General features: G+C 38.6%; 93 protein-coding genes, 1 rRNA gene, 3 pseudogenes and 1 riboswitch (1 of these 98 running past the window's edge). Of the genes and pseudogenes, 84 read left to right on the forward strand and 13 right to left on the reverse strand.

Annotated features, from left to right (window positions below):
* A 5S ribosomal RNA gene (rrf, locus tag J2Y03_RS16855) occupies positions 1-92 on the forward strand; the annotation flags it as partial.
* A gap of 503 nt (positions 93-595) precedes the next feature.
* Entirely contained in the window at positions 596-1,492 is an 897-nt protein-coding gene (locus J2Y03_RS16860) for a fumarylacetoacetate hydrolase family protein (RefSeq protein ID WP_310195968.1), read from the forward strand.
* 50 nt (positions 1,493-1,542) lie between these two features.
* On the opposite strand, the gene J2Y03_RS16865 is transcribed toward J2Y03_RS16860, so the two are convergent.
* Positions 1,543-2,763, reverse strand: a complete 1,221-nt coding sequence (locus J2Y03_RS16865; RefSeq protein WP_310195970.1) for a hypothetical protein — start codon at positions 2,761-2,763, stop codon at positions 1,543-1,545.
* Between the two features lie 253 nt (positions 2,764-3,016).
* Between J2Y03_RS16865 and J2Y03_RS16870 the strand changes: the two genes are divergently transcribed.
* The 15 genes from J2Y03_RS16870 to purD all read left to right on the forward strand — a co-directional run bounded on the left by J2Y03_RS16870 (position 3,017) and on the right by purD (position 17,593).
* Positions 3,017-3,469, forward strand: a complete 453-nt coding sequence (locus J2Y03_RS16870) for a MarR family winged helix-turn-helix transcriptional regulator (RefSeq protein ID WP_310195972.1) — start codon at positions 3,017-3,019, stop codon at positions 3,467-3,469.
* Between the two features lie 132 nt (positions 3,470-3,601).
* Positions 3,602-4,144: a DUF2179 domain-containing protein gene (locus J2Y03_RS16875; protein WP_310195974.1), complete on the forward strand. Its 543-nt coding sequence runs from the start codon at positions 3,602-3,604 to the stop codon at positions 4,142-4,144.
* Positions 4,141-4,341, forward strand: coding sequence for an NETI motif-containing protein (locus J2Y03_RS16880; RefSeq protein ID WP_132091891.1), 201 nt, complete (start codon positions 4,141-4,143; stop codon positions 4,339-4,341). Before J2Y03_RS16875 ends, J2Y03_RS16880 begins: the two co-directional genes overlap by 4 nt.
* Positions 4,342-4,426: 85 nt before the next feature.
* Positions 4,427-4,528: riboswitch (purine riboswitch) on the forward strand.
* Between the two features lie 134 nt (positions 4,529-4,662).
* On the forward strand, positions 4,663-5,151 hold the full coding sequence (gene purE, locus J2Y03_RS16885) for a 5-(carboxyamino)imidazole ribonucleotide mutase (protein WP_310195976.1): 489 nt from the start codon (positions 4,663-4,665) through the stop codon (positions 5,149-5,151).
* On the forward strand, positions 5,138-6,271 hold the full coding sequence (gene purK, locus J2Y03_RS16890) for a 5-(carboxyamino)imidazole ribonucleotide synthase (protein ID WP_310195977.1): 1,134 nt from the start codon (positions 5,138-5,140) through the stop codon (positions 6,269-6,271). The genes purE and purK overlap by 14 nt, the downstream gene beginning before the upstream one ends.
* Before the next feature lie 17 nt (positions 6,272-6,288).
* Complete coding sequence (gene purB, locus J2Y03_RS16895) at positions 6,289-7,587, forward strand: adenylosuccinate lyase (RefSeq protein WP_310195979.1); 1,299 nt, start codon at positions 6,289-6,291, stop codon at positions 7,585-7,587.
* Positions 7,588-7,931: 344 nt separating this feature from the next.
* Positions 7,932-8,645, forward strand: a complete 714-nt coding sequence (gene purC, locus J2Y03_RS16900) for a phosphoribosylaminoimidazolesuccinocarboxamide synthase (RefSeq protein ID WP_310195981.1) — start codon at positions 7,932-7,934, stop codon at positions 8,643-8,645.
* Positions 8,638-8,892, forward strand: coding sequence for a phosphoribosylformylglycinamidine synthase subunit PurS (purS, locus tag J2Y03_RS16905; protein WP_132091906.1), 255 nt, complete (start codon positions 8,638-8,640; stop codon positions 8,890-8,892). Before purC ends, purS begins: the two co-directional genes overlap by 8 nt.
* Positions 8,889-9,572: a phosphoribosylformylglycinamidine synthase subunit PurQ gene (purQ, locus tag J2Y03_RS16910; protein ID WP_310195983.1), complete on the forward strand. Its 684-nt coding sequence runs from the start codon at positions 8,889-8,891 to the stop codon at positions 9,570-9,572. The genes purS and purQ overlap by 4 nt, the downstream gene beginning before the upstream one ends.
* The gene (purL, locus tag J2Y03_RS16915) at positions 9,556-11,781 is read left to right on the forward strand and encodes a phosphoribosylformylglycinamidine synthase subunit PurL (protein WP_310195985.1); all 2,226 of its coding nucleotides are present in this window, start codon (positions 9,556-9,558) and stop codon (positions 11,779-11,781) included. The genes purQ and purL overlap by 17 nt, the downstream gene beginning before the upstream one ends.
* Positions 11,757-13,163: an amidophosphoribosyltransferase gene (gene purF, locus J2Y03_RS16920; RefSeq protein ID WP_310195987.1), complete on the forward strand. Its 1,407-nt coding sequence runs from the start codon at positions 11,757-11,759 to the stop codon at positions 13,161-13,163. The genes purL and purF overlap by 25 nt, the downstream gene beginning before the upstream one ends.
* An 11-nt stretch (positions 13,164-13,174) precedes the next feature.
* Positions 13,175-14,200: a phosphoribosylformylglycinamidine cyclo-ligase gene (purM, locus tag J2Y03_RS16925; RefSeq protein WP_310195989.1), complete on the forward strand. Its 1,026-nt coding sequence runs from the start codon at positions 13,175-13,177 to the stop codon at positions 14,198-14,200.
* Complete coding sequence (gene purN, locus J2Y03_RS16930; RefSeq protein ID WP_310195991.1) at positions 14,197-14,799, forward strand: phosphoribosylglycinamide formyltransferase; 603 nt, start codon at positions 14,197-14,199, stop codon at positions 14,797-14,799. The genes purM and purN overlap by 4 nt, the downstream gene beginning before the upstream one ends.
* The gene (purH, locus tag J2Y03_RS16935; RefSeq protein ID WP_310195993.1) at positions 14,774-16,312 is read left to right on the forward strand and encodes a bifunctional phosphoribosylaminoimidazolecarboxamide formyltransferase/IMP cyclohydrolase; all 1,539 of its coding nucleotides are present in this window, start codon (positions 14,774-14,776) and stop codon (positions 16,310-16,312) included. The genes purN and purH overlap by 26 nt, the downstream gene beginning before the upstream one ends.
* A 15-nt stretch (positions 16,313-16,327) precedes the next feature.
* The gene (gene purD, locus J2Y03_RS16940) at positions 16,328-17,593 is read left to right on the forward strand and encodes a phosphoribosylamine--glycine ligase (RefSeq protein ID WP_310195995.1); all 1,266 of its coding nucleotides are present in this window, start codon (positions 16,328-16,330) and stop codon (positions 17,591-17,593) included.
* Positions 17,594-18,011: 418 nt separating this feature from the next.
* Here the strand turns inward: purD and J2Y03_RS16945 are convergent, their stop codons facing one another.
* The gene (locus J2Y03_RS16945; RefSeq protein ID WP_310195998.1) at positions 18,012-18,305 is read right to left on the reverse strand and encodes a YgaP family membrane protein; all 294 of its coding nucleotides are present in this window, start codon (positions 18,303-18,305) and stop codon (positions 18,012-18,014) included.
* 167 nt (positions 18,306-18,472) lie between these two features.
* On the opposite strand from J2Y03_RS16945, the gene J2Y03_RS16950 reads away from it, so the two are divergent.
* The 8 genes from J2Y03_RS16950 (at position 18,473) to pruA (ending at position 29,757) form a co-directional block, all read left to right on the forward strand.
* The gene (locus J2Y03_RS16950) at positions 18,473-20,215 is read left to right on the forward strand and encodes an adenine deaminase C-terminal domain-containing protein (protein WP_310196000.1); all 1,743 of its coding nucleotides are present in this window, start codon (positions 18,473-18,475) and stop codon (positions 20,213-20,215) included.
* A gap of 72 nt (positions 20,216-20,287) precedes the next feature.
* Positions 20,288-21,340, forward strand: a complete 1,053-nt coding sequence (locus J2Y03_RS16955) for a DUF3048 domain-containing protein (protein WP_310196002.1) — start codon at positions 20,288-20,290, stop codon at positions 21,338-21,340.
* 27 nt (positions 21,341-21,367) lie between these two features.
* Positions 21,368-21,679, forward strand: coding sequence for a YerC/YecD family TrpR-related protein (locus J2Y03_RS16960; RefSeq protein WP_132091942.1), 312 nt, complete (start codon positions 21,368-21,370; stop codon positions 21,677-21,679).
* A gap of 133 nt (positions 21,680-21,812) precedes the next feature.
* Positions 21,813-22,496, forward strand: a complete 684-nt coding sequence (gene pcrB, locus J2Y03_RS16965) for a heptaprenylglyceryl phosphate synthase (RefSeq protein ID WP_132091945.1) — start codon at positions 21,813-21,815, stop codon at positions 22,494-22,496.
* A 65-nt stretch (positions 22,497-22,561) separates the two neighbouring features.
* A complete protein-coding gene (gene pcrA / locus J2Y03_RS16970; RefSeq protein ID WP_310196004.1) occupies positions 22,562-24,820 on the forward strand; it encodes a DNA helicase PcrA in 2,259 nt (752 codons plus the stop codon).
* 68 nt (positions 24,821-24,888) lie between these two features.
* A complete protein-coding gene (gene ligA, locus J2Y03_RS16975) occupies positions 24,889-26,895 on the forward strand; it encodes an NAD-dependent DNA ligase LigA (RefSeq protein ID WP_310196006.1) in 2,007 nt (668 codons plus the stop codon).
* A 16-nt stretch (positions 26,896-26,911) separates the two neighbouring features.
* Positions 26,912-28,078 carry a CamS family sex pheromone protein gene (locus tag J2Y03_RS16980; RefSeq protein WP_310196007.1) on the forward strand — a complete coding sequence of 389 codons (1,167 nt, stop codon included), beginning with the start codon at positions 26,912-26,914 and terminating at the stop codon, positions 28,076-28,078.
* 131 nt (positions 28,079-28,209) lie between these two features.
* Positions 28,210-29,757: an L-glutamate gamma-semialdehyde dehydrogenase gene (gene pruA, locus J2Y03_RS16985; RefSeq protein ID WP_132091958.1), complete on the forward strand. Its 1,548-nt coding sequence runs from the start codon at positions 28,210-28,212 to the stop codon at positions 29,755-29,757.
* A 312-nt stretch (positions 29,758-30,069) separates the two neighbouring features.
* On the opposite strand, the gene J2Y03_RS16990 is transcribed toward pruA, so the two are convergent.
* On the reverse strand, positions 30,070-30,951 hold the full coding sequence (locus J2Y03_RS16990; protein ID WP_310196366.1) for an IS3 family transposase: 882 nt from the start codon (positions 30,949-30,951) through the stop codon (positions 30,070-30,072).
* A gap of 5 nt (positions 30,952-30,956) precedes the next feature.
* Complete coding sequence (locus tag J2Y03_RS16995; protein ID WP_310196008.1) at positions 30,957-31,250, reverse strand: transposase; 294 nt, start codon at positions 31,248-31,250, stop codon at positions 30,957-30,959.
* Between the two features lie 243 nt (positions 31,251-31,493).
* Here J2Y03_RS16995 and nirB point away from each other — a divergent pair, with 243 nt between their 5' ends.
* From nirB to J2Y03_RS17015, 4 genes are all read left to right on the forward strand, one after another.
* Entirely contained in the window at positions 31,494-33,908 is a 2,415-nt protein-coding gene (gene nirB, locus J2Y03_RS17000; protein WP_310196009.1) for a nitrite reductase large subunit NirB, read from the forward strand.
* Between the two features lie 6 nt (positions 33,909-33,914).
* Positions 33,915-34,235: a nitrite reductase small subunit NirD gene (gene nirD / locus J2Y03_RS17005; RefSeq protein ID WP_310196010.1), complete on the forward strand. Its 321-nt coding sequence runs from the start codon at positions 33,915-33,917 to the stop codon at positions 34,233-34,235.
* Positions 34,236-34,447: 212 nt separating this feature from the next.
* Positions 34,448-35,893: a uroporphyrinogen-III C-methyltransferase gene (gene cobA / locus J2Y03_RS17010; RefSeq protein ID WP_310196011.1), complete on the forward strand. Its 1,446-nt coding sequence runs from the start codon at positions 34,448-34,450 to the stop codon at positions 35,891-35,893.
* 9 nt (positions 35,894-35,902) lie between these two features.
* Positions 35,903-36,523 (forward strand): NAD(P)-binding protein, encoded by a 621-nt coding sequence (locus J2Y03_RS17015; RefSeq protein WP_310196012.1) that lies wholly within the window; start codon positions 35,903-35,905, stop codon positions 36,521-36,523.
* Positions 36,524-36,557: 34 nt separating this feature from the next.
* Here the strand turns inward: J2Y03_RS17015 and J2Y03_RS17020 are convergent, their stop codons facing one another.
* A complete protein-coding gene (locus tag J2Y03_RS17020; RefSeq protein WP_165903121.1) occupies positions 36,558-36,734 on the reverse strand; it encodes a hypothetical protein in 177 nt (58 codons plus the stop codon).
* Positions 36,735-36,911: 177 nt separating this feature from the next.
* Here J2Y03_RS17020 and J2Y03_RS17025 point away from each other — a divergent pair, with 177 nt between their 5' ends.
* The gene (locus J2Y03_RS17025) at positions 36,912-37,961 is read left to right on the forward strand and encodes a glycoside hydrolase family 15 protein (RefSeq protein ID WP_310196014.1); all 1,050 of its coding nucleotides are present in this window, start codon (positions 36,912-36,914) and stop codon (positions 37,959-37,961) included.
* A 53-nt stretch (positions 37,962-38,014) separates the two neighbouring features.
* On the opposite strand, the gene J2Y03_RS17030 is transcribed toward J2Y03_RS17025, so the two are convergent.
* On the reverse strand, positions 38,015-38,221 hold the full coding sequence (locus J2Y03_RS17030; protein WP_310196016.1) for a hypothetical protein: 207 nt from the start codon (positions 38,219-38,221) through the stop codon (positions 38,015-38,017).
* Positions 38,222-38,469: 248 nt separating this feature from the next.
* Here J2Y03_RS17030 and aceB point away from each other — a divergent pair, with 248 nt between their 5' ends.
* From aceB to gatB, 7 genes are all read left to right on the forward strand, one after another.
* Positions 38,470-40,062, forward strand: a complete 1,593-nt coding sequence (aceB, locus tag J2Y03_RS17035) for a malate synthase A (protein ID WP_310196017.1) — start codon at positions 38,470-38,472, stop codon at positions 40,060-40,062.
* 30 nt (positions 40,063-40,092) lie between these two features.
* The gene (aceA, locus tag J2Y03_RS17040) at positions 40,093-41,370 is read left to right on the forward strand and encodes an isocitrate lyase (protein WP_132091982.1); all 1,278 of its coding nucleotides are present in this window, start codon (positions 40,093-40,095) and stop codon (positions 41,368-41,370) included.
* A gap of 232 nt (positions 41,371-41,602) precedes the next feature.
* Positions 41,603-42,034 carry a YueI family protein gene (locus J2Y03_RS17045; RefSeq protein ID WP_132091988.1) on the forward strand — a complete coding sequence of 144 codons (432 nt, stop codon included), beginning with the start codon at positions 41,603-41,605 and terminating at the stop codon, positions 42,032-42,034.
* 267 nt (positions 42,035-42,301) lie between these two features.
* The gene (locus tag J2Y03_RS17050; protein WP_310196021.1) at positions 42,302-42,847 is read left to right on the forward strand and encodes a hypothetical protein; all 546 of its coding nucleotides are present in this window, start codon (positions 42,302-42,304) and stop codon (positions 42,845-42,847) included.
* A gap of 313 nt (positions 42,848-43,160) precedes the next feature.
* Positions 43,161-43,454 carry an Asp-tRNA(Asn)/Glu-tRNA(Gln) amidotransferase subunit GatC gene (gatC, locus tag J2Y03_RS17055; protein ID WP_310196023.1) on the forward strand — a complete coding sequence of 98 codons (294 nt, stop codon included), beginning with the start codon at positions 43,161-43,163 and terminating at the stop codon, positions 43,452-43,454.
* A gap of 13 nt (positions 43,455-43,467) precedes the next feature.
* Complete coding sequence (gatA, locus tag J2Y03_RS17060) at positions 43,468-44,925, forward strand: Asp-tRNA(Asn)/Glu-tRNA(Gln) amidotransferase subunit GatA (protein WP_310196025.1); 1,458 nt, start codon at positions 43,468-43,470, stop codon at positions 44,923-44,925.
* A 12-nt stretch (positions 44,926-44,937) separates the two neighbouring features.
* On the forward strand, positions 44,938-46,365 hold the full coding sequence (gatB, locus tag J2Y03_RS17065) for an Asp-tRNA(Asn)/Glu-tRNA(Gln) amidotransferase subunit GatB (RefSeq protein ID WP_310196027.1): 1,428 nt from the start codon (positions 44,938-44,940) through the stop codon (positions 46,363-46,365).
* A gap of 523 nt (positions 46,366-46,888) precedes the next feature.
* Here gatB and putP read toward each other — a convergent pair.
* Complete coding sequence (gene putP, locus J2Y03_RS17070) at positions 46,889-48,367, reverse strand: sodium/proline symporter PutP (RefSeq protein WP_310196029.1); 1,479 nt, start codon at positions 48,365-48,367, stop codon at positions 46,889-46,891.
* A 221-nt stretch (positions 48,368-48,588) separates the two neighbouring features.
* On the opposite strand from putP, the gene J2Y03_RS17075 reads away from it, so the two are divergent.
* Positions 48,589-49,140: a thioredoxin family protein gene (locus J2Y03_RS17075; protein WP_310196030.1), complete on the forward strand. Its 552-nt coding sequence runs from the start codon at positions 48,589-48,591 to the stop codon at positions 49,138-49,140.
* A 37-nt stretch (positions 49,141-49,177) separates the two neighbouring features.
* On the opposite strand, the gene plsY is transcribed toward J2Y03_RS17075, so the two are convergent.
* On the reverse strand, positions 49,178-49,804 hold the full coding sequence (gene plsY, locus J2Y03_RS17080) for a glycerol-3-phosphate 1-O-acyltransferase PlsY (protein WP_132092009.1): 627 nt from the start codon (positions 49,802-49,804) through the stop codon (positions 49,178-49,180).
* A gap of 109 nt (positions 49,805-49,913) precedes the next feature.
* On the opposite strand from plsY, the gene J2Y03_RS17085 reads away from it, so the two are divergent.
* From J2Y03_RS17085 to rlmD, 10 genes are all read left to right on the forward strand, one after another.
* Positions 49,914-50,687 (forward strand): class I SAM-dependent methyltransferase, encoded by a 774-nt coding sequence (locus J2Y03_RS17085; RefSeq protein WP_310196032.1) that lies wholly within the window; start codon positions 49,914-49,916, stop codon positions 50,685-50,687.
* A gap of 174 nt (positions 50,688-50,861) precedes the next feature.
* Positions 50,862-51,377: a sigma-70 family RNA polymerase sigma factor gene (locus J2Y03_RS17090; protein WP_310196369.1), complete on the forward strand. Its 516-nt coding sequence runs from the start codon at positions 50,862-50,864 to the stop codon at positions 51,375-51,377.
* Positions 51,374-51,856, forward strand: coding sequence for an anti-sigma factor family protein (locus tag J2Y03_RS17095; protein ID WP_310196034.1), 483 nt, complete (start codon positions 51,374-51,376; stop codon positions 51,854-51,856). Before J2Y03_RS17090 ends, J2Y03_RS17095 begins: the two co-directional genes overlap by 4 nt.
* On the forward strand, positions 51,853-52,926 hold the full coding sequence (locus tag J2Y03_RS17100; RefSeq protein ID WP_310196036.1) for a hypothetical protein: 1,074 nt from the start codon (positions 51,853-51,855) through the stop codon (positions 52,924-52,926). Before J2Y03_RS17095 ends, J2Y03_RS17100 begins: the two co-directional genes overlap by 4 nt.
* Positions 52,926-53,018: an LPXTG cell wall anchor domain-containing protein gene (locus J2Y03_RS17105; RefSeq protein WP_310196038.1), complete on the forward strand. Its 93-nt coding sequence runs from the start codon at positions 52,926-52,928 to the stop codon at positions 53,016-53,018. Before J2Y03_RS17100 ends, J2Y03_RS17105 begins: the two co-directional genes overlap by 1 nt.
* On the forward strand, positions 53,015-53,926 hold the full coding sequence (locus J2Y03_RS17110; RefSeq protein WP_310196040.1) for a LiaI-LiaF-like domain-containing protein: 912 nt from the start codon (positions 53,015-53,017) through the stop codon (positions 53,924-53,926). Before J2Y03_RS17105 ends, J2Y03_RS17110 begins: the two co-directional genes overlap by 4 nt.
* Positions 53,927-54,104: 178 nt before the next feature.
* Positions 54,105-55,046 (forward strand): diacylglycerol kinase, encoded by a 942-nt coding sequence (locus tag J2Y03_RS17115; protein WP_132092027.1) that lies wholly within the window; start codon positions 54,105-54,107, stop codon positions 55,044-55,046.
* A gap of 882 nt (positions 55,047-55,928) precedes the next feature.
* Positions 55,929-56,480 (forward strand): cysteine hydrolase family protein, encoded by a 552-nt coding sequence (locus J2Y03_RS17120; RefSeq protein WP_310196372.1) that lies wholly within the window; start codon positions 55,929-55,931, stop codon positions 56,478-56,480.
* A gap of 58 nt (positions 56,481-56,538) precedes the next feature.
* A complete protein-coding gene (locus J2Y03_RS17125) occupies positions 56,539-58,005 on the forward strand; it encodes a nicotinate phosphoribosyltransferase (protein WP_310196042.1) in 1,467 nt (488 codons plus the stop codon).
* Between the two features lie 813 nt (positions 58,006-58,818).
* Positions 58,819-60,189 carry a 23S rRNA (uracil(1939)-C(5))-methyltransferase RlmD gene (rlmD, locus tag J2Y03_RS17130; RefSeq protein WP_310196044.1) on the forward strand — a complete coding sequence of 457 codons (1,371 nt, stop codon included), beginning with the start codon at positions 58,819-58,821 and terminating at the stop codon, positions 60,187-60,189.
* 708 nt (positions 60,190-60,897) lie between these two features.
* On the opposite strand, the gene J2Y03_RS17135 is transcribed toward rlmD, so the two are convergent.
* The gene (locus J2Y03_RS17135; RefSeq protein ID WP_310196046.1) at positions 60,898-61,581 is read right to left on the reverse strand and encodes a hypothetical protein; all 684 of its coding nucleotides are present in this window, start codon (positions 61,579-61,581) and stop codon (positions 60,898-60,900) included.
* A 144-nt stretch (positions 61,582-61,725) separates the two neighbouring features.
* Between J2Y03_RS17135 and J2Y03_RS17140 the strand changes: the two genes are divergently transcribed.
* Both J2Y03_RS17140 and J2Y03_RS17145 read left to right on the forward strand, forming a co-directional pair.
* The gene (locus tag J2Y03_RS17140) at positions 61,726-62,055 is read left to right on the forward strand and encodes a hypothetical protein (RefSeq protein ID WP_310196047.1); all 330 of its coding nucleotides are present in this window, start codon (positions 61,726-61,728) and stop codon (positions 62,053-62,055) included.
* A 17-nt stretch (positions 62,056-62,072) separates the two neighbouring features.
* The gene (locus J2Y03_RS17145) at positions 62,073-62,354 is read left to right on the forward strand and encodes a hypothetical protein (protein ID WP_310196049.1); all 282 of its coding nucleotides are present in this window, start codon (positions 62,073-62,075) and stop codon (positions 62,352-62,354) included.
* Between the two features lie 300 nt (positions 62,355-62,654).
* Here J2Y03_RS17145 and J2Y03_RS17150 read toward each other — a convergent pair whose 3' ends face one another.
* On the reverse strand, positions 62,655-63,530 hold the full coding sequence (locus tag J2Y03_RS17150) for a phospholipase D-like domain-containing protein (RefSeq protein WP_310196051.1): 876 nt from the start codon (positions 63,528-63,530) through the stop codon (positions 62,655-62,657).
* 549 nt (positions 63,531-64,079) lie between these two features.
* On the opposite strand from J2Y03_RS17150, the gene J2Y03_RS17155 reads away from it, so the two are divergent.
* The 9 genes from J2Y03_RS17155 to J2Y03_RS17195 all read left to right on the forward strand — a co-directional run bounded on the left by J2Y03_RS17155 (position 64,080) and on the right by J2Y03_RS17195 (position 79,291).
* Positions 64,080-65,495, forward strand: coding sequence for a Wadjet anti-phage system protein JetA family protein (locus J2Y03_RS17155; RefSeq protein ID WP_310196052.1), 1,416 nt, complete (start codon positions 64,080-64,082; stop codon positions 65,493-65,495).
* A gap of 5 nt (positions 65,496-65,500) precedes the next feature.
* Positions 65,501-66,121, forward strand: a complete 621-nt coding sequence (locus J2Y03_RS17160) for a DUF4194 domain-containing protein (RefSeq protein WP_310196053.1) — start codon at positions 65,501-65,503, stop codon at positions 66,119-66,121.
* Entirely contained in the window at positions 66,096-69,299 is a 3,204-nt protein-coding gene (locus J2Y03_RS17165) for an ATP-binding protein (protein ID WP_310196055.1), read from the forward strand. Before J2Y03_RS17160 ends, J2Y03_RS17165 begins: the two co-directional genes overlap by 26 nt.
* On the forward strand, positions 69,296-70,471 hold the full coding sequence (locus J2Y03_RS17170) for a Wadjet anti-phage system protein JetD domain-containing protein (RefSeq protein WP_310196056.1): 1,176 nt from the start codon (positions 69,296-69,298) through the stop codon (positions 70,469-70,471). Before J2Y03_RS17165 ends, J2Y03_RS17170 begins: the two co-directional genes overlap by 4 nt.
* A 273-nt stretch (positions 70,472-70,744) precedes the next feature.
* Positions 70,745-72,409, forward strand: a complete 1,665-nt coding sequence (locus J2Y03_RS17175) for a dsDNA nuclease domain-containing protein (protein WP_310196057.1) — start codon at positions 70,745-70,747, stop codon at positions 72,407-72,409.
* The gene (locus J2Y03_RS17180; RefSeq protein WP_310196059.1) at positions 72,409-72,948 is read left to right on the forward strand and encodes an ABC-three component system middle component 1; all 540 of its coding nucleotides are present in this window, start codon (positions 72,409-72,411) and stop codon (positions 72,946-72,948) included. The genes J2Y03_RS17175 and J2Y03_RS17180 overlap by 1 nt, the downstream gene beginning before the upstream one ends.
* A complete protein-coding gene (locus J2Y03_RS17185; RefSeq protein WP_310196061.1) occupies positions 72,938-75,637 on the forward strand; it encodes an AAA family ATPase in 2,700 nt (899 codons plus the stop codon). Before J2Y03_RS17180 ends, J2Y03_RS17185 begins: the two co-directional genes overlap by 11 nt.
* 533 nt (positions 75,638-76,170) lie before the next feature.
* A complete protein-coding gene (locus J2Y03_RS17190; protein ID WP_310196063.1) occupies positions 76,171-77,868 on the forward strand; it encodes a TRAP transporter substrate-binding protein in 1,698 nt (565 codons plus the stop codon).
* A 568-nt stretch (positions 77,869-78,436) separates the two neighbouring features.
* Positions 78,437-79,291 carry a malate synthase gene (locus J2Y03_RS17195; protein ID WP_310196064.1) on the forward strand — a complete coding sequence of 285 codons (855 nt, stop codon included), beginning with the start codon at positions 78,437-78,439 and terminating at the stop codon, positions 79,289-79,291.
* 109 nt (positions 79,292-79,400) lie between these two features.
* Here the strand turns inward: J2Y03_RS17195 and J2Y03_RS17200 are convergent, their stop codons facing one another.
* Positions 79,401-80,954 carry an ABC-F family ATP-binding cassette domain-containing protein gene (locus J2Y03_RS17200; RefSeq protein WP_310196066.1) on the reverse strand — a complete coding sequence of 518 codons (1,554 nt, stop codon included), beginning with the start codon at positions 80,952-80,954 and terminating at the stop codon, positions 79,401-79,403.
* A gap of 352 nt (positions 80,955-81,306) precedes the next feature.
* On the opposite strand from J2Y03_RS17200, the gene J2Y03_RS17205 reads away from it, so the two are divergent.
* From J2Y03_RS17205 to J2Y03_RS17240, 8 genes and pseudogenes are all read left to right on the forward strand, one after another.
* The gene (locus tag J2Y03_RS17205) at positions 81,307-81,933 is read left to right on the forward strand and encodes an acetate uptake transporter (protein WP_310196068.1); all 627 of its coding nucleotides are present in this window, start codon (positions 81,307-81,309) and stop codon (positions 81,931-81,933) included.
* Between the two features lie 374 nt (positions 81,934-82,307).
* Positions 82,308-83,576, forward strand: a complete 1,269-nt coding sequence (locus J2Y03_RS17210) for a mechanosensitive ion channel family protein (RefSeq protein WP_310196070.1) — start codon at positions 82,308-82,310, stop codon at positions 83,574-83,576.
* Between the two features lie 363 nt (positions 83,577-83,939).
* Entirely contained in the window at positions 83,940-85,037 is a 1,098-nt protein-coding gene (locus J2Y03_RS17215) for an ABC transporter ATP-binding protein (RefSeq protein ID WP_310196071.1), read from the forward strand.
* On the forward strand, positions 85,027-85,830 hold the full coding sequence (locus J2Y03_RS17220; protein WP_310196073.1) for an ABC transporter permease: 804 nt from the start codon (positions 85,027-85,029) through the stop codon (positions 85,828-85,830). The genes J2Y03_RS17215 and J2Y03_RS17220 overlap by 11 nt, the downstream gene beginning before the upstream one ends.
* Positions 85,831-86,631 (forward strand): ABC transporter permease, encoded by an 801-nt coding sequence (locus J2Y03_RS17225; RefSeq protein ID WP_310196074.1) that lies wholly within the window; start codon positions 85,831-85,833, stop codon positions 86,629-86,631.
* On the forward strand, positions 86,628-87,704 hold the full coding sequence (locus J2Y03_RS17230; protein ID WP_310196075.1) for an ABC transporter substrate-binding protein: 1,077 nt from the start codon (positions 86,628-86,630) through the stop codon (positions 87,702-87,704). The genes J2Y03_RS17225 and J2Y03_RS17230 overlap by 4 nt, the downstream gene beginning before the upstream one ends.
* Before the next feature lie 228 nt (positions 87,705-87,932).
* Positions 87,933-88,919, forward strand: a complete 987-nt coding sequence (locus J2Y03_RS17235; protein ID WP_310196076.1) for a diaminopimelate dehydrogenase — start codon at positions 87,933-87,935, stop codon at positions 88,917-88,919.
* Positions 88,920-89,172: 253 nt separating this feature from the next.
* Positions 89,173-89,628, forward strand: a pseudogene (locus tag J2Y03_RS17240) (IS1595 family transposase); the annotation flags it as partial.
* Between the two features lie 37 nt (positions 89,629-89,665).
* Here the strand turns inward: J2Y03_RS17240 and J2Y03_RS17245 are convergent.
* A complete protein-coding gene (locus J2Y03_RS17245) occupies positions 89,666-89,947 on the reverse strand; it encodes a hypothetical protein (RefSeq protein ID WP_310196077.1) in 282 nt (93 codons plus the stop codon).
* Positions 89,948-90,312: 365 nt separating this feature from the next.
* On the opposite strand from J2Y03_RS17245, the gene J2Y03_RS17250 reads away from it, so the two are divergent.
* The 10 genes from J2Y03_RS17250 to J2Y03_RS17295 all read left to right on the forward strand — a co-directional run bounded on the left by J2Y03_RS17250 (position 90,313) and on the right by J2Y03_RS17295 (position 107,089).
* Positions 90,313-91,296: a tRNA dihydrouridine synthase gene (locus J2Y03_RS17250; RefSeq protein WP_310196079.1), complete on the forward strand. Its 984-nt coding sequence runs from the start codon at positions 90,313-90,315 to the stop codon at positions 91,294-91,296.
* Between the two features lie 349 nt (positions 91,297-91,645).
* The gene (locus J2Y03_RS17255; protein WP_310196081.1) at positions 91,646-94,075 is read left to right on the forward strand and encodes a beta-glucosidase; all 2,430 of its coding nucleotides are present in this window, start codon (positions 91,646-91,648) and stop codon (positions 94,073-94,075) included.
* Positions 94,076-94,421: 346 nt separating this feature from the next.
* Positions 94,422-95,759 (forward strand): right-handed parallel beta-helix repeat-containing protein, encoded by a 1,338-nt coding sequence (locus J2Y03_RS17260; protein WP_310196375.1) that lies wholly within the window; start codon positions 94,422-94,424, stop codon positions 95,757-95,759.
* Between the two features lie 715 nt (positions 95,760-96,474).
* Entirely contained in the window at positions 96,475-98,538 is a 2,064-nt protein-coding gene (locus J2Y03_RS17265) for a BglG family transcription antiterminator (protein WP_310196083.1), read from the forward strand.
* Between the two features lie 76 nt (positions 98,539-98,614).
* Positions 98,615-98,881: a phosphocarrier protein HPr gene (locus tag J2Y03_RS17270; protein WP_310196085.1), complete on the forward strand. Its 267-nt coding sequence runs from the start codon at positions 98,615-98,617 to the stop codon at positions 98,879-98,881.
* Positions 98,882-98,895: 14 nt separating this feature from the next.
* Positions 98,896-100,611, forward strand: coding sequence for a phosphoenolpyruvate--protein phosphotransferase (ptsP, locus tag J2Y03_RS17275; protein ID WP_310196378.1), 1,716 nt, complete (start codon positions 98,896-98,898; stop codon positions 100,609-100,611).
* A 294-nt stretch (positions 100,612-100,905) separates the two neighbouring features.
* Complete coding sequence (locus J2Y03_RS17280; protein ID WP_310196087.1) at positions 100,906-102,690, forward strand: sensor histidine kinase; 1,785 nt, start codon at positions 100,906-100,908, stop codon at positions 102,688-102,690.
* Positions 102,665-103,402, forward strand: a complete 738-nt coding sequence (locus J2Y03_RS17285; RefSeq protein WP_310196088.1) for a LytR/AlgR family response regulator transcription factor — start codon at positions 102,665-102,667, stop codon at positions 103,400-103,402. Before J2Y03_RS17280 ends, J2Y03_RS17285 begins: the two co-directional genes overlap by 26 nt.
* 156 nt (positions 103,403-103,558) lie before the next feature.
* The gene (locus tag J2Y03_RS17290) at positions 103,559-105,364 is read left to right on the forward strand and encodes a carbon starvation CstA family protein (protein ID WP_310196090.1); all 1,806 of its coding nucleotides are present in this window, start codon (positions 103,559-103,561) and stop codon (positions 105,362-105,364) included.
* 330 nt (positions 105,365-105,694) lie between these two features.
* On the forward strand, positions 105,695-107,089 hold the full coding sequence (locus tag J2Y03_RS17295) for an RNA-guided endonuclease InsQ/TnpB family protein (RefSeq protein ID WP_310196092.1): 1,395 nt from the start codon (positions 105,695-105,697) through the stop codon (positions 107,087-107,089).
* A gap of 440 nt (positions 107,090-107,529) precedes the next feature.
* Here the strand turns inward: J2Y03_RS17295 and J2Y03_RS17300 are convergent, their stop codons facing one another.
* Entirely contained in the window at positions 107,530-109,029 is a 1,500-nt protein-coding gene (locus J2Y03_RS17300) for a DHA2 family efflux MFS transporter permease subunit (protein ID WP_310196094.1), read from the reverse strand.
* 237 nt (positions 109,030-109,266) lie between these two features.
* On the opposite strand from J2Y03_RS17300, the pseudogene J2Y03_RS17305 reads away from it, so the two are divergent.
* From J2Y03_RS17305 to J2Y03_RS17335, 7 genes and pseudogenes are all read left to right on the forward strand, one after another.
* Positions 109,267-109,596: pseudogene (locus J2Y03_RS17305) on the forward strand (TSUP family transporter); the annotation flags it as partial.
* Positions 109,597-109,739: 143 nt separating this feature from the next.
* A complete protein-coding gene (locus J2Y03_RS17310) occupies positions 109,740-110,306 on the forward strand; it encodes a DUF4256 domain-containing protein (protein WP_310196095.1) in 567 nt (188 codons plus the stop codon).
* A 226-nt stretch (positions 110,307-110,532) separates the two neighbouring features.
* Positions 110,533-110,718: pseudogene (locus J2Y03_RS28955) on the forward strand (acyl-CoA dehydrogenase family protein); the annotation flags it as partial.
* Between the two features lie 62 nt (positions 110,719-110,780).
* Positions 110,781-111,704, forward strand: a complete 924-nt coding sequence (cysK, locus tag J2Y03_RS17320) for a cysteine synthase A (RefSeq protein WP_310196099.1) — start codon at positions 110,781-110,783, stop codon at positions 111,702-111,704.
* A gap of 35 nt (positions 111,705-111,739) precedes the next feature.
* Positions 111,740-112,186 carry a hypothetical protein gene (locus J2Y03_RS17325; RefSeq protein ID WP_310196101.1) on the forward strand — a complete coding sequence of 149 codons (447 nt, stop codon included), beginning with the start codon at positions 111,740-111,742 and terminating at the stop codon, positions 112,184-112,186.
* Positions 112,187-112,741: 555 nt separating this feature from the next.
* Positions 112,742-114,283, forward strand: coding sequence for a response regulator transcription factor (locus J2Y03_RS17330; RefSeq protein ID WP_310196102.1), 1,542 nt, complete (start codon positions 112,742-112,744; stop codon positions 114,281-114,283).
* Positions 114,280-115,343, forward strand: partial view of a sensor histidine kinase gene (locus J2Y03_RS17335; RefSeq protein ID WP_396954218.1) — the 5' portion only. Its footprint extends 727 nt past the window's final position; only the first 1,064 of its 1,791 coding nucleotides appear in the window; it begins with the start codon at positions 114,280-114,282; its stop codon lies off the right edge, out of view. Before J2Y03_RS17330 ends, J2Y03_RS17335 begins: the two co-directional genes overlap by 4 nt.

The following is a 115,343-nucleotide window of genomic DNA, read 5'->3' on the forward strand; positions in this document are numbered from 1 at the left end:
ACACCCGTTCCCATACCGAACACGGAAGTTAAGCTTCTCAGCGCCGATGGTAGTTGGGACTTTGTCCCTGTGAGAGTAGGACGTTGCCAGGCAAAACGAAGCACAACCTGATAAGGGTTGTGCTTTTTTTGTTTGTCCAGAATGACAAAATGGTGTAGAAAAAGATAATAGCTGGACAATTGTGCCCAAGTAGCGTCGTTTTAATAGGGAAGGATAACGATAGTCAGTGAATCGTTACCGTACAACGTAATTTTTATAAAATGAGGTAACGATTAAGGGCTAATCGTGCCCTTGTAAGGTATTTTTTATAAAGTAAGGTAACGATTAGAGATTAATCATGCCCGATTAATGACATTATCAGTGATATCGGTAACGATTAGTGGTTAAACGTACTTAATTTTTCAAGGGTAGAGGGAATCAACCCTCATTTTTTAAATTTTTGGCATCTGATTCTTTTTTCATAATTGTTTCTTGCTTAATAAATAAAAATTCAAGAAAAAATACTTTATTTAATTAAAGGAGAAAGAAGGATAAAAAGAATGGAATAGAGAAATCAGATGTTTAGCAAGTTTAAAACAAGGAGGGAAACTATTCAATGAAACTAGTAACAATTAATAAAGAAGGTAAGCACGTGTTAGGTGTGAAAATTGAAAAAGGCATTATTGACCTTGAAGAGGCATTAAAAGAGATTCCTAATAATCAAGTACATACAAACATCATGAAAGTAATCGCTGGCAGTCATGAAGCCATTTCGGCACTTGAGGACTATATTGCGAACCTGCCATCTGAAAATAAAGCAAACTATATTAAAAATGAAGAAGAAGTTGTTTGGGGACCTTGTGTTACACAACCGAACAAAATTATTTGTATCGGTTTAAATTATCGCAAACATGCCGATGAAACAAAGTCTCCCTATCCAGAAGTACCGATATTATTTAGTAAATTTAATAATTCATTAACAGGACATAAATGTGAGATTGCAGTGCCAAAAGTGACCCAAAGGCTGGATTACGAAGTAGAATTAGGGGTAGTGATTGGGAAGGAAGCAAAGAATGTCAGCAAGGATAATGCATTAGATTACGTATTTGGCTATTGTACAGCAAATGATTTATCCGCACGTGACCTGCAAAAAAGAACACATCAATGGTTACTGGGAAAAACATGTGATGACTTCAGTCCCATCGGTCCTTACCTTGTAACAGCAGATGAAGTAGGTGACCCAAACAATTTACAATTAAAAACATATGTGAATGGAGAAAAACGCCAAGATTCTAATACCTCCGATATGATTTTTTATGTAGATGAAATTGTCAGCTATATTTCGCAGCACATGACGCTTACACCTGGTGATGTGATTCTTACAGGAACTCCAGAGGGTGTTATCATTGGCTATCCAAGGGAAAAGAGAGTTTATTTGAAGCCTGGTGATGTCGTAACCGTTGAGGTTGAAAAATTAGGTACCCTGACCAATACGTTAATTGAAGAAAAATAATTTTTTTGGGGAAGAGCCAGGTACTAAAGCCTGCCTGGCCCTCCAATAAACTAACGCCTCGAATATAAACTAAATACCTCATCCCAGCTCCATTTTTCATAATAGGAGCTTCCCAAACTAATATTTTTAATCCAAATACTTTCACTCATATTATTGGTCGGTGAAACCAATACATTTGCATTTTTTCGATCTGTTCTTATCCAAAATAGATTATTTTTAACAACTTGAGGTCTAAAATCTCCAAACAATCTAGGTGGAGCAGTTACTTGGGTTTGTTTATTATCCGAAAGATTAATCTTATATAGGCTTGGCAATGGTCGTCTGTCTAAGAGCCCTTCACCACTTTCCATCGAACGTGAAACGTAGACGGTCCGATTGTTTTGCCAAGTTAAATCGCGATCTACAAAACCTGTAGGGGTATAAGCGACATTTTCCATAGTTGGGGCATTTAAAATCTTTAACTTCTTCGTAATAGTAGCTTCTCTTCCAGTACCACTAATATATCCCAATAAACTGTTAAACGGAGCCCATTGGAACCAAGCCTCCTCCCTTAGCATTTCATCCACCCGATGAAATGTTTTTCCGTTAGCAGACAGGACACTTAATGTATTTCCGTCGGCAGACAGAGATGCAGTAGGATATAATAAAAAGCTAATCCACTTCTTATCAGTAGACCACTTAAATGGACTTGTAGAGACAAGAATTTCATTTTCATTAACGTTAATTGTATAAAAATGGTTAATAGTTGGCTTTTCATTTTTTCTTAAGGTTACTTTTGATAAAATAATATCTGAATTAAGTTTTGCACTTTTCTTGGTGGAAATAAGCAAACCATTCCCAGTTGGAAGCCAAGAAAAGTTTTCAATGTTTTTCGCAGCAGGAATAAATTGACCTAGCTGGCTGGTATTTAAAGTAAATAAATTTTTAAGCACTTGAAATCCGATTGTATTTTCATAAGGGGACCATTGGAAATTATCACTGACATTTTCTTTTACTTTATAGTGTTTATTGTTTTTCAAATTGTACATCCAAAGGTCAAAAACATCCCCCTCTTTGGCTGACTTCAAATAGGCTATCCAACTGCCATCGAATGACCATTTTGGATATCTTACATAACCAGAGTCTGTAATTTTCCTTTCCTTTTCCTTTATTTTTATCCATAAAACATCATTTCTGACAAAAGCTGCTTTTACATTTTCCTGTGGTACTGCTGAAACAGCATTAGGAATGAGGGCTAATAACAAAAATACTATAACTAGTATTTTTTTCATGGAGTCACCACCTAAAATCTTTTTTTCTTATAATTCCCATTCAAAGGAGAAACATATAAGAAAAAAATGACTTGTGCGATAAAGAAGCATGCAAGCACGATCATCGTCATTCGTCATCATTATTTATGTAATTTGAAAAACACGTTAATTTAGACTCTAAGCTTGTTTTCGAGCTTAGTTTTTTAAATTTAATACTTAAGTTTACTTAAATGTTTAATTTGGTTTATAATAAGAAAATAAAGAGGTGGATGATGTGAACAAAGATTTAGCATTGATATGCAGCAAAATCTTAGATTACTCTAATGCATTGAGTTCATTATTTTTAGAGGACTATAAGCAATTAATGAAAGATGAGTTTGCGAATTTATCAACGAAACAGCAAGTGATTCTAGAACTATTAAGAGTAAAGAATCGTACAGTAAATGAAATTTCACACTTTTTATCGATTACGGCAAGTGCTGCGAGTCAACTCATTTCAAAACTTGAAAAACAGGATTATGTAAAAAGAGAGATAAATCCTGACAACCGACGCGAAATTATCGTACAACTAGGTGAAAAAGGTCATCACTATAATGAAATGGTCGAAAAGAATCAATTATTTATTATTGAAAAGTATTATGCGAAATTGCCAAAGGATGATTTAGAAAAGCTATTAGACATTCATGAAAAACTCTATCATATCGCGGTTAAGACGCAGGAAGAGTAAAAGTAAATGAATACTGCATGGGACCTGTTAAATATCAGGTCTTTTTTAAATGGAATGAAAAATTTATTAAAAACGGTTAAACTAACAAAATACAACTTTTAATATGCTTAGATAGGAAGAGGAGGGTAATAGTTGTTAGAAAACAGTTTTATGATGGTATTAATTATTTTACTTATCAACATCGTGTATGTTTCATTTTTTACGATAAGAATGATTTTAACGTTAAAGGGTCAGAGATATTTAGCGGCGTCTTTGAGTATGATTGAAGTAGTTATTTACGTATTAGGTCTTGGTCTTGTTTTGAATAATCTTAATGAAATTCAAAATCTGGTTGCCTATGCGGTTGGTTATGGCATTGGTGTTATTGTCGGGATGAAGATTGAAGAAAAGCTTGCCTTGGGCTATATAACGGTTAATGTCATCACCAAGGAATATGATAAGGATCTGCCAAAGGTTTTAAGGGAACAAGGATTTGGGGTGACAGAATGGGCGGCTCATGGGCTCGAGGGAGATCGAATGGCATTGCAAATCCTGACACCAAGGAAATTTGAACTTAAATTATACGATACAATAAAAGGTTTGGATCCAAAAGCATTTATTATCTCTTACGAACCAAAGGCTATCCATGGCGGTTTTTTGGTGAAATCAGTGAAAAGAGGGAAATTGTTTTCATGAGTAGAAAGAAGAAAATGCAATTTGAGGTACAGGAAAATGAAAGTATTGAAGCATGTCTAGAGCGAATGAAGAAACAGGGGTATGTACCGATTCGTCGTACAGAAAAACCGATCTTTCATGAGGTAATTAATGGGAAAGAAACAACCTATGAACCTATCGGAAGGCAGATTGTATTTGAAGGAGTCAGTAATGATTAAAAACGAACGTTACAATTTAAATGAATAAAATTGTTCGTTTTTATTGACCGTTTGCTTGATAAATTATAATATAAAGGTGTCGAAAAAATAAATTACGTAACACCCTCGTATAATAGTGGGAATATGGCCCATAAGTTTCTACCCAATTACCGTAAATGATTGGACTATGAGGGGAAGTGGAAATACCAGAAATGTGACTCATCATTTTATGGTATTGAACTGTGCTGAATTCAGCCCGGACAGACTACTTTCTCTCATTTTGCGAAATTGGGGAAGTATCTGTTTAGGGCTTTTTATATAGGAAAAGTTAGGGGCGAGAACATGAATCCAATTGTCGCAGTAATAATGGGCAGCAAATCAGATTGGGAAACAATGAAACATACCTGTGAGATCCTTGACCGGTTAGAGGTTCCGTATGAAAAAAAGGTGGTTTCAGCACACCGAACTCCTGACTTAATGTTTGATTTTGCCGAAACTGCTAGAGTAAGAGGTATAAAAGTGATTATCGCAGGAGCGGGCGGTGCCGCACATTTACCAGGAATGGTTGCAGCCAAAACGACCTTACCTGTCATCGGCGTTCCGGTTCAATCGAAAGCATTAAATGGACTGGACTCGCTATTATCGATTGTGCAAATGCCAACTGGTGTACCAGTAGCAACGGTAGCAATTGGGAAGGCAGGAGCAACCAATGCTGGTTTACTCGCGGCTCAGATTATAGCGATTAACGATTCGAAATTAAAAGATAGACTAGAGCAAGTCCGCGTTGAAGCAAAAATGGCGGCAATAGAAAGTAGTGATGAGCTTGTCTAATAAAACTATTTTGCCGGGACAAACGATTGGTATTATTGGTGGCGGCCAGCTTGGCAGGATGATGGCACTTTCCGCAAGGGCGATGGGTTACGGAATCGCCGTTTTAGACCCAACGGAAGATTCACCATGCGGCCAAGTTGCAGATTATAAGATCATCGGCAGCTATGATGATTTAGAAGCGATTAGCCAATTAGCTGCAGTAAGTGACGTCATCACCTATGAATTTGAAAATATAGATGCCGCTGCACTAGAATGGCTTTGCAGCCAAGCGAATGTACCACAAGGGAAAAGCCTGCTAGAGACGGCACAGGATCGGGTAAAAGAAAAAGCTGCCATTGTAAATGCCGGCGTCCAAGTTGCCCCCTACGCAGTCATCAATTCTTCGGATGATTTATATTCGGAGAGCGAGCAGATAGGCTTTCCAGCCGTATTAAAAACAGCACGCGGCGGCTATGATGGCAAAGGGCAAGTGGTGGTAAGAAATAAGCAGGATATCGAAAAAGCGCTGGTACTACTAGAGAGCGGGCAATGTATCCTTGAAAAATGGGTTTCTTTTACGAAGGAAATTTCGGTTATTGTCACTAGGAACACAAATGGTGAAACAGCAGTATTTCCGGTTGCGGAAAATATTCATCGTGATAATATTCTTCATCAAACGATTGCTCCTGCTAGGATTAGCAAACAGGCTGAGGAGAGAGCCATTCAATCAGCCATTCAACTTGCCAATGCGTTTGAGTTAGTGGGGACACTGGCTGTTGAAATGTTTTTAACGGAAAATGATACGATTTATATAAATGAACTAGCACCAAGACCGCACAATACAGGGCATTATACGATTGAAGCTTGTGAAACATCGCAATTTGAACAGCATGTAAGAGCAGTTTGTAACCTTCCGCTTGGAAGTACAAAGCTATTAAAATCCGCAGTTATGGTCAATATATTAGGAGAGCATGTTCAAAATGTGTTAGAAAATATAACAGAAGTAACAGATTGGAAAATTCATTTATACGGTAAGAAAGAACCTAAGGTGAAAAGAAAAATGGGGCATGTAACCATCCTTTCTGATTCTGTTGAGGATGCAATCGCAGAAATAAAGAAAAGCTTAATTTGGGAAGAATAAAGTTTGGAGGCCAAAAGATGATTGATCGTTATACACGACCTGAGATGGGTGCAATTTGGACAGACGAAAACCGCTTTAAAGCATGGCTGGAGGTTGAAATTCTTGCCTGTGAAGCATGGGCAGAGTTAGGTGAAATTCCGAAAGAGGACGTAAAGAAGCTACGTGAAAATGCATCCTTTGATATTGACCGGATTAAAGAAATCGAAGAAGAGACAAGACATGATGTTGTAGCCTTTACCCGCGCAGTATCCGAGACATTAGGAGAAGAGCGCAAATGGGTGCATTACGGTTTAACTTCAACGGATGTGGTTGATACTGCACTTTCTTACTTATTAAAGCAAGCCAATGCGATTATCCGGAAGGACCTTGAAAACTTTATTGAAATCCTAAAAAACAAAGCGATTGAACATAAATTTACCGTTATGATGGGGCGTACGCACGGAGTACATGCGGAACCGACAACATTCGGCTTAAAGCTTGCTCTATGGTACGAAGAAATGAAACGGAACCTAGAACGTTTTAATCAGGCAGCTACCGGTGTTGAGTTTGGGAAAATTTCTGGAGCAGTTGGAACTTACGCTAATATCAACCCGTTTGTTGAACAATATGTGTGTGAAAAACTAGGTACCCAGCCTGCACCAATCTCAACCCAAACTTTGCAGCGTGACCGCCATGCACACTATATGTCCACCATTGCTTTAATTGCGACATCCATTGAAAAGTTTGCCGTTGAAGTTCGCGGGCTGCAAAAGAGTGAAACGCGTGAAGTGGAAGAGTTTTTTGCAAAAGGACAAAAAGGGTCATCGGCAATGCCCCATAAACGCAATCCAATTGGGTCTGAAAATATGACTGGTTTGGCCCGTGTGATTCGCGGCTATATGATGACAGCCTATGAAAATGTTCCACTATGGCATGAGCGCGATATTTCACACTCTTCTGCTGAGCGGATTATTTTACCCGATGCAACGATTGCCTTGAACTACATGTTAAATCGTTTCGGCAACATTATTAAAAACCTAACTGTCTATCCGGAAAACATGAAACGTAACATGGATCGTACGCTTGGTTTGATTTACTCACAGAGAGTCCTGCTAGCGTTGATTGACAAAGGTTTATCGCGCGAAGAGGCCTATGATACAGTACAGCCAAAAACGGCGGAATCATGGGACAATCAAGTGCCATTCCGCGGCTTAATCGAAGAAGAACCGAAAATCACAAGCCTGCTTTCACCAGAAGAAATTGCTGACTGTTTCGATTACAACTATCATCTTCAGCATGTTAATACGATTTTTGAACGATTAGGGTTAAACGGCTAGAAGCTATAGTGACCGGAAACGGTGGAAAAACGAAATATCGGTCACTAAGGGAGGCTCTTGGTGACCGGAATGGTTGGAAAAGTGAGAAAGTGGTAACCAAAGAGGGCTTTTGGTGACCGGAATGGTTGAAAAAGTGAGAAAGTGGTAACCAAAGAGGGCTTTTGGTGACCGGAATGGTTGAAAAAGTGAAAAAGTGGTAACCAAAGAGGAGTATTGGTGCCCGGAACAGCTGAAAAGTTGAAAAAATGGTAACCAAACACTTTGAAAAATTAAAAATTGGCCACTAAAAGTGACCAATATTAACTGGAAAATTCCCAATATTGCCGATTTAGGAGGCGTTCTTTATGAGAGAGCTTTTATATGAAGGAAAAGCAAAGCGAATTTTTAAAACAGATGATGAACAGACGGTTTTAATTGAATATAAGGATTCGGCTACAGCTTTTAACGGCCAGAAGAAGGCAGATATTACTGGTAAGGGACGTTTAAATAACGAAATTACTAGTTTGCTATTTTTAAAGCTTAAAGAACAGGGAATTGAATCGCATTTTATTAAGCAATTGTCGGAAACGGAACAGCTGGTTAAAAAGGTAAATATTATCCCGCTTGAGGTTGTCATTCGCAATGTCGCTGCAGGCAGTTTTTCAAAGCGATTAGGAATCGAAGAGGGTAAAGAGTTAACAAAACCAATGGTTGAGTTTTACTTGAAAAATGATGACCTTGAAGACCCATTGTTAACGACTGACCATATCTACGAAATGAATGTAGCCACAGCAGAAGAAGTGGCGATTTTAATAGAAAAAGCACTACAAATCAATACCGTATTAACAGGGTTTTTCAATGAACTCGGCATTAACTTGATTGATTTCAAACTAGAGTTTGGCAAGGATACAGATGGAGAAATCTTATTAGCAGATGAGATTTCACCGGACACTTGCAGATTATGGGACAAAAAGACAAATGAAAAGCTCGATAAGGATGTATTCCGTCGAGACCTTGGCAGTTTAACAGAAGCATATGAAACTGTTTTTAACAGATTAGGGGGAAAACAGAATGTTTAAGGTAAAGGTGTATGTCACGTTAAGAGAAAGTGTACTAGATCCACAAGGTAAAGCAGTTACTCATTCACTACAATCATTAAATTATCCAGAAGTATCCGATGTTCGAATCGGTAAATATATGGAACTAACCATCGAAAAATCAGAGCGTGACCTTGATGAAGTAATCAATGAGGTATGCAGCAAGCTATTAGCCAATCCAGTCATTGAAGACTACCGTTATGAAGTAGAGGAGTGTGTTCCTCAGTGAAGTTTGCAGTCATCGTTTTTCCGGGGTCTAACTGTGATATCGATATGTACCATGCGATTAAGGATGAACTTGGTGAACAGGTTGAATATGTTTGGCATGACACTGAGAGCTTAGATGAGTTTGATGGAATCTTACTTCCTGGCGGCTTTTCATACGGAGATTATTTACGTACAGGAGCCATTGCACGTTTTAGTAAGGTAATGAAGGAAGTTGTAAAAGCAGCAGATGCTGGTAAACCGATTCTTGGTGTCTGCAACGGATTTCAGATTTTGCTTGAAGCCGGCTTACTGCCTGGGGCCATGAGACGTAATGAAAGTCTATCATTTATCTGTAAACCAGTTGAGTTAAAAGTAGTGAACAATCAGTCGATGTTTTCTACCGCCTACACGCAAGGAGAAACCATTTCTATCCCTGTCGCTCATGGTGAAGGAAACTACTATTGTGATGAAGAAACACTTGCTAATCTAAAAGCGAATAACCAAATCGTTTTTACTTACCAAGATAACCCGAACGGAAGCTTAGAAGATATAGCAGGAATTATTAATGAAAGAGGAAATGTCCTCGGAATGATGCCACACCCTGAAAGAGCCGTTGATGAGTTATTAGGCGGCGCAGATGGACTTAAATTATTTCAATCGATTGTAAGAAGCTGGAGGGAAGCAAATGTTGTTAAAGCATGAACCAAGACCAGATCAAGTGAAGTCAGAAAAACTTTATCAGCAAATGGGCTTATCCGATGAAGAATTTACGCTCGTTGAAAACATTCTTGGCCGGACACCGAACTATACCGAAACGGGATTATTCTCGGTTATGTGGTCGGAGCATTGCAGCTATAAAAACTCAAAGCCAGTATTAAAGAAATTCCCGATTACTGGGGAAAAGGTTCTTCAAGGTCCTGGAGAAGGCGCGGGGATTGTCGATATCGGTGACGAACAGGCGGTTGTTTTTAAAATTGAAAGTCATAACCATCCATCTGCGATAGAACCATACCAAGGTGCAGCAACAGGTGTTGGCGGAATCATCCGTGATATTTTTTCAATGGGAGCACGTCCAATTGCAATCTTAAACTCACTTCGTTTCGGAGAACTAGATTCAGCAAGAGTTCGTTACTTGTTTAAGGAAGTTGTCGCAGGGATTGCAGGCTACGGAAACTGTATCGGAATCCCGACAGTCGGTGGTGAAATTCAATTCGAATCAAGTTATGACGGCAATCCTTTAGTTAATGCGATGTGTGTTGGGTTAATTGACCATAAAGATATCAAAAAAGGCCTCGCGCAGGGTGTAGGCAATACCGTTATGTATGTGGGCGCAAAAACGGGACGGGACGGAATTCATGGTGCGACCTTTGCTTCTGAAGAATTAACCGAGCAATCAGATGAGAATCGTCCAGCGGTTCAGGTTGGTGACCCATTCATGGAGAAGCTTTTATTAGAAGCCTGCCTTGAGCTTATCCATTCCGATGCACTTGTAGGGATTCAGGATATGGGTGCAGCAGGATTAACAAGTTCATCAGCGGAGATGGCAAGTAAAGCGGGAATGGGAATTGAGATGAACTTAGACCTTGTTCCACAGCGTGAAACAGGTATGACAGCTTATGAAATGATGCTTTCAGAATCTCAAGAACGTATGCTAATTGTCATTAAAAAAGGAAGAGAGCAAGAGATTAACGAGCTTTTTTCTAAATATGATTTAGAGGCAGTAGCGATTGGTACAGTAACAGACGATAAAAAGCTTAGACTGATTCATAATGGAGAAGTCGTTGCGGATGTTCCAGTTGATGCTTTAGCTGAAGATGCACCTGTTTATCACAAACCATCCAAAGTTCCTGCTTATTTTGAGGAGTTTCAGGCAATGGAGCAGGAAATCCCGCAGGTTTCCGACCTAAAGGAAACACTTGTAAAGCTATTAAGTCAGCCGACAATCGCGAGCAAGGAATGGGTTTATCAGCAGTATGACTACATGGTGCGCACAAATACAGTTGTGTCTCCAGGTTCAGATGCGGCGGTAGTAAGGATTCGTGGAACACGAAAAGCATTAGCGATGACGACAGACTGTAATTCACGCTATGTCTATTTAGACCCTGAAGTAGGCGGGAAAATCGCCGTTGCTGAGGCAGCCCGTAATATTGTCTGCTCTGGTGCAGAACCATTAGCGATTACCGATAACCTTAACTTTGGAAATCCAGAAAAACCAGAAGTATTCTGGCAGATTGAAAAAGCAGCGGATGGTATTAGTGAAGCTTGCCGAGTTCTTGGGACCCCTGTCATTGGCGGGAATGTATCCCTATATAACGAAACGAGCGGTACTGCAATCTATCCAACGCCAGTAATCGGAATGGTTGGATTGGTAACAGATATCGACCATATTACAACACAGTCATTTAAAAATAACGGTGACCTTATCTATTTAGTTGGTGAAACGAAAGATGAGTTCGGAGGAAGTGAACTTCAAAAACTAGTTCATGGAAAAGTTTTTGGTAAAGCTCCGGAATTAAATATTAATGTTGAAAAAGCAAATCAAGACCAAGTGTTAGCAGCCATTCGTGCTGGATTGGTTCAATCTGCTCATGACCTTTCAGAAGGCGGTTTAGCAGTGGCCATTGCCGAAAGTCTTTTCGATAACGATCAGCTCGGAGCGGAAGTCAACGTTACAGGAAATCTTGTTTCTTCCTTATTCAGTGAATCGCAATCTCGCTTTCTGTTAAGTGTTAAAAAAGAACATCAAACAGAGTTTGAACGTTTAGTAACAGCACAATTAATCGGTGAAGTGAACGAAACCGAGAATTTAAGAGTGTTATCTGAAACTGATACAGTATTAGAAGCTTCTGTTAACCAATTGAAGGATGCCTGGAAAGGAGCTATCCCATGCTTGCTGAAATCAAGGGATTAAACGAAGAGTGCGGAGTCTTTGGTGTCTGGGGACACCCAGATTCTGCACAGCTTACCTATTATGGACTTCATAGTCTGCAGCATCGCGGTCAAGAGGGTACTGGTATTGTCGTATCCGACGGGGATAAGCTTAGAGTGGTTAAAGGTGAAGGACTAGTTTCAGAGATTTTCACAGCCGACGTGATGGAAAAAATAAAGGGAACCTCTGCCGTTGGGCATGTTCGTTATGCGACAGCAGGAGGCGGCGGGTATGAAAATGTCCAGCCCTTGCTGTTCCATTCTCAAACTGGAAGTCTGGCCCTTGCCCATAATGGGAACCTAGTGAATGCCAATTTCTTGAAGCACCAGCTAGAAGGACAGGGGAGTATTTTTCAAACAAGCTCTGATACAGAAGTTTTAGCTCATTTAATTAGAAGAAGCGGATTTTCTGAGCTGAAAGATCAGGTGAAAAATGCACTTTCGATGTTAAAAGGGGCATACGCCTACTTAATCCTAACAGAGAATGAACTAATGGTTGCGCTAGATCCCCATGGGTTAAGACCTTTATCACTGGCATGTTTAGGAGATGCCTATGTGGTTGCTTCTGAAACTTGTGCGTTTGATGTCATTGGAGCAGAGTTTATCCGTGATATTAGACCGGGTGAATTATTGATTATTAACAAAGACGGAATTACCTCAGAACAATTCGCATTCAATTCAACGAAGTCAATCTGTGCGATGGAATATATTTATTTTTCAAGACCTGATAGTAACATCCAAGGTATTAATGTTCATACAGCCCGTAAGAACATGGGGAAAAGATTAGCGGTAGAAGCACCAATCGAAGCGGACGTAGTCACGGGTGTTCCAGATTCTAGTATCTCTGCAGCGATTGGCTATGCGGAAGTATCGGGTATTCCTTATGAGATGGGATTAATAAAAAATAAATATGTTGGCAGGACGTTTATTCAGCCAACCCAAACGCTACGGGAGCAAGGGGTAAAGATGAAACTGTCTGCGGTTCGCGGTGTGGTGGAAGGAAAACGTGTGGTCATGGTTGATGACTCAATCGTACGTGGAACGACCAGCAAACGGATTGTATCGCTGCTAAAAGAGGCAGGAGCAACAGAGGTACACGTTGTGATCAGTTCTCCGCCGATTAAAAATCCTTGTTTTTATGGAATTGATACATCGTCTAAGGAAGAATTAATCGCTTCAGACAAATCAGTGGAAGAGATTAGGCAGCTCATTGGTGCGGATTCCCTGACATTCCTAAGTACAGAGGGGATGGTTGGAGCAATCGTGAAAACCGAAGGAACGAACGGCTTCTGTCTAGGCTGTTTTACAGGTAATTATCCAACGGAAATTTATCCAGATACACTCCAATATTATTACCAAAAATAAGGGGGACCATCATGGCAAATGCGTATAAACAGGCAGGGGTAAACATCGAAGCAGGCTATGAGGCTGTGGAAAGAATGAAAAAGCATGTGCAAAAAACAGCCAGAGCCGGTGTGTTAGGCGGGTTAGGTGGATTCGGCGGAATGTTTGACCTATCTTCTCTTAACTTAAAAGAGCCTGTTCTTGTTTCAGGAACAGATGGAGTTGGCACGAAGCTGATGATTGCTTTTTGGATGGATAAGCATGACACGATTGGCATTGACGCCGTAGCAATGTGTGTCAATGATATCGTCGTTCAAGGGGCAGAGCCTGTGTTCTTTTTAGATTATATTGCCTGCGGAAAAGCAGATCCTGAAAAGATTGAGGCCATTGTTAAGGGCATTAGTGATGGCTGTGAACAGGCAGGCTGTGCGCTTATTGGCGGTGAAACAGCGGAAATGCCTGGGTTGTATAGCGAAAGTGAGTACGATCTTGCTGGATTTACCGTTGGAGCTGTTGAGAAGTCCCAATTGATCACAGGAGAAAACATCAAGCCTGGAGATGTGCTTATCGGATTAGCTTCAAGCGGAATTCACAGCAATGGTTATTCACTTGTCAGAAAGGTTTTCAATAATTGGGCCTTAACGGAGTATGTAGACGAACTTGGCTGCAGTTTGGGAGAAGAGTTATTGAAACCAACGAGAATCTACGTAAAACCGATTCTGTCAGCTTTGAAAAAATTCGAACTAAAAGGGATGGCACACATCACAGGCGGCGGTTTTATTGAAAATATTCCTCGGATGCTGCCTAATGGACTAGGTGCCAAATTGTATGATAAGAGCTGGGATATCCCGCCAATATTTAATTTACTATCAACAGTTGGTCAAATCGACCAGCAGGATATGTATAATATTTTTAACATGGGTATCGGCATGGTTATTGCCGTTGATAAAGAGAACGCCGCAGGTCTGATGGACCATTTGAGACAATCTGGCGAAACGGTTTTTGAAATGGGTGTAGTAACAGAAGAAGAAGGAATTATCATAGGTGGCCGCCGATGAAGAAAATTGCTGTTTTTGCATCAGGAAATGGAAGCAATTTTCAAGCAATCATCGATGTAGTACAAAAGGGAGAGCTAAAAGCAGATATAGCTCTTCTTGTTTGTGATAAGCCGGGAGCTTTTGCAATCCAACGGGCAAATGCCGCCCGTATCCCGACTTTTTCTTTTAGCCCAAAGGAATTTAGCTCCAAAGAAGCGTATGAGAAAGTCATTACGGAGCAATTAACAAGTTATGGTGTCGAATTTATCGTGCTTGCAGGTTACATGAGGCTATTAGGTCCAACCTTGCTTGGTGAGTATTCTGGAAGGATTATAAATATCCATCCTTCGCTTCTGCCTGCTTTTCCAGGAAAGGACGCAATTGGTCAGGCCTTGGAGGCAAAAGCGCAATGGACCGGCGTAACCATCCATTACGTAGATGAAGGCATGGATACTGGACCGATTATTGTCCAGGAACGTGTCCGTATCGATAATAAGGAAACAAGAGAAAGTCTTCAACAGAAGATACAAAAAATCGAACATAAGCTTTATCCATCCATCTTGCAAATGCTGTTAATGAGAGGGGAAGTTACCAATGACAAAAAAGCGCGCACTAATTAGTGTTTCTGATAAAAATGGTATTTCTGATTTTGCTAAAGAGTTAGTCAGCTTAGGGTTTGAAATTATTTCAACGGGCGGAACGAAAAAGGCACTTCAAGAACAAGGTATCCCAGTTCTTGGTGTAAGTGATGTTACCGGTTTTCCAGAAATATTAGAAGGGCGTGTAAAAACGTTAAATCCTTTTATTCACGGCGGATTACTTGCAAAACATGATGACGAGCAGCATCAAAAACAACTTGAAGAACACGGAATTGATCCGATTCAAATTGTTTGTGTTAATCTTTACCCTTTCCAACAAACGATTGAAAAACCAGATGTTACGACTGAGGATGCGATTGAAAATATTGATATCGGCGGTCCAACCATGCTTCGTGCCTCTGCTAAAAATCATCAATATGTAACGGTGGTCGTGGATCCCGTTGACTATAAAAATGTAATTGAGGAATTAAAGGCAGATGGTCAAACTGCGCTTGCAACACGCAGAAAGCTGGCGGCAAAAGTTTTCCGTCATACTGCTGCATATGACGCGTTAATTGCTGAATATATGACTGAGCTTGCTCAGGAAGAGACACCTGAAAAATTGACGGTTACTTATGAATTAAAGCAATCGCTTCGTTATGGTGAAAATCCACATCAAAAAGCTGCTTTTTATAAAAAACCACTTGGTTCCACGTTCTCTATTGCTAATGCGCAACAGCTTCATGGGAAAGAGTTATCCTATAATAATATCAATGATGCGGATGCAGCTCTGCAAATCGTGAAAGAATTTACTGAACCTGCTGCTGTTGCTGTAAAGCACATGAATCCTTGCGGTATTGGGACAGGGGTTAATACTTTTACTGCATTTGGAAAAGCATTTGCAGCCGATCCCGTTTCTATTTTTGGCGGAATTATTGCTTTTAATCGAGAAGTGGATGCAGAGACTGCAGGTAAACTTCATGAGATTTTCTTAGAGATTATTATTGCACCATCTTTCTCAGCGGATGCATTAGCAATATTAACATCGAAAAAGAATCTCCGTTTATTAACGATTCCATTTTTAGGCGTGAAAAAACCAGAATTAAAGCTGACCACCATTGAAGGCGGACTACTTGTCCAAGATCAGGACCGATTCACTTTAGAAGATGCTACGATTAAAGTAGCTACAAAAAGACAGCCAACTGAGCAGGAATGGGCAGCATTAAAGCTAGGCTGGAAGGTAGTAAAACATGTAAAATCCAATGCCATTGTTGTGACAAAAGAGGATATGACAATTGGAATTGGCGCGGGGCAAATGAACAGGGTTGGTGCCGCTGAAATTGCCTTAAAACAAGCAGGTGAAAAGGCAGCAGGCGCCGCACTTGCCTCTGATGCTTTCTTCCCAATGGATGATACCGTTGAAGCAGCAGCAAAAGCGGGAATTACAGCGATTATTCAGCCAGGCGGTTCGATTCGTGACGAGGATTCCATCAAAAAGGCTGATGAATATGGAATTGCGATGGTGTTTACCGGAGTAAGACATTTTAAACACTAAAACGAGGTGAGATAGGTGAAGGTTCTAATCATTGGACGAGGCGGAAGAGAACATGCACTATGCAAAAAGGTAAGTGAAAGCCCCCTTGTAGAAAAAGTATATGCTGCTCCTGGTAATGACGGAATGGAAGATGTTGCCGAGCGAGTTTTAATCGCTGAGAGTGAACATGATCAGTTACTTCAATTTGCCATTGAACAAGAAGTCGGTCTAACGATTATTGGACCAGAAGTGCCGTTGCTTGAAGGATTAGCAGATAAATTTCAAGCTGCAGGTTTAGCGGTGTTTGGACCAAGCCAGTTGGCGGCTGAAATCGAAGGAAGCAAGTCATTTGCAAAGGAAATCATGAGGAAATATGAGATTCCTACTGCTGAATACGGAGTATTCACCAACTTTGAGGAAGCAAAGCAATATATTGAAGAAAAAGGTGCTCCGATTGTCATTAAAGCGGATGGCTTAGCAGCTGGGAAAGGCGTTACGGTTGCCTTAACGTTGGAAGAAGCTTTAGAGAGTGCAGAAGAAATGCTTGTTGGCCAAAAATTTGGTGAAGCTTCAGCTCGCGTGGTCATTGAAGAGTTTTTAGCAGGTGAAGAATTTTCTCTCATGGCATTTGTGAATGGTGATATCGTGATCCCACTTGAAATCGCCCAAGATCATAAACGTGCCTTTGATGGTGATAACGGTCCAAATACGGGTGGAATGGGTGCTTACTCCCCTGTTCCTCATATTGACAGTAAGACAGTTGAGACAGCTATCGAAACGATCCTTAAGCCTGCTGCCAAAGCAATGATCCAAGAGGGTAGAAGCTTTTGTGGGATTCTTTATGCCGGCTTGATTGCAACCGACAAAGGTCCAAGGGTTATCGAGTTTAATGCACGTTTTGGAGACCCGGAAACCCAAGTTATTTTACCAAGGTTAAAATCTGATTTAGTTCAGACTATCTTGGATGTGTTAGCTGGCAAGGCACCGGAATTGGTATGGGATACGCAATCGATGATTGGGGTTGTTGTGGCTGCCAAAGGGTATCCAGAACAATATGAAAAAGGTGCGGTTCTTAAAGGATTATCAGATTTTTCACAGGAAGTTTATACCTTCCATGCAGGAACAAATAAAAATCAATTAGGTGAATTTATTACGGCTGGAGGCAGGGTTCTCCTAGTGGGTGCAAAAGCTGAAAGTTTAAAGGATGCGCAGGACACAGTTTACAGTGAACTTGAAAAATTATCATGTGACGGAGTGTTTTATCGTAAGGATATCGGCTCGAAGGCTATCGGGCGCGTCTAATGCTAAAGCGGAAAGGGCTGACCATCAATGGTCAGCCCGTTTTGTTTTGTTTCAGAGAAATGAAGACCGTTTCCGCGGTTATTTGGCGGAGAAATGGTCATCATCAACGTTATGAAGACCATTCTTCATGACTTTCCTGTGAATTTCGGTCATCATCAACGTTATGAAGACCATTCTTCATGACTTTCCTGTGAATTTCGGTCATCATCAACGTTATGAAGACCGTTCTTCATGACTTTCCTGTGAATTTCGGTCATCATCAACGTTATGAAGACCATTCTTCATGATTTTCTTGTGAATTTCAGTCATCATCGCCGTTATGATGACCGTTCTTCAGGGTTTTTCTATTAAATTCGGTCATCATGGCGTTATGAAGGCCATTCCTAACTTTTCCCTACAAAGGAATTGTCTTCAATGTTTACGAAGGATTATACGGCAAGACCTGATCGATATCTGTTTCAGGAGACCCATCGCCAAGGGCTAATGGAGTCTGCTGATTCTCCATCTCCTGATATCTTTCATACAGTGCAGTCACTGGACAAAAACGGACAATTCCCTCGGCCACCTTCATCGCACCACATATGGCAATAAACAAATAGGAATCTCTCCATGGAAACTTCACCATTTTAGCCGTACTCCAAGAAAGAATGGTAAGTCCGATGGTAATCCTGATTAATGCATTTAAAATCCCAATGTTTTTAGTAACGTTCATATTGTTCACTCCTTCACAAAATTTTTACAGCAATTATCCAATTCTTTAATGCGTTAAAAGGTAAAATATGATAGTATAAGGTAAATCTAATTTTTGTAAGGGCTTTCTTTATTGATAAATCAATATTTATAATAGATAGATAGCTTCTAAGAAAGGGAGGGTATCGTATGCTGGAACAACGGTATCGATGGAAAAATAAACATTTACGCACGCATGTATCGGTTTTAGATGGAAATACTTCACCAACAATATTATTAAAAAACGCCTTGTATTTAAATCAGATATTTCGCCAGTGGATGCGCGCAAATATTTGGATATATGAAGACCGGATTGTATATGTCGGCGAGAATTTACCGCTGAAAATGGAAAATTGTGAGATCATTGACTGCACGAACGAAATTGTTGTTCCAGGATATATTGAACCACATGCCCATCCTTATCAATTATATAATCCCCATACTCTTGCGGCTTATGCATCCCAGTTTGGCACAACAACTTTAATCAATGACAACATGTCATTGATTATGAATTTGAAAAGAAAGGAAGCGTTTTCCTTGCTGAAGGACTTACGCTCCATTCCATCAACCATGTTTTGGTGGTGCCGCTTTGATCCGCAAACAGAAATATTGAATGAGGAGGATGTTTTTTCACATAGCAATATTAAATCATGGTTAGAGCATGATGCTGTTTTGCAAGGAGGAGAATTAACTGGCTGGCCGAAATTGTTAGACGGCGATGATATGATGCTGCACTGGATTCAAGAGGCAAAGCGGTTGAAAAAACATATTGAAGGCCATTTTCCAGGTGCCTCAGAGAAAACATTAGCAAAAATGATGTTGTTAGGTGCTGATAGTGACCATGAGGCTATGACAGGTGAAGAGGTTTATAACCGTTTAATGCAGGGATATATGGTTTCACTGCGGTACTCTTCCATTCGTCCCGACTTGCCGGATTTACTCGATGATTTGAAACGGTTAGGTATTCAAGCCTACGATCGTCTAATGTTCAACACAGATGGTTCAACATCCACTTTTTATGAGCAAGGTATGAATGATCAAATGATTCGGATTGCCATTGATAAAGGTGTACCTGTGATTGATGCCTACAATATGGCAACCGTAAATATTGCCCGTTACTATAATATTGACCACTTGCATGGAAATATTGCTACAGGCCGTGTTGCCAATATTAATTTCTTAACAAGTATTGAAAATCCAACACCTCACTCTGTTCTAGCAAAAGGGAAATGGGTAAAACGTGAAGGACAAATGGTGGACGCTTACCACTCTATTAATTGGGATGAATATGGTCTAAAACCAATGGAATTGGAATGGAAGCTTAGTATTGACGATTTACAATTTTCTATGCCATTTGGAATTAAAATGGAAAATTCGGTTATTACAAAACCCTATTCAATCGCAATCGACGCCTCGGGTGATGAGTTGTCAACTGACCATGATGAATGCTTCTTTACGCTGTTAGATCGGAATGGCAAATGGAGGATTAATACACTGTTGAAAGGCTTTGCCACAAATCTTTCGGCTCTGGCTAGTTCTTTTTCCAATACAGGTGATATTATCTTAATTGGAAAAAATAAACGTGATATGCTTGCGGCTTTTGAAAGGATGAAGGAGCTGGGCGGCGGTATTGTCATGGTTGAAGATGAACAAGTTGTATGTGAGGTTCCATTAAGGTTAAATGGTCTAATGTCAAATCTTCCTATTAAGGAATTAATAAATGAAGAAAAGAAACTGCTTGTAGAATTGAGGGACCGTGGCTATTCCTTCGCAGATCCTGTATACAGTTTGCAATTTTTTTCTGCTACTCATTTACCATATATTCGAATTACGCCACAGGGAATGTACGATGTAATGAACAAAACGGTACTCTTTCCTTCGATAATGCGTTAAAATATAAAAGTATTTAATTGGATATAAAATCGTCGGTATCCTTTTGGATAAAGTTAGGAGTGTTTTAAAAAGATGAAAAAATGGGCTGTTGCTGCAACAGTAGCTCTTTTACTGCTCTCTGGCTGCAGTGATAAAGAAAAAGCGAATGGACCAGAGCCAAAGAAGCCGGTAAAAGAAGTTGAAGAAGTGATACAAGAAGAAGTGGAGAATGAATTGCCCTATCACTATCCATTAACTGGTGTCGGTTCAGAGAGTAAGACTGAGACAAGAGCAGTGGCTGTTATAGTTAACAATCACCCCAAAGCGAGACCTCAATCTGGCTTACACAAAGCGGATATCGTTTATGAAATTCTAGCAGAAGGCGATGTTACCCGGTTTCTTGCCGTTTTCCAAAGTGAAAAACCTGAAAATATTGGACCTGTTCGAAGTGCAAGGGATTATTACATTGGTGTGGCAAAGGGGCTTAATGCTCTTTTTATAGCACATGGCTATAGTGCAGAGGCACAAGAAATGCTTGAACGAGGTTTTGTTGATAATATAAATGGAATGGTTTATGACGGCACATTATTTAAAAGGTCAAGTGACCGCCAGGCGCCCCATAATTCCTATATTACGTATGAAAATATTTTAAAAGGTGTAAAAGAAAAGAAATACTCAATGGATCAGTCTCCGCCGAAGTTAAAATTTTTATCAGAAGATGAAAGTGAATCGGTAACTGGGGATGAGGCGAAATCAGTAATGGTTTCATACTCTGGTAGCGGGGTTTTCAACTCCATTTACGAGTATGATGAATCAGTAGGAAAATACACGCGTTACTCTGATGGAGATCAAACGATTGATCTTGAGACGAAAAAACCTATTCTATTAGATAATTTGTTTATTATTGAGACTACTCACCAAGTCATTGATGAGGCGGCTCACAAGGAAATTGATCTAGAATCAGGTGGATCTGGATACCTACTTCAAAAGGGGAAGGTTATGGAAGTAGATTGGAAAAACGACAATGGTCTAATCGTTCCGACCAGAAATGGCGAAGTGGTTCCACTCGTTCAAGGAAAGACTTGGGTCAATGTGGTTCCGACGAATCCTGGAATTCAATCAAGTGTTTCATTTAATGTAAAATAAACTTTAATCGATTAAGGGGTAAACCATATGCAAATTAATAAGTTACGTGGAAAAGAGCTTGATCAGTTATTTCAAGCAGTCCTTTCCTTAAAGGATCTTGAAGAATGCTATCGATTTTTTGATGATTTATGTACAATTAATGAAATTCAATCATTAGCACAACGCCTAGATGTAGCAAGAATGCTTCGTGATGGCAATACCTATCATAAAATTGAAACAGAAACAGGTGCAAGCACTGCTACCATTTCACGCGTGAAACGCTGCTTGAACTTTGGAAATGACACCTATGAAATGGTATTGGAGCGACTGAAAACGGAAGAAACAACTGAAGAAAAGTAAACTAAGCCGAAGACTTTGTTCTTCGGTTTTTTATATGGTTAACATTTCTATTATTTCAATTAGTCTTTTCTTTTTTAATACAATCTGTAAATGCTATAATGGTGAAATGTACGATGAATGGGAGGATCTTGGGATGTATGATTTTCGCGAGTGGCGCCATGTGTTTAAACTCGATCCAAATAAAGAAATATCGGATGACAGGTTAGAGAAAATATGCGAGTCTGGAACGGATGCAGTTATGGTCGGAGGGACAGATGGGGTTACCCTGGAAAAGGTCCTCGATTTGATGGCTAGAATCCGCCGCTTTACCGTTCCATGCGTCCTCGAAGTTTCCAGTATTGAAACGGTCACTCCTGGCTTTGACCTTTATTTTATTCCAACGATATTAAATAGTAATGATACCAAGTGGATAACCGGACTTCACCATCAAGCAGTAAAAGAATTTGGTGAAATTATGGATTGGGAAGAAATTGTCATGGAAGGCTACTGCATATTGAATGAAGAATGCAAGGCCGCTAAACTGACATCTGCACTTACAAATGCTACGACCGAAGAAGTAAAGGCATATGCAATGATGGCAGAAAAAATGTTTCATTTGCCAATCTTTTATCTCGAATATAGCGGTAGATATGGGGATCCACAATTAATAAATGAGGTTAAAAAGGTTCTCGAAAAAACAGTCCTTTTTTATGGCGGCGGAATTTCAACAGTTCACCAAGCAGCTGAGATGGCCAAGCATGCAGATGTAATTGTTGTCGGAAACGCCATTTATGATGACTTTGAACAAGCCTTAGCAACAGTAAAAGGTGTACGCTGAAAATTTGCTTAAATGAAATAAAAGAGTTAAAATTAGAACAAACGTTCGTTATGGTGGTGAAGGAATTGCAATATTTATCAGAAAAGCTTTTAAATGGATTAAACCCAGAGCAGCAAAATGCTGTAAAAGCAACGGACGGTCCGCTATTATTGATGGCCGGAGCCGGAAGTGGAAAAACGAGAGTATTAACGCATCGAATAGCCTATCTAATCGTTGAAAAACGTGTAAATCCTTATAACATTTTGGCGATTACCTTTACAAATAAAGCAGCCCGCGAAATGAGAGAACGAATCCGAAAGATGATGGGCGGGGCAGCTGAAGAAATTTGGATATCCACCTTTCACTCGATGTGTGTGAGGATTTTACGCAGGGACATCGACCGGATGGGCTTCAATCGTAACTTTACGATTTTGGATACAGGTGATCAGCAATCCGTGATCAAAGGAATTCTTAAGGATAAAAACCTTGATCCAAAAAAATACGATCCACGAGCCCTTTTAGGAGCTATCAGCTCAGCAAAAAATGAATTAATCGATCCAGAAGAGTATGCAAAGACCGCTGGAGGCTATTTTGAACAAACAGTCAGTGATGTTTATACAGAATATCAAAAACGGTTGCGAAAAAATCAAGCGCTCGATTTTGATGACTTGATTATGAAGACGATTCAATTGTTTCAGCGAGTACCGGAAGTACTTGAATTTTATCAACGAAAATTCCAGTACGTTCATGTCGATGAGTATCAGGATACCAACAGAGCACAGTATATGCTAGTAAAGTTTCTCGCGAACCGCTTTAAGAACTTATGCGTGGTTGGAGATTCTGATCAGTCGATTTATCGCTGGCGGGGAGCAGATATTGCCAACATTCTTTCGTTTGAAAAGGATTATCCGAATGCTACTGTTATTCTCCTTGAGCAAAATTATCGCTCTACAAAAAGAATCCTGTTGGCAGCAAATAAGGTTATCGAAAATAATGTAACCCGCAAAGCAAAGAATCTTTGGACGGAAAACCCGGAAGGAAACAAACTCGTTTATTATCGTGCAGATAGTGAGCAGGGAGAAGCCCAGTTTGTTGCGGGGAAAATTAAAGAATTAACGCGCGAGGGCAAATACAAGCTTTCCGATGTCGCCATCCTTTATCGGACTAACGCTCAGTCCCGTGTAATGGAGGAAGTGCTGCTAAAATCAAATATTGAATATAGCATCGTCGGCGGAACAAAGTTCTATGACAGAAAAGAAATCAAGGACATGCTTGCTTATTTGAGGCTCATTTCTAATCCTGATGATGACATTAGCTTACAGCGTATTATTAATGTGCCAAAACGCGGAATTGGTGCAAGCTCAGTGGATAAAATGGCTGATTTTGCTGCCATGCATGATATTTCTATTTTTCAGGCACTCGACTCAGTTGAGCTATTGGGGTTAAGCCCTAAAATCACAAAGGGTGCTAGAGAATTTAGAGATTTAATTAAAAATTATACGCAAATGCAAGAATTTCTATCAGTAACGGAACTAGTTGAGGGAATTTTAGATAAGTCTGGATACCGAGAAATGTTGAAGGCAGAGAAGTCAATCGAATCTCAAAGCAGACTTGAAAACTTAGATGAATTATTATCTGTAACGAAGAACTTTGAAGAAGTGAGTGAGGATAAGAGCCTAGTTGCCTTCTTAACCGATTTAGCACTTGTCGCAGATATTGATTCGCTAGATGATGACGGAGAAGCGGTTGACTCCATCACCCTTATGACACTTCACTCTGCAAAAGGGTTGGAGTTCCCTGTAGTCTTTTTAATTGGAATGGAAGAAGGAGTTTTCCCTCACAGCCGCTCGTTAATGGAAGAAGCTGAGATGGAGGAAGAACGCCGCTTGGCCTACGTTGGAATTACACGGGCGGAGCAAACTTTATTCCTAACAAATGCCCAAATGAGAACCTTGTATGGACGTACAAGTATGAACCCTGCGTCCCGATTTATCCGCGAAATCCCGGAAGACCTTTTAGAAGGCGTGGAAAAAGAAGAACGGAAGAATACTACTTTTGGATCAAGAGGAACTTCTTTTGGACGGAGTACCACTGGCTCAACAACCTCATCCTTCGGTACACCGGTAACTAGAAAACCAGTAATGAGACCTGTTGCAGCCACCACGGGCGGCGATACGATTGGCTGGAGAGTCGGCGATAAAGCTGAACACGGTAAATGGGGTATTGGAACAGTAGTAAGTGTTAAAGGGGAAGGTGAAGGAACAGAGCTGGATATAGCATTTCCAAGCCCGACCGGTATTAAGAGACTGCTTGCGAAGTTCGCTCCTATAACAAAAAAGGTATAAAAAAGAATGCCCCTATCATGGGGCTATTCTCATTATCATATTTAATTTTAAACGAAAGGGCTGGATTTATGGACCTTCAAACGGCGGAACTAAAAGTAAATGAACTAAGAAATCTACTAAATCAATATGGCTATGAATATTATGTGCTCGATAAGCCTTCAGTACCTGATGCAGAATATGACCGTTTAATGCAGGAACTCTTAGAAATTGAAGCAAAATTTCCTGAATTAAAAACACCAGACTCCCCATCGATTCGTATTGGTGGTGACGTTCTTGACTTATTTGAAAAAGTAGAGCATAGAACACCAATGCTAAGCTTAGGGAATGCCTTTAATGAGCAGGACTTAAAAGATTTTGACCGTCGTGTTCGTCAAGCCGTTGGAGAGGATTTCTCCTATGTTTGTGAATTAAAGATTGATGGTCTCGCTGTTTCGTTACACTATGAAGACGGCTTGCTTATCCAAGGGGCAACAAGAGGAGACGGTACTACTGGTGAAGATATTACAGCGAACTTAAAGACAATCAAATCGATTCCGCTCCGTTTACGTGAAAATGTTACCTTAGAGGTCCGCGGTGAAGCCTATATGCCGAAAAGCTCCTTTGAAGCTTTGAACAAAGCAAAGGAAGAGCGAGGAGAAGAGCTAGCGGCAAACCCGAGAAATGCTGCTGCGGGTTCTTTAAGACAGCTTGATCCCAAAATTGCTGCAAAGCGAAATCTCGATGTTTTCTTATACGCAATCGGTGGCGGCGGAGAAAACTACGCAGTTTCCCATAGTGAAGGCCTAGATTATTTAGATCATCTTGGCTTTAAAACAAATAAGGAGCGTCGAAAGTGCCCTACCATTAACGAGGTAATCGAATATGTGCAAGGCTGGGTTGATAAGCGCCCGAATTTACCATATGAAATAGATGGAATTGTAATTAAAGTAGATTCCTACGAGCAGCAAAGCATGCTTGGAACAACTGCGAAAAGTCCTCGTTGGGCGATAGCTTATAAATTTCCGGCTGAAGAAGTGGTTACCACCCTGTTGGATATTGAATTAAGTGTGGGAAGGACAGGTGTTGTCACACCAACTGCGATTTTAAAGCCTGTTAAGGTAGCTGGTTCAACAGTCGGGCGTGCCTCCCTGCATAATGAAGACTTAATCCGAGAAAAAGATATAAAAATTGGCGACCAAGTTGTGGTAAAAAAAGCCGGAGATATTATCCCGGAAGTGGTCAATGTATTAGCAGAACAACGAACTGGAGAAGAACGCGACTTCCAAATGCCAACGCATTGTCCGGAATGTGAAAGCGAGCTTGTCCGTTTAGAAGGTGAAGTTGCTTTACGTTGCATTAATCCAAAATGTCCTGCGCAAATTCGCGAAGGATTAATCCATTTTGTATCGCGTGATGCGATGAATATTGATGGTCTTGGTGAAAAAGTAATCAGCCAGCTTTTTGCTGAAAAATTAATCTCGGATGTTGCTGATATTTATCAACTAACCTATGATCAGTTGATAGCCTTAGAAAGAATGGGTGAAAAATCAGTTAATAACCTATTAAATGCAATTGAAGCATCTAAAGCAAATTCATTAGAAAAGCTTTTATTTGGACTTGGTATTCGCCATGTTGGTGCCAAAGCAGCAAAAACGCTTGCACAAAGCTTTGAAACAATGGACAAATTAGCAGTTGCTCAAAAAGAAGACTTAATCGCGATCAATGAAATTGGTGAAAAAATGGCAGATTCCATTGTTGCTTTTTTTGAGCTTGAAGAGGCAGAAGAACTGTTGAAGGAACTAGTGTCTGTAGGAGTTAATATGGCATATAAAGGCGCTAAACCAATTTCTGTCGAAGAGTCAGATAGCATTTTTGCTGGTAAAACGGTTGTTCTGACAGGTAAACTTGAGCAGCTTTCTAGGAGTGAGGCCAAGGAGAAAATCGAAGCACTTGGAGGAAATGTATCGGGAAGTGTCAGCAAAAAAACTCACCTTGTGATTGCGGGTGAAGAAGCGGGTTCAAAGCTTACTAAGGCCGAGGAGCTGGGAATTGAAGTGTGGGACGAGGAGAAGCTCTTAGTAGAATTAAATAAATAAAGAGAGGTGTATCGACGTGAGAAAACTCTCATTGATCGCTCTATCTCTTATCATCCTTCTTAGTGGGTGTGCACCAAACTTTCAAAAGCAGGAGAATGTTGTGCAAACGAAAGAAGAGACAGAAGAGAAAGCGATTATTCCGAAATATAATATTTCAGACAATTATTATCGGACGATTTTACCGTTCGAACCAGGGGAAGCGCGTGGATTAATTGTAGGAAATATCAATACGAGATATGACATAAATGAATTTGAAACAGGCTTGATGAGAATAGCGCAACATCAATTTGACCCAAAAACTTATTTGTTCCGCGAAGGACAGGAACTAAAGCGAAATACGGTTAGATCATGGTTGAATCGTAAATTTACTCCAGCTCAATTAGAGGAAAAGGGTATAAAGGAAACTGATAATATTGGCTTAAATCCATTAATGGAAGACGGAGTAGATTTTAAGGCAGGGAACAGTAATAGCCCTATCTACTTGGCCCATATCTTAGAGCATGATTACCTTATCAAAGGAGAAAATGATACCGTCAAATTGGGCGGTGTTGTGATTGGGCTTGCGCTTAATTCCGTTCATTATTACCGTACAGCCGTTGGTGAACCCTATTTTGAGAGGGGAATTGAATTTGCTGAAATGGAACGTGAAGGGAAAAAGATTGCCGATGAGGTCCTTAAACGACTGAGAGCAATGAAAAATTTGAAGGATGTTCCAATTACAATTGCTTTGTTTGAACAGCAAAGCCGATCATCAGTTGTACCAGGGACCTTTTTTACCTACACGAATGTTGATAAGGGAAGCTCAACCATTAATAATTGGGAGCCAGTTACTGAAAAGTACTTTCTCTTTCCATCTACTGAGGCACAAGAGGCACACCGTGATGATGTAACTGCTTTTTTAAACTTTAAACAAGATGTTGAGGAATATTTTCCAAACTTTAATGGCGTTATTGGCCGGGCCTTCTATATTGGAGATCAATTTACTGATTTGGATATCACAATTCCTATCCAATTCTATGGTAAATCCGAAGCAATTGGATTTACACAATATGTAACGGGGTTAGTCCTCGAGCATTTTCCAAATTATATATCCGTTTCGGTAAGTGTCACCTCTGTTGACGGACCTGAGGCATTAATCGTCCGCAAGGCAAATGAAGCAGAACCATTTGTGCATATTTACTAAGTCCTGGTGTAACACCAGGACTTTTTTTTGTAAAATTAATAGTTATTTGGTATCCGTTGATAGGTGTAAAAGAAAAATGTTAGAATAAACATAGGATGTTATGTTTCTTAATACATAGGAGGTTTTAAGACATGGTCCAACCTTATAAGCATGAACCATTCACAGACTTTACAATTGAAGAAGACCGCCAGGCATATCTTAACGCATTGAAAACCGTTGAGAGCTATTTAGGTAAAGAGTACCCTCTAGTAATCGGTGGAGAAAAAATCACAACAGAAGATAAAATTGTTTCCTATAACCCATCAAATAAAGAAGAAGTAATTGGTACTGTATCAAAGGCGAACCGTGATCTTGCGGAAAAAGCAATGCAGGCTGCAGTTGAAGCGTTCAAAACTTGGAAAAAAGTAAAGCCTGAAGTTCGAGCGGATGTATTATTTAAAGCGGCAGCGATTATCCGTCGTCGTAAACATGAATTCTCTGCTCTTATGACGAAGGAAGCGGGTAAGCCATGGAGAGAGGCAGATGCTGACACTGCAGAGGGAATTGACTTCCTAGAATATTATGCCCGCCAAATGTTAGCGCTTAAAGATGGCGTACCCGTTAATAGCCGTCCTAACGAATACAATCGATACGACTATATTCCACTAGGAGTAGGTATAATTATTTCTCCTTGGAATTTCCCTTTTGCCATCATGGCGGGAACAACAGTTGCAGCAATCGTATCAGGTAATCCAGTTCTTTTAAAACCGGCTTCTACAACACCAATCATTGCAGCTAAATTCGTTGAAGTAATGGAAGAAGCAGGTCTCCCTAAAGGAGTATTAAACTTCGTTCCCGGCAGTGGTTCAGAAGTAGGCGATTACCTGGTAGATCATAAAGACACTCGTTTCATCAGCTTTACAGGTTCACGTGATGTCGGACTTCGAATTTTCGAACGTTCTTCAAAAGTGAATCCTGGTCAAATCTGGATGAAGCGTTTAATTGCTGAAATGGGTGGAAAAGATACTATTGTAGTAGACTCTGAGGCTGATTTAGAGCTGGCAGCACAATCTATCGTAGCAGGAGCATTTGGCTTCTCTGGTCAAAAATGTTCAGCATGTTCACGTGCAGTAATCGTTGAGGATGTGTATGATACTGTATTGAACCGTGTGGTTGAATTAACAAACCAATTAACCGTAGGTGACCCAACTGAGCAAACAACATTTATGGGTCCTGTTAACGATAATAATGCGTTCAAGAAAATCATGGAATACGTTGAAATCGGCAAGCAGGAAGGTAAGCTAATGGCTGGTGGCGAAGGAGACAATTCAAAAGGTTACTTCATTCAACCTACTGTTATTGCGGATCTTGCTCCTAAATCACGTATCATGCAGGAAGAAATCTTTGGACCAGTAGTTGGTTTCACCAAGGCTAAGGATTTCACGGAAGCGATTGAAATTGCTAACAACACCGAGTATGGTTTAACCGGTGCGGTAATCACCACGAACCGTGAGCACCAAGAGCAAGCGCGTGAAGACTTCCATGTTGGTAACCTGTATTTCAATCGTTCATGTACAGGTGCGATTGTTGGTTATCAGCCATTCGGAGGCTTCAATATGTCTGGAACGGACTCTAAAGCTGGCGGTCCGGACTACTTATTGCTTCACATGCAAGCAAAGACTACTTCTGAAATGTATTAATAGATATTTGGAGGACCCCTTCTCGTTTGAGGAGGGGTTTTTAGTATTGAATTTTGGTTTTTTTATGGAAGATATTGTCTAAATGTCCAAAACCCTCTGGAAAATGTCCAAAACTAGTAAAAAAATATCCAAGACCCTCTCTAAAATGTCCAAAACCCCACAAAAAAGGTCCAAATGGTCTTCTGTCAAGGAAGTGGACAATAAAATTTGAGACTATTGAAACCAAAATCACTACCGCACTTCGTTTGGTACGGTGTTAGAAATGGGCAGTCAAAAAACATGACTGACCATTTCTAACACCAAATGTCTAATCTATGAGATTAAATCCACTGTATTTAAAGCTTGATTTCTCTCAAATTGATTAGGCGAGATATTCCCTAATGTAGAATGTCTGCGCCTCTCGTTATAAAAGTTACTAATATGATAATTTACGGCTTTTATAGCCTCTTCTCTTGTTTTAAAACGTCTTCTGTAAATTAAGTCTTTCTTGAGTGTGGCATGAAACGACTCAATACAAGCATTATCGTAAGGGTCACCTTTTTTGCTCATACTGATATCCATTTCTTTCTCATTCAGAATATCAATATAATCATGCGAACAATACTGCGATCCACGATCTGAATGGTGAATTAATTCCTTGTCAGGTTGTCTTTGGGTAATCGCCATTTTCAATGCTGTAATAGCTAACTCTTTCTTCATATGAGCTGCTAAACTCCATCCGACAATCTTTCTTGAGAATAGATCCATAACGGAGGCTAAATAAACCCAACCTTCAAGCGTCCAAATATACGTAATATCAGTAACCCAAACTCGATTAGGTTCATTCACGTTAAATTGACGATTAAGTTTATTAGGATAAATGTATAAATCATGATCTGAGTCCGTTGTTACCACAAACTTTTCTATTTGTGTAGCTCTTAAACCCAATTCACTCATGACCCTAGCGACTGTCTTTTGCGAAATTGTATAACCCCAGTCAATTAAGTCTGCATGTACTCTGGGACTGCCGTAGGTTCCAAAGCTCTCATGAAAGGACTTGCTAATTTTCTGCTGAATTTCTAACCGATATTTTTCTTTTTCGGATGGAGGACTTTTTTGTTGTTTGAGCCACTTATAATAGCCACTCGATGAAACTTTTAATACCTGACACATCTTCGATATAGCGTGTTCATTTGAGTAGGCTTCAATAAAGATATAAACTACGCTTGGTTTTTGGTGAAGATGTGCATGGCCTTTTTTAAGATTTCAATTTCCTCTCTTGCTTCTGCTAATTCTTTTTCATGTTGTTTTTTTAATTTTTCAAGCTCAGTAGGTGTAATGTAAGTCTCATTAGTCTTCCCGACATTACTTTTCATCCTGTAAGTAGAAACCCAACGGCTTATCGTCTTAGGTGAAATTTCTAATTCACGAGCAACATCCGTAGTTTTTCGGCCTTCCTCAACAACTAATTTTGAAACATAATCCTTGTACTCTTGATCATAATGTTTCCCCAAAGTGAACACGTCCTTCTAAATGATGATTGTATTATAAACTATATCTCATTTTTACGTGTCCACTTTTTAGACTAACCTCACAAAAACCCCTAATCATAAGCGATATTTGACAATAATGTGAAACCATTCACAAACTAACGCTAATTTGTGACGTACTTCACAATCAAACGAACAATAAACGATTTACAATGTATTTATAGAGAAAACATAATTCATCGATAAACCTATAAGGAGCGATCCAACATGAAAAAACTAGTAATGATTGGGAACGGGATGGCAGGAGTTAGAACGATTGAGGAAATTCTTAAACGTTCTCCAGAACAATTTGAGATAACTATTTTTGGACAAGAGCCTCATCCTAACTATAATCGAATAAAATTATCCAATATTCTTCAAGGAGATACGAGTTTTGAAGACATCATTATTAATCCATTAGACTGGTATAAAGAAAATAATATTCAATTATATTCAGGTGAAACCGTAACTAGAATTGACAGTAATAGAAAGCTTGTCATCTCTGACCAGGGCCGTGAAGTGGAATATGATGAACTCATTATCGCGACAGGCTCGAACTCTTTTATTCTGCCAATTCCAGGTGCGGATAAATTGGGTGTGACTGGTTTTCGTGATATAAGAGATTGTGAAATGATGAACAATTCAGCTCAAGAGTATAAAAAGGCTGTGGTAATCGGAGGCGGTCTTCTAGGGCTTGAGGCTGCAAGAGGATTATTGAACCTAGGAATGAAGGTTGATGTCGTACATCTTATGCCGAGTTTAATGGAGCGACAGTTAGATCCAATCGCATCATCCTTGCTGAAGGCTGAGCTCGAAGGACAGGGCATGAAATTTCTAATGGAAAAGGAAACAGTCGAAATCATCGGTGATGAGCGCGTTGCTGGTCTTCGCTTTAAAGATGGGTCCCTCGTCCCAGCAGATCTTGTTGTAATGGCAATCGGAATTAAATCGAATACGAATGTGGCAAAAAACAGCGGAATCTACGTAAACCGGGGCATTGTCGTCAATGATTTCATGGAAACAAATGTACCAAATATATACGCAGTTGGTGAGTGTGCCGAGCATAGGGAGATTGTTTACGGACTCGTTGCGCCATTATATGAGCAAGGTAAAGTCCTTGCTGAGAGAATTTGTGGAATCGAAACAACACCATATGAAGGTTCGGTAACAGGAACTCAGTTAAAGGTGGCTGGTGTTGATCTTTTCTCAGCCGGAGAAATTTTTGAAGATGGTACAACGAAATCAATTATGGTCTACAACGAATTCGAAGGTATTTATAAAAGGGTCCTAGTACGTGATAACAGGATTGTTGGGATTGTTCTTTATGGAGACACAAAAGACAGTACTAGACTGTTCCGAATGCTGACAAAAAAGGAAGATATCACTGGGATATCCATTTTTGAGTCGCAATGTAGCGCCGAGGGCGGAAACGGCGATATTGCGTCGATGCCTAATGATGAATTGGTATGCGGTTGTAATGGTGTGACAAAAGGTTCCATTGTTGAGGCGATTAAGGCACAAGGGTTAACAACACTTGATCAAGTTAGCCATTGTACAAATGCCGGCAGATCATGCGGACGATGTAAGCCGATGGTCAATGATATTTTAGCATACACACTTGGCGACCAATTTGACGCAGCAGCGGCACAAAAAACTAGTATATGTGGTTGTACAACAATCAGTCGTGAAGATTTAGTTGCGGAAATCAAAGAAAAGGGCTTAACAAGTGTTAAAGAAGTTATGAATGTCCTAGATTGGAATAATGAAGAAGGGTGTACGAAGTGCCGCCCTGCAATCAACTACTACCTCGGAATGATTCACATGGATATATACAAGGATGACCGTGATTCTAGACTAGTAAATGAGAAAATGCATGCGAATATTCAGAAGGATGGAACCTACTCTGTTGTGCCAAGAATGTATGGTGGTGTTACAACTGCAGCTGATTTGAAAAAGATTGCAGAAGTAGCTGAAAAGTACGAGGTTCCACTTGTAAAACTAACTGGCGGACAGCGGATTGGTTTGTTCGGAGTTAAAAAAGAAGACCTTCCTAGCATGTGGGAAGAGCTTGATATGCCGTCCGGCTATGCATATGGAAAAACACTTCGCACTGTAAAAACTTGTGTAGGAGCACAGTTCTGCCGCTACGGCACACAGGATTCAATGGCGCTCGGAATTGAATTAGAAAAGAAGTTTGAACGTCTTGATACACCACATAAAGTAAAAATGGGTGTGTCGGCATGCCCAAGAAACTGCTCAGAAGCAGGAATTAAAGATATCGGCTTTGTTGGAATTGAAGGAGGCTGGGAAATTTACGTAGCAGGTAATGGCGGTGTCGATCTCCGCGCAGGTGACCTTTTAGCGACTGTAAAAACAGAAACTGATGTAATGGAAATGACCGGTGCCTACCTTCAATATTATCGTGAAACTGCAAATTACTTGGAGCGGACTTCTAAATGGGTGGAGCGCGTTGGCTTGGAGCATGTAAAAGAAGTGCTTGCCAATGAAGAAACAAGGAGAGCTTTAAATGAGCGCATGGACCAAACCTTGAAGAAGTATATTGAGCCTTGGAATGAAGCAATTGTAAGTGAAGAAATTAAAGATAAATATTATTCTAAACATACTGTTAGGGCTGGGGAGTGATAAAAAATGATCTCAACAAAAACTCGAATTCTAGTGGCCAATGTTTCTAATCTGCCAGAACGGGCTGGTTACGCTATTAACATCGATGATCAGGAAATAGCTTTATTTAAGGTAACAAACGGCAAAATATATGCCATTGAAAATCACAGTCCGCACCCGAAGGGCGGTGTCTTAACGGAAGGTCTAGTCAGCGGCGAATATGTTTTTTGCCCAGTCTATGATTGGAAAATTTCCTTGAGTGACGGAAAAGTACAGGCACCAGACGAAGGGCAAGTAAAAACCTATCAAGTGGAAGTCGAAGCAGATAACGTTTATATTATTATTTAAGGTTGTTTTCGTAAAACTTGTTATTAAAATCTTAAAGCCGATTTTAATGTGGAAATCGTTATTTTGAGCTTTTGAATTTAGTTTGCAGGCTGTTTCTTATAAAATATATGCTATTTTCTGCAGAAACTAGCATAATCATTAAATTTGTTTGGATAAGCAACAAAGTATAAGAAAAGAGCCTTATATAAAGAGTTTGGAAGGATGGCTGCAGGATGAAGACAGGGAAGGTATTTTTAGTAGGAGCGGGACCAGGGGACGTTCGTTTAATCACTGTAAAAGGATTGGAAGCTATTAAGCAGGCTGAGGTGATATTATATGACCGCCTCGCAAATCCAAAGCTATTGGAGTTTGCACCATCTGATTGCGAACTAATATATTGCGGCAAATTACCTGACCGCCACATTCTTCGCCAAGAGAATATCAATGATCTTTTGGCAGAAAAGGCTCTAGAAGGTAAAGTAGTTGTTCGATTAAAAGGCGGCGACCCTGGTGTTTTTGGCCGGGTTGGTGAAGAAGCAGCTGCTCTTGCCCACTATCAAGTACCTTTTGAAATTGTTCCTGGCATTTCATCGGGGATTGCAGCCCCCCTTTATGCGGGAATTCCAGTTACCCACCGAGAGCATGCAGAATCGTTTGCGGTCGTAACAGCGCATGATAAATCAGCGGAAGGCAAGCCAAAGCTCGATTGGGAAGGTCTTGTCCGCGGCGTCGATACCATTGCTTTTTACATGGGAGTAGGAAACCTGCCTTATATTTGTGAAAATCTGATTGCACATGGCAAATCTTCTTCCACTCCCGTTATCCTGATTCAATGGGGCACTTTTGGACGCCAAAAAACATTGCAGGGAACGTTGCAGGATATTTCAGTCAAAGTAACGGAGGCTAAATTTAGCAACCCGGCGATTATTCTAGTCGGAAATGTTATCTCCCTTAGAGAAAAAATCAGCTGGTTTGAAAAAATGCCACTATACGGCAGGCAGATATTACTTGCACGTACAGGTGAAAGTGCAAGTGGCTTAGCAAAGGAATTGATGGAGCAGGGTGCAGATGTAATTGAATTTCCAAAATGGAAGAAGACCAAATTGCCAGTTGAGTTAGGTAATGTAAAAGACTACGATAAGATCTTGTTCTCATCCCCTGAAAGTGTTAATGAATTTTTTGAAGCTGTTATTGGTAAGGGGATGGATATTCGGAAAATTCGAGCAGATTTCTTCGGCGGCTCTAGTAAATCGATTAATGCGCTAAAAGAACGGGGATTTATTGCTAGACTTATTGAAGACATGCCTCAGGCTGGCAGCTTGTTGGTTGTCGGAGACAATGATAAAAATATTATTGAGAATGCTGACTACTTAATTACAAGTGAAAAAGAGCTAGACCGGAAGTTCTTGCCTATTTTTCAACGAATGCTTGAAGAAGCTGATGTGAATACGATGGTATTTCCGAACGCAGCTGCAGTTGGAACTTTTACTGAAGGATTGAAGGCATGCAATATAAACGCATTTGAGCTTTTAAAAAATGTGCAGGTGGTTTGCATGGGGCAGCAGACAAAGAATGCAGTTGAACGGGCTGGCCTAACAGCGGATGGAATGCCGGAATCTGCAACGAGAGAAGCTTTGGTAGAATATTTAATTAAGAATCCGGTTGTTGGTGAAAGGTAGTGGAAGTGCTTGAATTCAAACTATCCGATTATGGTAAAGCTCGAGGGTAAAAAAGCAGTGGTTGTTGGCGGTGGCAAGGTTGCTGAACGAAAGGTTACCGGACTGCTGGACTCAGGAGCCCAAATTGTCGTGGTTAGTCCAGAAGCAACGGAGGAACTCATAAGACTTGCTAGTATTGGAAAAATAGACTGGCAGCAAAAGCCATTTTCAGAAGAAGACATCCATGGTGCATTTTTAATTTTTGCAGCAACGAACGACAATGAGTTGAATCAGGCAATTAAGAGGTCAGCGGGTGACCTTCAGCTTGTAACGATTGCCGATGACCCGGAAGGTTCGGATTTCCATGTCCCCTCTCAAATACACCGAGGACGATTGACCATTTCGGTGTCAACTGGTGGTGCGAGTCCAACATTGGCAAGGAAAATACGAGAACAGCTTGACCACCAATTTGATGAACGATATGAAGAATATCTAGAGTTTCTATTTTTAGCAAGGCAGAGGATTTTAAAAGAAGTGAAAGATCCCTCGAGAAAAAGAAAACTGTTTACCGGAATCGTAAGTGACGAGTTCCTGAACAGTCAAGATCTCGAAGCTGACTTTTTACGATTAATGCAAAAAAATGACGTGTGAATAAAATTCGCCACACGTCATTTTTTTTTGGGTTTTATAAATTAATAAGGTCGTTATCGTGTTTTTCTAATTGTTTTTGTAAATTTACTATGTAATTCATCATCGCTATTCTTACTATAGAAGGATAGTAACGATTGTTTAGTTCATGCTCACATTCCTCTAAATCCATCTTTTTTACAGCAATAATTTTATTTAATTCATCAACGCTCATTCATAATACCTCCCCATTTTGATACTCCTACTCCATCTCGATTATCACACTCTCCAAATCTATGTTTATAGTTTTAAGCATGGACAACTTTTTCATAGTTTATACTCACTTTTTAAGTGTATAAAAAGACCGCAAACGGGCTAAAAAGAAAGGTAAAAAGTAAATGAGGTTGGAAAGATGAACGAGAGAGTATTGCATAGCTATGGAATCTTAGATCAGTTACGTTTGCCGCATGGTTTGTATTTAGCCTCTTCGTCAAAGGACTATCATTATGTGTGGCTGCGCGATTCTTTTTATATGTCACTGCCATACTTGGAGCAAAATAATCAATTTTATGAAATGACCTACCACCGGATATTGGACCTATTTAGAGAATATGAGTGGAAGCTGGATATTCATACCGTTCAGAAACCGAGGGAGCAATGGGAATACATCCATTCCAGATATTCCGCTTCAGAAGTGAGGGAAATTGATACTCCATGGGGACATGCGCAGCATGATGCCATTGGAGCCATTCTTTGGGGAATTGGAATGGGGCAATCGAAGGGGAAAAGAATCATCAGAGATGAAAAGGATCATGAAATCGTTCAAAAACTGGTTGGCTATTTAGGCTGTGTGGAGTACTGGGAAGACGCGGATAATGGCATGTGGGAAGAATGGCGAGAGGTCCATTCTAGCTCTGTGGGGGCTTGTGTGGCAGGGCTGCAAGCAGTAAGGGATATTGTTTTTGTGCCTGAAGAATGGATTACGAAAGGGTATCAAGCTCTTGGTAATCTCTTTCCACGTGAAAGCAGTGATCGTCCCTTTGATTTAGCACAATTAAGTTTAATTTACCCGTATCAGGTTTTGGCTGGTGAAGAAGCGAAAGTTATTGTTAACCAAGTTGAAACACATCTTCTACGCGAACGTGGAGTCATTCGCTACAAAGGAGATTCCTATTATTCCACGGTCGAACAGGAAGGTAGACATCACGACTTACCATTTTACTATGGGACCGAGGCGGAGTGGACATTTGGACTTCCTTGGCTGGCATTATGCCATCTAGAATTAGGGAATGGTAAAAAGGCAAAACAGTATATTACACAAACCGAAAAGGTGATGCTTAATGATGGCAGCTTACCAGAGCTGTACCTTGCCAAATCAGCTGAATATAATTCCAATACCCCGTTAGGATGGGGAAGTGCCATGTATATTTTAGCAAAAGAAAGATATGAACGCATTGTTTAATTAGGAGGGCTGCCACGGTATATACCGGCAGCCCTTTTGGGTTTGTCTAGCTTTTATTCCAAAGGAGTGGCTTTAACTGTATTTTGTGCTTGCGTAACCGCTGATAATGCAGACGAGATTTCGCTGGAAGCCTGTTTCATTGCTTCCTGGGCTAGAGTTGGATCTGAATTTGCTTTTTCAATTGCCTGATTTAGCAGTGTTTGTGTAAGCGTTACATTGGCTTTTGCTTGGGTTAATTGATTGACATCTATTTGTGTCATAACGATTCCTCCTTATTTGTATTGTGAATCACCCTATATATCATGACCCTCTATTTGCCAAATATTATTGGAAAAAAGCACCTTTAAAATAAAAATCAGATTGGAGACATTAACTTATGAAACTTCAACAGGGAATTTGTACCTATTTTTGAAAATTTTCTGAAAAAGTAGTTCCAATTTAAAATTTAGTGTTATATAATACAAAACAAGGCAATACACTGTATTATAACAAAGAGGTGATCAAGTTCATGGCGACGCAAACGACAGGTATTGAAGTAGTCGGGGCCCTCAAAGCGCAATACGATGGGATTTTAACAAACGGGGCGCTGAAATTTATTGAGGACCTGGAGAAAAGATTTGGGGCAAGGCGAATGCAACTGTTACAGTACAGGGAAAAACGCCAAAAGGAAATCAATAACGGGCAACTTCCGGATTTCCTTCCTGAAACAAAGCATATTCGTAATGGAGACTGGACAATTGCTCCATTACCGAAAGACCTTCAGGATCGCCGTGTAGAGATTACCGGACCAACCGACAGAAAAATGGTCATTAATGCTCTGAATTCTGGAGCAAAGGTCTTTATGGCCGATTGTGAGGATGCAACTTCACCAACCTGGGAAAACATCGTCGAGGGACAAATCAACTTAAGAGATGCAGTAAATCGGACGATATCCTTTGAAAATCAAAATGGTAAAAGATATGAACTGAATGAAGAAACAGCCGTCCTGTTTGTAAGGCCGCGCGGACTTCATTTAGAAGAGAAACATGTGCTGCTAAATGGCAAGCCCATTTCCGGAAGCTTTTTCGATTTTGGAATGTACCTTTTCCATAATGTAAAAAATCTTTCGGCTCGAAAAACAGGTCCTTATTTTTACCTGCCAAAGCTTGAAAGCCATTTAGAAGCACGGCTTTGGAATGATGTCTTTATTTTTGCGCAAAACAAGCTTGGAATTCCTCAAGGAACCATTAAAGCAACTGTCTTACTTGAAACTATTATGGCTGCATTTGAAATGAATGAAATTTTATTCGAATTGAAAGAGCACTCAGCAGGATTGAACTGTGGCAGATGGGATTATATTTTTAGTTACTTAAAGAAACTGAGAAACCATGAAAATATCGTTCTGCCAGATCGAGCCCAGGTATCCATGACTGCACCATTTATGCGTTCCTATTCATTGCTTACGATTCAAACCTGTCACCGCCGGAAAGCACCGGCGATAGGAGGGATGGCGGCACAAATCCCAATCCGTAATAACCCAAAGGCTAATGAGGAAGCATTTGCTAAGGTTCGTGCTGACAAGGAGCGAGAAGTCTACGATGGACATGATGGTACATGGGTAGCACACCCGGGGCTTGTACCGGTAGCACTAGAAGTATTTGATCGCGAAATGCCGATAGCCAACCAAATTCATACCAATAAACAACAAAAGATTACGATAACGGCCAGCGATTTGCTTGAGGCACCAGGGGGTAAGATTACCGAAGAAGGTGTTCGTGTAAATATCAATGTTGGAATTCAATACATCGCTTCCTGGTTGTCGGGAAGTGGAGCGGCACCCATCCATAACTTGATGGAGGACGCGGCAACTGCTGAAATCTCACGTGCTCAAGTTTGGCAGTGGATCCGCCATCCGAGAGGTGTACTTGCGGACGGCAGAAAAGTAACGATTGAAATGTATGAGCAATTTAAGGCTAAGGAATTAGAGATAATTAAAGCTGAAATAGGCCTGTCCGCTTATGAAAATGGACGTTTTACTGAAGCAGTTGAGCTGTTTGACAGCTTGATTATAAATGATGAATTTGAAGAGTTTTTAACCCTACCAGGGTATAAGCTTTTATAAAAATTAATAGAATAATAGGAGGAATTTAAAATGACAAATTCAAGAGCAATGGAATTACAAGAAAGCTGGGAAATGGATAAACGTTGGAATGGGATTACTAGACCATATACGGCTGAGGATGTTATTAAGCTTCGTGGTTCCATTGACATCGAGCATACATTGGCTAGACGTGGAGCAGAAAAGCTTTGGAAGGAAATGAATGAAGAAGATTACGTTAATGCACTTGGGGCGTTAACAGGGAATCAAGCTGTTCAGCAGGTAAAAGCTGGTTTGAAAGCAATCTACTTGAGCGGCTGGCAGGTGGCAGCGGATGCTAACCTTTCCGGACATATGTATCCGGACCAAAGTTTATATCCAGCAAACAGCGTACCGAGTGTCGTAAAGCGCATTAACCAAGCACTGCAGCGTGCAGATCAAATCACTCATTCCGAAGGTGATGACTCGATTGATTGGTTTGTTCCTATTATAGCCGACGCAGAAGCAGGCTTTGGCGGACAGTTAAACTGCTTTGAATTGATGAAGGGAATGATCGAAGCAGGTGCTGCAGGTGTTCACTTTGAAGATCAACTATCTTCTGAGAAAAAGTGCGGACACTTAGGCGGTAAAGTATTACTGCCAACACAAACTGCCGTTCGAAATTTAATCGCTGCTCGTTTGGCGGCAGATGTTATGGGTACGCCAACCATATTAGTTGCCCGAACAGATGCAAATGCTGCGGATTTGATTACAAGTGATATTGATATGAACGACGCACCGTTCATCACTGGAGAGCGGACTGCAGAAGGCTTTTTCCGGACAAATGCAGGACTTGACCAAGCGATTGCCCGCGGCTTAGCTTATGCACCATATGCTGATCTTATTTGGTGTGAAACTTCTGAGCCAAATATTGAAGAGGCAAGACGCTTTGCCGAAGCTATTCATGAGAAATTCCCTGGTAAAATGCTGGCATACAATTGCTCACCATCCTTCAATTGGAAAAAGAAGCTGGATCAAGAAACGATTGCAAAATTCCAGCAAGAGCTTGGAAAAATGGGCTACAAGTTCCAATTCGTTACACTTGCAGGCTTCCATGCCCTGAACCACAGCATGTTTGAACTTGCTCGCGGCTACAAAGAGCGCGGCATGGCTGCATACTCCGAGTTGCAACAGGCTGAGTTCGATAGCGAACAATACGGCTACACAGCAACAAGACATCAACGTGAAGTTGGAACAGGCTACTTTGACCAGGTATCCATGGTCATTACAGGAGGAACTTCTTCCACAACAGCGTTGAAAGGGTCAACTGAAGAAGAGCAATTTACAAAATAATTGTAATCTAAATCTCTCTCTCCATTTGGAGAGGGAGGTTTTTTGCTTAGTAGCAGGATTTAGTTGCGGATAGCGAGAAATACTGGCGGATGGCGAGAAATACTGGCGGATGGCGAGAAATACTGGCGGATAGCAGAAAACATTCTCGGATAAGCAGTCTTTTTTGGAAATGAACATTTTTTAGAGTATTATCATAGATAAATAATAGCCCTTTTAATGGAGTTGATTTGATTTGAAAAAGCCAAACGTTGAGGAAGTCCTTCAACAAGGAATTCTTGGCCCTTTGGAAACGAAGCCAGATGAAAGGCGGAAATTTCTAGGAACGTTACGTGAGCGAATCATTGTTTCTCTTAAGAAAAGCCAAGTAGCAGAAGCAGACATATACCCGCAAGTTGAGCAAGAAATGAAAAAAAATCCTCAGGCCAATCTGTTTTTAAATGGGAATATGGACTATTCCACTTTATCCAAATATGTAAAATTAGCCGCAAAGCATAATCTTGAGCATACTATCGTAACCAATAAAGAGCACGATACAGTGATTGGCTTAGTTCTAGCTATGGACCATGCGATCGACAAAGAGGAAATTTATATTACAAAAAAAGAATTCAATTTACCAGAACCCCCAAAAAGCAAGGGGCTTTTCTCGAAACTATTTAAACGTTAATAAGCGTAGAAACAGCAGTCTAAAACAAATTTAGATTGCTTTTTTAATGTCGCAACCATAAGCCTATTTTACTATATTTGGATATCTCTGGAATTTTTATAAAAATTAGAATATTATTATTTATAGGGAGATTCAATAGGTCAATTTAATTAAGGAGGACAGAAAAAGGCTTAAAAAACTCATAATAGGAACGAAAAGAATTATGGTCAGATAAAACAAGAGATTACTATATTACTAGCGCCTGACCAAGGATCTAGGAGGGGAATTATGAGAAGATATAACGTTCTTTTTATTGTAATTGTTCTAATGCTTACACTTACTGGATGCAAATATCCAACTCTAGAAAAAGCCATTGCTGAAACCATTCCATTCGATGTACAAGAAGTGTTATATAAGACAAAAAGTGATGGAATAACGATTGTTCTTTATAACACGAAAGCTGAAGGGAAAGAAGTTGAACATATTAAAGAACCGGTGCTGGGTGTTTCTTTCTTTGAAGGGAACGATAAAGATGGATGGAAGAATGATGGCCCAAATGGTTGGGAGCATTCAGAAAGCGAAACCTACTCCATCTACAATGAAAATTATACAAAGTATGGTGATAAAGGTGACGTTCTGAAAGATATTTATGTTGTGTTTGGAGAAATACTTAATGAGGAAATTGATAAAGTAGAATTTGCCAACCAGGATAGCGAAGATTTTAAAAAAGCAAAGATCATTAAGAAAGACGGTAAACGATACTATATAGGAGTAGGCTTTCGCCCACATGTTCGAGCTTTACATAGTAATGGCGAGGTCATTCCACAAAAATAACTACATAATTATGGAGCTAAGGCTCCTATTTTTTTGTGTTCAAAAACTAAAAAGTACTCATTTTGCCCATACTGATGAGGGGAATCATTGCGGTGAAGCGAAAAAGTTTGGTATTATCAATAGTAAATTAGCTAGGCTGCTTTTGTAAAAAGTGCTGTTAAAATCTTAAAGCCGATTTTAACGTGGAAATAGTTATTTTACGCTTTAGAATTTAGTTTGCAGGCTCTTTTCTTATAAATTTTTGTTCCATAAAGCAACAAAGGTTAAGAAAAGAGCCTTAGCTACGACAAAAGGGATTGGGGGGAATGAAAAAATGACACGAATTACAAATGAGCAAGTAAAGCATGTAGCGAACTTGGCTAGATTAGCCATAACGGACGAAGAAACGGAAAAGTTCACTAAGCAGCTTGATGCAATCATTACATTTGCGGAGCAGTTAAATGAATTAGACACGGCAAATGTTGAACCAACCTACCATGTGCTGGATATGAAGAATATCTTCCGTGAGGACATTAAGCAAAAGGGATTGCCACGTGAAGAAGTACTAAAAAATGCACCTAATCATCAAGATGGTCAAATTAAAGTTCCAGCTATAATAGGGGAGTAAGGAGGGGAAAAACGTGAGTTTATTTGATTATAAAGTTTCAGATCTCTATGAACTTTTACATAAAAAGGAAATAAAAGTCGCTGATCTTGTTGATGAGTCGTATAAACGTATTGCTCAGGTAGAGGGCAAGGTTCAGGCATTTTTAACATTAGATGAAGAGAGGGCTCGGCAAACAGCGAAATCCCTTGATGACAAGCTTAGTTCGGACTCCAAAAAAGGCTTGTTGTTTGGGATGCCAATCGGGCTCAAAGACAATCTGGTTACGAAAGGCCTTCGGACAACCTGTGCCAGTAAGATTCTTGAAAACTTCAATCCGATTTATGATGCGACTGTTGTGCAGAAACTGCAGCAGCAAGAAACGGTAACAATCGGAAAGCTAAACATGGACGAGTTTGCAATGGGCTCTTCAAACGAAAATTCCCATTATCAGAAGACGCGCAATCCATGGGATTTAGAGAGAGTACCAGGTGGTTCATCTGGCGGATCAGCGGCATCGGTCGCAGCCGGAGAAGTGCTGTTTTCTTTAGGTTCAGATACAGGGGGTTCCATCCGTCAGCCGGCAGCTTTTTGCGGAGTAGTAGGGTTAAAGCCAACATATGGTCGAGTATCCCGCTTTGGACTAGTTGCCTTTGCTTCGTCCCTTGACCAAATTGGACCGATTACAAGAACAGTTGAAGACAATGCGTACCTATTACAAGCAATATCTGGTTTAGATCCGATGGACTCCACATCAGCAAATGTAGATGTACCGAGTTTCGTTTCTGCTTTAACGGGTGAGGTTAAAGGATTAAAAATTGCCGTACCTAAAGAATACCTAGGTGAAGGTGTGACTGAAACGGTTCGGCAATCAGTGTTGGATGCTTTACAAGTGCTTGAAAAACAAGGGGCGGTTTGGGAAGAAGTTAGTTTACCGCATTCTAAATATGCATTAGCTGCTTATTATTTGCTTTCTTCTTCTGAAGCGTCTGCGAATCTAGCCCGCTTTGATGGGGTTCGCTATGGCTATCGGACTCCGAATGCTGATAATTTACTTGATTTATATAAGAAATCAAGGGCTGAAGGCTTTGGTGATGAAGTGAAACGCCGAATCATGCTTGGCACCTTTGCACTAAGCTCTGGATATTACGATGCATATTACAAAAAAGCCCAGCAGGTTCGTACGTTAATCAAGAAGGACTTTGAAGATGTATTTGAAAAATATGATGTCATCATTGGGCCAACGACTCCTACTCCAGCGTTTAAAATTGGTGAAAATATTGATGACCCGTTAACAATGTATGTGAATGATATTTTGACGATTCCTGTGAACCTAGCGGGAGTACCTGGCATCTCGATTCCATGCGGATTTGATAATGGACTGCCGCTTGGTTTACAAATTATCGGCAAACATTTTGATGAAGCGACTGTTTATCGAGTAGCACATGCATTTGAGCAGGCGACAGATTTTCATAAACGAAAAGCCGGACTATAGGGGGTGAAGACGATGGAATTTGAAACAGTGATTGGTCTAGAAGTTCATGTTGAGTTAAAAACGGATTCAAAAATCTTTTCCGCAAGCCCAAACCATTTTGGGGCAGAGCCGAATACAAATACGAGTGTCATCGATCTTGGTTATCCAGGAGTATTGCCTGTTCTTAATAAAAAAGCAGTAGAATACGGAATGAAGGCTGCAATGGCCTTAAACTGCCGGGTAGCCACTCATACGAAATTTGATCGAAAAAACTATTTTTATCCAGATAATCCAAAGGCATATCAGATTTCGCAATTTGATAAGCCAATTGGGGAGCATGGCTGGATTGATATTGAGGTAAATGGCTATACAAAACGGATTGGAATTACAAGAATTCATTTAGAGGAAGATGCAGGGAAACTCAGTCACGGGAATGGATATTCATTAGTGGATTACAATCGCCAGGGTACTCCTTTAGTAGAAATCGTTTCTGAGCCAGATATCCGTACACCTGACGAAGCTTATGCCTATCTTGAAAAATTAAAATCGATTATCCAGTTTACAGGAGTATCTGATTGTAAGATGGAAGAAGGGTCGCTTCGCTGTGACGCCAATATTTCAATTCGTCCAGTCGGACAAGAAGAGTTTGGAACGAAGACAGAATTAAAGAACTTAAACTCTTTCAATTTTGTTCGAAAAGGTCTGGAATTTGAAGAGAAGAGGCAGCGTGAAGTTGTCTCTAGCGGTGGGGAAATCGATCAGGAGACACGCAGATTCGATGAAGCGACAGGCGCTACATTACTTATGCGGGTAAAAGAAGGATCGGATGACTATCGTTACTTCCCTGAACCAGATTTACTTGATATCTATATTGATGAGGAATGGAAAGCGCGGATTGCAGCTGAAATCCCAGAACTTCCGGACCAGCGCCAAAAGCACTATATTGAAGAACTAGGTTTACCTGTATATGACGCGAAGGTTTTAACGGTAACGAAGGAAATGGCTGATTTCTTTGAAGGGACTGTTGCTGCGGGTGCAGAGGCGAAGCTGGCTTCGAACTGGATCATGGGAGATGTGTCTGCTTACCTGAATTCAGAAGGGAAAGAACTTCATCAAATTGCCCTAACACCTGAAAGCTTAGCAGGCTTGATTATGCTAATCAAAAACGGAACCATTTCTACAAAGATTGCTAAAACTGTTTTTAATGAGTTGATTGAAAACGGCGGTGATGCCGAAAAAATAGTAAAAGACAAAGGACTTGTTCAAATTTCCGATGAAGGTACACTCCTGAAAATCATTTCAGAGGTCCTCGATGCAAATCCACAATCGGTTGAAGACTTTAAGAATGGTAAAAATAAGGCAGTAGGATTCCTTGTTGGGCAGCTAATGAAGGCGACAAAGGGTCAAGCGAATCCACAAATGGTCAATCAATTATTGCAGCAGGAATTAGGCAAACGATAAAACGGCAAACAGGCAGATTTTACTCTGTCTGTTTTTTTGTCGATTCTTCATCGACTTATTCCGCAACATTTCCTGGGAAAACCCTTTATTTTCTAAGACTTTGAGGGAAACTAATTAAACGTTTGATTAGTCGACAAGAATCTACCCTTTTTTGGAGGTAAAGCCTGTAATAATAGGCTTAAAGCCATTTCATCCAAACGTTTAATTGGTTAATTTGAGCGGTATTCTGTCGAGTAATTGGGTGGATTTGAAAATTTCCTGATTTCAGGAAATAATCCATTAAAAAGTGACAATAAATTCATGAAAAAAGCTGTAAAAAATTAATTGTTATAAGGGTTTATTCTAAAACTAATCAAACGTTTGGTTAGTCGACATAATTCCCCCCTTTTTAAAAGGAAAACTCTTATATAACAAGGGTTGGAGTTCATTTTAATCAAACGTTTGTGTAATAGAAAAAGGGGGAATTTGCTATATACCCCAATAGAAAAACGCTCGAACAAATTCGAGCGTTTTTCATAGTGAGTTATTCTTGTTTTAATAAGCGGACACTTTCATCAAACTCTTTTTCTATTAGTTCATTTCTCTTATATGTGACTAAGCTTACGATAACGGCAACAAGTAAGTTGAAGACAAAGCCGGGAACGATTTCATATAGTATGTCGCCAAGACCAACATTTTTCCAAACAATAACCGTGACAGCACCGACGATCATTCCGAAAAGGGCTCCCCAATTGGTCATCTTTTTCCAGAATAGGCTTAGTAAAATGATTGGACCGAATGCAGCGCCGAAACCTGCCCATGCATAGGCAACGAGATCTAAAATCGAACTGTCTTGGTCAAGAGCAAGGACGGCTGCCACGACAGAAACGAGAAGAACAGCCATTCTTCCTAGGAAGACAAGGTGTTTGTCTGAAGCTTTTTTGTTCATGACTACTTTATATAAATCTTCCACTAATGCACTTGAAGTAACGATTAACTGCGATGAAATGGTACTCATAATGGCTGCAAGAATCGCGGCTAACGCAAATCCCGCAAATAATGGGTGGAACAAAATTTGACTCAGTTCAATAAAAACGGCTTCTGGATTCTCTAATACATGTTGTGGATTGTTATGGAAGTAGGCAATTCCAATGAATCCAGTAAAGATGGTACCGAGAAGAGAGAAAATCATCCAGCCCATTCCAATCCGGCGGGCGCTTTTTGTTTCTTTTATAGTGGTGATAGCCATAAAACGTACAATGATATGCGGTTGGCCAAAATAACCAAGTCCCCAGGCCATTGCAGAAATAATTCCTAAGGTAGTTGTTCCTTTAAAGAAATCAAGGTACGTAGGATCGATTGTACGAATTGTATCAAACGTATCAGAAGGACCGCCTACTGTGAAAATTCCAATTGCAGGAACAAGAAGCAGGGCAATCAGCATCATTAATCCTTGAATAAAGTCGGTGTAACTAACGGCAAGAAACCCGCCAAATAATGTGTAGGCAATGGTAACACCACCGACAATTAACAGTCCTGTAAGGTAGCTTGTCCCGAAGGAACTCTCAAAAAAGACTGCTCCGGATACTAAACCTGAAGAAACATAGAAAGTAAAGAAGATCAGAATAACGATACCCGATACAATCCGCAAGAGTTTGGTGTTGTCTTTAAAACGGTTTTCTAGGTAACTTGGAATCGTGATGGAATCGTTGGCAACCTGAGTATAGGAGCGCAGGCGAGGTGCTACCAATAACCAGTTAAGGTAGGCTCCAATGGTTAAACCAATTGCAATCCATGCATCTGCTAATCCAGTAACATAGATTCCCCCAGGTAAGCCCATTAATAACCAGCCGCTCATATCAGCAGCCCCAGCACTTAAGGCGGTTACAGCAGGTCCTAAAGACCTTCCCCCAAGCATGTAGTCTGTCAGATTGCTCGTTCTACGATAGGAATACCATCCGATAAAAAGCATCATCGCAAGGTAAATCCCAATCGAAACAAGCTGAAGTGTTTCATTGGACATATATTTTCCCCCTTTAGTATCATAATAAATTTGTGAAATAATATTCTCTATATAAAAAATATTCTATCAACTAGATATTACTATTACTAGTGTTAATTTTTAGTTTTTTTAAAATAGGAAATAGTGCTTGTAGTATATTAGTAGGAAAAGGTGCAATCCCTAGATTTGTAAGTAAGTTTTTTAAGGTTTATGATAATTATAATGAAAGGAGTGTGTTTAGATTGGATTTAAATTCTTGGTTTCAAAAAGGATTAACGAAGGATGAATACATTGACGTAATGAAGGTCAATAAAGAAGGCATGGTTTCGATTTATGATCGCTTTGAGTTGAAGGAAGAGGATAAAAAGAGACTTGAAGCAATCCAATCGAAAAAGTTACGAGCCATTGTTCTAACAGAAGATTGGTGCGGTGACGCCAAGCTAAATAATCCAGTATTGTTAAGAGTAGCTGAAGCAGCTGGAATGGAAGTTCGTTTTGTTCTTCGAGACCAAAACCTTGAACTTATGGACCAATATTTAACGAATGGTACTTCTAGAGCGATTCCGATTTTTATTTTCATTGATCAAGAAGGAAATGAAGTGGGGGTATGGGGTCCGCGTGCACCTGAAATGCAAGCACTTGTAGAAAAGGGACGTGCGGCACTTCCTGATAAGGATGCTCCTGACTTTCAAGAGAAGCAGATGGAGTTTTATAAGAGTCTCGGGAAAACCTATCAAACTGATTCATCGATTTGGCAAACAGTTGCCAACAGTATTATGCCTGCCTTTTTATAATGCGAAAGAATCCCTAGCGATTAGCCAGGGATTCTTTTTACATTTTTAAGTTGCCATTTTTCGGTGGAATGCGGTCGTTAATTAAATTTTTATCATTTATTTTTGGTTCAATTCCTAAGATGAGGTTACGAATATTTGAGCGGTGAAGATAAATTAAAAATAACGTGAAAAATAAAAAGATAAGTTCAAAATCGATTTCATTGGAGAAGAAAGAATAAATCATCAGGCTAAGACCAACTGAGATAGAGCCTAAGAATACATACTTTGATAAGAAAATTACCAAAAAGAAGGTTGCATAAGCGATTAAGGCTAATGGGAAGCTTGCTACTGCTAAGGTTCCGGCCGTGGTAGCAATGGCTTTACCCCCGCGGAAACCGGCAAAAATAGGATAACAATGTCCAATAACCGCCAACAGACCAAAGTAAAGTGGTTCAACATCAAGGTTGAAGTATAAAGGAAGGGAAGCAGCGAGTGCCCCTTTACCTATATCGACGAGTACCACGATAATGGCAGATCCTTTGCCAAGAACCCTTAAGGTGTTCGTGGCCCCGGGATTTTTGCTGCCATGGTCGCGAATATCAACCCCAAAAATAAGCTTGCCCACAATCAGAGCAGTGGGAATGCTCCCAATCAGGTAGGAGGAAAGGAGCAACATCCAAAGCATATCATCATTCCTTTGTCAGAGTATCTTCTATAACAATAGCATTTTACCATAAATCAATGGTATCATTTTAATAATTCCTGAAATAGGATATTTTAAAGGGGCGACCGACATGGAACATATCGATTTTGGTCAAGTTGCTAAAAGTTATGCAAAAGCAAGAGAAGATATTCCCGTAAGTATATGGGATAGCCTTTATGTTCGAGGTATTTTTTTAGATGGTAGAAAAGTGGTGGATTTAGGTTGTGGAACCGGTGCATTAACAAGGAAACTTGCATTGCGGAAAGCCAATGTGATTGGAGTAGATCCATCGAAAGAATTACTCCATCACGCGAATGCTTTAAATATGGCGAAAAACTATAACATTCCCTATGTACAAGGAACTTCCGAAGATACTGGTTTACAAGATTCTCAATTTGATATAGTAACGGTTATGCGTGCCTGGCACTGGTTTGACAGGGAAAAGGCCATTCAAGAAATAAAACGAATACTAAAAGCTAAAGGTACATTAGTTGTCATTGATTCTGGATTTCTCGTAGGTTCTCCAGTCGTTGCGAAGACATTTGAAGTGCTGTCTAAATATGTAAAACTAAAACCTGCTGGGTCAAAGGCAGATTCTAAACAGAGGATTAATGGGTTTCCAGTCGAATGGTTCGATGAATGGCAAAAAAATGATTTAGAGCTAAAAGAATTTTTTAGACTTACCTATACCGTTAGCTATACAAAGCAAACATGGGTAGAAAGAATCGAATCGGTTTCCTGGCTTGCAGGATTGGAAGAGAAGGTAAGGAAGATCGCTTTGCAGGAATTAACAGATTCTATATCAGACCAAGAACCGTTTGTAATTCCACATGAATGTAATGTTTGTATTTTAAGGATGCAATAATAGAGAAACTAGACGTGCGGAGAGACCGCACGTTTTTTGTGCTACTATTTTTATAAGAAAAATATTTTTATAAATTGTGTAGGGGTTTCTATGTAACATCTCGTCTATTAATGTGAAGGTCGCAAGAGAAAGGGGGAGAGAGCGATTAGTGATTCAGCTTTAATACAAAAAGTGATGGACGGCAGTGATCATGCCTTTCGGCTTTTGGTTGAGAAGTACCGCAATGATGTGTTCCGGACCGTCTTTGCTGTTCTTCGTGATCAAAAGGAAGCAGAAGATGCTGCTCAAGAAGTATTTATGAAAATATATAGCTCTCTCTCCCAATATGAAAATCAAGGTTTTAAGACTTGGATGACTAGAATAGCCGTTAATCATGCGATAGATGTTAAGAGAAAACTGGCAAGACGCAAAGAAGAAGTGGTTGAGGCTTTAGAGCAGCAGGCCTTCGGGACACCTAAGGATGGTGTCGAAAAGGAATTGATTGATAATGAAAGGATTAGCCAGGTTAGAAAAAGGCTTGATGATCTTCCTGAAAATTATCGGGATGTCATTTACGGTTTCTATATAGATGAAAAAAGCTATCAGCAAATGGCAGAGGAGCAAAACGTTCAGGTAAAAACCATCGAAACGAAACTTTACCGGGCGCGTATCTGGATGAAAAAGAATTGGAAGGAGGATGATTTTTCATGATGCATTTTAGTTATGATGAATGGTTGTGTTACGTTAAAGACGAAATCAGTGATAAGACCCGTGAGGAACTTGAAAGTCACTTATATTCATGCGACCAATGTCTGGAGCATTACTTACAAGCACTTTCTGAAAATGAATCATCACTTCCAGTCCTTACAAATGAGTCCGGCTTTACAGACCTTGTGATGGCTGAGGTTTCAAAACAAAAACGAGTCAATGAAAAACCAGCTGCTGTGAAGCAACCAGAAAAATCTAAAAAGCCATTCTATCAACAGGCAGCTTTCCACTATTTAATTGCAGCCGCTGCTACTCTCTTACTTACTTTTTCAGGAGTGTTTCAATCGCTGGCCACGTATGCAAGTGCTGTAGAAGCACCACAGCATAGTAAGGAAAAAAAGCTTACGGTCACAGAAGGCGTTATTGATAAAACATTTGCATGGATGGATTCATTGGAGAAAAAGGAGGCAAATAAAAAATGAAAAATTCAACGAAGGCGTTAACTCTATCGCTTTTTCCAGGCCTCGGTCATATTTATTTCGGTAACATGTTTCGGGGGGTGCTGTATTTACTATCTGTGGTAGGTTTAGCATTCTTTACAGTGATTGCAGTAACTACTCATGATGGAGAAATTGCAGTTATATTGTTTATGATGGGGATATTCATTTACTTAGTCAGCTTTATCGATATGGGGGTACAAATTTCTAAACAAAAGAAATTGTTAAAAGCCGCCAACCCCGATGTACCTGCGTTACAGGTAACACAGGAGTCAGAAAGGTTTTATACGATAGCCTTATCGTTTGTTCCGGGATTGGGTCATTTTCAACTGGGGTTAATGAACCGTGGTGTAACATTGTTAGCAGCTTTTTTAGGCCTAGCTGTAATGGTGATATTTGTAACGGCACTTAGCAACCGTGGAGAGTTTATGGTATTCATGGCAGGGCTGCCAATCATTTGGGTTTATGGATTTTTTGACGCTGTCCAGCAGCTAAATAAAAGGCAGCGTGGTGAAGAGCTGATTGATCGGACGATTTTTGAAGACTTTGAAACACGCAGAGAAGATGGAAAGAAGAGCAAATCGATTGCCACCTTCCTTTCGATTTTCCCTGGTGCAGGACACTTGTATCTTGGCTTACAAAAACGCGGAATTCAATTAATGGCTGCCTTTCTGTTTTCTATCTACATTTTGGATGTTCTACGACTTGGAATCTTCTTGTTTCTGATTCCGATTATCTGGTTCTACAGCTTCTTTGATGCCATGCAAAATGTATCAAAATACGGGGAGGAAGAAATCGAAGATGTTCCGATTATTTCTTACTTAATTAATCATCAAAAATGGGTTGGAATTGGCCTAGTAGTGATGGGGCTTTATTACCTAATCATGAATATGATCATTCCTGTCTTTGCCCCGATGCTGTCGAATATGATCAATATAGATGTAATGTATTGGGTACAAAGATATTTTCAAACGGGGATTGTCTGTGTGCTGTTGATTGGCGGCGGTATTAAGCTATTATCTGGCAGCAAGCAAAAAAGAGAGGAGAAAAAATAATGAAAAGGTGGAAAAACACGATAGCAGGGGTGCTCTTAATTGGGGCTGGAATTGGGTTCCTTTTTAGAAAAAGAAAGGAGGAGCAAGCATGAGAACATGGCGTGTTGGTACGTTTTCGATGGGGGCATCCCTCGTTTTTCTTGGGGTCTTCCTTTTCCTCTCACGTTTTATGGGATTTGATCTAGTTCATGTGATGACGGCTTGGTGGCCAGTTTTGTTAATCGTTCTTGGGATTGAAATTCTCCTCTATTTGTTTCTATCAAGGCAGGAGAAACCAATATTAAAATATGATTTTGTTAGTATCCTGTTTGTCGGAGTGCTAGGAATGGTCGGAATCTTGTTCGCAACGCTAAGTGCAACTGGTATTATGGGCAAAGTAGAAGAAGTGGTAGCAAGGGAAGAGAGGTCGTTTGAGCTTCCTGATTTCTCCTATCAAATGGATGATAGCATTAAACGCGTAGTTTTACGAACAACCGGCTACCAAACAACGATTGAAGCAACAGATGAAAAAGAAGTATCGATGTTTGGAACGTACCGGACACAGACAGCGAACAAGGAAAAGCTCATTATGAGTGCGGACGATTATGTGTATGCGAATAAAAAGGGAGATACACTCTATGTAAATGTTAAGACACTTCCGAACGAGTTGGGACCTTTTTATAGTCATCAAGAAATTGCTTCAACGATTCTTATTCCAAAGGGCGTACAGCTTGAGGTTATTGGAAATGGTAATGACATTACGTTAAACCCGCGGTCCCTCGAAAATGACTGGAGTATAAATGGTGCCACATCCATATTTGTTAATGTTGCAAAAGACAGTAATTTGAATATTACGGCTGATGGTGTAAGCGAGGTTAATGGTAAGGACGAAACATGGCAGGTAACCGAAACAGGTGACCCAAATGAAGGAATAAATAGAAAAGCTGTTTACCAGTCTGGTGATGGTAAGTATCATATTAATATTACCAATACCCAATACGTTAGTTTAAATACAAATTAATTTTCATCTTATTTTTTGCAAAAAAATAAAAAAAGGTTATGATAGTAGACGCAGGAATATGGATAGAATAATATTTGTTGCTGGGGTTAATAATTGTATGCCAAGGTATAAATTGGTAAAATATACAAGAGGCCCATCATATGCCATTATAGATTTCATAAAAATAGGATGATGAATGATGAAACGAGCGCGATTGATATATAATCCGACATCAGGGCGGGAAATTCTTAAGCGCCATCTTGCGGAAATTCTGGAGAAGCTTGAAATAGCCGGATATGAGGCGTCTTGCCATGCAACTACGGGTGCTGGTGATGCAACGGCTGCTGCTAGGATTGCGGTTGAAAGACAATATGATGTTGTTATCGCAGCAGGCGGGGATGGTACCATAAATGAAGTGGTCAATGGACTTGCGGAACAGGAGTACCGACCAAAATTGGGAATAATCCCAGCAGGAACTACAAATGATTTTGCCCGAGCCCTCCATATACCAAGAGACATTGGTGCAGCTGTCGATATTATCACAAAAGGCGAACGAATTCCGGTGGATATTGGTCGAATTAATGATCGATATTTTATTAATATAGCTGGCGGCGGTAGAATTACGGAGCTTACATACGAAGTTCCTAGTAAATTAAAAACGATGCTTGGGCAGCTTGCCTACTATTTAAAAGGGATGGAAATGCTCCCTTCTATTAAAGCAACAGACCTTACTATTGAGTATGATGGAAAGCTTTTTGAAGGGGAAGCAATGCTATTCCTTGTGGGGCTGACAAATTCAATTGGAGGCTTTGAAAAGATTGCTCCCGATTCATCAATCAACGATGGTTTATTTTCTTTACTCATTTTGAAAAAGATTAATTTGGCGGAGTTTGTCCGAGTGGCAACGTTAGCTATCCGTGGTGAACATGTCAATGATCCGAATGTGATTTATGCGAAGGCTAGCCGGATTAAAGTACATTCTACAGAAAAGGTACAAGTAAATCTTGATGGTGAATTTGGTGGATTACTACCCGCTGAGTTTGCAAACTTGTATCGGCATTTAGAAGTGTTTGTACCACTCGATGACATTCGTCCACTCGATAAACCAAGCGATTGGGTACCGGGAACAAGATATAGCTGAAAAAGGCGCGTTCCATTATGGAGCGGGCTTTTTGAGTTTAGAGGAATAAATGGTTCCAGTACAGAAATAGTATTAGGATATTAGGGGGAGGAGCCGACTTCGGACAAGAGAGGCTGGAAATTGCTTGGGGATGTCTGAAGAGGCAGGGACTTAGGACAAGAGAGGCAGGAAATTGCTTGGAGGTGTCTGAAGAGGCAGGGACTTCGGACAAGAGAGGCAGGAAATTGCTTGGAGGTGTCTGAAGAGGCAGGGACTTCGGACAAGAGAAGCAGGAAATTGCTTGGAGGTGTCTGAAGAGGCAGGGACTTCGGACAAGAGAGGCCAGGAAATTGCTTGGAGATGTCTGAAGAGGCAGGGACTTCGGACAAGAGAAGCAGGAAATTGCTTGGAGGTGTCTGAAGAGGCAGGGACTTGGGACAAGAGAGGCAGGAAATTGCTTGTGGATGTCTGAAGAGGCAGGGACTTGGGACAAGAGAGGCAGGAAATTGCTTGGAGGTGTCTGAAGAGGCAGGGACTTGGGACAAGAGAGGCAGGAAATTGCTTGTGGATGTCTGAAGAGGCAAGGACTTCGGACAAGAGAAGCAGGAAATTGCTTGGAGGTGTCTGAAGAGGCAGGGACTTCGGACAAGAGAAGCAGGAAATTGCTTGGGGATGTCTGAAGAAGCAGGGACTTCGGACAAGAGAGGCAGGAAATTGCTTGTGGATGTCTGAAGAGGCAGGGACTTCGGACAAGAGAGGCAGGAAATTGCTTGTGGATGTCTGAAGAGGCAGGGACTTCGGACAAGACAGGCTGAAATTTGCATAATGATGTTCGAAGAGAAGAGAACTTCGGACAGTACAAGCGTGAAATTGCTTGGGGATGCCAAAAGAGGGGGAATCGTAATGGTTAGAAAAGCATTAATTAATATCGATTATACGTATGATTTTGTTGCTGATACGGGCGCGTTAACATGCGGTAAACCAGGTCAGGAGATTGAAAGTAAAATCGTCCAATTAACACAAGAATTTATTGAACATGGTGATTATGTTATTTTTGCTATTGATGTCCATGACGAAGGGGATGAACATCATCCCGAAACGAAATTGTTTCCTCCGCATAATATTCGCGGGACTTCAGGCAGAGATTTGTTTGGCAGACTTCAGACAGTTTATGATGAGAATAAGGAACGGGAAAATGTTTACTACATAGACAAAACAAGGTATTCCGCTTTTGCTGGTACTAATCTCGAAATCAAGCTTCGTGAACGAGGGATTACAGAAGTGCATCTTGTTGGGGTTTGTACGGATATTTGTGTTCTCCACACGGCTGTAGACGCCTACAATAAAGGCTTTTCAATCGTTGTTCATAAAGAGGCTGTTGCTTCTTTTAATCAAAAAGGACATGAATGGGCATTGGGGCATTTTGAACAATCACTTGGAGCGCTGGTTAAATAGTTTTTATAATGGTAAAATTATTTAATATATTGAAAAAGTAGTTGTTCGGAGGGTTATGATGAAAAACATTTATCAGGATGATAGCTTAACTCTGCATACTGATCTATACCAGATCAATATGGTAGAAACGTATTGGAGAGACGGTAGATATAAGAAACGAGCAGTGTTCGAATTGTTTTTCCGTAAGCTCCCGTTTGGAAATGGATATGCGGTATTCGCTGGCTTGGAAAAAGTCATTCAGTTTATCCAGGGCTTCCGCTTTTCAGAAGATGATCTGGAGTATTTAAAAAATGAAGTGGGCTACCAGGATGACTTTTTAGATTATTTAAAGGGCTTGCGCTTTACGGGTACAATTCGCTGTATGAAAGAAGGAGAGCTTGTTTTTGGAAATGAGCCGATTTTAAGCGTAGATGCCCCACTTTGTGAAGCTCAGTTAGTTGAAACAGCACTATTAAACATTATCAATTATCAAACATTGATTGCCACGAAGGCTTCAAGAATTAAGCAGGTTCTTGGTAAGGAAATTGCGATGGAATTCGGTACACGCCGTGCGCAGGAAATGGACGCGGCTATATGGGGAGCGAGAGCATCTTACCTTGCTGGCTTCGAAGGTACAAGTAATGTAAGAGCAGGTAAATTGTTTCAAATTCCTGTTTCCGGTACACATGCCCATTCGATGGTTCAGGCCTATAAGGATGAATATACGGCATTTCGTAAATATGCGGAAACCCATAAGGATTGTGTCTTTTTAGTTGATACCTATGATACGCTAAAGCTAGGTGTTCCGAATGCCATTAAAGTGGCTAAGGAGATGGGGGATTCTATCAATTTTATTGGAATCCGTCTTGACAGTGGTGACCTTGCCTATCTTTCGAAGGAAGCACGTAAACTGCTGGATGAGGCAGGATTTAAGGATGCAAAAATCGTCGCTTCTAGTGATTTGGATGAGTATACGATTCTAAACTTGAAAGCACAGGGTGCGAAAATCGATAGCTGGGGAATTGGGACGAAACTGATTACTGCTTACGATCAGGCGGCTCTTGGGGCTGTTTATAAAATTGTTTCGATTGAAGGCAATGACGGTAAAATGGAAGATACCATTAAAATCTCTTCCAATCCGGTGAAAGTTACGACACCAGGTATTAAGAAAGTTTACCGGATCATTAATAATAAGAATAAACATGCTGAAGGGGACTACATTGCACTCGAGGACGAAGGACTTCCAGAGAAAAAGCTAAGGATGTTCCACCCAACGCATACGTATATGAATAAGGTAGTGACAAACTTTACGGCAAAAGAGCTTCATGAAGTGATTTTTTCTAAAGGTGACCTTGTTTATGAAACCCCATGTTTAGAAGAGTCACGTGAATATTTGAAGCAAAATCTTTGTGCTCTCTGGGATGAGTATAAACGGACACTGAATCCTGAGGAATACCCAGTTGACCTTAGCCAAAAATGCTGGGATAACAAAATGAGAAATATTGAAGAAGTAAAAGAGAAAGTCGCCGAAATGAAGGCGGAATAAATATGTTGGCTGAAGGCACTCAGTGATGGGTGTCTTTTGCCGTTTTATAAAAAGTTCGCGGGATTATAGTGGAATCCGGCGGGATTGCTCCAATTTCTCACGGGGAAAAATCAGAAATCCCGCAGGAATATTGTTAGGACCCGCGGGATTAATTTCATGTTTTATTTTTGTTTAAAGAAATCTACGAAAGCATGGTACATTTCTATGCCTTGGAAGGTAAGCATTCCTGCAGCAGTTACTGAAAAAAAGCCAATGATTACAAAACGGATCCACATATTTTTTCCTCCCCTTATTATAAGTTTTTAGCTTATAAATGCAGGGGAAGAGCTTACATAGTTTGATTGATGAAAAACTGGGATAAGAAAGATGAAGTTTCTGTTATGGTTAGTAGAAAAGATTCTGTGAAGGGTGATTACGACTAAGGAAAATAGAGCAAGTACTCCAAAAAAATCAAAATGAAATAAATGTTTCTCTTCATCGTCCGTTTGTGAATTCATATTCCAATCATGCATTATCAGTACAGCTTTATGAGAATGATGTAATTGAATAGAAATATTGGAAGTATGAAAAACGGAAAAGCATATGAAGGTAAGCAGCAATGCAATCGGAAGAAAATATACCTTCTTTACCGTAACCACCTCCTTCGAATGGGCTTGTTATCATTATAAACACTATCGTTAGATTGTTAAATCAAAATACTCCGACAATTTATGCGGAAGTAAATGGTATACCTTCATATTATGGCAGTCTTCGCAATCAGACTGGGTTTGTGTTACAATCTTGCTAGTCAAATCGATGAAAAGGAAGAAAATAATGACAAGAACTATTCCGGTTAAAAAAAATGATTATATAGATGTGGTTTTTGAGGATTTAACCCATGATGGTGCTGGGGTAGCAAAAGTAGATGGCTATCCGTTGTTCGTTCCAAATGGTCTCCCTGGAGAAAAAGCGCAGGTTAAGGTCATTAAAGTAAATAAAGGTTTCGGATTCGGCAGATTAATTGAACTTTATGAAAAAAGTCCTTATCGGGTGGAAATCGACAGCAGTGAGGCACATAAATATGGCGGCTGTCAGCTCGAGCACATTAGCTATGAGGGGCAGCTGATATATAAGGAAAATCAAGTCCGGCAGGTACTGACCCGTATCGGTAAGCTTGAAGATGTTATCGTCCACCCTATATTAGGGATGGAAAACCCATGGCATTACCGAAATAAAGCCCAGGTTCCCGTTGGTGAGAAAGATGGAAAGCTGATCGCTGGCTTTTTTAAACCAAGAAGCCATGAAATCGTTGATACGGATGAAAGTCTTATTCAGCTGCCGGAAATTAATGAAGCCATCCAGACTGTGAAGGAAATCTGCAATGAGTTAGGAATAGCTGCTTATCAGGAAGAGGCGCATAAAGGTGTCCTGCGTCACATTATGGCAAGGTATGGTCAGCAAACTGGCGAGCTTATGGTGGTGATCATTACTAGAACCGCGGATATTCCAAACAAAAACAAATTGGTTGAGGAAATTATCTCCCGACTCCCAAAAGTAAAATCGATTGTACATAATGTAAACTCAAAACGCACAAATGTGATTCTTGGCGAGAAAACAACCGTCCTTTGGGGCAATGAAGTAATTTATGACCTAATTGGTGATGTTAAGTTTGCCATCTCAGCTCTATCCTTTTATCAGGTAAATCCTGTGCAAACGAAGGTACTTTATGAAAAAGCACTTGAATACGCGGGGCTAAGTGGTGAAGAGTCAGTCATTGACGCCTATTGTGGGATAGGAACGATTTCATTATTTCTTGCTCAAAAAGCAAAGAGGGTTTTCGGTGTAGAAGTGGTTCCTGATGCGATTGAAGATGCGAAACGGAATGCAGAGCTTAACGGAATAACGAATGTAGAGTTTGCAGCAGGGGAAGCAGAGGTTGTGATTCCAAATTGGTATAAAGAGGGGAATGCAGCCGATGTACTGGTTGTTGACCCGCCGCGCAAGGGCTGTGACGAAACATTTTTGCAAACCATTATTGAAATGAAACCGAAAAAGGTCGTCTATGTATCCTGTAATCCAGCCACACTGGCACGTGATTTACGGATTTTAGAAGATGGCGGATATAAAACAGTGGAAGTACAGCCTGTTGATATGTTTCCGCAGACGACACACGTGGAGTGTGTGGCACAACTTGCTTTAAAATAATAAGAATTACAATGTGGCTCTGTTAAAAAACAGGGCCATTTTTGTGTGAACCTTTATAGTTCCTAAAGTGTTTTATCGACAAGAATTGCTATACTTCGGGTCGTGACAGGCACCGCTGTAATCGCTAAATATGGCAGACAAAGGTACGAGGGGACAGGTACCTTGTCCCACCTCTTAAGGGAAAAGGGGATCTTGAAGTGATTGGGACTAGGACAGAGAATCTGTCCCTCTGTCCCCTCTAATTCAGGAATTATTAGTTAAAGGTTCTGATATCAGGTTTTAATCCCATATATGAACTATGTTATTACGGAATTCTTGACGATAAAAAACATTTAATAATTGTCTCCCTAAAGCTGTTAATTATGGTTTAACTCAAAGAAACTTATTAGAGTGGGCTATGTTTGAGGGGAAAAGAAAAGATGATCAATTACATAAAGTTACTTCTCTATTTACTTATGGAAAATGCTATTCATAGTATATTTGTGTAGGTTAAAGAGTTTTCCTAGCTGGAAATTCTATATTTTTATATAGACTTATCCATTATCCCTAATTGTAAAAAGAAGTATCAGTATGGTAGTTTATTAACTTTATTAATATAGCTAACTTTATCAAAAGTAAATGAGGTTTAATCATTAAACCGCTGGAAACACAAAGTCCCACGAGAGCGATTGAAACCGCTAACGTGGGATTTTCGTTCGCCTGTTGATCTTACCCTTGCTCTAATCTTGTATATTTATCATGCAAACGTCGCTCAGAATCAGTCATGGAGTTATCATCATCAATTAATCCGTCAAGTTCTTCCTCTGATAATCCAATGCCTTCTAACCCTGCAAAATATGAGAATGGGTCGAAATCCCCAACAAAAGATTCACAATAAGATAGTTCTTCCGCTAAATTATTGCCTAACGAATCATGTGAAAAATGTTTAGCAATGACTCGTAAAATCGCTACAACCATTTCTTGACGGAACACTATACGCTCCTCCGGTGGAAGCGTTTGGAATAGCTCCATTGTGATATCGTTCATGGTAAGTATATTCTCAAAGTATGTTTTATAACCTATATCGCTTTTTGCTTTTAAGAGGTACGGATATTTTTCTGGTTTTATGAAAGAACGAGTAAGAGCGAGTAAATATTCATTTTCAATTTTGTCAGCTTTTTCATTATATGCACCTGACAGATAGTCTGGATGAACATCAAGATATTTCGCAATCCTATCCAGCAAATCCGGCGGCATTTCCCCATCATCTAAACACCGACGTATTGTTTTTTCTGTACGTTCGATTTCCTCATAGGCTTCGCCGAGTTTCCTAATACTACAGTTTCTATGTTTTAGCACTTCAATAAAACGCTCTTTGTTGACGGGTACTTTCCAAGCCGTTTTGTTTCCCATTACCTTCTCCTCCCGATTTGCGGACATTTTTGCCAAAAATACCGCAGTCTGTCTTATTGATGATGCGGACATTAATGTCTATAATGATTATAGCGAATGCGGACATTAACGGCTACTATAAAATTATCAAAGTAGCAGAAAACTATGGCATGGAATTACGCAGAACTATCTAAAATGGCAAAGGATAGCGGTGGTCCCGAAAAACTTGTCGAACTACTGGTTAAGTCCGGAGAAAAAAAGATTCTTCCTTGGGTTGGTGTTGCTTTTGCCGGAGGCATTGCCCTTACAGTCGGTGTGCGAAAAATAATTGACTACTTGGCTCAGAAAAAAGCCATCTCAACCGCAGAAGTTGAATCAGCCAAAAAGGAACTTATACAAGGCATAAAGAATTACGATGTTACCCAAGCAGCTACTGAAAATGAAGTAATGCAAGAACCCGATGGCGAAACCGATGAAGCGATTGAGGCTAATTAAAGAGGGAGGGTATCCACATGGGATTATTAGATATTTCTAAAAGGAAAAGTTGGGAAGAAGAAAACGCATATACTGGTGAGACTCCACCTTGTCCACAATGCGGAGAACCTCTAACTAAGAAATACGTTTTCAGTGAGATGTACTGCACAAATTGCAGATATGGTTTAGATGATGACGACGATTTAGACGAAAGCGAATCTTTAAGCGTTTATGATGCCGCTCAAATCTGGGCTTCAAATGGAAAAGATGAAGATTACACTTTCGGCTACTCTGAAGAAGAGTTGGAAGATGCTCTCTAAAAAGTATAATCTACAAACCGCAAAACGGATGCCGACAAAGCATCCGCTTTTCACTTGCTTTTTGATTAAGCAGTTATCTCTTTGAAGTTCTTGAAAGTGAACCGTACCGGTTTCGCTGTAGACTGTGGCGAAGTCCACGAGGGTAACCCAGAGCCGTTCGTCAAATTCGGTTATCAAGCCGTCCTGTTTGCCCAGTACGGCGATAAAGGCTTCCACCAACACTCCAGTGGTTAATGACTCAACCCAGGGTCCTACAGAAGTGATAACGCCTTAGCAAAACAACATATGTAAAACTTTTTGCTATTCAAATGCTTCAGGGTCTGCGATACCTCTCTCGTAGCAAATTGAGCAAAAACGATGGAGAGAGGGATGGTTTTTTTCTGTCTGAGTTTCATCTCCATCTTCATTTCTGTAAAAATAAACAGGTATCAGTTCATCCTGAGGTATAACTTCCATACATATTTCACACTTGTGATTACCGTATATTTCATCATCACAAATTAAAAGTTCAATTCCACACTTAATATCGTAGGATAAATTGATATTTTGAATATATTTAAGATCTTCTCTTAAATAGAGATAACGCTGATGCTTTACAATCACGCAATAATGACTGAAAGGATCAAGAATTTGTTCATCACATTCTGTACATCTATCGTGCTCTAGAAGTGGCTTTCCTTTATGCACCTTACCTTCAAGTGCCTTACCAAGTAGATACATTCGCATAAATTCTTTTAGGAAGCGTCGCACTAATTGCGGGTCCCGTATACGAAGCATATTCTCCCAGTGTCTGCTGTCTGCTGCATTAGTAAAATTGTACGATCCAATCCACAAGATATCATCTACAATAACAAACTTATGGTGCATATGCGTTTTTTTTGAATTACCCGCAGTACTTTTGGTGCCAAGTTCTGATATGAAAACTGATTTATCCCCTAAAGATTTATAAATATCTAAGGGTCTATACTGCCGAGTCATAGCATCTACGATTGATTGTGCATTCAAAACAAGTTTTGTAGGTGCCTTTGTCTGTTTAATTGCTTCAATCAATTTATTATCTTCTAAAAAAGCCATAGCCACATAGACACGGTACTTTGCATATTTTACATCTGTGAAAACACGATCTTGAATTTCGTGATTATCGCCAGGAACGACGAAAAATGATTCGATTGACAAATACATCACCCTTAAGAAAATTTTTGTATGTATTCTACCACATTTTATATGTAACGCAAATGGAATGTTAAACAAGAATAATAGTTTTTATGGATAATAGTCAAAAATTATTAACGTCAGTCATGCCCAACTTTTTTAAAACTCACCAGCACCCCATGTGTTGCCAAATACACTCATGACATTGCGGAGTCTGTGTCTCCTTGATGAGCAAAAGTAATACTTGAGTTAGGGGTGAACCATATATTCATAAAAATTACCCATAACTAATCGCTACTCCTAGGTGATTTTAGTTATATTTTACTATTTTTGTATTTTGTAAATAGGAATATTTTCTTTGTATACCTTAACCTTCGACTATATAAATTACCCATTAAAGAGGAAGACTCGCCTAACTCACCTATTTCTAAATTGTACAATTTTCACACAGAGAAATATAAAACCTCAGTGCCTGTACGATTTAAATAGTTCGCTAGACCTACAATAAGGAATTGGTATATGATGGAATTGTAGAGGTTGTGTCAGAACAGTTTCTCTCCTAGTTTCGATGAGGTGATTATCATAAATTTATTTAACATAATTTCTGAAGATTTTTTTAAACCGCTAACTAGTAAATATAAAGCAACTTATATTGATTGTATCCGGCTAATCTACAATACTTATAAAACTGAATTGTCGTTTGGTGTTGATAAAGAAGTTATACTTGCAGAACTAGAAAGTTATTTTGAAAATCAATCAAGTGAGGATATGATATTTGACGATAACGTAGAGGTTGCTAAAGATTCCAGAGCAAAAGCAAATGCAATTTTACGTGATTTAAAGGACAGTGGTTGGATAGAATATGAGGTTTCCAATGACTATAGGGTAAAGATAAATTTGTTTGATTATGCTGCTACTATGATTGAATCTTTCAACAAGATATTAAAGAATGAAGAAATGGAATATCAGAGCCTAGTATCTCAAATACATGCCACCCTTTTGAATAAAGAAGCCTATGTGAAGCCCTATGAATATATTATAAAACGTGTAGTAGAAAATACGGAAGAATTAATAACGGGTCTAAAGAAACTAAATACCAATATTAAGAAATATATTGATGCTATTACAAATGAAAAGACGGCTGGGGAAATTGTACAGGATTTCTTTGTATATCATAAAGATATCGGATCTAAAGCCTATCATCGTATTAAAACAAGTGATAATATATCACATTTTAGAACGTCAATAATTGAGAGTCTTTACAACATATTAAACGATAAAAATATTTTCGAGCGTGCGGTACTAGGCTATATGGAAATAGAGCAAGTAGAAAAAAAAGCAGATGCAGAAGATTCATTGCGAGGAAAGATACTAAATGTTATTTCGGCATTTAGAAATTATGATGATATCATTTCTGAAATAGACAACAAAAATGCTAAATACATAGGAAGTGCTGTGGCAAGAGCAAAGTTCCTGTTGACTAATACAAATAATGCAGAAGGTAAGATTTCAAAGATACTAGCGTATTTATCTAATGAATTTAATCGTGATGAAAACATAAACCTATATGATGAGGTGGATGACACGCTCCTTGAGGTGTTTAATATATTCCCACAAGGATTTATCGATAGTGACTCGCTATATGTAGTTCCTATTTCAAGGAAAATGTCTATGCCACAAGAACTTAGCCCTACGCTGGGGATTTCGGAAGATGAGCGAGAACGACGGAAACTTGCTTTACATGAAAAAAATAAGAATAGATTTTCTAGAATAAATATTAATACATATATTGAAGAATTATTAAAGGATAAACAAGCGGTACTTGCTTCTACTCTTCCTTTAGATACTAAGAGAGATTTAATACGGATAATTTTTATAAGTCTCTATGGAAAAGACAAAAAATCTATGTATAAAACAACCCAAACTAATGAGGTTATTACTGTTAATGATTTTCGATTCTCAGATTTTGTGATTGAGAGGTGTGAATAGTAAGAATGGAAATATTAAAAGAAAGTGTCATACAAAAAGAAAAGTTTAGAACGACTGCTAATAAACTTCTCAATCATTGCTTTATCCTTAAGAAAAAAGACGATACACGAAATGATTATATTTTTATTGTCCAGAATAGAGAGCTTTTCATAGAATACTTTGATTTACTAGGTTACAAAATTGAAATTAATGAGATGCAAGGGGTTGTTGCCCTTACTAATGTTGCTGGCACTGGGAGGATAAGACTAAGGAAAATTGAAAGTATTATTTTACTAATCTTGAGGCTATTATATATCGAAAAACGGAAGGAATTAACTCTTAATGAGGAAGTAATCGTTTTATCAGATGAAATACACGAAAAGTATAATATGCTCAAAGTTGAAGCCAAAACAAACATAGATAAAACAGTGTTTAGAGATACAATTAGACTGTTTAAGAGATTTAATATCGTTTCAAATCTTGACAGTGATGTTACGATGTCTGATGCAAGAATAAAGCTTTATCCGTCCGTATTATTTGCTGTGCCTAATGATAATTTAACCCTTCTTTATGATGCTATAAATGAAAAACTAAATAAATACATGAATGGTGAGCAGAATGATGATGAAGAAACTATGCAGGATTAGATTAGTTAATTGGCATTACTTTGTGAATGAAACCATTAGTGTCAATGGCTCATTTTTAGTCAGTGGTGAAAATACGGCAGGAAAATCAACAATCTTAGATGCAATTCAATTAGTTTTAACTACGAATACACGTAAGTTTAATACAGCTGCAAATGAGAAAAGCAGTCGTGATTTAAAGGGCTATGTCCGTTGTAAAACAGGAATTGAAGGTAGTAACTATGTCAGAAGTGGCAGCGTAATTACATATGTTGCACTAGAATTCTATGAGGAAAAAACAAGTAAATATTTTACTTTAGGTGTTAAAATAGATTCTCCTGATGAGGAAAGTAAACTGACGACAAAATGGTTTAGAGAAGAATGTAAGCTTGAGGAATTATCATTCTTGACTGGAGGAAGACCATCTATTACAGAGGAGTTCAGAAGAAATGATAAAAAAATACAGCTTATTTCTCAGATATCAGAAGCCAAAGCAAGGTTTGGGCAAAGATTAGGAAATTTAGAGAATAGGTTCTTTGAGATGATACCTAAATCATTAGCATTTAAACCAATGGATAATGTTAAAGATTTTATTAATAAATTCATACTCCCAGAAAAAACAATAGAAGTCGAAACTTTGAGAAATAATATATCCGCATTAAAAGAACTCGAAGATTTGATGGATTCAACGAAGGAAAAGATATCAGAGCTAGAGATGATTCTATCAAAAAATGAAGACATTGTTTCAAAAGATCGTGAGATAAAGACCAATGATATATTAATAAAAAAAGCTGAGATTGAAGCAAAAAAGCTAGAGTGGTCAGAACTGGAAAAAAGAAATCATACCTTAATTCAAAGGCTAAATAATGAACGTGAGGCAGAAAAGGCTCTTAAAACAAGTCTTGAAAATGAGCGGGACAGGTTAACTAATTTACAAATAGCGCTTGGACAAAATGAAACAACACAACTTATCAAAGATACAGAGCATAGAATTCAAATGTTACAGAAAGATAAGGGAAATGAAGTAAAAGCGGTGAATAAGCTTAAAACCATGTTAAGCAAAGTAATTGATGCCTTAATCTTACTAAATAAACATGAAGTTTTTATAATCGCAAAAGAAGAATTATTAAGGTTAGAGTCTGTTGATACAAATACAGAAGCGAAAGCTGAAATTATCTATAAACTAAAAAAAGATTTTAAGCAGTTATATGAAGATTATAGTTCTGAAAATTTTAGAATCAAAGAGTTACTTAAAGAATATAAAGCTCAAAAGCTTAATTTAGAAAAGGAAATAAAGAATCTTAAAAATAAGAAATTGACATACCCAGAAAATACGATAAAACTGAAAACCGCAATTGAAAAGGAATTTATTAATCAAGGAATAAGTGGTGAAGTAAGGATATTTTCTGACTTACTGGAGATTACAGATAGCAAGTGGCAAAATGCTGTGGAAGGTTACTTAAACAGTCAGAGGTTTTATATAATTGTTGAACCTCAGCATTATCTAGTTGCATTAACGGTTTATAATAAAATAAAAAAAGAAGTTCATACTGTGGGGCTTGTAAACACAGGAAAACTAGATATTAATGCCGTAGCGGAAAAAGATTCTTTAGCCTATCTTGTAAAAAGTGATAATCGTTATGCAAAAGCATATGCGATTTACTTACTTAATCGAGTAACTCGTTGTGATCATATAGAGGACTTAAAAAATAACAAAGTATCAATAACATCCGATTGTATGCTTTATCAAAACTTCGCTGTTCGGAAAATTGATGAGCGTATTTATCGTACACCATTTATAGGCGCTCATGCGTATGAAATTCAGCTTAAAAATAGGGAAACTGAGCTGAAGACTCTTAATGAGGACATAAAGACAGCAGAAAACAAAGGGATTGTTTGTGAGCAAATAATTGAAAAAGTAAATCAGTGTAAAATGGATGTCTTAGAAGAAAATATTGATGCTCCTAGACGATTAGAAGAGTATAAAGAGTTGATCGTAAGAGAAGAATTACAGCTGAAAAAAGCAGAAGCGAATCCTAGTTTTATCGAGATACAAATGCAGATTGAAGAATGTAGAAAAGCTGTAGAGAAAAAGGATAAAGATCATACTTCATCAATTAAGAGCGTTACCGAAACAGAAAAGACACTAGATATAAACACAACCAACATACAACAAATCAAAAGTTTAATATCAGTTCTTGAGCGTAATTTCCATTTATTGTGTGATGAAGACACTGAAATTACTTTACAAGGGATTAATAAGTTTAATGAACAAGTAAAAATCAAATCTCCAGCGACTATTGTTCATAATTTTACACCACTTAAGGTTGGTTTGGAAAATAAGAAATATGAGTTTTGTACCGAGCTGATTAAGCTCCAAAGCAGCTACTGTAGTAAATATGACTGTGATCTAGGTACTGGAAATGACCAAATCAATGAATATATTCAGGAACATCATAAGTTGGTAGCATCAGACATCATTAAATATGAAGAAGATTTAAAGAGAGCTAAAGAAAATTGCGAATTGGAATTCAGAGAATCATTTTTAGCGAGGTTGAAAGAAAACATTGAAAATGCAAAATTAGAATTCAAGTATCTAAATACTTCACTTAAAGATATATACTATGGCGAAGATAGTTATAAGTTTGAAATTACGTATAATAAAAAGAAAGAAAGTATATATCGGATGATTACTTCGAAGGAAAATAATGAAGGTTATACCTTATGGTCCAATTCCTTCGAAGAGGAATACAAGGAAGAAATGGAAGATTTGTTTGGTAAATTGACTGCATATGACGATAAGGGAGAAAAAGTACTAGCAGAGTACACTGATTACCGCAGTTATTTAGATTATGATATTGTTGTTGAGAAAAAAGATGGTACGGTACAGCGTTTTTCTAAAATCTATGGTGAAAAGAGCGGTGGTGAGACCCAAACACCGTATTATGTTGCAATAGCAGCGTCTTTTGTACAGCTTTATAAGCTTGGGGACACTATTAGGATTATTATGTTGGATGAAGCGTTCGACAAAATGGATGATAATCGGATTAGTTCTATGATGGACTTCTTTAATAACCAAAACTTTCAAATTATATTGGCGACACCACCTGCAAAAATCGAAATAATAGGTGAGAAAGTAAATACTATTTTAATGGCAATGAGAGAAGGAAGTACATCTATAATTGAGGAGTATGACCTATGATTAGCAATTTTGAGAAAGAAATTATTAATAGGTTAATAGATAAATATGAGAAAAGTAAAAGTTTTACCGGGGATAATAAAGTTAATCAAAGATTTACTATAAAAATTCCTTCTCTCTTTCCTAAATATAATGATCACTCGGAATATGAGCTATTTGAGGCCCTTAATGACTCTATTGATACTCTTGTTAAAAAATCATTTGTTATTGCAAAAGCGAATTCTGCTCATGTATATAGTACTGTTACTTTGAATGTTGATAAACTGGCTGAGATATATAAATATGTCGGTAGACAAGAGAAGAAAGATATCAATAACTCAATCCTGGAAATATTGGCAAACTATAAGGAAAGAAATCAGATACTAAATCTATATTGCACATCCCAAAACGAGAGAATTGATTCAAATAAATCCATACAGTTTTTCAATGATGATTTGCTTGAATTAGAAAACATATTATTAGCAGTTGATGAATTATTAAAGGTTGACACCGAGACATTTGTAAGAGATTTTTCTGTTAAAGTTTTCAAAGATTCTAAAGTATTCGAGAGAATAGCAGGCAAGGTGGTAAATCTAATATATGAGTACGGGGACTTTCCTGAGAAAGATAAGGTTTTAGGGAATTTAAATATTATTAAAAACCCCACTTATGTTAACTTTAAAGGTCCAGGAAGTATTTTTATCAAGGAACAGAGGCTTGACTTAACTAATTTTAGGGGTGATCTTGCAGTCTCATCCATTATGCTTTCAGATATCGATAAAATTGATATTACAGGTAAAGCTGTTATTACCATTGAAAATCTAACAAGCTTTCACACATTCAGTGATAAAGAAATGTTTGCTATTTATCTTGGTGGATATCACAACTCAGTAAGACGAGAATTTATTAAAAAATTACACCAACAAAATTCACAGAAAGCTTTTTTTCATTTTGGTGATATTGATGCTGGAGGTTTTAAAATTTTAGAGCATTTAAAGCACGATACAGGGATAGATTTTATACCTTATAAAATGGAAATAGAGACTTTAGAAGCATATAGAAAATACACCAAAAAGCTAACAGAAAACGATAAGAAAAGACTCCTGAAGTTGGTTGATGGACAATATCATAACGTAGTTAAGTATATGCTTGATAATAATTGTAAGTTAGAACAAGAAGCATTAAATGTAGAATAACTATCCTTAGTCTGACAGGGCTCACTGATACATTTTCTTTCTTAAATGAACTAACGGATGCGATGCTTCAAAAAGGAAGGATCGCTTTTTCTTTTTCAAGTAATGAAATTTTTATTATGAATCTGAATTAGTGAAAGAAAAAAAGAGCGGTTAATGGAAAATTATATGATTTACTAACCAGCAAGAAAAATAATAGAAAGCATTTGTAAGAAAAATTTGTAAAAAATTGTAGTATCATAGTAAAGAAGCTAGATTTATCTTAAGGAGATTACAGTGGATACGAGAGAGCAAATATTAGAGCACTATATAAGTAATGATTTTGATAAGGATGATGTTCGGCAACATTTGTTGGATACTGAAATAAAAAACAAAAATAGTGAAGAAATTGCAAATTATTTGACCAGTATCCCTCCGGAAGAAATGGGAGGATTAACTGCAATTTCGGGTTTCTATTACCAATTCTTGGTAACAATAGAATATATAATAGAAATGTTAGCGGGAAAATGGGACTTTGTTATTATGGAACATCATGATGATGTTGTTGTTGGGAAGGAAAATCATTTAAGGTTTATCCAGGTGAAAACCAGTGAAAAAGTGAAAGTCGATGTCACTGCAAGTCCAGCTTCCGGCTTGTACAGCAGGAGCTTGAAAGATAAAGACGGGAGATCATTTAGAAGAAATAATAGTTGGGTAGACAAATTATTAAGTAATGCTGAGTATGCACAATCTTCTGCTGGTTTTAAGACAGAGTTTCAATTATATGCTAGTTATCATTTTATAAAAACAAGCACTTATAACTTTGATATTTATACCGGTAATAAATTCTACAACAAGGAAATTCCAACTAGTGACCATTTAGTTAATAAAATTTCTGAACAGGTATGTGATAAAGAAGGGTCTCCATATTCCTATTTTGAGAACTGTGGTGAATCAGTAAATCAGCTTTTAAGCAGATTCTATATTCATACGGGTCTAAGTTTAAGTGATATTGAATTATTCCAACATCATTTATGTATGAAACTAAATAGCTTGTTATTTAAAGACATTGGACCGGGTATTACAATGCAGGTAGAAGATCTTCATATGTTAATTGGACTTCTGTGTAATAAATGTACATACAAAAGTAATCCAGAAATACTATTAATTACTAGAGATTCTGTCGAAGATATATTAGGTGAAATTCGTAATAAAAGTATTGCCGCAGCAAGCTCAGCAGCTAATAAACATGATAGTATACGTATAACAAATAGGGTAATTGAATTATTAATTGAAGAGTTAGATGAATATGAATCCATTCATATTGAATTTATTAAAGATAAAATTTATACCTATAAAGATTACTTATTGGAATGGATATCTAATGGAGGAAACATAAGACAGGTAATTGAGCGTTATATTGATGGTACTACCCGAACGTCGATCTATTCTAGATTAAGTGATTCGAAACGAGAGACCAAACTACAAGATCTTTTTTGTGTAATATTGATATTAATTATTGGAAGAGATTCTTTCCTTCAATTTTCAAATAATAATGGGATTCTCTTGAAACAATGCAAAAATACTGAAAAAGTTTTTTCATTCTTAAGTTTAGAGAAGAAAAGAAATTTAGCATTCGGTTTACAAAAATTAGAATCGATTATTCAAACTGCAGATTTACAAGAACAACTGTTTCTACTTGATAAAGATTTATCTGTTGTTCTTCAAAACTATAATGATAGAGAATTCGAAGTGTCAGAAAAGTGGGATATAAATCAAGGGGTTATATTGGGAACTCAAGGGTTTCAAAGTGAAGCCAAGTTAAATAAAGTGCCGTTAAAAGCTAATATAATTCCTGGCGAAATGTTAAAAGCAGACTTTCTTGATTCTTTGGATCAAAAAACTGATATTCAGGAAAACTTAAAAAGAATTTGGGAGATTTACCAAGGAGGAACTAATTAGTGGATATTTTTAATTATACAAATAACCGTCTAATTGATATTGGATTTGAACCCTATGAATTAGATGAAATACAAGGTTTAGGTGCAGTAATCTATAGAACCTCTGTTAATCATGTAGTGATGAAAAAAATACATACTAATGAAGAATTAATTAATATTAGTTCTTATTCAAATAAAATTAGGAACATTATGCTAAATGAAGGAGTAAATACTAGTAATACATATTTATTCTTTTGTATAGATGAACCCATAGAGTATGAAACTTTCTTTTTGATTGAAAGAAACACTACCTCTCTAAGAAAGTATGTTTTGAGAAATGAAATAGACCTTAATAGAATTCCATTTCTTGATAACATATCAGAAGAAGCTGGAAATAGTGTAGGGAAAATAAAAGAAAATCAGGAACATAACTTTTACTTACAGAAAGTATATGAGTTTATTACTTCACATAATGGATACCATAACAAATTAAGTAAAAATGAAATAGAAAGATCAGTAAAAATGATAATTGATTTGGTGGAAGAACGATATGAGAATTAATAATTTAACAATAAGTAATTTCAAAAACTATGACGGTGAAATTTCCTTTGATCTTTCAAAACAAATTACCATACTATATGGTAATAACGGTTTTGGTAAAAGTACTTTTTTTGATGCTATAGAATGGTGTTTTACTAATAAAATAGATCGATTTGATGGAACAGAGGCTGAAATAAAGAGAGATATTATAAATAGAAATTGTAATTTTGATAGCTTTCAAGTTTCTGTATGTATTGAATTTGGAGGGAATAAGCTAACAAGATCATTTAATGTTACCAATGGAGAGATTGGAAAAACACAAGTTAAATTAATTGAAAAGAGCGGACAGTTACATAGGGGACAGGAAAATATAGAGGAGCGTCTAAAATCCCAATATTTTAATGACATAAATTTCGCGAAAGGAGTGTATGGACAATTAATAAAAAAAACATATATTCTTTCTCAAGATCAAGTTACTGACTTTGTTACAAGTGAGGATTCTGGAGAAAGGTATCGAGCATTGGCAAATATAATGGGCCTTAAGTCGATGATAAATGAATCAGATAATGCCAAAAATATCTTATCCGCCCTTAAAACAGAGGACAAAAAATATGAAAATCAGCTTAAACAATTTGATGAGTCTATAAAAAGTAAAAATGAGGCAAAGCATGTTGTTGATATTTATGAAATAAATTCAAAGCTCTACCAATTAGGGTTTGAAAATTTGGAAGATAATCTTGAAGCTAAAAGTAAAGAAATGCAAAGTAATTTGATTGAAGAAAAAAATAGGAATGAAAATTTTATAAAAATCTATCGAAAGTTAGAATTAGATAAATTTAAATCTATAAATAATATAAAATCACAAATTACCTATAACCAAAATTGGCAGAATGAGCTAGAAATAAAAGTAAATAAAAGTAAGGAATTACTAAAAAGAATTGAAGACCATTTAGAAAGCTTAGAAAAAGAAAAGAATAATCTAAGTAATTATAATGTAATAAGGTCCAGGGTTAAAGAACACGAAAGTATTTTGTTTGAGCTTGATTTAAAAGAAAATAATTTAGAGGAAATAAATAAGAGATTGAATCTATTAAGGGACAAAGCTTCTAAAATAGAGTATCAAATATCTATTAGACAAACTTTATCCTTAAATGAGCTTAAGATGATGGAAATAGGAATTGAAAATGAAAAACTAGAAAATAAAAAAAATCATATTAAAAACCGAAAAGCTAAATATCAAGAAATAAAAATGAAACTGGATAGCAGCATAGATGATAATAAAAATAAACTATTGTTAAATTTAATAAGGAATATAAGAGATATTCAGGACTACGTAAAAACAAATAATTTAAATAGATGTCCAGTTTGTTCATCAGTGCCAGAAGATAAACTTGAAAATTGTATTGAGCATAATATTGAATTTTTAAATACTAAAATTGAGGAAGACACTAAGTATGTTGAAAGATTAATGAATCTAAAGAAAAAGTTAGAAAATAGAGTTCAGCTATTTAGTGAAGACCTCAATAGACTATTATCAAGAGTAAAAAATAATAATCTATTATTGCAAAGATTAAGTGAAGAATCTAATAATTACAAGAGAAACTCTTTGTATGATAAATATTTTGAAAGTTATTCAGAAGAAGAGTTAAAAGATAATTTATATGATATACGAGACAAAATAAATATACAGCAAAAAGGGGCAGAATCATTTTTAGTTTTAGAAGGACTTTATGAAAGCTTAAGGGACATAGAAAAAAGAGATGTGAAAAAAAAGCAAAACATTCATAGAGAGAGAAAAGAAGCTAATGTAAATAATTCATTAGATAGGTTTATTAGGGCAAAATATCGTATTTCAAATTATATTACCCGAAATAGCAAACTTATTAAAGATTTAAAATTGGCAACTCAAGAACTAAATCTAGTGGATATACGAACTAGAGAATTTATTAATGTTAATCAATATAATCATGATTTAAACGAAATATTCTTGAAGGCACTAGATAATGTTAAAGATTTAGAAGGTAAGATTAATATTCTATCAAATCTTAACGAATTGCTTTTAGCTTTAAAAATGAATAGTGATATAGAAAATCAAATAAAAACTATTTCCGAAAGAAGTTCTAAACTTGCTTTGAAGAAAAATGAATTAATTAGAGTTATAGAGGCTTTAGAAGAGCATATAAATCACAGGACTAATGAATTTGGTAATGAAGTCAAAGATTTTCTAAATACAATTAACTCACCAATTCAAAGATATTTTAGATACCTAAATCCTATTCCATCAAATAGTAATTTATTATTCGATGGTGAAGATGAAAATTTAAATATAAAGGTTATATTTGAAAAAAATTTAAAAGATAAATTTGTTAGTAATGCTAAAAACGTTTTGAGTTCAGGACAGTTAAATGTTCTAGCAATATCAGTATTCCTTGCTATAAATGAGGGGCAAAAAACACATACTCTTGACTTTGTGGCTATCGATGACCCAATTCAAAATATGGATGACGTTAACCAGTATTCTATTTGTGACATATTAAGTTATATAAAGAAACAGTTAATTATTTCAACACATGATATAGAATTTTTAAAGTTATTTATTAAAAAGAATGAATATAAAAAAGATGATATTCAAGTGTATAGTTTTATGTCACCTTTCATAAATAACGAAAAAGTTCAGCATATACAGTTCTCTGAAAGTTCAAGTTATTAAGTTTATGTTTGTATACTCACTAAATTAAATAATAATTTACATTTTGTTTTAAGGTAAACACCACTACATCTTTTGATGTCTGCGATCACTACTCAAGCCATGTGGAGTGTGTGTCACAACTCATTTTAAAATTGTAAAACATATATAAACTGTCTAGTTAAACCAACCTCAATTTCGTTAAAATTTATTTTCGAAATTGGGGTTTTTACTTGCTCTCCCCTTGGCTAGTATGTCTTTTTTGATTTTGTCATATGTAATTGGAAAGCTTTAAAATTTCAGAAGAATATTTTGGTGCATTTTATTAGAATAAACAGATTGACCTCAATTGTTGTAATTTTAGTTTAATATAATTTGAATCGCTGTTGATGTTTCTTAAATACTCCCCATCAAAAGAACTAAAAGTTGATAAAAAAGGAAGGCAACGAATATTAATTTCAGTTTAATAGATTTAAATCTAAAAAACAGATTCTCAATCAATAATAGAGGTAGTATACTAATCATTGAAATTTATTGAAAGTTGAGGATTTATCATCATGAAGAAGCTGACAGAATTATTTCGACCTACTAACCTTCTAGTTATTATTACCTTAATTGTTTTTCCAATCATTCCGATGACATTCATTAAGGCGCTTAATCTAAAGTTTGCTGAACCAGATACGTTAGCATATTTTGGTTCAATTTTAGGAGGAATTTTAACACTTGTTGGGGTGTCCTTAACCATAAGACATTCTGATAATTCATATAGGAAGGCATTTGACAAAAGCTTAGAAAATGAATTTATTCAATCTTTTCCTCAAAAAATTGAAGCCATTAATAATGTAAAAATAGAAAGTGCAAACTTCTTTTCTGAATTTAAATCTATTATTGGTCCTATGCTTGAACAGCCTGAAGTAGGAGGAATAAAACATGAAACTCTTAAGGAGTTAAAAAATACATATAGTAATAAACTTTTACCAGTGGCAGCAAAATTAGACGGTCATGTCTATGTTGAGGTGATACATTATTTAGAGGAAATCAATCATTTTAATAATTTTATTCTTGATAAAGATCGGTATATCCAACGTAATAGTCTTGATATGTATAAGGAAGAATTTAAAGTAAAGTATGCACATGCGTGCCTTAAAATAAGTCGTTCTATCGAATTTTTTAATGATTATCAAGAATCAATTGGAGATTACTTTACAAATATAACAAAAGATAAGAATTTTTGGAAGCCTAACCCAATGCTTAGTCAGCAACAGAGGGAAAGAAGACTTTATGAAAAACTCTTCCAGGGAGTCGGTCAATCTAAGAGAGAAAAACTTAAAATTACGGTTGCACATAATCAAACCTCTCTTGAAAATCCTTATCAATTAGGAATGCTAAAATTGAAAGAGGAAGTCGAAAAAGCATCAAAAGATATGCTTCAAGTTGAAATTCATCCTGGAACACTTGGAACAGGTGAAGTTGAATTATTAACCAAGCTTAAAAATGGAGCCATTGATGTGGTTGTCGTTGCACCAAATGTGGTATCAAGGACAGGGATTAATGAACTTGATCTCTTGACTTTACCTTATCTTTTTGACAGCTATGAACATTGGGAGAGAGCGGTTGATGGTAAAGTTGGACGTTACATTTCTTCTCTAATTAAACGAAAATCAAAGAATAGCTTTCACGTCTTAGGTTACTTGTCAGCAGGTGTAAGGCATTACTATGGGAAGAAACCTATTGTTGGATTAGAAGATTTAAAAGGAATGACCGTACGAACACAAACATCAGGTGTTGCGGCTGAATATTTAACAAAAATCGGTGCCATTACGACCTCTATGGCTTGGGGTGAAATCTATCAAGGACTACAACAAAAAACAATTGACTTTGCAGAGAATGCATATCCTTATTTTGTTGAACAGAACCATCATAAAACAGATAATGGAAAATATATCACGGAGACGGGTCACGATTTTACAACTCGTTTATTATTAATGAATGGAAAGAAGTATACCGCTTTATCAAGACAACAGAAAAAAGTCCTCATGGAAGCAGTTAAAGCAGCTGTTGAAGAGGAAAGACAAGCATTATTTGAACAGGAAGCTTTGTATAAGGAAATAGCTTTACAAGATGGAGCAGAAATATACCAAATTGATCCTCTGCCTTTTAAACAAATTGTGGAGCCTATCCAGCAAATGTTAGCAAAGGATATTGAATCGGAGAATTTGTTAGAAATGATTAAGGAATTAAAACATATTAGTTAAGCCAGGAGGGAATTTCTCTATTTTTTTTAATTTTGGGTATGGTAAACAACAGCACCTCATGTGTTGCCACATGCAGTCTGCACACGTGGAGTCTGTAACACAGCTTGTTATAAAAAAATAGGATATACTATTCGGCCTTGTTAAAAAACTGGGCCGTTTTTGTGTAACCCTTTATAGTTCCTTACGTGTTTTATCAACAAGAATCGCTATACTCCAGGTCGTGACAGGCACTGTTTTGCGACTTTTTCGTGGCCTTTATTGCGTATCTAATTGGAAGTATAGAAAATAAAACTATATTTTACCTCACAATAAAATATGTTGTCAATAAGAAATTTGTAATTTTTTCAAAAAATGTTATAATAGTGTTACAATTGTTTTTTCAATCGTATTCTGAATTTTGCTGTATTTTTTTGCAGATAGAATTATGGATACGTTTTTTTAATACCCGTTTTTAAACAGAAGAAAAATTCAAACAGTTATGTGAGCTTTAAAGGAAGTTAGTTGAATAATTTATCAGCTTATCATCTAATGGTAACCGAGTTTTTATTCTACAAGGAGGACTAGAAGAATGAATCTAATCAATGAGAAAGTTACACACGAGCGTTTTGGAATGGGTAGTATAGTTAAACATAATGATTCTAGTATTGAAATAAATTTCGCATCGGAAAATAAAAAGTTTGTTTTCCCCGATGTATTTGGAAAGCACCTAAAACTACATAATAAAAGTGTTGCTAATACACTTGAGAAAATTATACAAAAAAAGGAAATGGAACGAAAAGAGGAAGAGTTGAAGAAGGAAGAGGCAAAAGAACTACAACAAAAAACCCAGGAACTTCGCTTGGAACATGAAAAACTTATGAAAAATCATAAACTTCATCCCGAATCACAAATGGTTTTTTGGTGTGACACAGAAGAACAGAATAGTTCTTTTTCAGAGTGGAAGGTTTTTTCAGGCGTAATAAAAAGTGGTAATAACAAGGGGAAGCCAAACAAACCCACCCGCTTGCACCAAAATAGCGCTGTCCTGTTAACAGCAATAGATTCCAGCATGCCTGAAAAAGACAGACGTATCATAGGTGTCTATATGGTGAATGAAGATTTTATCGGTAGGCTTTGTGAAGATGGATCTATTCCTGCTCATTCAAAATACAGACTTCAACTTACAGAACAGGAATCGGATCAGATGTCATTCTGGAAATATTATGTAAATGAAAAATCCCCTCACAAAATGACATGGAATACAGGTAAATATCGTTATTTTGATAATTTATGGATGGCTCAAATTTTGCTTGATATAGTTTCGTTGAAAAGTGACCCCGAGGAACGAGAGCTGGCACAACAATTTTTTGAACATTTTTGTAAAATGAATCAGATAACAGATCAAGAGTTACCAAAGCCTAATGGCGCATTATTGCGTATTTAATTGTTAGGCAAAACTGTTTAACAATTTTTAATAGAAGTGATATTTATTAATATTAATAAAAGGGGTACCCAAGTAGAATTTTACTCATTGGGTACCCCTTAATCTTTATTTAAAACACTTTCGTAGTCCAATCCTCACAATTCCAAATATCAGTCGCAATTTCACGATAGAAATCAGGTTCGTGGGATACCATTAAGATACTTCCGCGATATGCCTTTAATGCACGCTTCAATTCTTCTTTTGCATCCACATCCAAGTGATTGGTAGGTTCGTCTAGAATTAATAAATTCGTTTCTGTGTTTAAAATTTTACACAATCGAACTTTGGCTTTTTCGCCACCAGAAAGGACTTCAACTTTACTTTCAATATGTTTCGTTGTTAATCCACATTTTGCAAGAGCAGCTCGGACTTCAGCTTGATTCATACTTGGGAACTCGCTCCAAATCTCTTCAATACAAGTGTTGTAGTTGGACTGTTTAACTTCCTGCTCGAAGTAACCGACGTGTTGATACTCCCCACGTTCCACTTTACCCGAAATGGGATCAATCAACCCAAGAATACTTTTTAAAAGAGTAGACTTACCAATACCGTTTGCACCCACGAATGCAATTTTTTGTCCACGTTCCATTTTCAAATTCAGAGGGCGAGAAAGTGGTTCATTGTAACCAATAACAAGATCTTCAGCCGTGAAAATCCAACGACTAGCAGCACGAGCTTCTTTGAAAATAAACTCTGGTTTCGGCTTCTCTCTCCCCAATTCAATAACTTCCATTTTGTCGAGCTTCTTTTGACGAGACATCGCCATATTACGAGTCGCCACACTTGCCTTGTTACGAGCAACGAAATCCTTCAAATTCGCAATTTCTTGTTGTTGACGTTTGTAAGCAGACTCTAGCTGCTGTTTCTTCATTTCATAAATATTTAGGAAGTTATCATAGTCACCAACATAGCGATTTAACTCTTGGTTTTCCATATGATAGATCAAGTTAACAACATTGTTCAAGAATGGAATATCATGTGAAATCAAGATAAATGCATTCTCATATTCCTGTAAATAGCGCTTCAACCATTCGATATGCTGTTCATCCAAATAGTTCGTAGGCTCGTCTAGTAATAGGATTTCAGGCTTTTCTAGCAAAAGCTTAGCTAGTAAAACTTTCGTACGTTGCCCACCGCTAAGATCATCTACATCTCGATCGAGTCCAACATCGTCTAATCCTAGACCACGAGCAACTTCCTCAACTTTTGCATTAATTTGATAGAAATCATTACTATCTAACGTTTCTTGTAGCTCTCCAACTTCTGCAAGTAATGCATCGATATCAGCACCTTCATCACCCATTTTTGCATAAAGGTCATTGATTTCTGATTCAGCATCAAAAAGATATTGAAAAGCAGTACTCAAAGCCTCACGCATCGTAGTACCTTTTTGAAGTACAGCATGCTGATCTAAATAACCAACACGAACTTTTCGTGACCACTCCACTTTCCCCTCGTCGGGTTGCAACTTCCCAGTAACAATATTCATGAAAGTAGACTTACCCTCACCATTTGCCCCAACTAGTCCAACGTGCTCTCCTTTTAAAAGTCGAAAAGACACATTATTAAAAATCGCACGATCACCGAAACCGTGGCTTAAATTTTGTACGTTTAATACGCTCATTTTTTTAACTCCTTATCTAATGTCACATGTGGATATCTTACTAGATTTTGGCTACTTTTTCTATCTTGAAAGTTATTTTTTTATTAAAGATGTAATTCGATTTTTGGGCTAAATTGAAGTCTGCCCCTTCTTAATGAAATGAGATTATTGAATGATATTTACTTGGGCGTATAACAATTAGGTAAAAGTCTATTATACAACCTAACCTGGAGGCAAGATATGAGTTATTCCTATGTGGTAATAACTGTACAAAAAATGAAAGAATTGGTTGTGTTCCAAGTACAGTTGACATAACAGCAGCGCCGTGCCTATAATACAAGCTAGTTTGTTAATACAGTTTGGAGTGACAATATTGGAGAAGACAGTTACAAACATCAAAGAGATAACAGCTAACCCTGCTCCACTTGGTTTAATGGGATTTGGTATGACAACAATCTTGTTGAACATTCATAATGCAGGATTTTTTGCATTGGATGCAATGATTTTAGGAATGGGAATATTTTATGGTGGCTTAGCACAAGTAATTGCGGGCATCATGGAATTCAAGAAAAACAATACATTTGGAACGACAGCATTTACGTCCTATGGCTTCTTCTGGTTATCATTGGTTGCATTAAATATGATTCCATTAATGGGATATGGTGAAGCAGCCAGTTCTTTATCAATGGCCGCTTATTTATTTATGTGGGGACTTTTCACGTTATTCATGTTTGTTGGAACTTTGCGTATTAATAAGGCCCTTCAAGTTGTTTTTGGAACACTTACGATTCTATTTTTCTTATTGGCGATTGGGAATTTCACAGGATCTAGCTTGATTTTAACTATAGCTGGATATGAAGGGATTCTTTGCGGTTTTACAGCAATCTATGCGGCTATGGCACAAGTGTTAAATGAAGTATACGGCAAAATCATTCTACCAATTGGTGAAAGTAAAGTTCAAGAGCGTAAAGATGATTCTAAATTAAGAAAAGCCAGCTAGTTATTCTATTAATTACTTTCGGATGTTTTCTTTTTATTAAACTACAGTCAGTACTCTACATAAGTGGAGTGTGTGGCACAACTTATATAAAAATTGTAAACCCCAAAATAATCATTTTATTGAAAAAAACATTTGCAAACTGACCCTAACCTCGTAAAAAACTTTTGCGATTTTGGGGTCTTTTTAATCTCAAACCCTTGTCCTGTCTGCCCTTTCTCAATTTTGTCTTTTAAAGTTTCCAGCAACAAATGAACAAATCCAATTGGCAGAGGTCTAAGGTACCGTTTTTCATTATTAATAAAGTAGGAATTGACAGTTTAGATACTTTCCTCGTAAAGTTGCTTATGATGCAAATTTAAAATGGAGGAGAACAAATGGAATTCATTAATAATCTACTTCTGGATATGGAATTAGATCCTAGATTAGTAGAATATCTTTCGATTATCATCAAGATTCTGCTAATAGGACTTATCTGTATCGCAGCAAATTTTATTTCAAAGAAAATAGTGATCAGAATCATTACTCGTATCGTTACAAACTCCAAATTCAAGTGGGGTCAAATCATCTTGGAAAGACAAGTTTTTCGAAAGTTGTCCCATATTGTCCCTTCAATCATTATTTATTCGTTTTCATCAACCTTTCCAAGCTATCAATCAACCATCGAAAAATTGGCCATTGCCTATACCATTATTGTAGGGTTAGTGTTTATACAAAGCTTACTTAATGCATTTAATGATATTTATCAAACCTTTGAAATATCCAAGGTCAAGCCTATTAAAGGGTATATTCAGGTGGTTAACATTATTTTCATGACTATCGGGTTTATCTTAGTTATCTCGAACCTAATAGGAAAGAGTCCTCTTATTCTATTAAGTGGGATTGGTGCTCTCTCGGCCGTTTTGATGTTAGTATTTAAAGATTCGTTACTAGGACTAGTGGCAGGAATTCAGTTGACGGCCAATGATATGGTTCGGGTTGGTGACTGGATTGAAATGCCAAAGTATGGAGCAGATGGTGATGTTATTGATATTTCTTTAAATACCGTAATGGTTCAAAATGGGGATAAAACGATTACGATGATACCAAGCTATGCCCTTATTTCCGATTCTTTTAAGAACTGGAGGGGGATGCAAGGATCAGGTGGAAGGCGTATCAAACGCGCATTGAATATAGATACAAGCAGTATCGTGTTTTGCACAGAGGATATGATTGACAAATTTATAAAGGTCCATTACCTATCAGACTACATTATTCATAAGGAAAGGGAAATTGCTGAGTACAATTCCAAAAATGAAATAGATAGGAACAATCGCGTGAATGGAAGAGCCCTTACCAATATCGGTGTATTTAGGGCGTACATCAGCAATTACCTGAAAAATCATCCTGGGATCAATCAGAATATGACCATAATAGTGAGACAGCTAGCACATAATGAAAACGGATTGCCTCTAGAAATTTATGCATTTACCAATGATGTACAGTGGCCAGTTTATGAAACTGTGCAATCCGATATTTTTGACCACCTAATTGCAGTTGCACCAGAGTTTGGATTAAGAGTATTCCAGAATCCATCTGGGGCTGATTTAAGAAACATGGTAGAAGAATCGAACAACAAAGCCTTGATTGGCGAAAGAAGCTATTGAAAAATCAATCATCGAAAAAAGCCGACTATTTTAAATAACTAAAGGGTTCCATTTTCAGGTGCTTTCTTAATAAAAGACACAAGAATTGACGTGTGAAATTGGCATGCGTCTTTTCTTTATTTATCAAGAGTTTCTACGAAATTCCATTAACTTTGACATAGCGATTGATATCCTTATTATGATGGACAATAAAGTCCGCACTTATCGGTTGGGGGATCATGTTAAGCACACGAGCTGATAAATAGACGGAAAAAATTAGTCATCCGTAACAGTAAAGAAAGTATCGATAAGGAGACTCTGTATGTCACCTCTACTAAATAAATGATGAAGCATAATAATTATTCTAATTCATAGGAGGCAGCAATGGAAAACGATATTATCATCCGTTTCGATAACGTAACAAAGTCTTACAACAGTGGCATTAAGGTATTACAAGACGTGAGCTTTGAACTTGAACGTGGAAAATTTTACACATTACTTGGTCCTTCAGGTTGTGGCAAAACGACGATTTTACGTATCATTGCAGGCTTTGAAAAACCGACAACAGGGGATATTTACATTAACGGAAAGTATGTAAACGACGTACCAGCCAACGAGCGTCAAGTAAATACTGTATTCCAGGACTACGCCCTATTCCCGCACTTAAACGTATTTGAAAACGTGGCATTTGGTTTACGCATTAAGAAAGTAAAAGAATCTGACATTAAAATGCGTGTAGCAGAAGCGTTAAAGTTTGTAAACTTAGCAGGCTATGAAAACCGTGAAATTACAGAAATGTCAGGCGGTCAGCGCCAACGGGTTGCGATCGCACGCGCTATCGTTAATGACCCAGAAGTGATTTTACTCGATGAACCATTATCAGCACTTGATTTAAAGCTGCGCACAGAAATGCAATACGAGCTACGTGAGCTACAGCAACGCCTTGGCAAAACATTTATTTTCGTTACACATGACCAAGAGGAAGCTTTAGCGATGAGTGATGAAATTTTCGTTTTAAACGAAGGAATTATCCAGCAATCTGGTACGCCAGTTGATATTTACGATGAGCCAATAAACCGCTTCGTTGCAGACTTCATCGGGGAATCAAACATGGTAGACGGCGTCATGCTTGAAGATTATAAAGTTAAATTTGCTGGAAAAGTATTTGACTGTGTCGACGGCGGTATGAAGCCGAACGAAAAAATCGATGTTGTCATTCGTCCAGAAGATTTACAAATCACATCGCCAGAAGTAGGTAAAATTGTTGTTCGCGTCGATACGCAGTTATTCCGGGGTGTACATTACGAGTTATCAACATATGACAAGGATGGAAATGAGTGGCTTGTACACTCGCTGAAAAAGGCTGAAGTAGGTGCACAAGTAGGTCTTGATTTCGACCCAGAAGCGATTCATATTATGCGTCTAAATGAAACAGAAGAAGATTTTGACGCACGCATAGAGGCGTATACGAATGAAGTTTAAGTCAAAACCAGCGTTCGTCCCATATTTACTATGGGTCGCGCTCTTCGTTATTGCACCGATTGGGCTCGTTTTGTATTATTCGATGCTCGATTTAAACGGAGAATTTACGCTAGTTAACTATAAAAACTTTTTTACATCCGCATACTTAACGATGACGCTAACTAGCTTTTGGTATGCATTAATCATTACGTTTTTTACGCTAATGATCTCTTATCCAACTGCGTACCTTTTGACAAAAACAAAGCATAAGCATTTATGGCTAATGCTCATTATTATTCCTTCATGGATAAATTTATTATTAAAAACGTATGCATTTATCGGGATTTTCGGTTTATATGGACCGGTCAATGCAATAGTGGAATTGTTGGGCTTCGACCCAACACAAATTTTATTTACAGACTTTAGTTTCGTGTTCGTTTCGGTGTACATTTTTATTCCGTTTATGATTATTCCAATTTTCAATGCGTTAGACAAAATGAACCCGTCATTAATTTACGCATCACGTGACTTAGGGGCTTCGCCGCTTACAACGTTCCGACGTGTCATTTTTCCTTTAACCATTGAAGGTGTAAAATCAGGGATTCAAGTAACGTTCATCCCTGCTCTCTCACTCTTCATGATTACGCGCTTAATTGCTGGGAACAAAGTGATCACACTTGGTACAGCGATAGAACAACAATTTTTAGTCGCGCAAAATTGGGGAATGGGTTCAACCATTGCCGTGTTTTTAATCTTAATGATGTTTGCAATCATGGTGTTTACACGCACAAAGAAAAAAGGAGGTCGAGCATAAATGCGATCACAGTTAACACCGATAGCTAAAATATATTTAGCCATCGTGTTTGTTATTTTATATGCACCGATCTTCTACTTGATTTTTTATTCCTTTAATAGCGGTGGTTCAATGGGTTCATTTGAAGGTTTTACACTAGAACATTATCAAGCCGTATTTGATGATCATCGCTTACTCGTTATCTTAATCAATACCGTGATTGTTGCATTGCTTTCTGCGTTACTAGCGACCATTATCGGAACACTTGGAGCAATTGGTATTGTTTCATTGAGAAATGACAAAATACGTAACACCGTATTATCATTAAATAATATTTTAATTGTTAGCCCAGATGTTGTGATTGGGGCAAGCTTCTTAATTTTATTCACCATGATTGGAGTTAAGCTTGGCTTTACATCCGTATTAATTTCACATATTGCATTCAGCATCCCGATCGTTGTATTAATGGTCTTGCCAAAAATTTTGGAAATGAATACGAACTTAATTGATGCAGCACTTGATTTAGGAGCAAATCGTCGCGATGTATTAACACGTGTTATTATTCCATATATTAAACCTGGGATTTTAGCTGGTTTTTTTATGGCCATAACCTACTCATTAGATGACTTTGCAGTTACATTTTTTGTTACAGGTAACGGATTTAGTACATTGTCTGTTGAAATCTATTCCATGGCACGTGCAGGTATTTCGTTAACCGTTAATGCCATTTCGGGGCTAGTGTTTATCGTGACAGTCGGTATTGTCGTTATGTATTACTTCATTACGATGCGGTCGAAAAAAACGGAGGGCTCTACTCAATGAAATCTTTAATTCAGATCATGTTAGCCATTATTATAGCTTGTGGTCTTCTTTCGTTTGTGGCATCAAAGCTTGAAGCAGCAAGCACAGCTGGTGGAAAGGACACTTTAGTCGTATACAATTGGGGTGAATACATTGACCCTTCGCTGATCGACCAGTTTGAAGAAGAAACAGGCATTTCTGTTATTTATGAAACGTACGATTCTAATGAAGCGATGTTAACGAAAATTAGACAAGGTGGCACATCCTATGATGTTGTTGTCCCATCAGAATATACGATTGAAACAATGATTAAAGAAGATTTGTTACTAGAAATCGATCATTCGAAACTTCAAAATCTGCAGAATATTGATCCTTACTTTTTAGATTTACCATTCGATCCAAAAAACAAATATTCAATTCCGTACTTTTGGGGAACGGTTGGGGTAGTTTATAATCCTAATGCTATTCCAAAACATATCACTTTTGATTCTTGGGATGATTTATGGGACCCGGCACTAAAAAATAAAGTATTTTTAGTAGATGGTGCACGTGAAGTTATCGGGATGGGCTTAAATAGTTTAGGATATTCGTTAAATTCACGTGACGAAAACGAATTACGTGAAGCATTAGAGAAATTAAAACAACTAAACGGCAATGTCAAAGCGATTATTGGTGATGAAATTACACCACTAATGATTAATAATGAGGCTACTGTGGCCGTAACATTTTCTGGCCAAGCAGCAGACATGATGTACGAGAACGAAGAGTTGAATTACGCCGTACCACGAGAAGGCTCAAACTTATGGTTCGATAACATGGTTATTCCTAAAACTTCAAAGAATGTGGAAGGAGCCCATCAGTTCATTAATTTTATACTGGATGCGCAAGTTGCTGCACAAAATACTGATTATGTAGGATATGCGATTCCAAATAAAGCAGCGTGGGAACTATTAGATGATGAAGTGATAAACGATGAACGTTTTTACCCACGTAAAGAAAGCCGCAAAAACTTAGAAGTATATGAAAACTTAGGTCTTGAGCTTCTGGGAAAATATAACGAATACTTCTTAGAATTTAAAATGTCACTAAAGTAATTCTCTGCTGATAACAAATACTCCACACATGTTAAGTGTGTTGTAAAGCTTAGATTAAAGTAAACAATTATTTTGCAAGGATCAGGTGAATTTTAGAGCCTATTTATGGATGATACATTGAAAAGAATATAGAATTGGATTAAGGTAAATAAGATTCTACTATTTTGAATTGTTAAATAGTGAATTCTATAATAAAAATAACGAAAAGATAGATATGGGGAGAGAGTAATGAGTAATCAAATTAAAGTAGGAATTGTAGGCTATGGTAATCTTGGCAGAGGAACGATCGAAGCAATCAAGCAATGTCCAGATATGGAGCTTGTGGCTATTTTTACAAGAAGAGCACCTGAAGATCTTTCAATAAATGAACCAAATGTAGAGGTTTTGCATATTTCGAGTGCAGAGGAATATAAGGACAAAATTGATGTGATGATCTTATGTGGAGGTTCAGCAACAGATCTTCCAGATCAAGGCCCTTATTTTGCTAGAATGTTTAACACAATCGATAGCTACGATACACATGCAAAAATTCCTGAATATTTTAGTGTAGTGAATCAAGCGGCTAAAGAAAGTGGAAAGACTAGTATTATTTCTGTTGGCTGGGATCCAGGTTTATTCTCTCTGAATCGTTTAATGGCAGAAGCAATTTTACCAAAAGGTGAAACTTACACCTTCTGGGGAAAAGGACTCAGCCAAGGACATTCAGACGCCATTCGTCGAGTAGAGGGTGTAGCAGGTGGTGTTCAGTATACAGTACCGATTGATGAAGCGATAGAGAAGGTCAAAAGTGGAGTAAATCCTGAATTATCTACAGGTGAAAAACACCGACGTGTTTGTTATGTGGTAGCAGAAGAAGGATATGATCACGCAAAAATTGAACACGATATTAAAACAATGCCTAACTACTTTGCTGACTATGATACAGAAGTAAACTTTATTACAGCAGAAGAATTAAAAGAAAACCACTCAAAATTACCGCATGGTGGATTTGTCATTCGAAGCGGAAAATCAGGAAAAGACAATAAACAAATAATCGAATTCTCGCTTAACTTAGAGAGCAATCCGGAATTTACAGCTAGTGTACTAGTGGCATATGCAAGAGCAGCTTATCGTTTGAATAAAGAAGGACAAGCTGGTGCAAAAACTGTTTTTGATGTTGCACCCGGTTATCTGTCTCCAAGATCCGCGGAAGATTTGAGAAGAGATCTATTGTAATAGATGTTCCTGCCCCCCAGTGCGTCAATGATTTAATGCACCCGAGGTTCAGGAACCGTGAATATAGATTGATTTTGTTTTTAAAGATAAAAACTCACCAACACATGTGTTGCCACATACACTTCCCACATGTGGAGCGTGTAGCGCACCTCATATTAAAATAAATGCTAGATAAATTAGGCTCAATCTTATTAGATTTGAGCCTAGCTTTATTTTTGACAAAATCTATCAAACTTCGGGTGGTGCCAGGCACCGCTATAAAATTGCTGTTGTAGTTGCACAAGACCGTAACGGTAGTGTGATTGCTCGGAAAGCGGGAAAAGGTCGTGTTAAAGCCGAAGAAATCGACACTGTGATAGGTGAGTATATTCACCCATCTGCTTTGTTATGTACAGACACGGCAACTAATTATAAGAAATTCGCCAAACTAAAAGGGTTACAACACGAAACGGTTAATGAACGTCAAAAACAACGTATGAAGAAAGGGATATACCATATTCAACACGTCAATAACTATCATAATCGCTTAAAGCGTTGGATGGAACGTTTTCAAGGTGTTGCAACTAAATATTTGGACAACTACCTTAATTGGTTTCGTTGGCTTGAAATTGGGAAGAACTTGGCATTTGAAAATCGAGTAAAACAAATGCTTATTTCAGCGTGTCAAAAATCTAATTATACAACGGTTGAAATGTTAAGAAGTGCATAAAGAATGACCACCAGTATGAGGTCGGTGTATCGTTAAATTAATTTGACTTTTTGAGTAATACTTTTTGAATCTTTATTTGATGTTTTTTGTAATAGGCATTCTTTTTCATTTTTTCACTATTAAGTTTTCCAATTGCAAAACGAACATCTTTATCATTCATAATTAAGTTTTCAAATTTATCATTATCAAGATATTTTTGAAACCATTGATATTCTTTTAGGAAATTTATATTCTTTTCTATTTCTTCCTCCGTTACATCCTTTGTTAAGGTAAATAGAAATGTACCTATAGAACCTAAAAGTTCAAGCAAAGCTCCCAATGCTTCCACCCCTTACCTAAATTCCTTTACATTATCTACGCTTGATATTAAAAAAGGTTTCTTTTAAATCAATATATTTACATATAACTATATCAAAAAATCCAAACATCATAAAAACAACAATCTTTGAGAAAACAGCCTATAGAAAAGATCTATACCATTTGCTTTTTTGTTTATAAAAATACCATTCAGGACCGATTTTCGTTAAAATATACATTGCCGATCTTCACAATAGTTTTCCACAAATATTAAATGTCCAAATGTACTTGTGTTTGATAAGAAGTTATTAAGCATGATATAAGTGTAAAAGAAGTGGAATATTTGGCTTTATATTTTTTGACCGAGAGTTTGAAGTTGTATCCATAGTGAGAGGATTTGAGTTTGAAATGATAGATAATTTTTGGCGTGATTTACCACGACCATTTTTTGTACTTGCACCAATGGAAGATGTGACAGATCTTGTTTTTCGTCACGTAGTAAGTGAAGCCGGTCGACCGGATGTATTTTTCACAGAGTTTACAAACTCGGATAGCTATTGTCATCCAGAGGGCATGAAAAGTGTGCGTGGCCGTTTGACTTTTACAGAAGATGAACAGCCAATGGTGGCACATATTTGGGGGGATAATCCCGAATATTTCCGTCAAATGAGTATTGGCATGGCAGAGCTAGGATTTAAAGGCATCGATATTAATATGGGCTGCCCTGTACCGAATGTGGTTTCGAGAGGGAAAGGTAGTGGCCTTATTCTGCGTCCAGACGTTGCGGTAGAACTTATTCAAGCAGCAAAAGCGGGCGGACTGCCTGTCAGCGTGAAAACACGACTTGGCGATAAGGATGTTCAGGAGTGGGAGGAGTGGCTAACGCATATTTTAAAACAGGATATTGCGAACCTTTCTATTCATTTACGTACAAGAAAGGAAATGAGCCAAGTAGATGCGCATTGGGAGCTAATTCCGGAAATCAAAAAATTACGTGACCGTATCGCACCAAATACGTTACTAACAGTCAATGGAGACATTCCTGACCGTCAAACTGGGCTGCAGCTTGCTGAACAATATGGTATTGATGGCGTTATGATCGGGCGAGGTATTTTTAAAAATCCTTTTGCTTTTGAAAAAGAGCCAAAAGAGCATAGCAGTAAAGAATACCTTGATCTTTTAAGACTGCAGCTGGATCTTCAAGATCAATATGCGGAAGCATTGCCACGTTCCATCACAGGGCTTCATCGCTTTTTCAAAATTTATGTCAAAGGATTCCCTGGAGCTGGTGCATTAAGAAATCAATTGATGAACACGAAATCAACAGATGAAGTGCGTGTATTGCTTGATAACTTTGGAAAAGAATGTTGATGGAAAAAAATAAGAAATACTAGTCGGCCCGGTATAAAACCGGGCCATTTTTGTGTGTAACTTTATAGTTCCTAAGTGTTTTATAGACAAGAATCGCTATACTTTGGGTCGCGACCAGGCACTGAAATTATCTCAAAACAAAAGACAACATAGATTGTAAGGGAGAGATAAAAATGTTAAACGAATTATTTCAAAACAAATAGACAACATAGATAGTAAGGGAGGGATTAAAATGGTAAACGAAAAATTTCAAAACGGATAGACAACATAGATAGTAAGGGAGAGATTAAGATGTTAAAGGAATTATTTCAAAACTAATAGCTACATAGAGCGTAAGGGAGATATTAAGATGAAAAGAATGATTTCAATTTTATTGACAGCAATACTCTTCATGTCTACGTTAGTAATGCCTACAAATGCGCAGGAAGGTGGAACGCAAGGGACCAAGCCCTGGATGAACACCAAACTTTCTGCTGAGGAGCGTACCAAGTTGCTTCTCAATGCGATGACGCTGGACCAGAAGATCCAACAAATCGCCATCTCGCGCTTCAATGAGAACGACAAAGGTGAGACGATCGTTATTAAAAGAGGCGGTACTAACAAGTACCAGAGCGGTGTATTCCCGCCTCAGGGTACCTTGCCAGGGTGTGAGTTTCAGGACACCGGTCGGCAGATTCGTGGAATCGAGGAACTGGGTATCCCCACAGTACGAATGACCAATGGTGGTACGGGTGTGAAGGGCGGATCGTGTCATAATGACCCGGTGGCGACGGGCCTGCCGTCCACCGTGGCTATGGCCGCGACCTTCAACCGCGGGCTGAACTATGAGGCCGGTCGAATCCTCGGCCAGGAGTCACGTGCCTTCGCGCATCATGTGATGCTTGGACCTGGTATGAACCTTGTGCGTCACCCGTACGGTGGCCGGAACTATGAGTACTTCAGTGAGGACCCATACCTAACGGGTATCCTGGCGACCGAGCAGGTCAAGGGCATTCAAAAACAGGGTGTCCAGGCCCAACTCAAGCATCTAGCTGGAAACGAGCAGGAAACCGAGCGGTGGACAATGGGTGTCCAGGTTCCCTCAAGGGCCATGAATGAGCTGTACATGCTGCCATTTGAGATGACCGCTAAGAATGCTGACCCAGCTTCCGTGATGTGCTCGTTCCCTGATGTCAACGGCACCTATGCCTGTGACAGCCCTGAACTGCTGCAAGATGCACTAAGGAAAAACTGGGGCTTCGTCGGTTACGTGATGAGTGACCGTCGCGCGATTCACAACACGGTTTCTGCCATCAAGGCGGGCACGAATGTCGAGCTCGACTGGGCACCACAGTATTACACTCAAGCGACGATCAAGAAAGCCATCGACTCGGGTAAGGTGACCGAGAAAGACATTGACAATCTCCTTCGTCCGCGCTATATCAAGATGATTGAGTACGGCCACATGGATAAGCCTTTCAACAAGTTCCTACCTGAGATTGTCGATCCAATGGTCAATGGAGCTAGCGCACGAAAGATGGCCGAAGAAGGGTCCGTGCTTTTGAAAAACGATAACGGCTTCCTGCCACTGAATGGCAAGCCGAAATCAATCGCACTGATCGGAGTCGAGTGGTTCGCAGGTGAGGCCAAGATGTCCCCGCGCTCCATTGGGATAAACAACGAGAACGTCGTGACCCCTTACACGGTCACACCAAAAAAGGGTTTAGAGAATGTCATCAAGGAGCGGGGCTATGGCACCAAAGTGACGTACAACGATGGCCGTGATCCGAAGGCTGCTGCTAAGCTTGCTGCTGAGTCTGACGTCGTGCTGCTCATGATCGGCGACACCCCGGGTGAGACCGTAGACCGCGAAACACTCGGCTTCCCGGCCATTCCCCTCGACAAGGACGCGCCCCGAGAGGACTGGGTGAAGCAGGAGCCAATGATTGATGCGGTTCTGAAAGCCAATGCAAAGAAAACAGTTGTGGTCTTGAAAACTTCCGGTACGGTGCTCATGCCGTGGCTGGATAAGGTCCCTGCCGTCCTTGAAGCATGGTATCCGGGCATGGAGGATGGCAATGCCGTCGCCAATCTGCTCTACGGTAAGGTCAATCCGTCCGGCAAGCTGCCGATGACGTTCGGTGCCACTGAGCGCGAGGCCGCCTTCGCGACTGAGAAACAGTTCCCTGGAACCCGACAAGACACTGGCAAGCCAGGAGGCCCTGGCCCGTACGGTGACGGTTCCAAGCAGTTAATTGCCCAGTACACAGAGGGACTTAAGATGGGCTACCGCTGGTACGAGGCCAACAAAGTGAAGCCTGTCTTCCCATTTGGTTATGGCCTGTCGTACACGACCTTTAAGTATGACGACCTCAAGGTGAAGAGTGTCCGCGGTGAAGGAGGGGGCCCAGGAACACCGAAGGGTAAAGGAAAAAAAGACTTGTCTGGTATTGATGTGTCCTTCACCATCACAAACACCGGTAAAGTTGCCGGCAAAGAAGCGGCACAGGTCTATTTGACCCTGCCGGACAAGGCGGGACAGCCTGCCAAGCGGCTTGTCAACTTCGAGAAGGTTGATCTTAAGCCCGGTGAGAGCAAGCGAGTGAATCTGCGGATTAACAAGGCAGACTCTAATCACCCGTTCTCCTATTTCATTCCGAAAGACCCGGATAACCTGGCGAACTGGGCTAACGGCGAGTGGGCTACCGCTAAGGGAAAATACCGCGTGCATGTCGGGGGTTCCTCAGCAGACACCCCATTAGTAAAGGATGTCCCGTTGAACTTCAAAGGTAATCGATAGGCCTTTGACCATGGGATAACGTCGGCAACCGGGGAGGAATCGTCTGGCATTCCGAAGACAGTGAGCCCGCGTGCTCGGTGAATCAAGCCGAGACCCGCGGGCTCATTGCTTTTTTCGACACCTTCATGGAAGATGAATGAGTTAAGGAAGGACGTGAGAAGTATATATGAAGGAATCTGTTCAAAGAAGCAGGCGAGATCCGGCACATTTGTGGTGTGTAGCCCTTTGCCTGATGGTCCTTTTGACCGCATGTACCGCCCGAGAATCGGAAGGGCCGGTCGGGAGAGACGCCGTGGAACCCGCCCCGTCCGCGCCTGGGCACGGCGACTGGCAGGACCCCGGGTTGGTGGACCGGTCCGGCGCGTCAATCAAGGTGCCGACTCCGGGTCCGGCGACTGGCAGGACCCTGGACGTCACGCAATTCGGGGCAGATCCGGACCCGGACTCACACGACGACGCAGCAGCCATCAGGAAGGCCCTGGAGGCGGCCGAACCGGGTGACGAGGTCGTGCTTCCGGCCGGCACGTATGACCTGCGCTCCACTGACCCGGCAGACGAGTCGGCGAATATTGTGTTGCGCAGCGGCGTGGACCTGCGCGGCGAGGGCCAGGAGCGCACCGTGTTGCTGACCTCCTTCGACGGTGAGGATGACAGCCGGGTGATTCGCGGCTCCGGCGTCCACGATGTCATTGTCGCTGACTTCACCATTACCTCCCGTCATGAGGGGGCGCTCGGTGACGACCCTGAAGACGGCGACACAGGTGGCGGCCCGATGTACGGGATCTACCTCGGAGCCCACAAAGGGAAGGCCAGCTCCCGGATCCTGGTGGAGAACCTGGGGATCCGCAGGTTCGAGCGCCACGGGATATCCGTCAAGGCCAGTCGTGAAGTGACCCTATCTGGAAACTATGTAAGTGAGGCAACTGCTGTTGGCCCCGGCGGACAAGGCTACGGCATCGCTATCGAGGGTTCAGCTGACCAGCATGACCCGGATGCCGCCAACGATTCCCGGCACAATGTCGTCATCGACAATACCTTCGATGGCAGGCATTTGCGGCACGCCATTCTGCTGCAGTTCCCCACTCACAATAATCTCGTGGCGGAGAACACCATCACCGGCAGCCTCCTCGATGCCATCGACCTGCACGGCGAGGGTGAATACCTGAACGAGGTCCGGGACAACACGGTCATCGGCGGGCAGCAGGCGGGCATCGCTCTAGGCAATCCAGGCGGGTCCAAGAACAAGCACGATGCTTCAGGACCTGGAAACTGGGTGCACTCCAACGACCTGATCGGAAACCGTCTGGGAGTCCTGGTCATCCTGGGAACTCCTGACACTCTCATTGAGGAAAACAGGATCACCGCCGGGGAGAATTCGAAGGCCGGCATCGAGGTCCGTAATGCGCCGGGCACGGAATTGCACGGTAACCACATCACTGGAAGGACTGACGGGTTCTGGGCCATCCGGCTCAGAGAGGATCGCGGTACTGACGGACGGGGCAAAGGAATCCCCACAGGCATTAGGATCGTGGGCAACACTATTCGACAGGCCGCCAACGGCGTCAGGATCGATGCAGGGGAGAACCTCTGCATGGTCGAAAACGTTATCGACGGCATCAACGGAGCCGAGCTGAGGGTGGTCAAAGGGATCAAGATGAGCCGGTCGACCCAGCATTGTCCCTAATCGACAAAATGTTTAAAAAGACTTACAATTCGTAAAGTACTAGCAAAATTATAGGTAAATTCACAAGAATAACACGGACACACTAATAGGGTGGGTCCGTGTTAGATTTCAATAAAGAGTTCTTCAATATGTTGAATTAGGTTACTTTCCTTCGACAAGAAATTTACTAGAAAACAGGTAAAAGTTCATTTTTTAAAAGGGTTCAAAGCACTTTTAATTAAACGTTTAGTTGGTAGAACAACCTGTAGAGATTTGTAAGGAAATGTAATTTGCTAGTTTTCATTGTCAGTTTTAAAGATTATTACCAAAAATCACAACTTGAAAAGACAAACTTCTATCCTGAAAATAATTAAAATATCTATAACTAAAGGGAATATCATATCCAAATACAATAAAACCTTCCATACTTGCATATGGAAGGTTTTTTAGCATGCTTATTTTTAGTAAACAAAAAGGGACCGGTTTTGCGCCGTTTTTCTTATTTTGGAGCAGTAAAACTATAGTGGATGATTGGTTGTCCATCCATAACTTCAATTTGATTAGCAAACACAATGGAAAGGGGCTTCTTAAAGTGATAAACTACTCTCATTAAATAAAGACTTGTCTCATTTGAAGTTCAGCGCAATTTTGTAAGTTTACCCGTACATCTTTTGTTCCCAATTGGTAAACAAAATGAAAGCGGTTTATATTATCCTAATAATAGGAGGTCAAGCCAATGATGTTTGATAAACGTCCCTCGCTTTTATTGGATTATTTTTTAAAAGTGAAGAGTATTAATATGAATCAGATTATGGAGGCCACTCAATTAACCAAACGTCAAATATCCTATGACCTGGATAAAGTTAATCATTGGCTGAAGGAGGAAGAACTCCCCACCATACAATTCAAAGGGAACCATTCTATTGTAGTGCCTGATGAAGTTGTGGAATATTTTCGCAATACGGAGATAAATCGTCATGAACACGATTTCGTTTTTTCCGAAGAAGAACGCTTGGCAGTTATCTGCCTTTATTTGTTTATGCGAAATGATACCATTTCATCCTTTCATCTAACCCAGCTTTTACAGGTTAGTAAGAATACGGTGATTTCCGATATTAAAAAGGCAAATCAGATAAATTGCCCTTTCTTGGTGGAAATCCGGTATTCACGAAAATCTGGCTATCATCTGGTTGGATCAGAGATCGACAAAAGAGCTCTTGTCATGCACTACATATCTCGAATGATTCAAGTCCCTTACTTTGAAAAACTGTTGGATTATCTAGTAAAAGAAGAAACTAGAAAAATTGATTATCGTGGAATCGTAAACATTCTTAAACAAATTGAAAAGCAGTTTTCCCTTAATTTTGTAGAAGAACGTTTAAATCAATTAGCCAATTTTTTGATTTTTTATTATTACCGGCAGCAGAAAAAAAAGTTCGTCCAATTTCACTCAGATGAAATGGCTCTATTAAAAAAAGATCCAATGCATAAGGTGGCTATCAGGTTATGTCAACTCCTCCAACTAGAGGAAGAGGAATCGGAGTTATGTTACTTAACGATTCAATTTCTTGGTTTATCTTTTGAAAAAAGTTCTGCCCCCAACAGTGAACAGGATTTATTATTTAAACTTTGTCAGCAGCTAGTCTTTGATTTTGAGACCAAGGCCTGCATTGTTTTTGAAAAAAGGGATGAAGTTGTCCATACGTTGTACCAGCATTTTAAGCCTGCCTTTTTTCGGATGAAGTATCGGATTCCTGTTGTAAATCCACTTCTTAATCAAATTAAGAGTGAGCATAAAGAGCTATACATGATTGTGAAGGAAATACTGCATCCGATTGGAACATTGTTGAAAATCACCATCCCTGAGGAGGAAATAGGTTTTGTTACAATCCACTTTGGAGCTTTGTTAGAAAGACCAAAGCAGGAGATGCCGGAAAAGAAGAAAGCAATCGTAGTTTGTCCAAGCGGCATTAGTTCTTCATTAATGGTGAAGCACCAGCTGGAATCACTTTTTTCAGAGATTATGGTTGAAAAAACCTTATCATTACGAGAATTTCAGGAGGGTACAGTTGACCATTATGATTTAGTATTTTCGACAGTAAGGCTAGAGACAAAACTTCCTTGTTTTTACGTGAAGCCAATTATGACACCAAATGAAAAGCATAATTTAGTCAACGAAGTTTATCACCTGCTGTTTGGCACACAATATCATGATATTTCCTTGAAAGAACTGATTCAAATCATTGGACAGTTCACTACTATTTATGATGAAGAAGGGTTAAAAAAGGAATTAGGTCACTTAACATTTTTTAAAAAAGAAAACGCTTATAAGGAAAAACAGCCGTTATTAGAAGATTTATTACAAGCAGAAACCATTCAGGTAATCGAAGAGGTTTTTGATTGGAAAGAAGCTGTAAGACAAGCAGCAAATCCCCTTCTGATAAACGGGAGTATTGCAGCATCCTATATTGAGGCGATGATTGAAAATATTGAGACGCTAGGTCCATATGTCGTCATTGGTCCGGAAGTAGCAATTCCGCATGCTCGTCCGGAAAAGGGAGTTAATCGGATTGGGATGAGTTTTTTGAAGCTTAAAAAACCGGTTTACTTTTTAAACAACCATGATTATCCGGTTCGATTGCTGTTTTGTATTGCAGCGACTGATAATACCACACATCTAAAGGCACTTTCGCAATTGACAGAACTGCTCAATGAAGAAAACAGCATTGGAATTTTAAAAGAATTAGAGTCGATTGAAGAAATTAAAACATTCTTTAGCCAAAACCCCACAATTGACTGAACGGCCGTTCCTGGGAAGCTGGCTAAAGAATAGCAAAAATAACTCATAATCTAAAACTGAAGGAGCTTGATTTAATATGGTAAGCAAAACGTTCACAATTATAGATGCAACAGGGATCCATGCACGCCCAGCTACAATTCTAGTATCAGCAGCAAGTAAATTTGATGCTGAAATCAAGTTAGAATATAACGGGAAATCAGTAAACCTAAAATCCATTATGGGCGTTATGTCCTTAGGGATACCAAAAGGTGCAGTAATCAAAATATCGGCTGAGGGCTCTGATGAAGAGGAAGCACTACGTGTATTAGAAGATACTCTAAAAAGTGCAGGTCTTGCAGAATGAATACGAATGAAGTTTTGACAAAAGAAATTTCAGGAATTGCTGCATCAAACGGGATTGCGATTGCAAAAGCCTTTCGCTTAGAAAATCAAGAGTTGAAAGTAGAAAAAAAGGCAGTCACAAATGTTGATCAAGAAGTTGTACGCTTTGAACAGGCGCTTGAGTCTTCTAAGAGAGAGCTTGAGAAAATCAAAGAGCATGCCTCCCAGACAATTGGCGAGGATAAGGCCGAAATTTTTGAAGCCCATCTGCTTGTTCTAAATGATCCCGAACTAATTAGTCAAATTAAAGATAAAATTCAAGCCCAACACTTCAATGCAGAGTTTGCATTACAAGAGGTGGTAGACATGTTCGTATCTATGTTTGAAGCCTTAGATAACGAATATATGAGAGAACGGGCAGCCGACATTCGCGATGTGGCCAAGCGAATATTATCCCATCTTTTAGGGGTGACAATCCCAAACCCAAGTTTGATTTCTGAAGAGGTTATTATTATTGCAGAGGATTTAACTCCTTCTGATACTGCTCAATTAAACCGTCAGTTTGTCAAAGGATTTACAACAAATATCGGTGGCCGTACCTCCCATTCAGCGATTATGGCCCGTTCCATGGAAATTCCAGCAGTAGTGGGAACAAAAACAGTCATGGCTGAAATTGAAAATGGTGATGTTGTGATTCTAGATGGTTTGGATGGGAAAGTAATTGTCAATCCAACTGATGAGGAAGTCAAAGAATATAACGCCAAAAAGGATGCCTATGAAGAGCAAAAGGCCGAGTGGGCCAAGCTAGTCCATGAGCAGACTACAACAAAAGATGGGGAGCATGTTGAACTCGCTGCCAATATTGGTAATCCGGAGGATCTCAAGGGAGTACTCGAAAATGGCGGCGAAGGTGTTGGCTTATACCGCACGGAGTTTTTATATATGGGGCGCACTCAGCTTCCAACCGAAGAGGAGCAATTTGCTGCATTTAAAGCGGTATTAGAGGGAATGGAAGGTAAGCCTGTCGTAATTCGCACTCTTGATATCGGTGGAGATAAAGAACTGCCGTATTTAGACCTGCCTAAGGAAATGAATCCATTCCTGGGATTCCGGGCGATTCGCTTATGCTTAGAAATGCAGGATATGTTCCGAGTCCAGCTTCGTGCCTTGCTGCGAGCAAGCATTTATGGAAATCTAAAAATCATGTTTCCGATGATTGCCACACTTGATGAGTTCCGTTCGGCAAAAGCACTTCTTGAACAAGAAAAGCAAAAGCTTTTGTCTGAAGGCCAACAGGTAGCTGGGAAAATCGAGCTGGGAATCATGGTGGAAATTCCTTCTACTGCAATTTTAGCTGATCAATTTGCGAAAGAAGTGGATTTTTTCAGCATTGGTACAAATGATTTAATTCAATATACAATGGCTGCAGATCGTATGAACCAACGTGTTTCCTATCTATATCAGCCATACAGCCCGTCGATTTTAAGATTGGTTAAAATGGTGATTGATGCTGCGCATGCTGAAGGCAAATGGGCAGGTATGTGCGGTGAAATGGCAGGAGACGAAACAGCCATTCCACTTCTATTAGGCCTGGGACTTGATGAGTTCTCAATGAGTGCAACATCTATCTTAAAGGCACGCTCCCAAATTCTTCGTCTTTCTAAAACAGAAATGAAGAACTTAGCAGAAAAAGCCCTACAAATGAAAACAACAGATGAAGTAATCGAGGCTGTAAAGGAAACTATTAAATAGAGACGGCTATAAAAAATGATTATTAATGGGGTAGATACGACCTGAGTCCTTTATAGATATGGACTTAGGTTTTTTTATTTCCATTAAAAACGTTATCAAACGTTTAATAGACTTCAAATTTTGCGGATCGCCTTCTACTCGATAATAGTGATAGGTTGATAGAGTATTTCTAAAATTATGTTAAAATAAAATCGATTGTCATTTCTAGGTCAAAAAGATCTAATAAAAAGGTGGATGGCACGAGGTTCTGCCTGCAACCTAATATAAGTGTTAGAAAATAAAGGTTGGGTGAAAATGTTTAATTTAGCAGCATTAATGCTTGAAAAGGTTGGAATCATTGTCATTGTTGCTTATTTGCTTTCGCAAATGAAATCATTTCGTCATATTATTCAAACCGAGCACAAGACAAATGAGAGAATCCTGCTTATTTTACTTTTTGGTGCCTTCGGAATCATTAGTAATTATACAGGGATTGAAGTTCATCATAATTCCATTAATAGAGCGGAGTGGCTTTCTGATTTAGAACAAGAGAGCGCGCTGGCAAATACAAGAGTAATGGGGGTTGTCATTGGAGGAGTGCTTGGAGGCCCGATAGTTGGTGTTGGTGCGGGATTGGTTGCTGGAGTCCATCGTTACACGCTTGGCGGTTTCACCGCATTTGCTTGCGCAATTTCTACTATCATAGCTGGAATTATCGCAGGTTACTTTGGAAAAAAAAGAATACAGACGGGGAAACCAATTACTGCTAGATTTGCTGTAATGATAGGCATGATAATGGAATCCGTACAGATGTTACTCATCCTTGTTATTGCTAAACCGTTTGAACAAGCTTGGAGTCTTGTACAGTTCATTAGCTTCCCGATGATATTCGGCAATGGATTAGGTACATTGCTGTTTATGTTCATTATAAGCGCAATTAAACGTGATAAAGAACTTACCCGTGCAAATCAAACAAACCAGGCTTTTCTTATTGCCGATCAAACTTTGCCATATTTTCGACAAGGCTTAAATCTCCATTCCTGCAGGGAAATAGCGGAAATTATGCTGAAACTAACCGAGGCTAATGCGGTTTCAATTACAGATGAACATCAAGTTCTAGCCCATGTCGGCGCTGCGTCAGATCACCATATCCCAAAGTCAAAACCGGAGACCGGTTTGACAAAAAAAGTGCTCGAATACGGCAAGATTTCAGTTGCAAGATCGAAGAAAGAAATTCTCTGTATTCATAATGATTGTTCTTTAGAAGCCGCCATTGTGCTGCCGTTAAGGGTTAAAAATAAAATCGTCGGTACATTAAAAATGTACTATACTAAGCCTGAAAAATTAGATAGGGTGCAGCAGGAATTAGCGGAGGGACTTGCTAATCTATTTTCTACACAGTTGGAGCTTGCAGAAGCAGAAAGACAAACGAAGCTATTGAAAGATGCAGAGATTAAAGCCTTACAGGCACAAATCCACCCGCACTTTTTATTTAATAGTATCAATACCATCTCAGCACTTTGCCGTACAGACGCAGATAAAGCTCGTAAATTACTGTTGGAGCTCAGTTCATTTTTTCGTGGAAATCTTCAAGGAGCCAGGCAGATGCTCCTCCCGCTGGAGAAGGAATTGACGAATGTCAGGGCTTACCTATCATTGGAACAGACCCGTTTTCCAAATAAGTACTTCATCGATTTTCAAATTGAACCAGGTATCGAAAAGGTACTGATTCCGCCGTTTACCCTGCAGCCAATAGTAGAAAACGCGATTCATTATGGCTTTCCTCGAAGCAAATCTGAAGGAATAATCACCATTCGGATTTTTTCCGAAAAGAATCAATTGAAAATAATTGTTGCGGATAATGGAAGAGGCATTCCTGATGAGAGGATAGAAGTGCTCGGTAAGCAACTTGTAAATTCTAAAAAAGGAAATGGCACAGCTATTTTTAATATAAATGAACGTCTTAAAGGAATTTATAATGGTAAAGCCTGTTTAACGATAAAAAGTCAAGTGGACCATGGAACAACAGTAAGTATTTCCATTCCGCTCGACTCTAAAGGAGTTTTTGATCAAAATGCTGAAAGCTTACATAGTGGATGATGAACCATTAGCAAGAGATGAATTAAAATACTTGCTGATTCGCAGCAAACAGGTGGGCGTATTAGGTGAAAGTGATTGTATTGAGGATGCCGCAGCAGATATTTTTAAGCTAAAACCAGATCTTGTCTTTTTAGATATTGAACTAGCTGAAGATAGCGGATTGGAGTTAGCAAGGCAATTAGAAAACCTTAATCCAGCTCCAGCGATTGTTTTTGCGACAGCTTACGATGAGTTTGCACTAAAAGCTTTTGAATTAGATGCGGTGGATTATATATTAAAACCCTTCGATGAAGAACGAATCGGAAAAACATTGGAAAAAATCAAAAAGATGCAAAAAATAGGGGATCAGGATCTTCCCATTTATTCCCCTATGAAAAACAACCAAAATGAAAAAATTGCTGTCCCTGTCGAGGATAGAATTATTTTATTAACCAATGCTGACATTGTCTATTTAGAATCCAGTGAGGGTAAGTGCACGATCGAAACAATGGACCAAAAGTACAAAGTAAGTGAGGCACTCGTTGTATTAGAGAAAAAGTTACATAACACCAAATTTTTTCGTGTCCACCGCAGTTTCATTGTAAATATCGATCATATCGTAGAAATAGAGCCTTGGTTTAACTCTACCTATAATTTAATCATGGGGAACGGCTCAAAAGTTCCAGTCAGCCGGACCTATGTAAAAGAATTAAAGCAGATTTTAGGATTTTAAATTTTCTGTTTTTTATTTGTCGGTTATTGTATTTCATCTGTCGGATTTTGCAATTCACCTTTCCATTTTTGCAAGTTATCTTGAAAGTGAAATAAAAACGTTTTCATTTTGTAAGATAATAATAATATATTAGAAGAAATGGAGGGGGAGTAAATAATGAATGCGATTTCAATCGTAATTGGTTCAATATGTATCCTCTTAATAGTTTATCGTTTATATGGCACCTTTATGGCTGCAAAGGTTTTGAAGCTTAATGAGTCAAAGCCGACACCTGCTCAGAAATTAGAAGATGGACAAGATTATGTACCTACAAATAAATGGGTGGTATTTGGTCACCATTTTGCTGCGATTGCTGCAGCTGGACCGTTAGTTGGTCCAATCTTGGCAGCACAATTCGGTTATTTACCTGGATTGCTTTGGCTGTTAATTGGTGCAGTCATTGGTGGAGCTGTCCATGATATGGTTGTTCTCTTTGCCTCAATGCGCAGAGACGGGAAATCTTTATCAGAAGTTGCAAAGGAAGAACTCGGCCCTGTAGCAGGATTTTGTACAGGCTTAGCGATGTTATTCATTATCACCATTACTATGGCAGGACTGTCAATGGTTGTGTTGGGCGCACTTGAAAGAAACCCATGGGGAACATTTGCAGTAGGGATCACCATTCCGATTGCAATGGGTGTTGGATTATATCATAAAAAGACAGGTAATTTAAAACTAGCTACAACTGTTGGTTTCGCTCTAATCATGGCAGCAATCCTGTGGGGACCAAATATTCAAGGTACATGGTTAGGTGATTTGTTAACACTTGAAAAAAGCACGCTTGCTCTTATTTTACCAATCTATGCATTTTTTGCTGCAGCATTACCAGTCTGGTTATTGCTTGCACCACGTGATTATTTAAGTACTTTTATGAAGATAGGGGTATTCGCAGCATTGATCGTTGGGGTATTCATTGTAAACCCAGAAGTTCAATTTCCTGCATTTACAGAATTTATTAATGGCGGTGGTCCTGTTGTTGCTGGTCCAGTTTGGCCGTTTATCTCGATTACCATTGCCTGTGGAGCAATTTCAGGATTCCACGCATTCGTTGGTTCTGGTACAACACCGAAGATGATCAGCCGTTGGAGCGACATTAAAGGAGTAGCTTTTGGTGCAATGCTTGTTGAATGTTTAGTGGCAATTATGGCTTTAATTGCTGCCATCTCGCTACAGCCAGGAGATTATTTTGCAATCAATTCATCACCTGAGAAATTCGCAACACTTGGAATGGAAACGGTTGACCTTAATGAACTAGAGGAAAAGGTAGGAATGGACCTTGAAGGAAGAACTGGTGGAGCCGTTACCCTTGCTGTAGGGATGACGCACATCTTCACAGCAGTTCCATTTTTCGCAAAATTAGCATCTTATTTCTATCAATTTGTCATTCTATTTGAAGCGGTCTTTATATTAACTGCGATTGATTCAGGAACGAGGGTTGCTCGTTATCTTATTCAAGATTTCTTGGGAGACTTTATTAAACCATTAAAACGTACTGATTCACTTGGAGCAAATATCTTTGCCAGTGCATTAGCCTGCTTCGTCTGGGGATATCTTCTTTTCTCAGGGGACATCAGTTCCGTCTGGGCGCTATTTGGTGTATCAAACCAATTAATGGCTTCTATCGGACTCATTATCGGAGCAACAGTAGTCCTCAAGATTGCTGAAAAGCGCTGGTACATGCTGACATGTCTAATCCCTCTTGCTTACCTATTTGTAACCGTAAATGTTGCAGGTTACTGGATGGTTAAAAACGTCTATTTCAATGCAGATAATGCTGGTTTCAGTGTATTAAACGGTATACTATCCATTACAATGCTCATCCTTGGTTTAGTAATTATGGTTACTTCAATAAACAAATGGATTAATCTTTGGAAGATTCCGCAACATGTATTAGTAGAACAATCGAAAAGAGAAGTAGCATAAAAAACAGCACCCATTCGACTTGATGAATGGGTGCTGTTTTTTTATAGGGGGGATCCTCATTGAAGCTTTGCGGAAACCGAAACCAGATAATTTAAGTGTAAGTTTTTCCTTGCCTCTAATCCTTTTTTGTACATAGATAGATAAATTATCGACGATAATCTCATTATCAAAAAAACAGCGTAAAACCCCTAGCTTTAGATATGGGGATATAAGCTGTATATTGTCATATATTTTTGGATAATGTATGTACTCTCACTATACATTCTATGAAACTATTTGGTATAATAAAAGTATATAGAACATTTGTTCCGTGTATAGGAGGTGAACGCAATGTATAGTGCCTATAAAATACAAATACATCCGGACCATGAATTGTTCGATTACTGTGATTCTCTCTGTTTTAAAGCGAAAAACTTATACAATATTACCAATTACTATATTAGACAGGTTTACACTGCACTAAAAAAAGAAGTGAGAAATGAAAATCAACTTCAGGTTCTAATGGATATTGAAGCACATCTACCTAAAATGAATGAGATACGCCAGAAAAGTTATGAAAAAGCGATTGTGAAACCTAAGATTGTAGACAAAAATGGTAAAATAATTGAACCAATCTTTAAGCCATTTGAAATGCCCTATCACGAGAAATCATTTATTGGATATGGCTTTGTTGAAGCCCTATTTAAAGTGATGAAACAAGTAGATTACAATTCTATGCCCTCCCAGACCAATCAACAAACGATGAAAAAAGTATATGACGATTGGAAAAGTTACTTCGAAGCCTCAAAGAAATATAAAATCAATCCTGCCAGCTTTACTGGAAAACCAAAGATTCCAAAGTATAAACAAAAGAATGGACGCACAACTTGTTATTTAACCAATCAAATTACCAAGATTAAGAATGGAAATGTACTAAAATTACCAGGAACACATCTTCCTTTAAAATTGGGAAAGGTGGCTTATTCCGAAGGAAAACTGCAACAGGTTCGAATTGTTCCCTCCTATGGCCGCTATGTTGTAGAAGTTATTTTTAAGGGTAAGCAATCCAAGGAAATCGAAAGGTCTGAAAAGCAACTTAATAAATTGGTATTTGACCCGAAACTAGTAATGGGTATTGATTTAGGAGTTGATAACCTGGCAACTATCGTCGATAATACGGGGCTTAAGCCTCTGCTTATCAGGGGCACAAGGTTAAAATCTATCAATCAATACTATAATAAGTTAAGAGCGAAATATACAAGTATCATTCGAAATGGCAAAGGTCCAAAAGAAGGAAACTTTACTACTAACCACTTGATTTCGTTGGATCGAAAAAGAAATAACCGAGTCATGGATTTTTTGCATAAGGCGAGCGCTAAAGTGATAGAAATTGCTCTAGTAAGAAACATCGACACCATTATCATTGGAAGGAATGTTGGCTGGAAATGGGAGGTTCCTATGCAAAAGGGAATTAAGCAAACCTTCATCCAAATTCCCTATGCGACTTTCATTGAAATGATTCGTTACAAAGCCGAACGCAAAGGCATTCAGGTCATTGATAGGGAAGAAAGCTATACTTCCAAGTCTAGTTTCTTGAATCATGACCCCATTCCGACATTTGGAGAAGAACACCAAACTATTTTTAGTGGATATCGAAGCACTAGAGCTTTTTACAAAATTAAGGGCTCGAATGTTTTAATCCATGCGGATGTAAATGGCGCCTTTAACATCGTAATAAACATTTAAAGAATGCTTTTGAAGGACTTGAAAGACGACAATTCCTTCAAGCGCCACAGAAGATCTTCATCACGAAAAATAGACATGCAAAGCTGAAGGCTCCGGCCTGATGTAGTAGCGGGACTTGTGGTAGCCCACGTAAAGACAATGGTGCTTTTAAAGACTATTCTTTCGAAACCCCTTGCTTTAGCTATGGGGATATTCATTAAGTATAATATCTTAGTTTGTTTAAGGCCATTTAAAATAAAATTAAGTTGATAAACCGACCAACATCCATTGTGTTGTCAATTTAAAGTCCACACATGTTGAATGTGTGTCGCGGATAGTATTGAGGGATTAATCCGGTTAAAATTGAAAACCGCTTAGTAACATATACTTTGAACCGGAAAAAGGCCCAAGTGATTTCTCTTCACTTGGGCCTTTTTTTATGCTTACGGAAAAGTCTAATTCTATGCCAATTTACGGGTAACACTTTTCTTAGATGTATTTCCTTCTATTTTATCTTCTGGCTGCTTTGCCCGTTTGATAAAGAAGGATAGAAGCAGGGCAAAACAAGCAATTATGGTTGACAAAAAGAAAGTATAATTGATTCCTTCAAGCATGGCCTTCATGGCAATTTGCGCCTGTATTTCGGCCATACCTGCTTTTATAGCTTCATCCGTTAATTGAGCGGTGTATGATTTCGAATAATTAGACATAGCTGTTACCAAAAGGGCCGTACCGATGGCCGCGGATACCTGATTTATTGTGTTGTTCATGGCAGTACCGTGTGGATAGAGACTTGCTGGCAATTGATTTAAACCATTTGTTGAAACTGGCATCATCACCATTGATATGCCTAACATTCTTACAGCATGTAAAATCACTAAGTAATTGTAGGGTGTTGTAAAAGTTAATTTGCTAAAATAATAGGTTGTAATCGTTGTGATCATTAGGCCGATTATCGCTAACATACGCCCCCCAAACTTATCAAATAATCTTCCTATAATGGGTGACATAATGGCCATCAATAGCGCTCCTGGAAGCAGCAATAATCCGGTGTCTAACGGCGATATACCGCGTATTGTTTGGACATAGATAGGCAGAAGTAAAAACCCTGAAAACATTGCCATATTTACCACAATAGTAATCGTTGCAGATAGCGAAAACATTGGGTATTTAAACACACGAAAATTAAGCATGGGAAATTCTTGCTTTGTTTGCCGTAAGATAAACCATAATAGGGAGAAAACTCCAATTATAAGCGGCATATACACTAGCGCACTGTTCCAGCCTTTACTGCCAGCAGAACTAAAACCGAATAGTAACCCTCCAAAACCAATGCTTGATAACAAAAGCGAAAATAAATCAAGTTTAATATCGGTTTTATCCTTTTTGTCTTTGAGTGAGAAAAAGCCAATCAAAATAACGACAATAGCGATAGGCGTGATAAAGTGGAAAAGCATTCTCCAGTGATAGTGTTCAATGATCCACCCTGATAAAGTGGGACCTATTGCTGGAGCGAACATGATAATTAAACCAAAGACTCCCATCGCTGCCCCGCGCTTTTCAATCGGAAAGCTCACTAGCATGACATTCATTAATACCGGCATCATGATGGCTGCTCCAGCAGCTTGAAGAATCCGTCCAATTAATAAAATGGAAAAGAAATCGGTACTGCCGGCAATAATCGTCCCTAATGCAAATACGCTCATTGCAGCCAAGAATAATTGCCGGACTGAAAATTTTTGAAATAAGAATGCAGTTGTTGGAATCAAAACACCGTTCACTAGCATAAAGACTGTCGTTAACCATTGAACGGTTGCTGTGTCAATATCTAAGTCCTCCATTATCGATGGCAGTGCGATATTTAATAATGTATTATTTAAAAATGTAATAAATGTGCCAATCATAAGTACAGCAAGAATCCCATACGGGGGACGATGAGTCTTTTTTAACGAATTATTCATGGTATCTCTCCTTTGTGTATAAAGACTCTCGGTAATTTCAGAATTGGACGGGATCGTGCTTTTTCAAAAAAAACACTCACCTCTATTTAAGTAAGCGTTAACAATAATCACGTACTATTTTAACCTCTCTAATAAAAAAAAGCATTCTCCAAAACTGCTTGATTATAGCATATAGTTGTCTGTAATTGCTGTTTATATCTTATTTATAGAACAAGCGGACTTTTTGTGCCGGCGGCTTTTGTTGGAATTGTCTGTGGTATTTTGTCAGGGACATTTGGAATTGGTTCGGCTCCTTTTATCCAGATTGGGTTATTGACTATTTTAGGATTATCCCTTCAGAAATCAGTTAGAACAACTATGCTGGTCATTTTGCCAATTGCTTTAGCTGGCGGGGTCGGCTATTATTTTAAGGGATACCTTGATGTCCTGCTACTTCTGCAAGTATTGCTAGGAACGATGGTTGGTTCATATATTGGTGCGAAATTTACGAATTTTGTACCACTCCCAGTTTTAAAAGGTGCAATGGTACTCACGCCGATTGTAGCGGGGGCCATCTTGCTGTTTTAATACCGGTGTTTATGGATATTGTTAAAAAATTTGGCAAGGATTACTGATATACCTAAATACAAAAGAACAAACGGGAAAAGAAAGCGATAATGAAGCAATTTTAAAAAAGCAGTTTTAAACATATTCTACGAGGAGGTTTTAGTATGAAGAATGAAAAAAGGGAGTTGTCACCTGAACAACGTGAAGAAATACTCGGGGCATTGAAAGCCCGTTTTGAGAAAAACTTGAATCGGCATAAAGGACTTGAATGGGATAATGTACAAGCAAGGCTAGAAACGAATCCTGAAAAACTGTGGTCACTTAATGAAATGGAAACAACTGGCGGTGAACCAGATGTTATTGGTCTTGATACAAAAACAGGCGAATTCATTTTTTATGATTGTTCATCTGAAAGTCCTAAAGGCCGCAGAAGTGTTTGTTATGACCGTGAAGCGTTGGAGTCAAGGAAACAGCATAAACCAAATAATAGTGCTATGGATATGGCTGCTGACATGGGTATTGAGATATTAACGGAAGAACAATACCGTGAGCTGCAGAAACTTGGAAATTTCGATACGAAAACATCGAGCTGGGTGATAACACCTGCTAATATTAGAAAACTCGGTGGGGCCATCTTTTGTGACCGTCGCTACGACACTATCTTTGTCTACCACAATGGAGCAGACTCCTATTATGCTGCCAGGGGTTTCCGCGGCTCGCTAAGGGTCTAAATTTTGCTGTGAAACGCCGCCCGGTGAAGGGATGTAGGTGGCTTATACCCATGTGGAAAGATTTAGCAATAAGGTTATAACATCAAAACTCTTTTGTTATTTTAAAGAAGGCAACTACCCCTTATATCAATTTTTAAAGAAGCAGCCTGTAGATTTACGAGTTGATGAACATGATATCCAGCAAAAATTGCAATCCTTTTATAATGGTGACAGTCTGAACTTCAAAGATATTGCTCGGATTCGTCTTGAAACGGCATATTTAACGCTTGAGGCTGTTCAAGAGAGTATACTGCACAACGGCAGTGCAGGATATATACAGGATAGTGCACCATCTCGAAGACTACGCGAAGCCTATTTCTTTGCAAATTTGACACCAACAGTAAAACACTTGGAAAAAGTTCTAAATGGTTAAATGTTTTCCCCCGTTGGAATTTACCATCGGGGATTTTTTAAATATCGAAGGGTGGAAGGACAATGAAACTTTACAGTTCAATTCTTGACTTAATTGGGAAAACTCCAATTGTAAAATTAAATAAATTACCTGATCCAACAGGAGGGGAAGTATACATAAAATTGGAATCATTCAACCCTGGAGGAAGTGTTAAAGACCGTGCGTCCATTAATATGATTGAACGTGCAGAAAAAGAGGGAAAATTAATTCCAGGAAAAAGTACTGTGATTGAACCGACTTCTGGTAATACTGGTATTGGCATTGCCATGGTATGTGCAGTAAAAGGGTATCGTTGTATTATTACCATGCCTGATAATGCGACAAAAGAACGGATCAAAATCATGAAAGCCTATGGAGCGGAAGTCCACCTAACTCCAGCAAGTTTGCGAATGCAAGGGTCTATTGATGAAGCAAACCGAATAGCTGAATCTATATCTGATTATTTTATTCCCATGCAATTTGAGAATTCTGCAAATGCTGACGCACATCGTGAAACAACTGCAGTTGAGATTCTTGAAGCATTTGAAGGGAAATTGGATGCCCTTGTGTTGACTGCAGGTACTGGTGGAACGGTAACTGGGGTTGGGGAAGAGCTAAAAAAGCAGATTCCAAACTTGAAAATTTATGTAGTCGAACCGTATGGGTCCCCTGTTCTTTCAGGTGGTGAGCCTGGACCCCATAAAATCCCAGGAACAGGACCGGGCTTTATTCCTTCGATATTAAATCGTGCTATTTTTGATGAAATTTTGCTCATCAAGGATGAAGATGCTCAAGTGACTGCACGCCGGCTTGCTGCAGAAGAAGGAATTTTTGTAGGTGCGTCAGGAGCAGCTTCAACCTATTTTGCTGTCGAGGTAGCAAAAAAGCTGCCATCTTCAGCTAGAATTCTTTGCTTAGCTCCAGACACGGGAGAGCGTTACCTGTCTTCAGATTTATTTCTGGGTTGATTTTTAAGGGAATTGAAGGATTTTTATTAGGTATTATGAGTGCAATACTAGGAAAAGGTCTTTGTCTAGTTAGTAAAATGGGCAGGACGGTTCGCGGTGCAGAGATTGCTATGATGGTAGGTATTTCGTTTACAACTTTGATCTTCGGAGGTGTGACCAGTGCATCGATGACGACATTTGGAAAGGTACAGAATGAGATTGGCAAACGTGTTGGCCTGCATCCATACCGTCGTGCCAATCTACTTGATGGTTTTGCTAATGCTATCGTACTAGTAGTACCTTTTTTAAGTGTCTTTGTATTCCTCGGTGCTTTGCTGTCAAAAGGTTATGATTTTGTTGCACCGCTTTTACTAACACAAGTAAGCAGAGGTATGATATATTGCATGGTACTGTTCTTGGTTCTATTGTTCTCTATCATCACGGGATGGGGCCGCCAATATGAAGGTTTGGAAGGCAAAGCGGTTAGCCATCCTCAAGAATAGTAAACAAGATACTAAGTCCCGGTTCTCACATATGGTGAGAGCCTTTTTTATTTATGTCTGAACACTTACATTACAAAAGATACATAATGGTAGTACAACTGTAGACATTTGTCAGGTTGTGTATTTTGCTAGATTCTATTGTCATTTTTGAAGATTATTCATAAAAAACACACCTTGTAAACGACAAATTCCTTTCCTGAAAACAAGCAAAAGTTCCTATAACTAAAAGGAATATCATCCCACTAATCAAACGTTTGATTAGTGATATCGGTATTAACTAAACGTTTGATTAGAATAGCTGTACAGCCTATCAATATAGTATTTGTACCTGATTAGTAGAAAGGAAATTGTCGAGAAGATGATTAAGTAGTAAAGGGTGAAGGTTCTCCAATTTCATTAATTAGACAGGTAATGTATTGTCAGTAGTATTCACCCCTATTAACCTATATTTGGTATTCGCTACCATCTTCATAGAATATAAGCGATAAACTAGTTTTGATGTGTATAATAAATATATGAATATTTATAAAAATGATTTGCAATAGAGGTGAGCATATGGCAACGAAAGAACTAAGTAAAATTGTTATTGTGGATGATGAAATTTTAATAAGACAAGGCATAAAACATTACCTGAATTGGGAGCATGAAGGTTTTCAAATTGTGGGAGAAGCCTCTAATGGTAAGGAAGCACTTGAAATCATTGAACGGACCCGTCCAAACATTGTGTTAACGGATATTGTCATGCCGATTATGGATGGAGAAGAATTGACAAGAATCGTTAAATCAAAATATCCAGATATCGAAATCATTATACTAAGCAGTTTTGGTGAATTTGACTACGTTCGTTCTACCTTCCAAAGTGGAGTGGTTGATTATATATTAAAGCCTAAGCTTGATGCAAATACGCTGTTAGAAGTGCTAAATAAAGCATTGAGTAGAATACCAACTACTGAATTAAATGAGGCAGAGCAGCAGGAGAGAATGTCTGTAAATCATGTAATTGAAAAGTTAATTTCTGGTTTTGAAGCGGATTATAATGCAGAGCTGCTAGCAAGGGTGTTTCCCTATGACAGCTTTTATTTATTAGGGGTAGTTTTTAGTGGAAATATTCCTAGAAGTGATCAAATTCAAGTCCAAGAACGTATCATGCAGCAGTACCAATCTTATTTAGCTCAAGCAACCTATCATGCCATTACCTTTGATAAAAATGAAACCGCGCTCATTCTAAATGTAAACAAAGACAGGTCCCAGGAGGTCCTGGATTTCGCAAAAAGAGCTGCGGAAACCCATACAGATATGGGATTTGTTCTCAGTGAGCGATTCTTTGACCTATCACAAATAGGATCTATCTATAATGAAAAAGTATCAAAATTGATACAATATAGATTTTACTTTTCAAACATCCCTCTTTTACGGGAACAGGATTTACAACGAGAACTACCAGATATTGAAGCTTTTAACATGGAATGGTTCACAAAAGAATGTAAGCATAGTCGTTTTCTGGAAGCTTTCAGCTATTTGCAAGAATATGTATCTGTATCTTCAAAATGTTACACAACGGATGTATTTGAATTTAAATCATTCTTTGAAAATATCATCTTTACCATTACTGTCATTCTTAATAACATGGAATACGATGTAGCTGAAATAGTGAGTTCCAAGTACGAGTATTTTAGATCAATTAACGAGGCTAATTCATCTAATGAGACAGTAGAACATCTAAATAGATTCATTGAACAAGTGAACAAAAACTTACATTCTGAGAAAAATCAACCTAGTAATTTGAATATGAAGAAACTCCTGCAATATATTGATGACCATTATGCAGATCAACTCAGCCTTGCAGATGTAGCAGAGCATTTTCATTTTAATCCTTCCTATTTATCTAACTACTTTTCTACACATAATAAAGAAGGATTCATTGAGTATTTGAACAAGGTTCGAATTGAAAAAGCTTCACAGCTCCTACTTAAGGATACAGCACCTATTTCAGAAATTAGTGGAATGGTAGGTTATTCAGATCACAGCTATTTCTGTAAAGTATTTAAAAAGATAAATGGAATGTCGCCTAGTAAATTTAGAAGAAAACACAATTGAAAATTAAAGATGGGATGTATATGAGAATAAAACCTGAACGATTTAGATATAACAGTCTATTTAGTAAAATGTTTCTTATCACAGTACTAATCATTGTTACAATATCCTCACTTATCACTTGGACGACATTCCGGATGTCAGAGCGGTTTTTTATTGAGCGGTTTAGTTTTAACAATAGTAAGGTTATGGAGCAGATAAAGGAGAGTTTAGGAACGTTTCATTACTCGATTGTGATTGCTTCAAATAACCTGATGAACAACGGAACAATTAAGAGTTTCCTCTCCGGTACGCACTCAAACCGCATGCTGGGGACCTATTATTATAATGTAAAAAAACAAATGGACAATATCAAAACAAGTGTAGAAGCCTACGATGTTGAGATTTTGGTTTATGGTATGAATGGGATTAGTTTTGCAGCACCAGAAAGGCCTTCATGGGCAAAATCTGATAAAGTGCTGCAGAATCACTTCATTACCACAAACACACTCAAACATCCTAGAAAACTGTTATTTCATCTAGAACAACCAAAAGATCAAACACAGGGTGATAGGGTAATTGTTGCTTCAAAGGCATTTATGGAGCCAACTTCAAAATACACTTATGGAACGATGTACTTTACGATTCAAGAAAAAGATTTTAGAAAGTTTTATAGCAGCTATACAAGCTTAGGTAATGATGTGTTAGTAATGGATCAGTCTGGTACGATTTTATCGAGTAATCGTACTGAGTTGATTGGAAATAAAGAAGTGGAGCTCTTGGATTATGCGGTGCAACTAGAGAAGCAAGAAAAGAATTATATGAATGCAGATTTTAAGGGTACAGACCATCTGATCATGATAGAGTATCTGCCTACCTTCGATTTGTACCTAGTAAATTTAATTGATAAGAAAGCTGCTTTTGAAAATATTATTGATAAAAAGTCGATTGTACTTATCTGTTTACTATTCATCTTTCTAGCGATTATCATTGTTTTTTTTGCTTCTAGAAAGGTAACAAATTCGTTGTCAAATCTAGTAAAACAAATTGAAAATACCCCCAAAAATGAATTTGATCATTATAT

Source organism: Neobacillus niacini, from assembly GCF_031457145.1.
Lineage (GTDB): Bacteria > Bacillota > Bacilli > Bacillales > Cytobacillaceae > Neobacillus > Neobacillus niacini_J.

Excerpts from the sequence above, each read along its gene's own strand:
- J2Y03_RS17215 (WP_310196071.1), top strand. The coding sequence starts at position 83,940 with ATGGAAAACGATATTATCATCCGTTTCGATAACGTAACAAAGTCTTAC.
- aceA (WP_132091982.1), top strand. The coding sequence starts at position 40,093 with ATGACAAATTCAAGAGCAATGGAATTACAAGAAAGCTGGGAAATGGAT.
- J2Y03_RS17330 (WP_310196102.1), top strand. The coding sequence starts at position 112,742 with ATGGCAACGAAAGAACTAAGTAAAATTGTTATTGTGGATGATGAAATT.
- purM (WP_310195989.1), top strand. The coding sequence starts at position 13,175 with ATGGCAAATGCGTATAAACAGGCAGGGGTAAACATCGAAGCAGGCTAT.
- purE (WP_310195976.1), top strand. The coding sequence starts at position 4,663 with ATGAATCCAATTGTCGCAGTAATAATGGGCAGCAAATCAGATTGGGAA.
- putP (WP_310196029.1), bottom strand. The coding sequence starts at position 48,367 with ATGTCCAATGAAACACTTCAGCTTGTTTCGATTGGGATTTACCTTGCG.
- J2Y03_RS17310 (WP_310196095.1), top strand. The coding sequence starts at position 109,740 with ATGAAGAATGAAAAAAGGGAGTTGTCACCTGAACAACGTGAAGAAATA.
- J2Y03_RS17050 (WP_310196021.1), top strand. The coding sequence starts at position 42,302 with ATGAGAAGATATAACGTTCTTTTTATTGTAATTGTTCTAATGCTTACA.
- nirB (WP_310196009.1), top strand. The coding sequence starts at position 31,494 with ATGAAAAAACTAGTAATGATTGGGAACGGGATGGCAGGAGTTAGAACG.
- J2Y03_RS17090 (WP_310196369.1), top strand. The coding sequence starts at position 50,862 with ATGGACGGCAGTGATCATGCCTTTCGGCTTTTGGTTGAGAAGTACCGC.
- J2Y03_RS16955 (WP_310196002.1), top strand. The coding sequence starts at position 20,288 with ATGAAAAAATGGGCTGTTGCTGCAACAGTAGCTCTTTTACTGCTCTCT.
- J2Y03_RS17125 (WP_310196042.1), top strand. The coding sequence starts at position 56,539 with ATGAAAAACATTTATCAGGATGATAGCTTAACTCTGCATACTGATCTA.
- J2Y03_RS17200 (WP_310196066.1), bottom strand. The coding sequence starts at position 80,954 with ATGAGCGTATTAAACGTACAAAATTTAAGCCACGGTTTCGGTGATCGT.
- J2Y03_RS16880 (WP_132091891.1), top strand. The coding sequence starts at position 4,141 with ATGAGTAGAAAGAAGAAAATGCAATTTGAGGTACAGGAAAATGAAAGT.
- J2Y03_RS16960 (WP_132091942.1), top strand. The coding sequence starts at position 21,368 with ATGCAAATTAATAAGTTACGTGGAAAAGAGCTTGATCAGTTATTTCAA.
- J2Y03_RS17190 (WP_310196063.1), top strand. The coding sequence starts at position 76,171 with ATGAAGAAGCTGACAGAATTATTTCGACCTACTAACCTTCTAGTTATT.
- J2Y03_RS17110 (WP_310196040.1), top strand. The coding sequence starts at position 53,015 with ATGAGAACATGGCGTGTTGGTACGTTTTCGATGGGGGCATCCCTCGTT.
- J2Y03_RS17300 (WP_310196094.1), bottom strand. The coding sequence starts at position 109,029 with ATGAATAATTCGTTAAAAAAGACTCATCGTCCCCCGTATGGGATTCTT.
- J2Y03_RS17225 (WP_310196074.1), top strand. The coding sequence starts at position 85,831 with ATGCGATCACAGTTAACACCGATAGCTAAAATATATTTAGCCATCGTG.
- J2Y03_RS17280 (WP_310196087.1), top strand. The coding sequence starts at position 100,906 with ATGTTTAATTTAGCAGCATTAATGCTTGAAAAGGTTGGAATCATTGTC.
- J2Y03_RS17020 (WP_165903121.1), bottom strand. The coding sequence starts at position 36,734 with ATGAGCGTTGATGAATTAAATAAAATTATTGCTGTAAAAAAGATGGAT.
- J2Y03_RS17185 (WP_310196061.1), top strand. The coding sequence starts at position 72,938 with ATGAGAATTAATAATTTAACAATAAGTAATTTCAAAAACTATGACGGT.
- J2Y03_RS17235 (WP_310196076.1), top strand. The coding sequence starts at position 87,933 with ATGAGTAATCAAATTAAAGTAGGAATTGTAGGCTATGGTAATCTTGGC.
- J2Y03_RS17085 (WP_310196032.1), top strand. The coding sequence starts at position 49,914 with ATGGAACATATCGATTTTGGTCAAGTTGCTAAAAGTTATGCAAAAGCA.
- J2Y03_RS17270 (WP_310196085.1), top strand. The coding sequence starts at position 98,615 with ATGGTAAGCAAAACGTTCACAATTATAGATGCAACAGGGATCCATGCA.
- J2Y03_RS17030 (WP_310196016.1), bottom strand. The coding sequence starts at position 38,221 with ATGACACAAATAGATGTCAATCAATTAACCCAAGCAAAAGCCAATGTA.
- rlmD (WP_310196044.1), top strand. The coding sequence starts at position 58,819 with ATGACAAGAACTATTCCGGTTAAAAAAAATGATTATATAGATGTGGTT.
- J2Y03_RS17325 (WP_310196101.1), top strand. The coding sequence starts at position 111,740 with ATGAGTGCAATACTAGGAAAAGGTCTTTGTCTAGTTAGTAAAATGGGC.
- J2Y03_RS17170 (WP_310196056.1), top strand. The coding sequence starts at position 69,296 with ATGATTAGCAATTTTGAGAAAGAAATTATTAATAGGTTAATAGATAAA.
- J2Y03_RS17140 (WP_310196047.1), top strand. The coding sequence starts at position 61,726 with ATGGCATGGAATTACGCAGAACTATCTAAAATGGCAAAGGATAGCGGT.
- J2Y03_RS16860 (WP_310195968.1), top strand. The coding sequence starts at position 596 with ATGAAACTAGTAACAATTAATAAAGAAGGTAAGCACGTGTTAGGTGTG.
- J2Y03_RS17145 (WP_310196049.1), top strand. The coding sequence starts at position 62,073 with ATGGGATTATTAGATATTTCTAAAAGGAAAAGTTGGGAAGAAGAAAAC.
- J2Y03_RS17220 (WP_310196073.1), top strand. The coding sequence starts at position 85,027 with ATGAAGTTTAAGTCAAAACCAGCGTTCGTCCCATATTTACTATGGGTC.
- J2Y03_RS17210 (WP_310196070.1), top strand. The coding sequence starts at position 82,308 with ATGGAATTCATTAATAATCTACTTCTGGATATGGAATTAGATCCTAGA.
- J2Y03_RS17120 (WP_310196372.1), top strand. The coding sequence starts at position 55,929 with ATGGTTAGAAAAGCATTAATTAATATCGATTATACGTATGATTTTGTT.
- purB (WP_310195979.1), top strand. The coding sequence starts at position 6,289 with ATGATTGATCGTTATACACGACCTGAGATGGGTGCAATTTGGACAGAC.
- purK (WP_310195977.1), top strand. The coding sequence starts at position 5,138 with ATGAGCTTGTCTAATAAAACTATTTTGCCGGGACAAACGATTGGTATT.
- aceB (WP_310196017.1), top strand. The coding sequence starts at position 38,470 with ATGGCGACGCAAACGACAGGTATTGAAGTAGTCGGGGCCCTCAAAGCG.
- ligA (WP_310196006.1), top strand. The coding sequence starts at position 24,889 with ATGGACCTTCAAACGGCGGAACTAAAAGTAAATGAACTAAGAAATCTA.
- J2Y03_RS17160 (WP_310196053.1), top strand. The coding sequence starts at position 65,501 with ATGGAAATATTAAAAGAAAGTGTCATACAAAAAGAAAAGTTTAGAACG.
- J2Y03_RS17290 (WP_310196090.1), top strand. The coding sequence starts at position 103,559 with ATGAATGCGATTTCAATCGTAATTGGTTCAATATGTATCCTCTTAATA.
- J2Y03_RS17165 (WP_310196055.1), top strand. The coding sequence starts at position 66,096 with ATGATGAAGAAACTATGCAGGATTAGATTAGTTAATTGGCATTACTTT.
- gatB (WP_310196027.1), top strand. The coding sequence starts at position 44,938 with ATGGAATTTGAAACAGTGATTGGTCTAGAAGTTCATGTTGAGTTAAAA.
- J2Y03_RS17025 (WP_310196014.1), top strand. The coding sequence starts at position 36,912 with ATGAACGAGAGAGTATTGCATAGCTATGGAATCTTAGATCAGTTACGT.
- cysK (WP_310196099.1), top strand. The coding sequence starts at position 110,781 with ATGAAACTTTACAGTTCAATTCTTGACTTAATTGGGAAAACTCCAATT.
- nirD (WP_310196010.1), top strand. The coding sequence starts at position 33,915 with ATGATCTCAACAAAAACTCGAATTCTAGTGGCCAATGTTTCTAATCTG.
- J2Y03_RS17105 (WP_310196038.1), top strand. The coding sequence starts at position 52,926 with ATGAAAAGGTGGAAAAACACGATAGCAGGGGTGCTCTTAATTGGGGCT.
- J2Y03_RS16950 (WP_310196000.1), top strand. The coding sequence starts at position 18,473 with ATGCTGGAACAACGGTATCGATGGAAAAATAAACATTTACGCACGCAT.
- pcrB (WP_132091945.1), top strand. The coding sequence starts at position 21,813 with ATGTATGATTTTCGCGAGTGGCGCCATGTGTTTAAACTCGATCCAAAT.
- purL (WP_310195985.1), top strand. The coding sequence starts at position 9,556 with ATGTTGTTAAAGCATGAACCAAGACCAGATCAAGTGAAGTCAGAAAAA.
- purF (WP_310195987.1), top strand. The coding sequence starts at position 11,757 with ATGCTTGCTGAAATCAAGGGATTAAACGAAGAGTGCGGAGTCTTTGGT.
- purS (WP_132091906.1), top strand. The coding sequence starts at position 8,638 with ATGTTTAAGGTAAAGGTGTATGTCACGTTAAGAGAAAGTGTACTAGAT.
- J2Y03_RS16945 (WP_310195998.1), bottom strand. The coding sequence starts at position 18,305 with ATGAACGTTACTAAAAACATTGGGATTTTAAATGCATTAATCAGGATT.
- purH (WP_310195993.1), top strand. The coding sequence starts at position 14,774 with ATGACAAAAAAGCGCGCACTAATTAGTGTTTCTGATAAAAATGGTATT.
- purN (WP_310195991.1), top strand. The coding sequence starts at position 14,197 with ATGAAGAAAATTGCTGTTTTTGCATCAGGAAATGGAAGCAATTTTCAA.
- cobA (WP_310196011.1), top strand. The coding sequence starts at position 34,448 with ATGAAGACAGGGAAGGTATTTTTAGTAGGAGCGGGACCAGGGGACGTT.
- J2Y03_RS17285 (WP_310196088.1), top strand. The coding sequence starts at position 102,665 with ATGCTGAAAGCTTACATAGTGGATGATGAACCATTAGCAAGAGATGAA.
- J2Y03_RS16865 (WP_310195970.1), bottom strand. The coding sequence starts at position 2,763 with ATGAAAAAAATACTAGTTATAGTATTTTTGTTATTAGCCCTCATTCCT.
- J2Y03_RS17295 (WP_310196092.1), top strand. The coding sequence starts at position 105,695 with ATGTATAGTGCCTATAAAATACAAATACATCCGGACCATGAATTGTTC.
- purC (WP_310195981.1), top strand. The coding sequence starts at position 7,932 with ATGAGAGAGCTTTTATATGAAGGAAAAGCAAAGCGAATTTTTAAAACA.
- J2Y03_RS17265 (WP_310196083.1), top strand. The coding sequence starts at position 96,475 with ATGATGTTTGATAAACGTCCCTCGCTTTTATTGGATTATTTTTTAAAA.
- plsY (WP_132092009.1), bottom strand. The coding sequence starts at position 49,804 with ATGCTTTGGATGTTGCTCCTTTCCTCCTACCTGATTGGGAGCATTCCC.
- J2Y03_RS17255 (WP_310196081.1), top strand. The coding sequence starts at position 91,646 with ATGAAAAGAATGATTTCAATTTTATTGACAGCAATACTCTTCATGTCT.
- J2Y03_RS17100 (WP_310196036.1), top strand. The coding sequence starts at position 51,853 with ATGAAAAATTCAACGAAGGCGTTAACTCTATCGCTTTTTCCAGGCCTC.
- J2Y03_RS17135 (WP_310196046.1), bottom strand. The coding sequence starts at position 61,581 with ATGGGAAACAAAACGGCTTGGAAAGTACCCGTCAACAAAGAGCGTTTT.
- J2Y03_RS17195 (WP_310196064.1), top strand. The coding sequence starts at position 78,437 with ATGAATCTAATCAATGAGAAAGTTACACACGAGCGTTTTGGAATGGGT.
- J2Y03_RS17230 (WP_310196075.1), top strand. The coding sequence starts at position 86,628 with ATGAAATCTTTAATTCAGATCATGTTAGCCATTATTATAGCTTGTGGT.
- gatC (WP_310196023.1), top strand. The coding sequence starts at position 43,161 with ATGACACGAATTACAAATGAGCAAGTAAAGCATGTAGCGAACTTGGCT.
- J2Y03_RS17095 (WP_310196034.1), top strand. The coding sequence starts at position 51,374 with ATGATGCATTTTAGTTATGATGAATGGTTGTGTTACGTTAAAGACGAA.
- J2Y03_RS17115 (WP_132092027.1), top strand. The coding sequence starts at position 54,105 with ATGAAACGAGCGCGATTGATATATAATCCGACATCAGGGCGGGAAATT.
- pruA (WP_132091958.1), top strand. The coding sequence starts at position 28,210 with ATGGTCCAACCTTATAAGCATGAACCATTCACAGACTTTACAATTGAA.